Genomic DNA, 115,343 nt, shown 5'->3' on the forward strand with positions numbered 1-115,343 from the left:
TTATGTGCAATTTGTGAAATGATCGCCGTACCACCCGTTGAAGCATTTCCTTTAAATTCCAACCCTAACCCTAAACCAGTTAAGATACCACCATAAATAGCAGCCAATAAAATATTATGTGTTAATACCGGTATATTTCCAGTTAATCCAACAAAGAATGGATAGACCAAGCTGCCATAAATAGTTTTAATTCCTACCCCTTTTCCCAATAGCAAAAAGCAAAGCAATAACAAAGGAATATTAATTGCATACAAAACAAGAGCGATATTCCAACCAAACAAATGATTTAAAACAATACTTATGCCATTTGCACCACCTGCTACCAATGCATTGGGTAATAGAATAGAATTAATTGAAACAGCTAAAACCAGTGAACCTAACGTCACAAACAAAAGTTCCTTGACTTTTTTATTCATAATTACTTTTTTCATCTTTATCCCCCTTTAAATAATCACCTAATTATCAAATTACTAAAAACCAATTAAATATTTACAGGAACCGATCCACCTATAATTGAACCTTGATTTTTAGATCAAAAAACTCATAGATATTTTCAAGCGAATCGAACATTTAGATGAAAGAAGTTCAGATGCTTTCTAATATTCTTATCACTAATTCTCAATTGTAAGAATATTCATTTCATTATCTGAAAGTTTTCAACTAGTCTATTAAAACATAGGAATAGAGTTTCGTCCACCAACCAAGCGAAAAAAAGAAACAGCTAGAGAGGAAATAAATGATTAGATGAGTTCTTACATCTAATTATTAAGTAATTTAAATAAGTTAATAAAATAATAAAAAAGTAGAATTAAAAATAACTAAACTTTTTGATTTTATATGGGATTGAGATTACTTATCAAGCATAATTAATTTTTCTATTACTTTATACTATATGCGTTATCAAAAAAGTTTTATGAGGAAATCAAAGAGAAGTAATAGTTGTTGGTATGGATAGTTGATTTAAGGATTAGGATAAAATTTTAGCTTTAGTCTATAAATATTTAGTAAAGTATATTAAAAATCTAGAATAGAAACCATCTACATAATCAGCTTCTATTCTAGTCATTAATCAAATTAATTTCCTACCAGGATGAAGGATATACCCTTGTAGATTGTAAGTGTCCCAATTATTTGTTTAAAATTTCTAGCCATAGATCAAATGGTCTTTACTATAAACACTCAACCAAATAATGCCTGTATGACGTAAATTTACTTTCATAAATTGCCATCCGCTAACCATCACTGGCGTATCTACACTTAATACACATGCAGGATTAAATGCAAAATAGTCGCCTACTTTAAATACCTGATTTGGATGCATCGAACCATCTACTGGATTAATTTTATCTAGATCTTCAGGCATAATGCCATTTTCAGTCCAATCAAAATCAACGGGGACCAAATAATTGTTACGTACTTGCCAGACACCGTTAACTACTTTTAAGTCATCTACTCGATAACCATAACGTCTTTTAGGCGGATTAGGTTGATTTCCATTATCATAGCGATAAATATTAATTGTTGGTTTTCCATTATGTCCCCATATTGTATCATGATTGTTCACTGTAATCCCGTTATAGCCATAATTACAATGAATGATGTTATCATTATCAACAAAAATACCCGTATGACCAGCTGAGCCGGCTGTTGATCCTCTATCACCCCAGATAAAAATATCACCTCTGTGAGTGTCAAAATAGCCATTGCTTGCTTTTAATTGCTGCCAACCATTTTTCTCTAAGTCATTAAATAAGCTTTCAGTATTTCCAATAATATTCTGTTGAGGTAAAAATCCGCCAGCAATTAAAGAATAATATACGGCACTAGAACAATCATAGGAATTAGGTCCATAACGATTTTCCATACTATAGGTGACTTTTCCTTTTCTGTCTTCCATCCATTGAATCATTTTATTGATATCTACCATTTTTGTTATCCTCCTGAATATAAAAAAGCCATCCGTTAAGACGACTTTTAATTATTTTTATAATTAACATGTGACACACCAAGGATGGTTCCTAAAAATGTGCCAAATGCTGCAATGATTGTTACTGCTAAACTTGCTTGTGCCCAATTAAGAGCCTGACCAACAACACCAACAAAGGTGCCTAGTGCAGGAATCACCACAATAGCGATCCATTTTAAATAATTGAACGTTTTGTTATTCATTTTTTAAATTTTCCTTACTTTAATTTTTCGTTGATTTTGCCAACCATGTTTTTGATGGCCTCTACTTCACTTAATGCACATGTGAGTCTATCAATAGTTAGTTGATATCTTTTTTCTAGGTCATTATTTTGTTTCATTACCCAAACTAACAATCCTACAAAAAGGATAGCGAATGTTATTTTTTCTGGGTTTGTCAGCATATTTTCTATTAGCTTTTGCATTTATTTCACCAACCTTCCAAAATGAAAACCACTTAGTTAATTAACTAAATGGTTTATTTTTAATTGTTTTGTATAATAGTCACTAATTGTATATAAGTTTTGTTGTCATTGTCTCTTTTTAGTTGTGCTATTCTTAGTATTAGTATGAATTCAACAATTAACTATAATGATTAATTGCTTTAATTGTTTTTTACACGTTAATTTACTATGTTTATATGTCGATTAATTGTTTTTGCATATTTTTTCATTCTAAAATAAGTTCAGCATTTTGTTATTTAATTTTGTTAATTCTACTAATTATGTTAGGTGTCCATATTGTTTTTTATCCATTTTATATTCTCCTTATTCATCCGGAAAATTTGTGCCTGCACTTGACCATACTCCAGTAAAATAATAAGTCCGTGCCTCGCTTACCCATACTACTAAACGTTCATTCTCCCAGCTATAGTGTGAAAATGCATTGACTGGTGCTGTTCCCCAAGATGATACCATTAATGGGGTTGATGTATTTCCATTTGCTCGTATGGTACGATATCCATATGGTACCTGGTATAAAACATAGGAGTTACTACCAAATCCTTTGTTTGTGATAATACGACCACTTACAGTCGTTATATCCCCTACCCGATTAAACTGGAAAGTTGACTCTGTAATCATTGATTTGACATTATCACTATCTATGTATGTCGGCCATCTTTAACACTTTCTGATAGCTACAAGTTTGTGGTGATCGACCATTAATAGTTAGATGTTCAAAATCTTTTTTACCTATAATTTTTGTATCACCTTGTGTGCTTACCAACTCTCCATTAACACCATCTATCGCATTAACATGGGTTTTTAAATATTTTGATTTTCCATCTTCCTTTAATTGTACGATATCTGTCATTAAATTGTTCCTACTTTCTCTAATGTAATATTAGGTAGTTCATCTAATTTTACTTTATCTTCTTTTGCCATTAATCCATTGGCTATTGTCGTTGCTACTTCTGTTATAGTAGCATTTATTCCTGGATCGCCCTTCTCACCTTTTTCACCTTTTACTGACTCTGGGGCGCCAATAATGGCTTTCCAGTGAGATTGTGGATAGATCTGTACACCATCTTGTTTAATTTTTACAATATCTGTCATTGTTAAACCTCTCCTATTTTTTCAAATGTAAAACTTGGAATTTTGGAATCTGTGTATTTTTTTGCAGCTTCAAATGTATTTTTATCTCCTTGATCAACATATGTTTGATTTACGCCATCTGAAGAACTGTTGCCTCTAGTTGCTGAAATGATGCCTTCATCGGTAATTGTGATATTTGCACCAGCAGTATAATTTTTTAGATTATCTAATTTAATTTTTAACAGCTCTGTAAAATTAACATCCGTCTGCTTTTTAGCCGATAAGGTGCCCTGTTCAGTAATGGTTAACAAATCTCCTACCTTAATAGTGCCAAGTCTCTCAGACGTTGCAGGCAATAAAGTTCCCTGTTCTTCTAGCTTTTTTATATTCTCAAATAATTTAGCAGTAATAATGCCATCTTGCTCTTCATTTGCATAAGGAAGTTCAGTTAGGGCATTTGCTAATCCAAGGTCTTCTTTTGTAATAAGAACAGCACCTGTTTTACCATTCACGGAAAACACCCTAGATTCGCCACTAATAATTTTATCTAATCCTGTAACAGCAGATACATGGATAATTGGGTAAATTTGTCGTTGGATGCCTTTCTCGTCTGTTTCCATCATTTTTTTAATTTCAGTCATTTATCTCACCTACTTTTTCTAAATAAAAGGTATCCTGTTTTTTATTATCAATTTCAGCAATGACTAAAGATGCATAATCTACATTTGAATCGGGAGCCGTGCCAACGTTTGTTATTTCATGATTTTTACTAAAATGATCATCTTGTAAAACCATTAATGTATCCACTTCTCTGTCTGTCATTTTAAAAGAGTTATTCTCCATTGTATCGAGACGTTCTTTTAAATTCGCATGTTTTTGTCCATCTACAGATTGTCTGGCATCAATGATTTCTGATAGTAATTTTCCATTTGGATCGATACTTTCAAGAATTTCCTTCACTGATTTAAACCATGCTTCATAATCCTGCTTATTTGTAATCATCCATTGGTCAAAAGCTTCCTTTTCACTTTCTCGCCACGTTTCATACTCTTTCTTACTTTCATTAATCCAATCACTAAAAAGTTTGATAATACGTTGTAATTCTGCTTGTGCTTTTAAATACCAATCATCATATGTTTTCATGGATTCTTTGACCCACTCTTGGAAATAACGCAAGATTTCTTCAAAGGTCCAAATATAATTACTATCTTTAATTCCGTCTGTATAAATTGATGGAACAATCGAATAAGCAAAGCCTTTTGTGCTGAATTGTTGTCGCCAAGTTTGATCTGACCCTAATTTTCGGAAACTAAAATAAGCGTGATTCAACTGGACCGCTTGCATATCATAGTCTGTTAGGGTATAGGTTAAGCGACCTTGTTTGGCATCAAGAATTTGTGTCACTTTCTGCTCAGAAAATCCTAATCCAGTTGCTGGACTACTCTTGACACAAAAGAATGGCGTTAATCCCGTAAAATCAACGGGTACACCATTTTGAACAATCGTCGCATCAAAAACTTGACTTTCCGTATCGCCTTGTCGGATTTTAATTAAACCAACAAAGTTATTGGGTTCGGTTGTTGATAACGTCATTGGGTAATTTATCATTTGCTCACTCCTTTCTTTTTATTTTGGTGGGATAACAATTGAAGCAATCGAACTATTAAAATATATACGATTATACTTAGCAATGATTTGGCCTTGTTCTGCATTTTGCTCATAGGTTTGAATTTTGCCTCCTGACAAACCATAAATTATGCCAGTATGTCCATAGACAGCATCAACGGTCCAACCAGTTCCCCATTGTCCACCACGCTTAATGTTGACAATAGCACCAGTGACCAATTGATTGTAGGAAGGGTTAAAAATGACTTTCCAACCAACCGCCTTCCAATCATAAGAAGAACCAATATCAGCAGCAGAACTTGTATCACCAACGACATGACTGAAGCCATATTTTGTTCCAGCACCCAATCCACATCCACCTAAGTAACCTGAATATTCTGCAGATGCTGCATAGCATTGACCATTTCCTACAGTGTGTCCCATCAAACTTTCTAGATGCTTCAGCCCTGCTGTTCCAGTATTAGTACCAAGTTTAAGATTTTTAAGTCACTTTTCCAATCCATTGGCCATTATACATACTCCAATTAATCAGTTTAGACTGGGCAAGTGTCGTTCGGTAATCTTCTGAAATCTTTGCGGCAGATAAAAGACGCTGAACATATTCACGACCATTCCATGTTGCAGGGCCTACTAATGGATAGGCAGAACCATCCCATTGAACAAGTCCATAAGCGGGTCCGCCAATTTGATCTGTATCTGGATTCATCGTATGCCCGGTTTCTTCTTGAATATTTCCCAAAATACCTGCTGCTGCAGGTTTACTATAGCCATTATTGATGAGATAGTTCCACACTTCCAATGCCCATTTACCGGTCTGGCTGGTTACCTCAGGTGGATACCCCCCTGTTCCAGTGCCACCACCGGGTGTACTACCACCTCCTTGACCTGGTACAACTTGTTGACCATTGATATATAATGAACCATTGATGGATATTTTACCATTTAGGTTAAGTTTTAAATTTTCCATTGTGCTATCGGCAGGTATCTCAACAACAGATCTATAGCTGTCTTTTGTTTGTCCCTTAGCCGCCAAAGCGAATGAGAATCCTCGACCCTTAATTAAATGGACACCGATTAATTTGCCTGTATCACTTGCAATTGTAGGAGAAAAAGCGAGCATTTCCCGATTGTCACTTGAACGGATAAAACGAACTTGACCATCCTTTATAATGACCTTAAATCCATTACTATCTGACTCTAACATTGACCCATAGATATTGACACCACGTATATCTATAGCTTGCAAGGTTCCTGCCTTTATAAAATTAGCATTAAATTCACCATCAATTTTCCAAGCACTATTAAAGCGATTTAAATCAAATTTGCCATCAATAAACCCAATGCCATTACTATTTGCTACTAAAAACTTATTACTTTTGTCTATAGATTGGCCATTCATCCAAACCATATGGGTGGGTTGACGTGAGCTGCTTTTACCTAAATCTTCTGGATTCATCAACATAATAGAGCCACCCTTAGCTCCACGAACAACGTCTGATTGCCATTTCGATATTTCTGTTGCTTCATAAAAATTTTGTTTTTCATTATCTAACTCTTTAATATCATTCGCATTTTTTGATGTCTTTCTTGATAAATTCGTTGTCAGATTATCACCAATAGTCGCCTCTATTGCTCCTGTTAACCGATTTAAGCTAGTTTTAAATATTCTAGTTTGGTAATGATATCCTCGATCATAACGATGAATTGTTACCCTATTTCCAACATTCTCACCTTGTGACACAGTCGCCTTGAATTGAGCCAATGGTCTAGAACACTCAAGTAACTCTTGGTAGGCTTTCTCTAATAATTTTGTTGCATCTTCTTCATCATCAAAAGTGACGACTTTTTCTCGTCGATACATTTCACCATTTTTTCTGGGAATCCCATATAACTTTGTCATTTCAGGAAATTCAAGCCAATTTTGTCCTTTAGGTTTATCTAGAGGATCTCCTTTACTTTTTTTCCATTCCACATTAGTAAATTCCAGTTTACGACCATAACCATCACCAACATCTTCGCCTTTTCCATGTCCAATGACCGAAGTATAAATTTGGCTTCGATCAATCTCTCTTTCAACAGTTAGTGCTTTTTCTCCATAGGTGTAACGCATTTGACTGTCTTCACCAATTTTTTGATAAATTTCAATCCATTTATCTTTGATGCCATCTGCATTAAGTGTACATTTAAATAGCATTTCACAGCCAACTGTCTGAAGTTGTTTGAGCGCTTCTTTGATCGATAGATAATAAAAGGTATCTGTAATGGTCTTTATATTGTCATCAACAAACCAAATTCGCCACTCGCTACCTTCAACTAACCGTTTCGCTACTGTTTCTATTGCTTCGTTTTTTGGTCGAACATCTTTTACGATATATCCATCTAATTCATCAGGAGCAAAATCCACTCCAGTAAAGATTAAATGATTATCTGGATCACTAATTGTTACTATTCTATACATCGTAAAAAATTCTTCTTGCTCTCTGACTGCCATAAAGGCAGCTTCTGCTAACTCTTCGTCAAATTGAATAGTGGCAGAGAGAGTGCTATTCAACAATTCTTCTTGGTTTGTTGTAATTTCCTTTTCCTGAATAGCTTCAATAATTTTCTCTTCTTTAACCATTTTGATCAGTTGTTGGGCATCATCAAAAAAATAGATACTTTCGCTCACAAACTCACCTAACGATACTCTAAGTGTAGTTTTCCATTTGTACAAGTAATCTTTTGATTCTGTTTTAATTCAAAATTTTCAAAATCACTTGCTAAATCTAGCCAGTTTGTTCGATCTATGTTATTAACAAATACTTTTCCTTCATTAAAATCAATTACAACCAGATCATTTGGATTCAACTTTCTATTCGTGATTTTTATCTTTTGTTCCCCATTACTAATTTCTAAGTCGTTATTTGTCTCAATGGAGACTTTTATTTTTGATGGATAGGTTTTATAAGCAAGATGACTTAAAATCTGGCTAGGTACACTGAATACTTTTTGACTATATTTTCTAGGATCAGAACAATAAATATCAAAACTTGAAGTAAACATATATCGATCACCTGGAACCTCATCACTTCCTGAATAACGGCCATAATAAAGAATATCGCACTCATCATTAAAATAGATTGGTACGTCTTTTTCTCTATATAAGTGTTCCATTAACCAACGGTAATTGATTAATAAATTTTCAGCATCCTTATTTGTTATCTGATAGCTAATTTTTAACGTTCTAGCAGATAATTGCTGAGAAGAAATAATTGAACCAACTTGTGTATTATCTGATTGAATTTCAATCGCAAGCATTTCTCTACCTGATACGGTTAGTGTTCGGTATCCTTCAATTACTTCTTCCAGCCATACACCATCGTAATTCATGGCAGATTTTGGTAAGGATGGCTCATAAAATTTCTTTTCAATATTTGGATCTTTAAAAGAATACATTTTCTCCCTCCTTACTAAAATTGCATGTTAATCGCCATTTCTCCACCCATAACATCAGAGATATCATGGACAAATGCCTTAAACTGTTGATTTCCAAGTTGAATGTTAAAAACTGCCGGCTTATTATTATTTTCTTGGGCAAATTTATGTTCAACTTGCGTGCTCATTTTACTATCCAAGCTTTCTAAATTGCTTCCGAACTCTATTGATGACATGACTGCTAGGTTGTCTTGAATGGTGTCTGTCATTCCTGTGATGGTTTTTTCTACATCTTTAAATCCATTGATTAATCCATCATTTAAACTGCTCATAATGGATTGCCCAGCTGGAATTAATAATTTTGCGTCATACCGAATTGGTCCTTTATGATCTTTGATCCACTTTCCTATGCCACCAACAAATTTTTTCACTGCCTCCCAGGCCGATTTCAAGCCATCTAAAAACCCATCCATAATGGCTTTACCAGTTTTTAATAGGTCAATATCTTTTATGGATTCAAAAACAGCCTTAATTCCATCAATAATATTGCTGACTATTTCTTTAGCTGTACTCATAAAATTATCAAAGGTTGATGTAATATACGTGCCAAAAGCGCCAATTATCATTTGAATTCCTGCAAGAACACCAGACCAATCACCGCTAATAAGAGATAAAACGGTTGTGATGATTCCCTTGATAACACCCATTACCAAATTAATAACATTTTTTATTTGATTAAAAATACCACTAACAATGGCTAAAACATTACTCAATATTGTTTGAATAACTGTTGAAATAATCGTCCAAACCGTTTGAATAACTGAAAGAATGGTTTGTTGATTTTCCTGCCACCAAGCTAGTAAATTACCAAATATTTGTTGAATAAAGTCTGAAATTGCAGTAATAGCTGGCTGTAAAAAATTAATAATTGTCGTCCAAGCAGTAATAATTGCATCGCGAAATCCTTCATTGATATTCCAAAGATAGATAACTGCTGCAACCAACGCAACAATAACTGTAACAAGCAGTACAACTGGTTCTGCTACACCAATAAAAGTAAATAAAGCTTCAATTGCTTTTCCTAGATCGGTAAATCCCTTGATCAGATTTGTTATCTTACCTAAGAAATCTGTAATTCCCTTCATCATGGTTTGAATAGGTGTCATTGCATTAGAAACTGTTTTAAGATTATTACCCATCCCACTAACAATAGTTGTAAATGTCGTATTCATTAGTACTAAGGACATCGTAAATTCTGTGATTTTACCAATGAACAAGTTAATGATTGCAATGCCACTTTGCAATACTTGCGATAATCCACCTTGAATAATAGTAAAGGTTGCTGTAAATTTTTCAGCCAATTGGTCTAACATAACGCCCATCAGTAATTGCAATTCATTCCAAGCAGTAATCATTGTAGCTGTTGCACTTAAACTATTCGTATATTGATCTATTGATTGAATCACTGCACTACAAATTGTCTGAAATGTCAGCATTGTATTACTTAAGACAGTTACGCTTACTGAAGCTTGATTCATTGCTTGGAAGGCTAAAACTAACTGATTGACACTCTCAGATGCTGTATTTAACAATGCAGGTAATAGGGTGATTCCATTGGTAAGTGTTTGAATTGTATTTCCCATCTCTAGAATATTAGTACCCAATTCCTGAAAAATGGTTGCAGATTGACTAAATTCACTAAAACATGCAATCATGCCTTCAAGTGACTCTTTTACCAAAGCAGCGCTCTGTCCTAATAAATTGAATACTCCGATACTTCCTGTCATTTCAGAAATTGAAAATGTCGTTTGATTAATTGTCTCTGTTAAACTAGTTACAATTTCCTGGGCATTTTTTATTGTTGCAGTAAAATTGGTATCTACCGCCGTAAGAATTGCTTCTACTGAATAATTTTCCATAGGTTCCTCCTTTCTTTAGGAGTTTGCTTTTTTAAATAAACCTGTCAACAATCTATCTTCTTTTTCTCGATGCCCGAGTATTTCTTGTTCGAATTTCTTATAATTAAAGAATTTCTCAAACGTATCATAAACAGGAATAGATTTTTTCCCAGATTTCTTGGTGGCTTGAACTTGTTGATTGGCCCAAGCTTGTTCATATATTTTTTGTCTATCATCCAACATACGTAATTGACAAGCTGTCATCCTAAGTTCATATTCTCTCAATGACATACGCTTGATTTCTTTAAATTCATTTATGCCAAGATATCTTAAAGCATTGAGTAAGATTTGTTCATACATCTCCTCTGAATTACTATCTATTTGTTCAGATTTTGTTCCAGATTCTTGACGGCTAACTTCCCCGCATTTGACTCACGTAAGGATTTCTCAACCTGATCAAATAATTTCTCAATATCTTTTACTGTATCAATATATTCATCAAGTTCATCTAAAGATATCTGTTCATTTTCTGTTTGATTGGCATAATAGAGTACATTAGCTAATGTGTTAACATTTCCCGCTTTTAATTCAGGCAGTACTTTTGCTGATAAACCCAATCCAAATTTTATTTCTTCACGTTTTAAAGGAATGTTTTTATCAATTTCACGGATAAATTTTACACCGAATTTAAAGCTGTATTCTTTTCCATTTATTTTTAATTTCATCGCTAGTTCCTCCTATATTTTGTCAATAATTGATTTACATTTATTTATTATTAGGCACTTGTTCTTTTAAGGTATCTGAAAAAGCGTACTGAATGACATCCAATTGTTCTTTTGTTAACGAAGCATAACCATCTTGACCAACACCATTAATAGCAAAAGCTAATTCTAATTCGACACTTTCTTCAGCCTTAGCTGTTGGTGTAAATTCAGAGACATAACCTTGATAGTAAGTCGCCTTATACTTCTCTTTATTCTCACCAGTTCCCTTTTCAATTTTATTGATCTCCCAAATTTCAACAATTTCTCCATCTAATAAAGCATGCTTCATTTCATCAATATGTGGATCATTTTGTGCGATTAATGAAGTAGCCGAAAAATCATAGGCCACCGGACTAAGCGTTTGTACGTTCCCATCTTTAGTTGCTGCTGAGTCTGCTTCTCTTGTCATACTATTGGAGTGTTCTGTTTGAAAAGCCATCTTCCAAGCAGCCTCTCTTTTTGCTTTATTTAAGACACGATAAAGTAAAATAATATCAATTCCTTTTAAAGTTTCCATTTAAATTCCTCCTAATAAATTAAAATTAAGTTCAATATTTGCTCGTACTAATGGTTGATTCGTTGTTGTATCCATGAGTAGTTGTATCATACTTTTTTCTCTATTTAACGACCAGTAATAGCCCTGTGCCTCGTTTATTCCAAAGGCCCCTTTAAAAATTGTTGTTGCCATTTCAGATACTTGACTTCGTTTTTCTTGTTCTCCCCATACAGATAAAGATAAGGTAACATTTCCTAATAGTGCTGTTTTGTTTGCTTGATACATCGTTTTTGTTTGTTCAAATACAACAAATGGATAATCCTCCACATTATTCAATGGTTGATAGGTATGCATTGTATAGTTATGTGTAGAAACCCACTGAACCATTGCATTAAAAATTGCTTGTTCCATTGTTTTAGTCATGTCTGATCAGCACCTTTATATTTTTATAAATTGTCTTTTTGTTTAGTTCTAGTTTTTAGCTAATTCGTCTCTAGCTTTTTCTCTTTAAAAATTGAATCTTTACTCTTTGTATATATGTGCTAATTTTTCAATCATTGTATTATCCTAACCAAGTCTTATAAATGTTTCCGTTCTAATTTTGAAACAAAAGAAATGATGATATTTACTGCTTTTTTTGTTGTTTCTAAATCCTCTTGAATAACTAAGTGAAGTAAATCTTCATCAATCAATAGATTATTCTCATTGAACATTCGATACGCCATTTTTGATGCTTCAGCAAGCAATTGCTTACGTTGTAATTCGGCAATTTCTGCTTCTTTTTGGGCCAATTGTTTTTGAAATTCTTTTTGTATCGCTACTTCTTTTGCCTTTTCTATTTTTTCTTGTTGATCATTTCGTTTCTTTTCCCAGTCTACTTCTGCTTTTTTTATTTCAGCAGTCAGTATTTTCGCCAATTCTTCTCGTGTAAATGTTCTATTCTTTTTTTTCTTATTATTTCTATCAGAAGAAATAGGGACTAAAGTATTCTTTTTAGGATCTGTTAACAATTCCATTCGATTTTCTTTTTCTCGTTTTGAAAACAATTGCAAATTGATTGCTATAAATAAGTCTTTTTTCATCATTTTTTCTCCAACAGTTACGTAACAATCGATAATTATGTTTTACGTCCACCGACGAAACAGTTTTCTCTTTAATGTCTGTAAGCTGTAAGAAGACAATCGAAAATTGAAAGAAAATGCCTATCTTTTATCTAACAAGAATTAATCTTTTGGAAGTCCCTTCTTTTCTATGTGTTCTTGTGAATATATTGCTTTCTTTCTTAAATATTCCATATATTCTGCATCAAATTCATCAAAAAAGTTATTATTTTTCTCATCTTTTCTTTGTTTAAACGAATTATTTGGTCGTAATTTTATTATCACTAACTTACCTCCTTAAACTAATGGATTTAGAAGTAATTTCCTATGAAATAAGTAGACTTGCATCAAAAATACTAAAAATAAAAATTTATAGAAATAATGAGTTCACCTTCGCTTGTTATATACGTTTATTTCTTATAAATGATTCAACATACTTGTTATTTATTAATATTTGGTCATATTAATAATGGATAAATAAAAATAATTTACTTTTTTCTGAATTTTCTAATTATTCTGATAAATTGTTGGTTTAATAAGTACACTCTTGGTATATTTTCACGTTGTTAAGTAATCTTGCTAAAAATAAAAAATTAATTATTCACTTTGTTTGATACTATTAATTTAGCACAGTTCTGCTACCTAAAAATCCACTTGTTTTCCATTTTTAATATTACTAATTTACATTTAAATAGCTATTTCTTTTATCTAAAAAATAAAAAAGAAAATATAGTTCCATTTTGAGTCGTATTTTTTAAATTGGTATTTACTACTTATTATTTACTTTTTGACAACAAATACATTGTTTATTGCTACATCGATAATTTTGATAGTATTAATTTAGCATGTTTTTTCTACCTAAAAATCCATAAATTATCTAATTGTATGGCTCATTTTGATTCCCTGTTTTAAAATTCACCAAAAAATAGAACACTTTGATTTTAAAAAATCAAAGTGTCCTAAAAAGATAAGGAGAATAAGAATAGTTATACTCTACATTTTTATAATGAATTGTTATTTTAATTGCTAACATTTTTTAAATATTAGGCAGATTATTCACTCTATAAGCTAATTCTAATTGTAACGTCTTACTTTATTATTTTTAAAAAGAGAATTTCATCGATTTAGCTAACAATTATCGATAATTTTCAAAATTTAATTTTTACTAGAAATTTCATTGTTTATAGGCATTGATTCAATAAAAGTTGCACCAATATTATTTGACAAATCAGCAATATCCCGTTTTATTTGCATAATGCCGTTTACATTAATATTTCCGTTTTTATAACGTTGGATGGGTTGCTCAGACTCTAGATTACTTTCTTCATCGACCTTAACAGATTGGATCCATTCAGATTTTATTTGTTTTCCTTGACAGTTTATTGAACCTTTTCTATTGGTATCCCAATAGTAATTAGTCGGACCGAAAACATCATTGGTTCCTGGTACGTTACCAACTAAATTCATTGTCTCTTCTACTTCTAGTTGCTTCGTTCGATAAGATAAGATACCAAATGCTTTAAAATCAGTTATTTTATCCGGGCCAGCATACAAAGCAACATTTGAAGCACCATTATTAAAAGATGTACTGGTTTGTATTTTAATGTCTGGACAAGAATTTGAATCAATTCCTTTTGAGGCATTCTCAAAAGCTAAACAGTTATACATTTCGTGTTTTCCTGATAGGGAAGAACCACCCATTTTAAATCCATTCCCACTATCTTTTCCATTCAATCCTGGAATATAGCCATTTCTGTAAGCAACACAATTTTTAAGTGTTACCTTACTAATTGACCCACTTTCAGGTTTTGCAAAAAAATCAAAACCATCATCTGCATTATGATAAGAAATACAGCCATCAAAAATATTTCCTTCTCCTACCATTAATTTAGCACCAAACCCATCTGCATTTTCAAAGCCTGCATCATAATTTTCAAAAGCTGTACAATTCTTAATCGTATTATAGGATGGCCATTGCTTTTTTGTATCTATTGAGGAACCACTAATTTGTAGACCTGTACCACCATTATGGTAAACTTTAATATTCTCAATCCAATTATGATGACCAGCAATTTTCATTCCTGCAGTATCATTTAACGAATTTGTTATATCAATCCCTTGTAAGATCCAATAATCGCCCCATAAAGAAAGGCCACTACCTTTTTTATTAAAATCAATAATAGGACGAGCATCTTTTTGTTCCTTGTCAGCAGTTAAAGTAATAGGCGTTTGTTCATTGCCTTTAACCTCCTTAGCAATCGTAATTTCTTTATCATAATGATACTTTCCAGAGGCCATAATAATGGTTTGGCCTGCTCTAGCAAATTTTAATGCTTCAGTAAGTGGCAATGGATTCTCCTGACTGCCATTTCCATCAAGTCTTGCCTCAGGTGTAACATAAATCGTTGAAGATGGGTATGTTTTATAGATCACAGTATGGGCAATTGTTTTTGTACTATAGTCGGATAAAATGCTATGTTCATCTGGAGGATAATTTGGATCAGGAGTAAAAATAAAATCAAAAGGATTTTTGCCATTAACAAGAACAGTAGAAATAGAAATTTCCTTTCCAGCTTTTACCAATCTTTTTTCTGCTCCCTGAACATTTTGATCAGTCAACCTATTTTTGATTGTCAAATGACCGTCTGCATTGGCTTTAAATCTTAGTGAATAATCAGCTACTCCGGTTTCTTTACTTGATGTTACTGTATAGATTGGTTCAATTTCTTTAATGGGCCGTTCTTTTGCTGGTTCATCATCGATTGCATTTGTATAGGAAAAATTAAGATTAGAGACCGTAACATCCATATTACGACCAACAGCTAAACCAACATAAACATTGCCATCAGCTAAATAGTATTGTTGCCAATCATACATAATTTCAGAAGTTTTATTTCCTTTTTCATCCATATAATAAGCTTCAAAGCCTGTATTTGTTTTTTTCATTGTTATATTAATCGTTGTTAAATGATCACTGGCAGAAATTGGTAAAAGTGATGAATTTGTGTAGTGATCATAAATATTATAAGAACCTGTAGGCAATCTTTTTTCAGCGGCAGAAAGTTCAAGTGGGTAAGAAGCACTTTTAACCGTACCTGGTACTGGTGAATCATAGGGATTTCTAGCATTAACTCCTGTAATTGTACGTGTGCCTAATCCCAAGCGCATAAAATATTTTATCCCCTTAGAACTATTTATTTTATTTGTTTCTGAATCCCATGTATAATCAATTCTACTTGCTAAAATAGAATAGGAATTTGAAAAAAAAGATTTTCCATAGGCATCTTTTTGTGGAACTGCATCACGAACCATTAAAGCAACACCTTCTTGCCCATTGGTGTAACGCCAAGCATTAAATGTTATATTTGCAGATAAGCAAAAATTCTTATCTTTTGGTACTTTTGTATAATAATAAATAATGCCATCAGAGCCACTACTCGTAAACTTGCCACCATGAGAAATTAAACGAATCGTTTTCTCACCTAATTGTTCAATAATATGTTTTCCTTCACCTGTATTTTCACCGAATATTTTTGTCTCCCATTGACCTAATTCTGTTGTCGTTTCCTTTTGATTGTTTAGTATCTTAGTTATTGTTTTTTTTTCTATCCTTTGCTATTTTATGATTTTCTTTAGAATAATAAATGATCTTTCTCTCCCCTCTGTTGCTTGTTTATATTGTCTTATTAGATTACCTATTCTCTATTGATTCCTAGGTAGATTTGTTACTTTTTTCATCTTTTTAGGTCGTTGTTCTTCTCTAATGATAAGTTGAGTGATCAATCTTATTGATATAAATAAGACAGCTACTCTTTTTGAAATTTTATTTACAATTACTAACACTCTATTAAGAAAATATTTTCTAACTAATTATATAATTAGTTATCAATTAATTCAAAAATGTTTATCTATAGTATTATTAATAATAACAATTTGTTATTAAGCAGTGATTGATTTCTATTTTTTTATTTTTCTTACTTATAGCTTTAATTCTATCATTTTGCTTAGCTAAGTCGTAGAAGATTAAGTAAATCAAGATATACTTTTGATCTTTCAATAATTTTTTCGCTATTCAACCAATTATTCATTGATAGGTAGAAGTATCTTTAATCGATTAGAGAATTTAGTAATCAGTTGTCAATTAATCCTATTTTTATAATTTATATTTCTAAATTTAATTGTATAGCAATGTCGCCAAAAAATTTATTTCTTAAATTGTATGCCTGACTTCTACTACAAAAGATTAGCTGATGATCGATTAGTCCCTGTATATTATATTGTGGGTATTTTTTTAAATACAGTTCTTTAATAATAGTTTTTGTCTCTTCATCTGCTGCATTGATTGTATCAGCAATGATTCGTTTATTTCTGGCTAAGCTAGCTAACCTACGATCTTGTTCAATTGTAATTAACAAATTAGCAGTAGTATCATAATTTATTTTATTTCCTTTAATCCTTGCATTCTGATCTCTTTCTTGAAAAGGATTTCTCAGTTCCTTTTCACGTTATTTAATATAGTCATCTATCTTTGAATAATCTGCTAAAATATCTTTAATATAATTAAAGGTAGAGGTACGCATTGATGATCACTCCTTAAAATTATTATTTAATTAGGCAATTCACCTGCTCACAGTCTAATTTGTTCAATTTTGTTATTTTATATAAGCAAGGCAACTTATTTTCTTCCTATTTTTCAAATAAATATTAATGATTTGTTAATGGTTGCATGCATTTAAAGGGAACGACTGTTACCCAATTCAATCGCCGTGCTAATACTTTATCTGCTAGATATACATCAATAATTGTAACAATTGTACTTTTCTCATTGATATAGGTTACTTCGCCAATAAATGGATATTGCCATTCATCTGATCGTAAGGTAACATCACAGACATATAATTCACCAATTTTAAATTCACCTCTTTGCATTGGTCTTTGTTTAGGTAATAAGTTTTCTAATGCTTTGATTGAATGAATAGATTGCACTCTACTTCTCATGATTCACCTCTTCATATATTGGTTATTTTTTATTGTTGAATTCATATTTCTAATTGAATCTAGCCTATTATTGAGAATTATTTGATTCGTCAAATGAAAATTTTTTGATAAATTATAGTTTTTTTCATAATAGCTTTATTGCTCTTCTTGGTTTTCAAAATATTTGATGATTTGCAAGGTTTCTGGATAAATATATCCCCTTTGCTTTTCAGTTTTTGGAATCCAATCATATGTTTTAATTAATTTTTGCATGATTTCCGATTTTGTCTGACCAACGAAGTACTGAGTTCCCGATTTTATGCCAACTACTTTATACAAAAAAATCACCTGCTTTTTATTTTTTTAAATCAATTGATTGAGAAATCTATAATTTTATTCTCCTTACAAAAAATAATCATAGGTAAAAGATATTCTAAAAAGATAAGGCTTTCAAAATAAGATTACTCCTTTTTTATTTATTAAATTTATTGCTTATTTTTAATTGCATAATAGTTTTATAAAAGTATTTATAGATCATTCATCTTTTTCTACTTTAATTGTGATGTTATTTGTTTTAATTTTTAAGATATATAGATAGAATTGTTGTTATTTTTTAATAAAATATGTTATTCTTTATTTAAATTTATCTATTTATTATCCATTTTCATCTGCCAATGAGATGGATTTTTATTTTGTTCAAATTATTCATCTTAATTGTTTATTAATAAATGGATATAAAATTAAATAAGTGCATTTTTTAATTAAGATTTAATAATTTATTTTGACTAAAAAATATTCAAATAGATACTATTTTTAAAAATAAATTAATAATTATGGATAGACTACTACTAATAATTTTTCTTTTTTTATTCACTTTGTAGTAGATGATCTATTCAGATATCCATGATTATTTTCGTGAAAAAATATTTCAATCGCTTCATCATTTGTTAAAGGAATTTCTTTAACAAGTTTTTTAACTTCCTGAATGGTAAAATTTCCTCCTTTTTTCATTTTTCTGTAAAAATTACTTCGGTTAATACCAACAGAATCAGCAATTGCTTGTTGTGTCGTACCATGCTCAACAATTAATCCCTTTAATTTTGCTGTATTTATCATGTTATACCTCCTTATAAATCGAATTATTGCGACTATCTAATTCTAGTATAGTGACTAGTAGAATAACTATCAATAAGAAAGTCTCATTTTTGCGATTTTATTTGTTGCATTATTGCAACTATTGTTTTATAATTTGTAATAGCAAATGAGAAAAGAGGTGTTTATTTGACAATTGGAGAAAGAATTAAAGCTAGAAGAAAAGAATTAAAACTAAGTGCAGATATAGTCGCTGAAAAATTAGGTGTTTCTCGTTCTACCATTTTTAGATATGAAAAGGGTGATATTGAGAAATTACCTACAAATATTTTAGAAAATATCGCTATTATTTTGCATACATCTCCAGCCTATTTAATGGGGTGGGAAGAAAACGGACCAAATATTACTATCCTATATAACAAGTTAAATGCTAAAAACCAAAAACTCACCTATAATTTTGCAGAAAGGCGATTAGAAGAACAAAGCCAGGTCAATTCTTTGTCGTTACACCAAAAAACCCATCAAAAAGATCATTTTCGCCTTTTCGATTGGTGTGGTTATGTTTCAGCAGGAACAGGGGAATATTTGGACGGTGAAGATATAAGAGAAACCATTCAGCTGCTAGAAGAAGATATTCCTGAAACAGCTGATTTTGCATTAACTGTAAATGGTGATTCTATGAAACCTGTTTTCAAAAACCATGAAACAATTTTTATTGAGAAAACAACCGATTTACCTAGTGGCTCTATTGGAATTGTGATTGTTGAGAATGAAGCTTATTTAAAGAAAATTTATATCCATGATGACTGTATAACATTAGTATCATTAAATCCAGCTTATAAAAACATTATTATCAAAGAAACAGATGCAATAAAAGTTGTCGGCCGTGTCGTAATATAAAAATCTCTGTCTATGTAATTACATAGATAGAGATTTTTATATTACCCTATTCAACTGAATTTTTAAAATAATTTATTAATATAAATAATAAAAAATAAATAATTACTTGTTAATCAGTTTGATTTTTGTATACTTTTAATATATTATTGAAAATATATTAAAAAAATAATTTTATTATTCATAAGTAATAATAAATAACTGTTCAAATTTAATGTTTAATAAAAGAATAATTTAAAAATTTCCTATCTATTCTCTATGTATATCTATACCAGATGCCTATTATTAAAAATAATACATAACTCGCGCTATTTAATCTACAAACTATTTATAAAAAATATCTCTTAGAAAGGAATTAATTTAAATATGAAAAAAAGAATGATAGGATTATTAATACTTTCTCTTTTAATGTTTAGTGCCTGTACGGGTTCCCACCATGCTGTTACACATACCCCCGCAACTGCTCAGCATAATTATCAGAAAAAAGTAACAGTGAAACACACAAATAAAAAAAGAATTCAGAAGACCAAGAAACAAAAAACAAAAGAAAAAGTAGCAAAAAAGGATGAAATACAAGAAAAGTTAAACAAACAACAAAATGAATCAAAAGAAAAAGCTACTATAGCTAAACAACAACAAGAAGAAAAACAAGCAGAAGTAAATCAAAAGACAGCAGAAGCTAAAACATTAGTAATACAAGCCGAAATAACACCAATACGAGAAAACTACAATGCAGCACAGGCTGCAGTTAAAGCAATTCCAAATGGCAATCAAGAATTATCAACGCGTCTAGCAGCAATTGAGAGAATAATTAATACCAATGAGGCAACAGAAAAGGCTAAAATTGAACGAGAAAAACAGCAAGAAAATGCTACTTCAACCCAGCAAGCTACACAAGCCGTTAATTCAACTAATGATGTAAACACAGGTAACCAACAATCAATTATAGGAAATTCAAAAACAAAAATTTATCATATGCCAGGTCAAGCAGGCTATCATATGAATGGAAATAATGTGGTTATTTTTCATTCAGAACAAGAAGCACAAGCTGCTGGTTATAGAAAATCCTTGCGATAAACGGTTGTAAAAACTAAAAAATCAATCTAAGATCAAAATTTTCACAAGCTTGTCAAATAAAAGATTTAAAGAATTGATAAATGATTGAATAAAATACGCTAAAAAGATCGTTTTTTTCTCTTTTAAACATAAATACAGTCTACTGTTTCTATAGGAAATAGCAGACTGTATTTATGTTTTATCTTTTTTATAAAAATATACGATTCGAATAATAATAAAATTTTTATTTTATATTGTTATAATCATTTATAAGAATGATCGATTTCTAATTAGAAATTACTATAAAAGTTACTATTTTATGCTAAATTTATTACAATTATTCAGCAAAATGCTTTTTAAATTTTTCTTGAATAGATGAAACAATATTCATTCTTACATTTGATGAACAAATTTCTAGTATTTAAATAGAATTGACACCTCTCAAGCAAAAATCCCTCAATTGTTTATCATCTATACCTAGTTTTTTATAGTTAAACTATATAGTTCCTAAATAAAAATCAGAAATCTTCCATAATAAATAACCTAGTCTTGTTTACTATCAATCGATGCAATAACTTCTATTTCTACATGGGCACCCATTGGTAAAGTAGCAACCTGATAAGCTGATCGTGCTGGGTATTGTTCTTCAAGTACCTCACCATAAGCTTCATTCATGATTGGAAAATTCTCAATATTATCAAGTAAAATCGTTGTTTTTACGATATCTTTTAAGGAACCTCCTTTCGAACGTAGAATGGCTTCAATATTCTTTAATGATTGAATCGTTTGTTTTGAAATATCTTCGCTTTCAATCTTTCCTGTTTGAGGATTAATTGGTAACTGTCCTGATACAAAAATCAAATTTCCTACTTCACGATAAGCAGAATAAGGTCCGATAGCTTTTGGAATATTATTCATATTGTTCTCTCCTAACTAATAATTTATGATTACTAAGTAATCATACTATCAAGTACTAAAATGATCAATATTTATTATTAAAGCTATTTTCTTTTTTAGGATGATTAAACTTTGTTTTTTGAATGAATCCTCATAAAAAAACTTAGAAATGTTTAAAATTCACTATTTTCAATAATTAATTGTTAATCAAAAACAAATCTCTTAGCTCCTTCGCTTTCTTGTTGTCCCCTTTTATAAAATAGATGTCGCTCGTAAAATCGTCTTAAAAGAATATAAATTTAAACATACTCAATCAAAACGAAGACAAATTGGTTTTTTGTCAATTGGATCGCATCCAATAATAGCGTTGATAGCAAACAAATCTTTCAACACTACTGATGTCATAATTTCCGTGGGTTTTCCTTGATACCTAATTTTTCCATCCTTCATTCCAATCATAATATCTGAAAAACGAGAAGCCAAATTTAAATCATGAAGAACCATCACAATAGTTATGTTTTTAGTTCTATTTAATTTTTTTAATAAAGTAAGAATATCTATTTGATGTCCCAAATCAAGATAGGTTGTCGGCTCATCTAATAAAATAATATTGGTTTGTTGCGCTAAAGCCATGCCAATCCAAACCCGTTGTCTTTGCCCACCAGATAGATTTTGAATTTTTTCTTCTTCTAGTTCAAGTAAACCGGTCTGGACTAAAATGTCTTCTACTATTTGATTTTCTTTCTTAGAAATCTTTCGTATCCTGCTTCGATAAGGGTATCTTCCTAGTTCTATAATATCTCTCACTGTCGCATCTTCAGGTGCTACGGCACTTTGAGGCAGGTATGCTAGTTTTGTAGCGATTTGTTTGGTAGTCAAATTTTCCATAGCAGTGTTTTCTAGATAAATCATACCAGAATCCTTTCTTAGCAATCTGCTAATTCCTTTAAGCAAGGTGGATTTACCACATCCATTTGGTCCGATAATAACTGAAATCCTGCCCTTTAAAAAGGAAAAGTTTAAATCTTCAATAATTAACTTTTTTTGGTAAGAAAGATTTAAATTTTCAAGTACTAAATCATTTGTTTCCATTATGTACAAAACCACCTTAAATTACGACTTATCGTTTGGATAACTACAGACATATGATTTTCATCGAATGCTTCATAAAAATTAAGCTTATTCACTAGGTTTTTGGCTATTAATTCTTTCTTTGCACGTTTAGCAAGAGACACCATCTCTCCTTCCAAAGAGCCAACAGATAAATGAACATTTTTTTTCATAATATTTTTAGCCGATGAAATTCTTTCAAAAAACATTTCTTGATCCCACCATAAAGAAGGACTAACAGCTATATAGTCTGTAACAAAAGGTAAAACCGCCATTAAATAGCTTTCCAGCACACATAAACCACCTAAAGAATGACCAAAGAATCCGATTTTTTTAGAATTGATGGAATATTCCTTTGAAATTAATTTATGTGCTTCAATTACTTTTGCTAAAAAGGTCTTAATTTTTCCGCCATCAGGGCAGTTTTTTCGTAAATCATCTCTATTTGTTGGATTAACTTTTTCTGGTGTATAATCTTTAAAACGTCTTTCTCTTGAAAAAATCTCTTTCTCATGATAGGAAATGCCTACAACCAATACTTCTGAAACACCTGTTTTACTTGAATTTCTCATTTGAAGTTTGACGACCTCTGCAATTATTTTAGCAAAAGCATCTCCATCAAGAACATATAAAACACTGATCGATTTTGCTTTTTCTATTGTATTTGGGAAATAAATATCTAAATATAAATCCTCAACTTGTAGTGTTCTCATGTACTTTACTCCCTCTCTGACTAAAAAATAAGAAAAAAAGATAAGGAATTCCAACTATTCCCATCACTGCATTTAATGGCAATTCGTTGGGAGCAAAAATCATTCTAGAAAACAGATCACATAAAAGAAGTAAGCTCATACAATTAAGACACAACCCAGAAAGATAACCTCTCAGTTCACCTGAAAACATTAACCGAGTTAACGGAGGAACAATTAAGCCTACAAAACCAATGGTACCTGCGATTAAAACACTAGAACATATCAAAATGGCAGATAACAGAATAAACACCAATCACCAAAAATTTGTAGAGAAACCAATTGTTTCTAAATGTGTATCTGAAAATCGTAATAACCCTGACTTAGAATAACATGTAAATAGAATAATCAGACTAGGTACAACCCAAATACTCATATCTTCTACCTTTACCCAGCTGACATGACTGATAGATCCCTGAAGCCAATTATTAATTTGAGAAAAATCATCTGCATTAATCTTTAAAGAAAAAAAAGTAACGAGAGAAGAAAAGCCAGAACTTATACCAATGCCATTTAAAATAAATCGAAACATACTTAGTTTTCGAGCATGAATGGATAGCATTAAATTTAAGCTTAATGCTATAATGGCGCCAATTAAACCAAAAAACATTAAAGAAAACGATTGAATGGTAGTCAGGTATTCTTTATAGGTACCTAATAAGAAAAAATACAATGTAGCTCCAAAAGCAACTCCTGAGCTCACACCTAAAATACCTGAGTCAGCAATTGGATTTCTAGTAATCTTTTGTAAAATATCACCACTTACAGATAAACAGACACCAACCAAACAAGCAATAATTGCTCTTGGCAGTCTAAACGTAAATAAAATAATTCTAGCTTCATTGGTCCCTTCATGAAAGAAAATAAGTTTTACTACCTCGTACAAACTCATTGAAATGGTTCCCATCTTTAAAGAAATGGTGAAAATGGCGATAAATATTATTATTGATAAAATAAATGCACGATAGTTACGTATCATAATTGAATGTGCTTCCCTTTCTTACAAGATATAAAAACATAGGAACACCGATACTAGATATGACCACACTAATAGGAGTTTCAAAAGGATAATTAACCAGTCTTGATAAATAATCACTTGCCATGACCAAAGATGCTCCAATCGTTGGTACGATTAGAAGATTATCAGAATGTTTTTTACCAATAAGTAATTTAGCAATATGAGGAACAATTAAGCCAATAAAAGCTAGTCTTCCTACTACGGCGACACTAACACCAGTAAGTAGAACCACCATTGCTGATAAGAAAAAATTCATAAGTTTTTGGTTCATACCAACGACAGTTGTTAAATCATGACCAAAAGCAAAAACGTTTAATTCTCTTCTAAAAATAATAAGTAAAGTGATTCCTAAAATAAGAATTGGTAAAAAATACCATATATCAGCTAAAGATACCCGATAGAGTCTACTAACATACCAAGCAGATACTGATTGTGAAATATCGAAATAGGAAACAATAAATGTTGTTATACTATTCAACAGCATACTTAGAATAATTCCCAAAAGAGGAATGCCTAGGCGATTCTTTTCAGTTAGTATATTTTTGACAATGATTGTTAATAAAGCGTATGTTATCACCGACCCGATTAAAGATGCGATAATTTTTTCTAGCATAGTTGCTTCTGGTCGGAAAATCATCATTAAGGAAATGGCAAATGCAGATCCTTCAGAAATACCCATTAGCGATGGGTCTGCTAAATCATTTTGATATTGTAATTGCATCAAAAGACCACTTAAACTCAAACTAGCACCGATCAGAATAGCAACAAAAATTCGCGCCAATCGTGACATAAGTAGCACATGTTCTTGGTTATTTGTATCATAATTTTTTAACAAACCATAAAGCTGACTGATAGAAAAATTTAGATCAAAACGTAGAGAAAGAAACGAAAATAAGAGTATAGAAAATAAAAATATAATAGATATTCTTATTTTTTTATTGAAAAGAACCACTTTTTTACCTCTTTTATTCCAAAACTTTTTTATTCAACTTATCCAACATAATAGATTTACTTAAATAGGTTCCTCCTTGATAACCACCATCAACAATATTAAAGTAAACTCGATTTTTCTTTGATGCATTCATGTTTTTCCAAATAGAATTTGTCTTTAAATCTTCTACAAAATGTTCATGTCCTTTATTTTCATCTGAAGCAAACTGAACAAAAACAAGGTCTGGATTAACTTTAGCAAATTGTTCGACTGATATGGTTTCTTGTCCATTAGTCTTATCAATTTCAGCTGGTTTCTTAAAGCCTAACTCATCATAAAACATTGGATTATAATAGACTTTACTGCCATACATACATAATTCACCATTTCGAACACGTAAAATAGCTACCGATAAGTCCGAAATATCAGAATGATTTTTTTTAGTTTTGACTAATTCTTTTTCATAATTTGAAACTAATTCTTTCGCCTTATCCTCTTTTCCAGACAGTTTTCCAACTAATTTTAGATTATCTTTCCATGTGCCAGACTGATGTGACACATTAACTGTAGGTGCAATTTTTTCTAAATTAGTAGTTACACTATCATCAAATTTTGTTGAACCCAAAATAACATCTGGCTGCAATGAAGTCATTACTTCTACGTTTGGACCAAATTTATCGCCTACATTTGTAATTTTTTCCCCTAAATTAGAAGCTAAATACTTCGGCATCTTGCCACCAACCGTAACAGCACCTAACGGCCTAACATTTAGGGCTACTGCATCTTCCATTGATTCTATACTTGCTGTTACAATATTTTTTGTAGGATATTTCACTTGATACTTTTTATCTAAATAAGTAATTGATTGTTTTTTAGTTACCTTGCTCGCTTCACTGCTTGTTGATTGATTGCTTTCTTTTCCACTTTCTTTTTTATTCTCACATCCCACAAGAGCTAAGCTAGCCAGTAATGAACCATATACAAATATCTTTTTTTTCACTATGTTTTCCCCCCTAATTCAACAAATAATAATGATGATCATTATCAATGAAGTAGTATAGCCTATTGCCACTACTTTTTCAATAGAACTTCTGTCTATTCATCTTATTCATTACCAAAATAAAAGTAAAAATGTATAGAGAATAACTTTTGTTTTATGAATTTTATCTCTAAACAGAATTATTCTTTTAGTATATAAGAATTTTATAACAGTCAATCAATATACAACCTATAAAAAATGAAAGTATTGAATAATATGTCATTGGTATAACTAATATTGACAGCTTTCCTTGTCACCTTTTTTAGCTTTCTTAACTAAATTAATTTCTAATTCTTTCCTATTTTTCATACGTCTTTCAATCTCCTTACTAATTAGACCGTATTTATACAAAAAAGGTTTCAAAAAAGATTCAGAGAATAATAAATTTATTATCCTCTGAATCTTTTTTATGACTATAAAAGTTTAATTAATAAATAGAATAATGACTTTAGTATTCTTAGCTAAAATGATACTCTCTTCATTTCTGTCTTCCTGTTTGTAATCATAAATTCCTAACTGTTATCCTTCTAATAACATAGATAGGTAAAGCTAATAAGGCAAATCGAAATAAAAATAATTAATCGTTTAAGCTTTAAACACACTCAGAATTTGTTCACTCAAATACCAATATTTTTTGGATAATTGATAAAGAATTTCTTCCGTATTCCATTCAGAATCAATAAAGGTTAATTTATTGGCGAATTCAAAAATGCAAGATTTTTTAATTGCTGCATGTTCATCTTGTGGGGCAATTATCGCAACTATTTGGTTATAATCAAAATAATAATCACCTTTCATTTTCATTTGGATGATTCCACCAATGATTAAATTGATCCCAAAAAGATTTTGTCAGGTTCCTATTTTGATGTCTAACGTAAATAACTGGGTTAATTCCAAAACCGCTTTCTAAACATTGAACATCCTTCATAAAGATTAATCCATAAGGTGCAAACCTATTATTATTGTGCTCTAGGGTCTTAACAATAACCTTTAAACGATCTAAAGGTGTCTCTGTAAAACAGGTCACACTAAATTGTTTCTGATATTCTTCTGATAATTTAGCTAATTCTTTATTAAACATACAACAATAGCTCGATGCATTTATCTTTTTATCATTTAAGATGGAAATCAAATTTTCTTTTGCTGTTGCATCTTTTGTATTTCTAGTTAGATGTGTTAAAAATTTAGAAATATCTGTACGATCGGTTAGATCAATCATACTATCTTGCATAAAATCAACTCCATATTTATTATATTATTTGACTATATAATAACATTTTTAACATTCTCTTAGAATACCTATTTATGTGAAAATTTTTATACTCACTTAGATTGTTGAGATATGAATCATTTAGATGTTAAGTATTATAAAATAAAAATCATTATAAATTGATTAATTTTTAAATAATTTAATTGTATTTAAGAGATAGCTAACAATAAAAGTTGAATAGCTATTAGACTAGATCTTTTATTCTGTACTTGTTAGATAGATATCATCAGGTAGTCATTTTAACTATAACTATGCACCGATATCTTGCTTGGTCTTCGTTTGATAAGACAGACATATCCATCTTTTAGAAACACTTGTTACAAGTAATCACAAAGAAAGATCAATTCCTCGCTTAAAATGATTATCATATTAATTCATTGTTTCTGTATTTATTTCTTTATTTTGACAATTTTTTAGTGTGATAAGTACAGTTGCCCATTGATTTTCATTTTTTATTGAGATTGCTCCATTCATCTTTTTAATCATCAAATCAGACATATAAAGACCTAATCCAAAATGTTCTTTTTCTCTTTGAATTTTATTAGAATAAAATGGCATGAATTCTCCTGCTACATATTTCTCCGGAAATAAAGAACCTGTATTACTAATAGATATTGTCGTTTTTAAGGGATCATCGCTAACTAAACATTTGATTGTTCCATTGTTATTTACATGTTCAATGGCATTCGCTAAAATATTTTGAATAATCCTCGTAATCATCAATGGATCGCCATAGACATTTCTCAAATTATCATTGTAATGCTCTTGAATTTTGATTTCTTTCGTTTTATATAGTGAAGAGAACTCTAATATAGTTATATGTAACATATCAATAATGTTAATTTTTTCATACTTTAAAGTATAACTGTCAGTATTTAAACGTGTTATCTTAAGAAGTTCTGTCAATAATTTGTCTATTCTTGAAACTTCAGAAGTGATTACAGAACCTCTCTCCTGTGCCGCTAAATCATTTGATAAGAGAGTTAGTAACTCAGCTTCAGCCTGAATGATAGTGAGTGGTGTCTTTACATCATGAGCAATAGATGAAAATAATTGTTTATGTACGATAGATTTTTTTTGAGATTTATCTAATAGTTTTTTTAACGCTATTCGCATTTGATTGATCTGTCTAGATAATTCATCAAATTCTCTATCATTAAAATTAGGTAATGCCATCGATAAATTTCCCACTTCAATCTCTTTTAAATGGGTTTCTATTATTTTAAATTTTGAGAGGATAACGCTATATAATTTAGTGGTAAAAACACTAAGGAAAAGAATAAATAGCACGAATGGACTAGCCATTACAAAATACTGAAATACAACATTAATACGATCTACTACCTGATTTCCCGTTGAAAAAGCCGGGAAAATCATCAATATTTTGACAGTTGGATAATTGTCAAGTTCCATAAAAGAATACATATTGTTATTTTCCACAAATGAATGGGTATCCTTAGATGTCTCGTCCAACTTAATATCATTTACCGGAAAATGATTGCTTTTTATTTTTGTTTTTCCATTGATTGTGATTAGATACTGAAATTTCGGATCTTTATTCTGTATCGTTGGATTTTTATCTGATAATAAATCAGGCATTTCTTTTTTTAAAGGATTTTAAAAAGATTCTGAATAGATGTTATCATAATAATTTCTAGGAAATATTGAAATCCAAATTAACCATAATAAAAAAATAAGTACCAAAGAGACAACAGTCGCAATAACTACTTTTATAACTAACAAACTAAAGGATCGTTTAAGCGAATAGTTATTTTTCATAGTTAGGTTCCCAAGTATAACCTAATCCATATTTTGTCTGTATATATGTAAAATCAGAATCATATCTAGCTAATTTAGCTCTAATTTTTTTGATATGTTCTGTAACTGTACTTAGACTACTTTCATTGTTATATCCCCAAACTGTTTCAAAAAGCTGATCTTTACTCATTACATGCCCAATATTACTCATTAATTTTTCAATAACTAAATATTCTTTTTTAGGAAAAATTACAATAGTACCATGAACCATCACCTGTTTTTTTTTCTTTATTCAACATAATATTTTGGGTACAAATCATTTTTCTGGGAACATTACTTCTATTTTCTCTTCGTATATGACTATCGATTTTTACTTTTAATTGTTTTAAACTAAAAGGTTTAATAATATAATCATCTCCACCACTTTCTAATCCAGCAATGATATCTTCATCTAATCCTAAAGCACTAATAAAAATTATTGGATATGAAATAGAATCTCTAATTTTCTTACAAATATCAATACCATTAATATTAGGTAACATAACATCCAATAGCATTAAGTTAAAAAAAGAGAGAGCTATGTGGTTCGGCTCTTCAAATGAATGTACAATAGTCACTTTATAGTCATTCAATTCTAAGTATTGTTTGACTAATTTTGTAATTTGAAGATCATCATCAACATAAATAATATTAATCACATTTATCCTCCCTTTTCCTATTTAATCAAGTAAAAATACAGCATCCCAATTCGTCTGTTTATTCCCTAGCATAGATAAAAGAGGGAGTAATATACCTATTATACCATCAAGTATACCAATAGTATTAACCATTTTCATCTCTTTCTGACTGTAATCATTTATATTATATTCTAAATTAGGAAATCCAAATGGAAGATTTTTATCATAAAAATATAATGTCTTCTGCATTAATCGTTTAGCCTCATAATCAAAAACATCTATTTTTGTAGATTCATAAAATTTTTTATAAATATATGAGACTCCTATATATCCATGACAAAAAGTTGGCGATATAAGACCAATTTCAGAATATATACCAGATTTCATAGTTTCACAGGCAATAGTTAAAAGCTTTTTATCCTTCAATTTTCAAGATGCTTTTAATCATGTAAATGCTATATTAAGTCTATAGTAATTGCTTATAACCTTAAGTATAGAAATGGAATATAAACTTTTTATAAATAAATAAATTTTTATTTGTTTATAGAATCTTTATTTTTTGTCGCTAAACTAAACTTGTTCAATTAGGGAGAGGAGTAGGAAAGATATGAATTTATTATTGAGAACTGAGAATCTAACCAAAAACTATGGATTGGTTAGCCCAAATGGTGCTGGTAAATCAACAATCTTAAAAATGCTAATTGGGCGTTTAAGACCAACAAGCGGAGAGATACTATTTACTGAAGAAACAAACAGGAAGCTTAAGATTGGTTCATTAATTGAAGATCCTCCCTTGTATAAAAATTTAACAGCAGAGGAAAATCTTTTAGTCTTAGTAAAACTTTTTGGTTTGAAAAAAAATCGAATTAAAGAGGTTTTGCATCTGGTAGACCTAGAGAACACTAAGAAAAAAACGGTTGCTAAGTTTTCTTTGGGAATGAAACAACGTTTAGGAATTGCTGCAGCATTAATAAGACAACCAGATTTACTTATTTTGGATGAACCTACAAATGGTCTAGATCCCATTGGCATTAAAGAATTACGTGAGTTAATTAAATCATTTCCTGAACATGGAATTACTGTTATCATTTCCAGTCATAATCTAACTGAAGTTCAACAGATAACAAACTATGTTGGTATTATGCATACTGGCATTTTAAAATATGAAGGTGTAATACCTAAAGATACTAATTTGGAAGATTTCTTTCTAGATACTATAAGCTTAGACAGAAATGGAGAGAAGATAACATGAAAAATTATATGATTGCTGAATACATTAAAGGGAAACGATCCTTCAGTCATTTTTTCTTTATGTTATTTCCATTGCTTGTTGTACTCATCTGTCTTCCATTTTCTCAGTTTATGTATTTTGATATCAATCTTTTTGTTCCTCTTATTTATAATTGGTGGCCATTACTTTTTTTACCTATAGGATTAGCAGTTTTATGTTATCAATCAATACAAAGAGAGAACGAAAGCCATACTCAGAATTATTATTATTTATTAAATCAACGTACATTTTGGCAGACAAAAATAATTATTTTATCTGGTTATTCATTAATAGCCAACAGTTTGATAGCTCTTTTAACGATACTTTTAGAATACGTGATGTATGATGCATCAAATGTCATTATTGTAAATGTCCTATCAACATCACTAGTTCTTTGGATAACTACCTTATTTATTATTCCACTTTCTATTTTACTAGCACAATTACTAATTCCCATCTTTTCTATCATTGTGAATCTTTTTGGGATTATTTTAGCTACTTTTACGACTACAGGAACCTACTGGTATATCGTTCCTTGGAGCTGGTCACTACGTTTAATTACGCCAATCATTAAGACAAACCCAAATGGAACATTACTCCAGGAAAACGATCCTTTGAATACTCCCTCTATCATCTATCCTGGACTTGTACTTGCGATAGTCATTTTCATCATTCTTTTTATTAGCGTTCCACTAATTTTATCGAGAACTAAGGAGGGTGATTAAATAATGGTTTTTTCTCTTAGTGCAGAGTGGCTTAAAACAAAGAAAACATTTTTTCGAACAACTTTGTATAGCTCACCAATTTTATTTAATTTATTGATTTTCGGCTACATCTTTTTAACAAATCAAAAAGTATCTGAAAGCAGTTTTTACTCTAATTATTTCTCTATTCTCAATTTTTTATTACCATTTACTATTAGTTTTATACTCGCATTGATGAATAATAGCGAACGAGAAGCAGGAAACTTCAAAAATATTTTTGGACTAAACCATCACTTTTATTTTTTATTATCTCTAAAATTTATTTTTTCATATTTGGTGATTAGTATTGTATTTCTATTTAATTCCTTGCTAACAATGGGATTGCTTCTATTTACTTTCAACAACTCCCCAACCATTTTGTACTTGCAATTTATAGATGGTTTTGCTTTAACATGGATCTCCTATATAACATCCTTTATCATATACTTTTTTTTGAGCATTCTTTGTAGTTTTATAACTACTCTTTTTATTGGATTAACTTCCTCATTATTAACTGCAATTATCGGTTTGACCGTTTTAGGAAATGGAATCTGGCTGTTTTTTCCATTCACATGGGGCAGCCGTTTCATTTTAATGAACACGAACAATCAATCAGTCATTGAATTCTTTTATAAAAATGTACATTTAAGTTTTGTCCTTTTGCTATGCCCTATCATTTTCTTTCCCATGCTCATTTTTTCTTGTGTGTCTTTATTCAGAAAATAAGCGAATAGAATAGCTAAAATCAAAAACCTAGCTATTTTTTGTTTATATTTAAGATTTCTTAAATACGTTTAAGATTTCCAAGTCACCTTGTTCATAGTTATTGTTTCCTGGTTGTGATTTTTTAAATTTCCAGCAAGCAATTGCTTGTTGAAGGGTTAAATTTTTATTATCCTTAAAAAAATCTCTGATATAGGTATTATATTCGAATTGCTTGCCAATTTTAGTGGGTGTTTTATCATTTAAGATATCCTGATAGGCTTTAATGGCATCTGAATATTTTTCCCCACTGTTTTCTTTTAGCCAATTCTGAAATTTTACATTAAAACGAAAGGTAGGTCCTATCTGGCTTTTAAAAAAAACTCTATGGATTTCACTACACTTTATATTTTCCTCAATAACAGAATTCAAATTCAGTTCTGTTAGCGTTGGCGTTCGCTGTACGACTCGTTTTTTTATATGCCGTTTTCGTTTCCCTGTTCTTAAAAAATAAGCGATTCTATCAGTAATTTCAATTTTATCACCTTGAGTAGACAATTTATTCACCCTACAAAAATCAATCAATTCTGCTTTCAAATAATAAAATTTTAGAAAAAGTTCAGCATTCATATTTTTTTCCAATTCTGGTCTATTCATTTATTTCACCTATAATAATTATTAGTATTTCATGTTGTATCCTCGATACTTGAATTTTAAAAAAAACTGCAAACCATCTTTAAACGATTTTTCAATATTTAATAGCATCGAATATTTTAATTTTTATCAATAATCAATAAGCTTTTCATTTCTCCTTCTTAAAATCAAATTTAGAGACCTTTCTGCCTCTAATTGCAAAATTTTCAATTTAGAGTGATAACAATAATCTTCAAGAATATCTATACTTTGAGGAAATGCAGATAGGCAAGTTAAAAATTTCCATGTGATAAGATTATTTTTTTGATGTTTTTCCATTGTTTTTATTATATTTTGATAAATACGCTTTCTATTTATAGTCGAATCATAAAACACAATGTATCCGATTGCATCTATTCGTTCAGAAAGTTGCTCTTCTGGCATCTCTTTTTGTTCTAATTTTTCTGTCAGAACATATACAATTTGTGAATTCATCTTACTAAGAGTTCTAGCAATAATATCTCTTGGTAACGGATACGAACGCTTTTTTGAAGACTTTTCAGGTAAGTGCTTATACTGATTTGTTCCAATTTTTCCTAAATAAGGAATCATTATTGAAGCAATTTCGGAATTTCCTGTTTGCAATTTTTCACACATATATATTTTGGTATATAATGCTTTCTCAGTAGTTAAACATTCTAAAACTATTGAAGCCATCTCTTTTGTAAGCATTCCTAGTTCGCTAATTGCTAAGCTACGTTCAAGCGGAATTTTTGAATTAATACAAATATCTAATAACTCTTTTTAACTACATCCCACAAAAGGATTATCTTGCACCTTTTCTATCCAGCCTCTTTTTTCAAGAGAAGTAATATCGCTTCTCATATTATCCTCTCCTAATATTATTTGGTTCATGCATCTTGTGAAACAACAAATATTTTTATATGAATTCTATTTATCTTAGAAACTAATGTAAATAATATAACTATTATTAAAATTCTAAAATTATTTTTAAAAAAGTTTGCTAGAGATTCCATCAATAGGTTTTGGTTATTCCTTATTTTGTAGTATTATAAATTTTCATTACATGCTTATTATTCGCAATTTTTTCTTTCACAATTTCCCTTCAATTTTTTCAGCACAGATTTAGGAATATTCTCTTGATGAATAACTTCATATTTTTTCACATATTGTCCCTTGATCGAAATTTTCAATAGGCTATCATCAACTTTCAGCTTACTTCCAAAAGAAGTTAATTGTACAGTTCTTTTCTCACCAGATTTTGAAATTGTTTGAACATTATAGCCATAATCCATTTTATCATTTGCTGCATCTTTCCATGATTCAATAGGCTTTTTTGGTAACTTTCCGTAGACATTTTCTACCTGAACAAATGGATTGACCAGATCTGCAACATAAGAAAACATATCTGTATTATTCTTAGTAAAAAATTGTGTTGCAAACATCGTCATAATGCCAATTACTATAATTCCTCCTAAAACTTTCAACATTTCTTTCATAATAATCTATTCCCTCACTTTCTATATATTAAGTATAGAAGTAAATTTTGAAGAAATTATAAAGAGGGATTTCTTTGTTCAAAAATAATTATTATTATGATTGTGTTCACTAATTTAGTATTGGATAGGAATTTTTATTAATCAAAAATCTAATTCTATGAAACCAGGTTACAATAAATATTTATATAAAAAATAATTAGATATTACAGAAATGGCATTATTAATATAGTATATATATTGCTACTTAAATCTTCTATAGTATCACCTATTTTTTAACAAATCATCGCTAAGTTAGAAAAATTAATTTAAATCGATCATTAATTTCAGATTCAGAATTATAAAAAACTTATGTCTTCCATGCAATTCAATTAATTAACCCTACTATTTCTAAAATGAAATACTTATTTCAATAACTATCACTTTTTTCCTAAATCACCATATAAAATGATCACATTAAGGTTTAGAATTTTTATACTATCTTTCCATTTACAATAAAAACCTCAAAATTCATTTTCAAAAAAGAAAACGTTCATTCTGAGGTTTTGCCTATCTGAGCGATACCATCTTTAATTATTTAAGTTAGATTAATTTTTTAGAAATAAATTTAATCACAGAATTAGCTATTTATAAAATAACAATATTAACAATATTAACAATTTTAATATTCTTTTATGCTTAACTCAATTCTGAGAAACTATGATTTTTTCAATTGCTTGTAATACACCATTTTCATCATTTGATTTTGCTATAAAATCAGCTCTCTCTTTTACTTCATCAAAGGCATTGCGCATGGCAAAGCTGATCCCTGATTCATTAAACAATTCTAAATCGTTGAAACCATCACCAAAAGCTAGGATTTCATTTTTAGCAATATTTAGTATTTTTTGGAGCTCTTTAACCGTTGTTCCTTTATGAACATTGTAATTAGAAATATCAATCCAAGCTGCTTCTGAGGCAATTATATAAGCGCTGTCTTCAAATTCCTCTAATTGTTTGACATTTTCAAAGCATCTTGATTTGGAATCAAAGATCGTAATTTTTACAAAGTCTTCTTCAATTTGTGTCAAATCTTCAACCTTTTTTACAACCGCATAGGATCTTCTCACCATATTTGCTTCTTTTTCTGGTGTAGTCGTTTTTATAAAAGCAGCTGTTGGTGTACATGCGATAATCGTATGATCAGAGGCAATAGTTTCTAATTTTTTTATGATATTTTTTCCAATTTCATTCTGTAATAATGATTCATAAATATACTCTCCATGATGCTTAATCCTAGTAGCACTGTCTCCTAGTATATAAAGATCCCTTGAAAATTGTGAACCAAAGACTTCCTCAACTCGTTCACATTGTTTTCCTGTACAAGTAGCAAAAGTTATATTGTTTTCTTTCATTAATTGTTGAACGCTTTGATAATAGTCATGATCAAAATCACCTTTACTGTTTAAAAATGTTCCATCTAGATCAGAAATAACTAATTTAATCATTGTTTATCTTCTTTTCAAATTATATTTTCTATTAATTGTTTTATTTAATTGTTTCACTTCTTTAAATTCTTCATCTAGGATGATTTCCATCAAGATAAAGCAGTATATCTTGCTCAATTAATCTTACTTAAAACTTAACAAGGTTCCTTATTATCTTACTATGACTTGGAATAACTTTGAGTAATTATCATTTCCAGATTCTATTACAAAATTCTTTTATTTGACTTCTCTTCTTTTTATCAGCATAGTCACTATGATTAAAATATTTTATTGTTTCTTTAGTATATTGATAGTTAGGTGAAACTCCCAACAGTGATTTATAAATAACTTTCCTGTAAAAATACGTTTTTTCATGCTCAATTAGATTTTTTTATTTTATTTACATCTTTAATTAAGTATGTTAATTAAATAGAAGAAAGTCAATCATACCTTTAACAATTTCTATGCTATTCTTTAACTTATAAATACTATCATTGCTAAAAATGTAAAAAATAATTACAAAAGAATTTTACTTTTTTATGTTTCTATATTATTATTAAATAGAGAATTTATTAATCTACTTAATTAAGGATGGGGAACATTTGCAAAAAAATAAAAATCTTATCCGAGAAAAAAAATATTGTTGAGCTAAAACGCTATATGTTTAAAAAAGGCTCTGCATTTAAGTCTGAAATTGCTAAAGAAACAGGAATAAGCGTGGTAACCGTTAATGCCTTAGTAAAACAATTAGTAGAAGAACATGTTCTTCTCGAAGGGAAACACGTTCAACAATCTTTAGGACGACCAGCGATTATTTATCATTTTAACTATGAACAACAGCTTTTCTTATTGTTAAGTATTCAAGAAACTTTTACCATTGCACAAAGAAATCTTGTGATTGTTGGCAAAATAGTTAATCTATCTGGAAAAATCAACTATGAAGAAGAATTTTCATTTAAAAATCCTACATTAAAATGTTTACTTTCTATTATTAATCACTTTCTCTTACTTGATTATAGGATTGATAAAATTGGAATATCCCTTCCCGGAAAAATTTTCAATGGTGTCGTTCTTTCAAGCTGGAACAATCTATTTAACCAATGGAATCTTGAACAAGCTATTTCTGAAATAACATCAATACCTGTCTTTATTCAAAATGATGCTCACTTATTAACGATTGGATACACCATACTATCAGCATTAAATAAAAATGAAACGATTGTTGGAATCTTCTATCCCGAAAACAGTATGCCTGGAATTACTATTTACTCTAACGGATCTTTGATTGAGGGAAGTAAACACCTAGCTGGGAAAGCTAAATTTTTACCACATCTCATTAATACTTCTGAGCCTATTGTAGGAATGACACTTGTGGATAGCTTGATAAAAATTCTAGCAATTTACAATGTTGTCATTGCCCCTGATTCATTTGTAATTTCAGCTGATTCTGTAAGTAATGATCTAATTATACACAAAGTAACAGAATCAGCTATTTTATCTAAACAAATCAATAAACCTCATTTACTATCTATACAAAATTTTCAGAAATCATTAGATACAGGATTACGTTGGTTGGTTACTAAAAATAGTACCTATAGAATTTAATATAAACAGCCAGTCTTGGCTGTTTTTTATTAAAAAAATAGCTCAAGTATATAATTAAATTTATTAATTAATCCAAAGTATTTTAAAAATCGAAAAATAGATGGTTTATTGACTATCTTCTCTACTACAAACTATTGTAAGAATTTTAGCTTAAATTATTAACCTTATGACAGAAGATACTGATACTATCCAATTCACTAAATTAGCTGAACTTCCTAATTATCGTTTTAACAAATTGAAAATGATTAACTTGTTAACCCAATTGTCTTTTTAGGTAACCCAATTATTTTACACTTATCTTTCTAGAAATTATAAATTACTTTCATTAATAGCTAGATATACAAAAGCTAGATATACAAAAAACAGAATTAGGATGTCTATTAATGAAAAATTGATCTTACTAAAGCTAGAAAATCACCTTATTAATGAAATTTTAAGATGTAAAAATGGATTTTTAACTATTATAAATGGAGATATTGATGAGAGTAGTATGTTAAGTGAATTTGATCATATTCAGGATTGGTTACAAAACTTGTCTTTATTAGAAGATAAGGATACCTTATCTAATAAAAATTTAATACAGAAGAACAATATGTACTTATTGACAAGGAAAGTCATAAGACAAATAGTTGGAATGTCTAATTTAAGATACGAGTTAAATGATTATTTATTTAATTATGATGGCCATATCGGCTACTCGATAGCACTCTCAGAAAGAAAACAAGATTATGGAAGGAAGTTATTGCTGAACGTGACATTAAAAGAAGCGTTTAAGCATAATAATGAAGAAGTTTTAATTACCTGTGATAAAAATTAATGAAGATTCTAAAGAAATTATCCAGTTTAATAACAGAATTAGGAAAAATGGATACTGAATAGATAGTATCAAATGGACAAGTAGGGTATAGAATAACTTAACATTACCTATTCACCTTTATTGTATCGGCATTTCTATTTGGTACACAAGAGGTTAAGATGAAGACTTTAAATTCATTCACTACAAATATCCAATGAAGCGTCTACATAGGATATCTATAAAATATCCCATAAATTTTCAATTCTGAATAGCTTAAATGTAATGTATTTATTCCCAATCTTTTTGCAGGCATGATATCATTACGTAGTGAATCTCCTACCATTAATGTATTTTTTGGTAAAACAGACTCATTAGCAAGAACTTTTTGAAATGCTTCAAGCATAGGCTTCTCTATGCCTATATTTTCTGATATATAGATATTCGTAAAATAATCTACTATATCCAATTTTTTAATTTTCATTTTTTGTTCTTTAGCAAAACCGTTTGTTAATATTGCTAATTTATATACGGCTGACAATTTCTCTAAAAGCTTATTTATCTCTTTATCAATTTGTATATCAGAAATTAGGTACTTAAACATTAATGCATAAAAAGCTTCTCCCCCTCTGTAAGAAAGATTTTTTCCAAAACATTTTAACGTATTTATAGGTCTATATGCCCTAAGCTCAGATAAAGTAATCTCATCTTTATTTAGTTGTTGCCAAAGTTTATTGTCTTCTTTTCTGTAAATCTCCATAAACAAGTGATAATCAATTTCATTATCTAGTTTTAATTGTTGAAATACTTGTGTATGACCATTCTCCCAATGATGATCAAAATCATATAACGTATTATCTAAATCAAAAATAATTAATTTATCTTGATTCATTTTCTTTTTCTCCTAAAATCTTCTTTGCTTCAGGAATACCATAGCAAAGAATTCCGGAATCTAATTCACTTGCATTATAATGATTTACATTGATCCATTTCAATGAATCAATTTCATTATCTGGGCACACACCATCGTAGTCCACTTCAGAATTTAAATAATATAAAGTGGTATTTAAACGATCTTCGCTAAATTGTGATTTTACAGTAAAGTCTAATAAATAGTTTAATTTATCTTCCTGAATGGATAAACTAACTTCTTCTAATAGTTCTCTAATTAATGCTTCTTTAGGTAGTTCTCCTATTTCTATTTTCCCACCAGGTAGAATAAAGTGAGTTTTATTTTTCTTTTTTTTAACTACTAATAAATGACTGTCTTTCAAGATTAAAGCTGCTACTTTATTTATCATTTAGTTACACTCCTATCATTAATTTTTTCAGAAAGAAGTTCAATGTGTTCATGACAAAAATGAACTTTCTCATTCCTATATTCAACGATCATAGTTTCATTGGGTTCGGAAAAAGAATCACCAAAGATAGATACGCCCTCCAATGACTTATTAGAAATACCCAATTCCATAAATGCCTATTTATTTCTTCTCTATTTTCCTAATGATAGACAGGTGAATCATCGAATATACTCTATGATTTTTCAAAATTTTTGAAAATTTTTGAAAAATTTCATTGTAATTGTCTTTTGTTCAACTAAATCTGCTTAATATTTTACAGTTTCATTCAAACTTTGTAAGAGTATGTTCCAAACAATATGTCATTATAATATCGTTGTAGCAGCATGTATAGCTATCTTATTTCCTAACAATACCAAATTACGTTTCCAATGCAATCTATCTTTTTCTATCTCTTGCTTGAATTGAATGGCAATTTTTCTAAGTAAAATACTTGTCGAAACGAACGTTATTGTAACGGTTATATTCTAAAATCCTTCAGTTATCTCTTTTATCCTGATATCAGAAAGCTCACCATTATTTTAATTCCACTAATATCTGTTAATAAATTATATGTTATTCCTTTTACTGTTTCTAGGTAAGGCATGCTACTAGAGATGAATCTTTCCTATTCGTAAATAATATTGCAATATTCTCTTGCCTAAATATTTGATACCTTTTTAAGTATAGCTATAAATAATTTTTATTGCGACATATATTTTTATTTTAATGAACTAAAACGTATAAATCAATAGTTATTTAGATAGATTGTTCGTATTTTTGAAAAATGACGTTCATAAAATAACTTTTAATAATTAATTCAATGCCATTTAAATAGGTATCGGCATAACTTAAATAATGGACCAATTATAATTTTATAACAAAATAGTAAAAGTAAAGTCATTTATCCATGACTGACAACTAATAGTGTATGCCTGATTGAATTAAAAATAATAATTTATATAAAATAGATATTTTGTTTATATACAACATTCATTCACCTTATATACTTTTCTAATTTTCATCTATCTTGATGGACTTTTTTAGATGTTTTTCTCTATTTACCTTGATTGTTTTCTCAAATTTATTTGTAATAATTAGAACAATGTAAATATATTTACAAAAATTATCACTATGCTATAATAAGAATATAAAAAAAGAGAGATATGCGCTAACATATCCCTCAATTGTAGAACCGTTTAAGACGGTGGCAAGTTTAGTTTTTTGATAAAAAATAACCGTAATCTGGCCAAAGATTAAGACGGTTATTTTTTATCGTCATTTTTAAGCAATTTAACAACCAAACCAATTAAAGCAATGGTAAACATACCAAAACTTAAAATGATCTGAATTGTTTCAAATGCAGACAACAGGCTTCTCCTTTCTTTAGATTTTGGAAGTACGTTCATACGCACCACCTCTCTTCCAATTGGATAGCCACCGTCATAACTTCTCTACAAGTCTATTCTACCATATAAACAGCTAACAAGTGGTTAAATTGGTGAGTTGGATTAGGCTTTATTCTTCTTTTATTATCTTTTCTTTTCTTTCTTGTTTACCATACAGAATTCAAGTTGTGATTTCTTCTGAGACATTCAAAATACAGAGATAAAAAGTTATTATCCATTAACAATATATTCTAGCAAATAATATCGGTTGAACGTAGCTAATATCGTATCTAAAAATGGTAGATAGAGAGGTTAATTGAAGAATCAATTGCTCTCCTTCAGCCATGAAATTGGTCTCATTAACTATAGTTAAAAATAATTAATATTTAAGAATTTTGGAATTAAATTTTTTCAATTTATTGAGATAGTTCTTATTGATTAATTTTCTAGTCCTATTAAAAAACAGATTCAAGTTGCGTAGCGTGTTTTTGGTATGAACTTGTAAACTCTATTGATTCTTATCGCCATAAATTAATTTATTTATAATATTCCAAAAGATCAAATTTTTTCTTGATAGTTATCTGGAAAAATGAGATTGAATCACCGATCAGAAAACCATTTTTTAAAGGGTGATTACCATGGAGATTGTAGGAACTAAGCAGAAAAACCATCCTACTTTATTCCAAAATATATACCAAATATTTTATACAAACATCTTTTGGAGATATCCTTGTTTCATCTGCTTTAGCAATTCGAGCTTATGCTGATGAAGAGCGATACTATCGTCGATTTTTAGCAACATCCAACCAATTTTCTTTTGCTCATCTATTTGCGGGAAGTAAGTTTCAAAATTCAATATATTTGAATAGCTTATGCCAAATACTTTCATACCTGTCCCAACTCTGTAACCATGTTTTCTAAATGAATTAGAATTCATCAAATAATAGAGAAAAACGGAATCCATATCGAAAGGTCTTAGTGCTATCGTGTGAAGTCCTGCTACTAATTTATACCCTACATCTTCAATGATAACCGATGGTGTAGCAATTCCTTTATAGTCCTCTGAGGCATCTGCAACGATAACATCACCTTTTTGAATGAATTCATAGTCGTCATATTTAATAAATGGTAAATTTGATAATTTTGTTACTCTATCAGCAACTTTTGTATGGATGTCTCCATAGTGAACATATTTAATGTCTGTATCTTCAAGAGTTTCAACATCACGAGAAAGCGAATATGATTTAACTCTTTCAACCATATCGCCAAACTTACGCTGTTCCCAAGCACCAGTATAGCCAGCAAATCGTATTTCAGGTTTATCTTCTTCATTCTTTGGAAACATTTTTTGGAGATATCCTTGTTTCATCTGCTTTAGCAATTCGAGCTTATGCTGTTGAAGGGTGATAATATCGTCTAATTGTTTTAAAAAGTTTCCAATTTTTTGTTGTTCTTCTATTTCTGGTATTATGATTGACATATGTGATATCTGCTTACCAGAAACTTCTATAAAGGTAGAACCTGCGCCATTTTTCTCTCCATATTTTTTTAAATCATCTGTCTTTGAGAAGATAAAATAACTATCCAACCTTTCTTTATGTGGCACAATTGACTGAAATCCTTGATTTGTACAACCTTCTTTTAATAGAATTGCCGTTTTGCCAATTCCAGCCCTAGATGTAAATAACACAGAGCCAATTGGTAAAATACGGACAGAACTCTTTTGTAGTCCTGTCTTTGTTATTTTTTTTTACTACCTTCTACAAAAACCTGACTACCGATTTCACCAGGTGAGTACCAATCAATATCACCATCCCAATATTCAGAAATATTTGTGTTTGGAGTTCCTCCTCCAATAATATCAGAAACTTCTCCTAGCCTACATTGTTTCCAAGTATCAATAAATCCCTCAAATCGAATTCTAGGTGTATACTTTTCATTTTTCATTTGAATACCGCCTTTGTGGCTTCAATAATAGCTTCTGTAACAGGCGTTATAGCTAATTCATCAAGAAGCGATAAGAAGTTTGTTTCAGTAGTCTTGATTTCATTATTTAATTTAGTCATTTCTTCACTTAATTCAATTAAATCAATAGGCTCTTCTTCTTCAAACGTGTCCACATAGCGAGGAATATTTAGGTTGTAGTCATTTTCTTTAATTTCATCTAGTATTGCAATATGAGAATACTTATCGATTTCTTTGCGATTCACAACTGTATCAACAATCTTCTCAACATCTTCTGGACGCAATTGATTTTGGTTTTTCAATTTCTCAAAATCTTTACTTGCATCGACAAATAAAATATCTGATTCCATACGATTTTTTCTTAAAATCAAAACAGTAACAGGAATACCTGTATTTAAGAATAATTTTTCTGGAAAACCAATAACCGTTTCGATCTGATGTTTATCAATTAAGGCTTTTCGAATTCTTTCTTCACAGCACCTCGGAATAATACGCCATGGGGTAAAATAATCGCCATACGACCGCGATCTTCCAAGTGATACAAACAATGTAGAAGAAATGCATAGTCTGCTTTTGTTTTAGGAGCAATCCCATACTCCCGCCAACGTGGATCATCTTCACGTTCTTTGTTATTCCAATGTGCTGAATAAGGCGGATTAGCCATCACTGCACTAAACATCCTTGGATTATCCTTACCATCTACCACACCGTCAGGCCAATCGCTCTCAAGTGAGTCTGCATGATTGATATTAATATCATTATACTCAATACCATGCATCATCAAATTCATTCTTACTAAACGATAAGGTGTTGCATCTTTTTCTTGACCAAAATATTTAACCATCCCACGTTTACTCGAATTTTTCATATAGCTTGCTGTGGTGAGTAACAATGAACCCGAACCAATCGTTGGATCATAGATCGAAAAACTTTCATCATCTTCTCTACCTGAAGTTAAGATACGGGCAATAACATGAGAGATTTCTTTTGGCGGGCGTATAGTATTTTCCCATATCAGAGGCCAATACCATGGCAAATTGAGCGAGTAAATACTCATAAATATCTGACACTGTATCTTTTCCGTTTGAAAAATCAAATTCAGGAGAAGAAAGCAATTCAATCATTGAAATCATTACTTTGGCACGTGCTTGAGCATTTACACCTAAGTCAGCACTATCAAAGCGCATGCCATCAAAAATGCCTTCGAAATCACCCTTGGCTTCGAAGGCAATTTGCTGGTTAAAGTGTCCAAATGTATCTGTCATCATCCCAATATTAAAACGATCTTCATCAATTGCTTTTTTCCAATCAACAAAGAAATCATTTGGTTGAATCCCATAACCAAGGTTCTTCTTCATATATTCTAAGGCTCTAGCAGAATCTTGTGCATAAACCTGCTCCCATGTTTCACCACGTAAAACTCCTTCTAACCAGTGAGTGGCCTTTTCTGATAAATATTTATAAAACAAAATTCCAAAAATATAATCTTTGTAAGCCGTTAAACCAATTTGTCCGCGTGTTTGATTAAGCATTGCCCACATTTTTGTTTTTTGTTCATTTGATAATGCCATTTGTTTTTTCCTTCTTTTCTTTAAATTTAGATTAGACGTTTCTTATAATGAATTGAAAAATATCATCAATGCTTCTTCAAATTCCGCTGCACCAAAGAAATCAACATTTTCTTCTTCCTCAATTTCATGTACGATACTCGCTAATTTGGGATTATCATTGAGTGTATGTCCAGGTAAAAATAAATCGAAAGCCTCTACAATTCGATTTCCATTGACATCCTGATCTGCTGCCCAGCGACGGATTTTTAATTCTCTACGTTCAGTTCTGTACTTTTTACGTGTTGCTTGCAGCGTTTCTTTTGTGAAATGTTCTTTAATTTCACCAGCTTCAATATCATCCATGATCTCATTAATTTCTTCACGGCTTTCATTTTCCATCGGTAGAATATGTTTATTGATTTCTTCTTTGTTTTCCATAGTCTTATCATCCATGAAGGCATTTAGAAGTTCCACCAACATATCATAATCGATAATTTGATGGTCATAAAGTTCAATACCGATTTTAACCTCAGTAATATCTGGACGTTCATCTTCAGGTAATCTCTCTCTAGCATCATTTAAACGGGCTTGTAAAGCACCAAATTCTTCGATATTTGAAATATCCAAACATACTCTCTCTCTCCTGTTGGTTCATGATGCTCATCCAGTTCTTCAATTTCACTACCTAGCTCATAGCCTTGTTGGACTAATCTCTGAATTTTATTTTGTGTAGTTAAAGCAAGCGTCACAAATTCTTTTAAGTCTCTCTGACCTTTAGGTGTTTGACTAAAATCATTCCCCGCGAGTTCTTTTAATCTGCTTACAGCTTCTTGCAAGTCATTTATTTGCTGACTTTGTGGTTTCGCTAAAATATCATCATTCTCTAGGTCTTTCGTCTGCTCATTTTCTGAACCCTCTTCTGCTTCTTGAAGCGTATCATTTCCACCTCTTGTATAAATGCGCAAGGCATTTTCAACAAACTCTTTCATTTCATCTCCTTGACGATAGAAACGAACTTTTCCATGTGGTTTACTATTACGATCTAACGTACGATTCGTCCGCGACATCGCTTGAATTAACATTCCTTCACGTAACATTTTATCCATGTAAATCATATTCACGAATTTGGAATCAAATCCCGTCAATAGTTGATCCGAAACAATCACTAAATCTAAACGATCCTCTTCTTTTCCTTGATTATAAGGTTTCTTACGTGCCAATCGCTTTGTTATATCAAGCATATATGCACGAGCTGGATCTTTTGCATTCAAAATGCTTGGAACATTAAATTTTTGTGTATAATCTAAAATTGCTTTTTTTAGGGCTTCGTTTTGTTCCTTTGTTCCATGTTCATTTGACTCATCACGAGAAAAGGTCATAGCGACATTTAAATGTGGCGCCTTTTCTTTAAAGATATTGTAGTAATGAACAACTGCCTGTTTGCCAGATACAGCTAACATTGCTTGAAATGCATTTTCTTCTCGTTTTCCAGCAATCAAGGCTCCACTAGATGTTTTTTTCCAATTGTCAAGGATATCTTGAACTATTTCTTGACGATACACATCACTTTGATAGACTTCTTTTTCATATTCCTTTTCAGAGAAACCGGTTTGTGAATTCTCCACAACCCAATTCGGTTTAAAATAGGTTACGTCAAAACCCAAAACGTTGCCATCTCCGATTGCGTCTTTTATAGTATAGGTGTGCAGGCGTTTGCCGAAAATATCATGCGTTGAAATATCTCGAGTAGTTTGAACATCATTTATTTCATCGCTGTAAAAATTCGGTGTCCCTGTAAATCCAAACCATGTCGTATTCTTGAATGCTGCTTTGATTAAATGAACAGATTCACCATTTGCACTTCGATGTGCTTCGTCCATGATAATCACATTCCAGTCATCATTTTTCAAGCTATTCTTGACAGCTTTTGTCAACCCTTGCACGGAAATCAATAGAATCTGGGAAGCTCCTTTATTTTTCAATTCTTTTTTTAATTCTTTCCCATTCACTTTTTTTATGCGATCTTTAAAATGCATATACGCAAAATCTCTAAAATTTTCGAGTGTCTGATCGATCAGATCCACTCGGTCTACGATAAATAATACATTCTTAATTCTTGGTGCAGATGCAAGTAACTGTGCTACCTTGAACGACGTTACAGTTTTTCCTGAACCTGTCGTGTGCCAAATATAGCCACCTTCTTTTTGAACAAGACCACTTGCCTCCATGTCTTTCATTCGTTGTAGAATTGCTCGCGTTGCTTGTATTTGATAACTACGCATCACCATCAAATTATTGTTTGATGCATCTGGAATCATATTGACTGTCACAAGTCGGTGAAGATTAGGAATTCCTAATACTTGATGTGTAAATTCAAATGCATCTGTAATATCTTTATTGTTGTCATCACGCCAACCAAATACAAATGTTTTATTATAGTGATCAAAGGCATTTGGACGTGCAAAATAATGGGCTGAATGCTGGCTCATAATGAATTGAACTTGAACAAATGAAAACCATCCTTTGTATAACCCATCACCGTGATAGCCTTTTAGTTGTTCAAAAGCGTGCCATTGATTTTGCAAATGTTCGTCTTTTTCTTCAATATGGGCAACTGGAATACCATTTATAAGTAAGGCTACATCAATGATTCGTTTAGTTGTTATCCCTTTGGGTAAGTCACAAAAGTTCACCTGATTAACAACTTCATAACGGGAACGTCCTCCAGCTACATCATCTTCATAAAAAATTTCAACTTCTAAGCTAGAACCATCATCACGGGTAATGGGAATTGATCCTATACCTCCTGAACCAACCAACAATAATTGGGCATTGTAAGGAGTATGGATAAGCCGTAATTCTTCAAGAATCAAGCCAAATTCAATATCTGATAATGGTGTGCCGTTTAATTTATGTGCATTAATTTCATTCAATATATCACGCCAATGTTGTTCCAATTTTTTTATACTGACATTGGAAAAATCTTTACGATATATCCACCCTTCAGCTTCAAGTTTTTTTATTAGCGCTTCTTCAAATTTTGCTTCAGCCAATTAAATACATCCCTTCAGTCATCAGTAGTGTTTTGTTCCAGATAAAAGGATAAACAAATCAACGGTTATCTTCTAGTAACACTATCTTTTTATTCTCATTAATTTTTACAGATATTTCACATTTGAATATTATATTATGAGTCAACCTTTGAATTTAAAAGTCAAATAATTGTGTTTATTTAAATTGTTTTGGACTACTGCAATAAAAAAGTTTCCGTAAATGTTCATAAAATACTTAAAATTGATAATCTTGTAATTACAAAAAAATGGCCAAATAAAAATTAATATACTACAAATATATTAACATAAAATAACACATGTTAATACATAGACTTATTGTTTCCCTACTTATTTAAGTTTTGAAAAAGCAAATCTTAGCTATATTAAAAGGTTTTATAAAGTGAAAATGCCTTAGATGTCTCTATTTCAGTAAAAGAATCCAAAATATTCAAAAACATTTCATCATGCAGTTTTTATTCCTATAACTATAAATAAAGTAACTATTAAATTATTATTATATTATTTATCTAATTTTTCATTTTTTAGTAATGTAGGTTTTCTCTTGATCCTTTAATTTATACAAAATTTGTGTTTGAGTAGATGAAAATATATAGTCATCAACCCATCCGCTTTTATTAATGAGTATTTAAAAGTCAATTTTCGCATATGTAAAAAATTTTTATAATTATTAAAATATAAAAAGAACATTTATTCTATTCTTCCTTTAATAAAGACTAACAAATATTGGTATAGTCAAAGCCAAAACAATCAAAAATATTCTATTCGTTTTTATATTTATTTTGTTACATTTTGTTAATTTATCAGATAAAATTAACCGCCTTATTACTTTACTTCTATCTATGAAAGATATTATTTTTCATTTTCTTTAGCAAATTTATTATTGCTTTTTTGTTAATGAGTGCAAAAGGATAAAAACTGATGATATCCACTATAAACAGGATCAAACCTATCTGGCTCATATTACCTCTACCTTGCTGATAACTTATTTCACAAGCGTATAAACTAACATCACACCATTCTCTTCGTTATTATACTAGTATTTTTTTGTGAAACATAGGGTGTAAGATAAATATTTTAATTCAATTGACTAGTAGTTAATGAAGTGAGTCTTCATTACTCACTTGTAGAATTACCTTAATGGAATAGCTTTTAATTGAACCAACTTAATATGTTTTGTCCGCAATTCATAATTTTTCATCAATATTTCTTTTGTCATAGCAACTTTACTAAATTATAATTATCTAATAAATGTTATTTTTCTTATTTTTTCTAACTATTTTCATCTATAATGATAATTATTTATAATAAAAAGTTTAATTTATTATAATATACTACCGATTACTTAAATAAATCACTTCAACATGAGAAAAATGATGTTAATTTTACATTTGTCTATTGTTCAAAGATTAACGCATGGCCAGTCGATCAACTAAGTACGATAGTACAAAAACACTAGATTACTAGCATTACCTAACTCTAAAAATGAAGCTGATTTTATCTTCAAAACATTTTAAAAAACGTTGAAAGGTATAAAATCTTTCAACGTTTTTCCTTATACTTTTTAACTTTCCAATTGACTTAGACTAATACGTAAATTTTCTCTATTATAAATAGGAGAATTACTGACAAATTACATATTTAAACTCAATCAAATTTTGTATCCCTCGTTGGATTTTGATGAAAAGAAAATGCATCCATTAAATCTTCTTTTGTGTTTCTGTGAATAGAAATATTTTCCAATGTTATTATTTCTGTTATAGAGAAAAAGGCAATCTCTGAAGTTTCTAATCCTGTTTTGGTAATATATGAATTTGCCTTACAATAAAAAAATAATTTGTAAACATACTCTAAACTTTTGGGATAGGGATGTTTTGCTTTATCGATAACTTTAAATAAACTTATTGGTGTTACATCAAGTCCTGATTCTTCTAGAGTCTCTTTTCTAGCAATTTCTGAAGGGGAATATCCCACATCAGCCCATCCCCCTGGCAATGACCAAGTTCCTTCTTTTTTTTTCTTTAACAAGTAGTAATTTATCTTGATCGTTAAAAACTACTGACCTAATATCGACTTTTGGTGTAACATATCCTGTATCTGAATCAAAATACAGTGCTATTTTCTGATCAGAAGTAGCATCAGAATAAGTCTTTGTCAAATCACCTAGTATTCTCTTCAATTCAACAAGTCTCTCAATATCATAGCTATCAGATGAATAATGTAAAGATGTATTTATTAACGCTTTCATTTGCGAGATAGCATCACTTAATTCCATAACAAGTTAACTCCCTTACTTTAGATAGATTATAATTCAAACTCATGAAAAATCATGATTATCTGTTTTGTTTAACATGGGTATCAGTATTTCTTTTTTCTTTAAATGAAATTCATGTAGTTCTTTCTGTAAAATATTCTCCAAAAGTAACTTTCTAGATTTTTCACTTATTGCTAGTCTAAAATTATCAATAAATAGCTGGTGATTCTCAAACAATTAATTATTACATTGATTCTAACAGCTAACTTTTCTACTCCTGTTTTCATTCTTCGCTACAAAATCTGTCTTTTAGAAAAAAAACTTTCAAAAATTAATTTAGTTGTAACTTCCCTCACATAAGCTACTAATTTTAGATCACATATGAAGATTTTTTACTTTTTAATAGGTTTGCGACATTTACAGTTCTGCTTTCCTGCATCATCTCAAATTAAAATATTGTAATCAGATTGTTTCATAATCTCTCGCCATTTATCTCACATATACTTTTTTAAAATTTGATCTGTAAATATAATATATACCGAGTAAACTAGCACCTATCATTATTAGTATGATTAAAATTACAGATGGATGTTTAGCAATATATTGTAAAATTTTATAGAATGAATGACTTAATGGATATCCCTTGCTTTTAACAATAATTTCATTTAAATCATTTATAAGTTGTTCAACCGATGGATTATTTCCAATAGGAACTTTAACATCTCCTGAAACAACGTTACCAAAGGTGAATTTCCCAACTACTATATTCCCAAATGTTGCGTACCCACACAAGAAATTTCCTAATGCCGTTACTCCGATAGCTAAAGTTCCTATTGAAATTCCCCCAAGTGACAAAATCCCCATAGCTATAACTACTATTGAAATTGATCCACCTGCTATAACTCCTATACTTATCAACCCTAAACTAATAATACCTTGTGAGAATATTCCCATTGATATAATACCTTGAGCATGTCTACCAAAAGCAATCACTCCTCTAGCAATTGGCATTTTAGACTTACTATTTGCTTTTTTATTAAATCTGTTTTTTATTACAATATGAATCAAAGGAAACTTGTTTTCTTTATTGGACTTATATTCAAAGTATTCTACACCTTTCGTTGTAAAATAGGTTTTATTCCATTCTTTAGCTAGTTCTGATGATGATCCAATTTTTTCTAGTATAACCTCTATATTGGCTTCCTCTTTTTCTCATCTTCAATTCGCTCTGATATATCATTAATTATTTCATTGCATATTTTATGTGGTAAAGACAAATGATATTCTAGTTCATTTAAATACTCCTGTTTTTTATCTATAGGTTATTAATTCCCTTTCAAAATTTAGTTATGTCATATGAAAAAATTGACCACCTATTTTTCTTTCTCCAATTCTTCTTCATCAGTTTCAGTAATACAATACTATTTTTTGATTTCTCATTATCTGTATTCATAAATTCTGTACTTTCAATCAATGGATCATCTTCGAATCAATGAAGTATTGAATATAAATGGACTTTATTATCGAAAATAAGTTGCGGTTCTCTCTTAAAAATTTCCTAAATATCCTATTTTTATCCCTCTTGTTAAATTATACACAATATACTTTGCAATGTTAAATATTTTTATATAAAATGTAAAAAAACATAGCTAATTTTTCTCACTATGTTTTTTTGTATTTAAGAGTTATTAAATTAAAATGATGTGAAATTGCATAATTTACTTCCCTATTTTTATTCATTGAACTTTTTCTGTTTTGAGATATATTGGATTACCAATTGAAAAGGACTCTAAATTATAAAATTTACATTTTGTAATTCAAAAATATTTAAATCATGATGAATATCTAAATTCATGTAATATAGAATAAAATCAAAGATACTAGAGAATAGATTGCGAATTATGTTAATTTTTAGTATCAATTATATTCGACAATATATTCACAATTAATTAGAGATAAAAAATAAGCTAGAAATGCTGACATATCAACACTTCTAGCTTATTTTTTAACCAACCGACCCTTCCATCTCATACTTAATCAGTCGATTCAGCTCAACTGCGTATTCCATTGGTAATTCCTTTGTAAATGGCTCGACAAAGCCCATTACGATCATTCCTGTTGCTTCTTCCTCTGAAATTCCTCTGCTCATCAAATAATACAACTGGGCTTCTGAAATTTTAGATACTTTCGCTTCATGCTCTAAGGTAATATCGTTATTTAACACTTCATTATAAGGAAATGTATCTGAGGTAGATTCATCGCCAATGATGATTGTATCACATTCAACATGACTTGATGAGCCAGCGCTATTCCGTCCAAAACGCACGGTGCCTCGATAATCAACTGCGCCGCCTTCTTTAGCAATTGATTTTGACACAATGGTACTTGAAGTATTTGGTGCATTATGAATCATCCTAGCACCACTATCTAACACGACACCTTTTTTTGCTACAGCAATGGATAGCATGGTGCCACGTGCTCGTTGGCCATCGAGATAAACACTTGGATATTTCATTGTTGTTTTGGAACCAAAATTACCGTCAACCCATTCCATGGTCGCATTTTCTAACGCTTGTGCTCGTTTTGTCTCAAGACTGTAAACATTGGTTGACCAGTTTTGAATGGTGGTATAACGACAATACCCACCTTTTTTTACATAAACTTCGACCACAGCTGCATGTAAACTATTTGTTGAATAGATTGGTGCAGAACAGCCTTCAACATAATTGATACTAGCACCTTCTTCTACAATGATTAAGGTTCGTTCAAATTGACCTTCATTTTCCGTATTAATTCGGAAATAAGACTGGATAGGAATATCGGTTTGGACTCCTTTTGGTACATAGATGAACGTACCACCAGACCAGGCTGCTGAATTTAATGCTGCTAATTTGTTATCGGTAGGAGGAACTAATTTTCCAAAGTATTCTTTCATTAATTCTGGGTATTCTTTTAATGCTGTGTCTGTATCTGTAAAAATGATTCCCAGTTTTGTGAATTCATCCTTCATATTATGATAAACGACTTCAGATTCATATTGAGCAGAAGCACCGGCAAGATAGGCATGTTCGGCTTCTGGAATTCCTAAAACATCAAAAGTTGTTTTAATTTCTTCTGGAACATCTTCCCAATCCCGAACGGGTTTATCACTTGAACGAATAAAGTAATTGAAATCATCAAAATCTAGTTCTGATAAATCAGGTCCATAATTTGGTGTTGGTAATTTATAAAATGTTTTCAAAGATTTTAAACGAAAATCTAACATCCATTCTGGTTCTTCTTTTATACGAGAAATTTCACGAATCACTTCTTCAGATAGTCCCTTACCTGTTGTATACACTGGCTCTATTTCATCATGAAAACCGTATTGATAATCTTCTGGTAATTCTAACTCGCTCATTCGTTTCACTCTTCTTTCTTATGCGAATGGTTTTCTGTTGCTTGGCCGTTTTCATTCGTTAAAGCCTTTCCTAAAGCTTTCCAAGCTAAAGTTGAACATTTTATACGTGCAGGGAATTTTGCTACTCCTTGCAATGTTGCTGCATCCCCTAATGCATCAATATCTGCTTCTGGTAAATCTGTTCCCTGAACCATTTGAGCAAAAACCACCGCTAAGTGTTCTGCTTCTTCAACAGATTTACCAAGAACGACATCCGTCATCATGCTTGCGCTTGCCGTACTAATGGAACAACCACTTCCTGTGAAGGCAATATCACTGATGGTATTGTTCTCGATTTTCACTTCCAACTGAATAACATCACCACAAGTTGGATTGTTCATTTCAATTTTTTCACTAGAATCTTTTAACGTACCATAATGATGAGGATGACTTGAGTAATCTAAAATGATTTGACGATATAAATTATCTAATTTAGAAAGTGCCATGTTTAAAAAACTCCTTTGTCGCTAAAATTGCCTCAATCAATCGATCGGCATCTTCTTTTGTATTGTAAAAGTAAAAACTTGCTCGTACCATTGCAGATACGTTTAGGTAATTCATTAAGGGTTGAGCACAGTGATGTCCCGCCCTGACAGCAATGCCTTCCATATCTAGTGCTGTTGCTACATCATGTGGATGCAGACCTTCCAAATTAAACGAGATAACATTTGTATGATCTTTCGTATTTTTTGGTCCATAAATCGTTATTCCATCGATTGCTTGTAATTTTGGTAACAAATAATCGACCAGCATTGCTTCATGTTCTTGAATCTCTGAAAGCTTGATTTCGGTTAAGTAATCAATAGCTGCTCCTAAAGCAATAGCGCCTGCAATATTTGGTGTGCCTGCTTCAAATTTCCAAGGCAATTCTTTCCACGTACTTTCATACAGATGTACAAAGTCAATCATCTCGCCACCAAATTCAACAGGTTCCATTTCTTCTAAGAATTCCCGTTTTCCATATAATACACCAATGCCAGTTGGACCACACATCTTATGACCACTAAAAGCCAAGAAATCAATATCCAATTGTTGGACATCAATCGGAAAATGGGGAACTGATTGAGCACCATCAACAACTATGATTGCACCCATGCGATGAGCAAGCGTGGTTAATTCTTTGATTGGATTAATGACACCTAATACGTTTGAACTATGTGTCAGTGAAACAATTTTTGTTTTATTGGTAATGATTTGTTTTGCTTGTTCTATATCTAAAAATTCCTCTTCTGTTAAGTCAATATACTTTAAAACTGCCCCTTTTCTTTTGGCCAATTGTTGCCAGGGAATGATATTTGAATGATGTTCCATATATGAAATAACAATCTCATCGCCTGCTTGAATTCTTTCGCCATAACTTTGAGCAATCCAATTTAAACTTGTCGTAGTTCCTCTTGTAAACAGTATTTCTGCTGTTTCATTGGCATGAATGAATAGGCGAATTTTTTCTCTAGCTGCTTCATATTTAACAGTCGCCCGTTCAGCCAAAGTATGAACGCCTCTGTGGGCATTGGCATTATCCTTTTCATAATAATTCATCATTTTTTTAAGAACAGCTATCGGTTTTTGGGTTGTTGCCGCATTATCAAGGTAAACAAGTGGTTCATCATTTACTTGTTGAAATAAAATTGGGAAATCTTCTTTTATTTTTTGGGCATCTATCATCATTTTGCCAACTTTCTGTCAATAATTACCATCATTTTTTCTTGAACTTCTTTGTTAGAAATAGTAGAAATCATTGGCGTTAAAAATCCATGAACAATCAAGCGTTCTGCTACCTGTTTAGATAATCCACGACTCATAAGATAATATAAATCATCCGCATTTAAACTGCCTACACTTGCAGCATGCCCTGCCGTTACGTCATTTTCATCAATCAGCAAGATTGGATTGGCATCACCTCTCGCTTTATCTGAAAGCATTAATACTCGATTTTCTTGTTGAGCATCTGCTTCTTTGGCTCCCTTCAATAGATGACAAATTCCATTGAATGTCAAAGTGCTTGCATCTAACACAACACCATGCTGCTGAATATGACTGACAGTATGGGCACATCGATTGCTGATCTGTGTATTCATTCCTTGTATTTGTTTTTCAGAACTAATCGCTGTAACTTTCACTTCTGCAGAAGCACCCTTGCCAGCTAATTCAGCATTAAAATTAGAAATGGTATTTCCGTCATTCATTGCACCGATTGTCCAATCAATTTGTGCATCTTGCATTAGGTAACAACAACGATGAATATATGAAGTAATATTTTTTCCTAATTGATCAACAGCAGTATATTTAATTTTTGCGCCTCTTTTTGCAATAACTTCTACAACAATATTGCCAGACACGCTCTTCAACGTATCTTCTGTAGATTGAAAGCGTTCTAAGTAACTCATTTCACTATTTTCTTCGGCAATAATTAAAACATGCTTAAATAAAGGTTGGTCACTATCTGTATCTTGGATAAACAATGTTTCAAGTGTCTCTTTGATGACTACATTTTTGGGGATATAGATAAAAATACCACTGTTCATAAATGCCGTATGTACCGCTGTTAATTTATTTTCATCCGTTTTTACGGCTTTTGTCATATAGTATTCTTTTACCAGGTCTGGAAATTCTAGCAGGGCCGTAAATAGATCTGTGAAAATTACACCCTGTTCAGCTAGTGTTTTTGATAATTGTTCAAATTGATTAAAAGAACTTTTCTGTATAATAGCTGAATGATCGGCGAATTGATTGAAGTCTGCTAGGGATTCTGGTTGTGGTGTGTAATTGTTTATATTTACATTAAATAATGGCCAGCGTTTATAGTTTACACGATCCACCTTAGGCAAATCTAATTCATCGACATTTTTTAATGCGTCAAGTCGCAGTTCACTCATCCAAGTAGGTTCTTCTTTCTCAGCAGAAAAAGCTTTAATGTCTTCAAGATAATCAATCATGTGTATATCTTTCATCTCACTTCTCCTCTTACACTTCTTCTTTATATTCGATACCCAGTTCTCGGCTGATTCCAGCATATCCTTCTGATTCAAGTTGCTTCGCTAGTTCTGCTGTTCCGGTTTTAACCACACGTCCATCCATCATAATATGAACAACATCTGGTGTAATGTAATTTAAGAGACGTTGATAATGTGTAATAATTAACGCGCCAAAATTTTCGCCACGCATTTCATTTACACCTTTTGCAACTACTTTTAAAGCATCAATATCAAGCCCGGAATCAATTTCATCTAAAATGGCAAATGTCGGTTCGAGCATTAATAATTGTAAAATCTCATTTCGTTTTTTTTCACCACCAGAAAAGCCCTCATTAAGATAACGTTCAGCCATTTCCTCCGGCATATTTAATAAAGCCATTTTTTTGTCTAATCTTTTCAGAAAATTCATAACTGAAATTTTATCTTCATCTTTTTCATATTTTGAATTGATAGCAGCTCTTATAAATTCGGCATTGGTGATTCCTGTAATTTCACTTGGATATTGCATAGCTAAAAATAGACCAAGACGTGCCCGTTCATCTACTTTGAGAGCTAAAATATTTTCTCCATCAAATAAAATTTCACCACTCGTTACCTCATAAGCCGGATCTCCCATAATAGCAGCAGATAAGGTAGATTTCCCAGCACCATTTGGTCCCATAATGGCATGAATTTCATTTGTTTTTATTGTTAAATTTAATCCTTTTAATATCTCTTTATTCTCAATGGATACATGTAAATTTTTAACTTCTAAAACAGACATAAAAAATAGCCTCCCAATAATTTCGTTCTCACTCATTTTATCCCAATTGAGAATGAACCGCAATTAATTATTTAAAAAAATTCATTTATAAATGATTATTTAACTTTTTATTATTCTATTTACTTCTATAAAATTTCATAAATAAAAATCAATTTTATTTAGTATTAATTATTTCTATATCTAAATAAGTTAACAACATAAAAACTTTTAAAAAAAGTCAGAAAATAACAAGCATGAAAAATAAGCATGAATACTATTTATCAAAATAAAAAATAGGTCTTTGACAAAATTATAACTGATAAATGCCAAATAATCATAAATAATTCATTGGTTATTCCTTTTTTATTTTTATTAAATAAATTTTATAAAGTGATTTATTAACAATTCACTCATCAAAATTTGAACCAATAGAACTTATTAAAATAAGTAGTAAAGAATAGGTGAATTATTATATATGATGAGTAAATATATGTTAATTTATTATTCAAGACAGGTAAATACAAAATGAGATAAATAGAATCCTTGATTCTATTTATCTCATGAATAACTGTGTATTGAACTACTTGAAGAATGACTTGAAAAACTACCTGAGTGATATTTTGAATTCACACAGTCAGTGAACAAAAATTAGAAAATTCATTTTACTTATCCACAGGAACGATTGCCCCATGCCATTTTTTTAAGATCCAATCCTTCGTTTCTTTTTCATGTAAAGCCTTGATTAATTTTTTTACGCGTTTATCATTTTTATCTTCTTTTCTGACTGCGACGATATTGGCATAAGGACTGCTTTGTTTTTCGAGAGCCAATGCTTCTTTTTTAGGATTCATTCCTTTATCAACAGCAAAATTTGAGTTAATAAGCACAGCTGCACCTTCTTTATTTTCATAGAAACTGGTCATCATTGCTGGGTCACTCTCATGATTAAATTTTAAATGCTTCACATTTTTATCAATGTCATCAAACGTTGCATTGACTTCATCACTATTTTTTTTCAAAGTAATCAATCCATGATCTTTAAGAATCGCCAATGCTCTTCCCCAATCGGTCTGTGAATTACTAACATAAATTGTGGAACCTTTCGGAATATCATTTAAATTTTTATATTTTTTAGAATAAAAACCAACCGGTTCTAAATGGATGTTGCCAACATTGACAAAGTCATAGCCTTTTTCCTTCTTTGCTTTATCTAGATAGGGAGAATGTTGAAAATAATTAGCATCAATATCTTTATTTTCTAATGCTTCATTGGGCAAAATATAATCTGTATAGGTTGTTACCTCCAGCGTAATTCCCTCTTTTTTTAATAATGGTTTTACATGCTCCAAAATTTCTGCGTGTGGAACAGGTGAAGCACCAACTTTCAATACCGACTGATCACTTTTCTTGCCACCACATCCACTTAAAATAAAAATTGTTAAACCTGCTATAAAAATTGATGCCAGTGTACGTTTTTTCATCGTTACCTCTCCTTTTTATCGTTTATCTACCTTTTTAACAACCATATCACCAATGAATTGAATAATAAATACAATAATTAAAATACAAATGGTTGCGACTAAAGTAACTGTATTTTGACCTCTTTGGAAACCGTCTTGATAAGCTAGACTTCCCAAACCGCCAGCACCAATTGCAGCTGCCATTGCTGTATAACCTACTAATGAAATCGTGGTAACCGTTAATCCTGAGATCAATGCTGGTAGACTTTCCGGCAATAAAACCTTCCAGATGATTTGAAGACGATTGGCACCCATTGCCTCAGCCGCTTCAATGACACCTCGATCAATTTCATGAAAGGCAATTTCAACCATTCTTGCATAGAAGGGTGCTGCAGAAATAATCAAAGCTGGCAAAGCGCCAGTGACACCAGACATACTTCCTAGTAGATTTTTGGTAAAGGGAATTAATAAAACAATTAAAATAATAAATGGAATGGAACGAAAAATATTAACAAAAATCGCAACAATCCAATATAAAATTTTTGTTAGACTATTATTAGATTTTTCAGAAGTTTCAAATAATAACAACCCTAAGAGCAAACCTAAAATTGTTACAATAATAATAGAAATTCCTGTCATCGTCAATGTTTCAATCGTTTTCTCTTGTAACTTTGCGAGATCTATTTGTGAAAAATCAAAAAAACTAGAAATCCCTTCATTCATGATCAATCACCTCTGTTTCTACTTTGAATCTTTGTAGTGCCTGGATCGTTTTTTTAATATTTTCTTCTTCACCTAATAGCTGGATATACAAAGAACCAATCGCTCCCTGTTTCGTTTGGTTAATATTGCCATATATAATACTAATATCAACTTCATATTTTTTTATAAGTTGTGAAATAATTGGTAGTTTTACTTGTTCACCATGAAAAGTTAACCGAACAATACTGCCTTGTGGGTATTGTTTCAGCAATTCATTAATGATGCCTTCTGTTTCTTCTCTATCTCCATCTGTTTCTTGCATAACAAAACGTTTTGTCACTTCTGTTTTTGGCTTTTTGAAAATATCTATCACATTTCCTGCTTCAATAACTTGACCATTTTCCATGACAGCCACATGATTACAGATTTTCTGAATGACATGCATTTCATGTGTGATTAAAACAATCGTTAAGTTTAAAGTTTGGTTAATCTTTAATAATAATTCTAAAATTTCATCTGTCGTTTGTGGGTCAAGAGCACTGGTTGCTTCATCACAAAGTAAAATCTTTGGTTCGTTTGCTAAAGCACGAGCGATACCGACACGTTGTTTTTGTCCACCGGATAATTGGCTAGGATAAGCTGTTTCTTTCCCTTTAAGGCCAACTAAATTTACCAATTCTGCTGCACGCGTTTTACGTTCAGATTTTGCAATGCCAGCTATTTCTAAAGGCAGAAGAATATTTTCAAGTACTGTTCTAGACCATAGCAAATTAAAATGTTGAAAAATCATTCCAATCTTTTCACGAAATTGACGTAATTCGCGACTGGAAAGCTGTTTTACATTTTGCTTTTGCACAATAACTTCACCGTTCGTTGAAAATTCTAATCCATTCAACAAACGTACTAAAGTACTTTTCCCTGCTCCAGAGTAACCAATAATGCCATAAATATCTCCCTGATTTATTTCTAAGGAGATATTATTAAGTGCCTTGACTTTACCAGCCTTGGTGGAAAATATTTTATTTACATTTTTTAATTCAATATAGGCCATTTTAGCAATCCCTCCGTCTGTATTTTCTAAAAATTCACATAATTATCCATAAAAATAAAAAAGCTCTCATCCTTCTGCCAAAATTGACAAAAAGGACGAAAGCGTTTATTTCGTGTTACCACCTTAGTTTTCTATTGCTTCACAGCAACAGACTCATACAGTACAATCCAATACCGTGGTGCTTTAACGGGCACTTCCGTAATAAGTTTGCATACAGCTCGCCTATTCATCTCAAAGACCATCTTCCTTATCCTAATTGTTCCCTATTTTCAGCCAACAAGGGTCTCTTCCAAACAACTTAGATAAGTACTCTTCTTTTCAAAGGTTTTGCTTATTTTCTTTCTATATAATTCTCAATTATATTATCAAAACAATGAAATGTCAATCCTATAATTGATCAAATTGTTCTTTTGCTACCTCTGTAAGTGTCACAATCCATAGTTTTTCTTCATCCAAATCATCTAAAATACTAGAATCCTCGGCAGCTGCTTCATTAATCGAGTGAATGGTGCCAGTTAATGGACTTTCATATTCGCTGACAGATTTTTCTGCTTCCAACTCAATTAATGATTCTCCTTTTACTATGGTTTGTCCTGGTTTAGGAAATGTTGCATAAGTAATTTTTCCTAATTCATCTTGTGCTTGATTGGTTAAACCAATCCGATAACCATTGTCTACTGGAGCTACCCATAGTATTTCTTCAACAATTTTTCTGTTAATGTTAGTATTTCTTATTACTTCTTCATACTTTGCTTCATTAAAGCCATTGATTAAAAATCGATCTTCTTTACTAAGTATCGGACGTTTAATCAACATGCCATCTTTTGATAAACATTGACTAGCTTCAGTTATTGAAAAATTAGGGACTTTTTCTTTTAATCCTTGTTCTCTATAATGTTGTCCACTCGTATTAAAAAATTTTCTTAATGGTTGTTCGCCTTCTTCCATCCACGTTGCTAAGAGTTGTTCGCTTGGCGGATTTTTTATCATGTCAACCGTACGATATTCTATATTCTTTTTATCTAACCATTTCTTCGCCTTTTGGCAAGTTGAACATTTGGGATACCAATATAATATATACATAAAATTCCTTCTTTTTAGTATTTTTTGCGATTTAACTAAACAAAATAAACCTACTTGATTTACTATCATTTTTCATTGATAGATACAAAATCAGGTGAATTTTAATATTAGTATAGTGGAATAGTTGATGAAAGGCAATCACTATTCCAGCAATCATTATTTCCTATTAAACAAGAGCATGATCATGATGCAGGAAACAAAACAGGCTACTATCAATAAATACAAGTATGGAATTTGTGCTATTTTACTATGTTTAATGTTTTTCATAAATGAATAAAGAGAGATCTTATATAAAATTACAATTCAATTGATTTAAAATAAAATACGTCAAAATTGCTTCTACTTTACTGCTGCTTTATCAATGAGCAATAACTAAAAAAAGGATAAATAACATAAAATTTTTCATATTATCAAAAATTTCTTTACAAATTCCTATTTCCATTTTATAATCAAATATATCTTTTGCCAGCTTAGCTCAGTTGGTAGAGCAACGCACTCGTAACGCGTAGGTCACAGGTTCGATCCCTGCAGCTGGCATAACTAAAACGAATTAACAAAAAACGATTTGCTTTTAAAATGAAAAGCAAATCGTTTTTTGTTTTAATTAACCTAGTTATTCGTTCCATTTCATCGATCAATTAAAGTAATCTAAAAATATTACTAGTGAATTAGCCACTTTTCAATATCAATCAATGTGTTATTTTTTAATTTTTACTATTAAGTTAGGAATTATTGTTTATAACCTATTTAGTACCAAATAATCGATCGCCTGCATCTCCTAAGCCTGGAACAATATAGCCATTTTCATTTAAATGATCATCTAAGGCTGCTGTATAGATATCTATATCTGGATGTGCTTCTTGTAACGCCTTGACGCCTTCAGGAGCAGCAACCAAACAAACAAATTTAATATTACTACCGCCACGCTTTTTCAAGGAATTAATCGCCATAATCGCTGAACCTCCAGTTGCAAGCATGGGATCAACCACAAATAATTGTCGTGCTGCAAGATCTTCTGGCATTTTTATAAAGTATTCTACAGGTTCTAATGTTTCATGATCACGATATAAGCCAATATGTCCTACCTTTGCGGCCGGAATTAATCCTAAAATACCATCTACCATTCCAATCCCTGCACGTAAAATTGGAATAATTGCCACTTTTTTTCCTGATAATGTTTTTTGAGTGGTTTCCACAATGGGTGTTTCAATACTGATTTCTTCAAGTGGCATATCTCTTGATACTTCATAAGCCATTAGCATGGCAATTTCATTAACAACCTCCCGAAAAACCTTTGTACCACAATCTTTATTACGAATAATTGTTAATTTATGTTGAATTAATGGATGATCAATGACTTGAAATTTTCCCATAGTTACTCTCCTTTAGTTGGTTTGCTTTTTCTGTTCTATTGTAAATCAAAATACAACAATTGACCAGATAATCCTTTACTATATATTTAAAGGATATTTTTGTGTTAATTTTTGGACATTTGCTCGAATTTCCTGCTGAATAGGATCATTTGTTGGATTTGCTAGAGCTTTAATAACTAGTTCTGCCACCTTTATAGCATCTGCTTCTTTAAATCCTCTTGTAGTAATGGTTGGTGTCCCAATACGAATACCACTGGTTTCAGATGATGTTTGTTGTTCAAAAGGAATCGCATTTTTATTCACTGTAATAGCAACATTCTCTAAAATTTCTTCTGCTTGTTTACCATTTAGACCAAATCCCAATACATCAACCAATAACAAATGATTATCTGTTGAACCACTTACTAAGCGAGCTTCTGGCGCCTGATTAAATACCTTTGTCATAGCTTTGGCATTGTTGATCACCTGATTCGCATAATGCTTGAATTCTGGATCTAAAGCTTCTTTAAATGCAACAGCTTTTGCAGCAATAATGTGTTCCAAGGGACCTCCTTGCAATCCAGGAAAAACCATTCTATTGATCTTTTCTGCTAATTTTTCATCATTTGTTAAAAGTAATCCACCTCGTGGTCCTCTTAAGGTTTTATGTGTAGTACTTGTTGTTATATCAGCATAAGGAATAGGACTAGGATGAAGACCAGCAGCGACTAATCCAGCAATATGTGCCATATCTACTAGTAATTTTGCATCTATTTCATCTGCAATTTCACGGAATTTTTTAAAGTCGATTGTTCTTGCATAAGCACTGGCACCAGCAACAATTAATTTTGGTTGGTGTTTTCGAGCTAAAATACGTACAACTTCATAATCAATGACTTCAGTCGTTGGATCTACACCATAACCAACAAAATCATACATTTTTCCACTAAAATTCATTGATGCACCGTGAGTGATATGTCCACCAGAAGAAAGTTCCATACTAAGAACTTTGTCGCCTGGTTCAATTAAAGATAGATAAGCCGCTGCATTTGCTTGCGATCCAGAATGGGCCTGAACATTTGCATAGGAAGCATTAAATAATTGTTTTGCTCGATCAATCGCTAGTTGTTCAATTTCATCGATAAATTCACAACCACCATAATGTCTTTGATTTGGATAACCTTCCGCATATTTATTTGTTAATAGACTACCTTGTGCAGCCATAACTGCTTTTGAAACTATATTCTCTGAAGCAATTAACTCTAAATTGTTTTCTTGACGATTTCTTTCTTTTTTTATCGCCTGCCATAATTCCGGATCATATCTTTGAAAATCCATCTCTCATCCCTCACCTATTTATTTTGTATTTAATTTATTATACTCAATTTTACTCCGAATAAAAAGTTTGATTGGAAAATACTTTTTGGCCTGCTGCTTTTTTTAATCGATTCATATAGGCAAGAGCCATAGATCTTTCGGCAAATCCCTGTGCAAAAATAACATCAACCGCCATTTGGTCTAGCTCACGTAAACCCGCAAATAAATATTTTGCTGCATTTATAGCTGTATCTTCTCCAAATGAAAATGTAGCTGTTATTTGTGATCGGTAGGTATCAACAATTTTTTCATCTGCAAATAAGCCAATCTTTAGTCGTCTTTCTTTTGCTAAATGAATAGCTTTTTCCCAATCAGCCGGCATTGAAATAATCCAAACAGCTGTATCAGGTGAATAGTGTTTATATTTCATCCCCGGTGCTTTTGGTTGTTCTTTCTCATTGAGTAGATGTTGATCAACAGCTACCTTTCCAATGATTACTTTCAATTCTTGTTTTGTAATTAATCCTGGTCGCAATATTGTAGGCACTTCTGTTGTTAAATCTAAAACAGTGGATTCTATTCCAATTTGTGTTGCTCCACCATCTAAGACACCAGCAATTTTTCCTTGTAGATCATGATAGACATGTTCAGCAATTGTTGGACTTGGCTTTCCAGAAGTATTGGCACTAGGTCCAACTAAAGGCACACCAGCCTGATGGATAAGTTCTAACGTTAGCCGATTATTTGGGATTCGAAAAGCTGCTGTTGTTAGTCCACCTGTTACAACTTCTGGAAAAGTTCCCGGCTTGATATTAAAAATCATCGTTAATGGTCCTGGCCAGAAATGTTTTGCTAGCTTTTCAGCAATAAATGGAAAATTACTAACATACTTTTTGATTTGTTCAACCGTTTCAACATGAATAATTAATGGATTATCACTAGGACGACCCTTTGCCTCATACACTTCTTTTACTGCTATTTCATCTAGTGCATTGGCTCCAAGACCATAAACTGTCTCAGTTGGAAAAGCAATCAACTCTCCTTGTTTAACAAATTTAGCAGCTATAGGTAATTCTTGTTCTAAAAATAGTTGTGTTGTTTTCATATTTTATCCTCTAATATTTATCAATGTAGCTCTCCTACTTATTACAAAAGAGCTGAAAATAAATTCAATGCTACAAGCTTTTATGTAATAGCTACAATACGATCATTTTTAGCTAAATCTTTTTTAATGATGATTTGTTTCGTTGGAAAAGCTTGCTGAAAAATTTCCTGTACCGCTTTTCCTTGTTGAAATCCAATTTCAAGATAAATTTTTCCATCTTCTTTAAGAACCTTTTTCGCTTCTTCGGCCAAACGTTGATAGATAGCTAGACCATTTTGATCAGCGAATAATGCCAAGGCAGGTTCATACTTAATCACACTTCGATCCATCCAATTCTTCTCTGCTTTGCTTATATAAGGCGGATTGGAAATTATCATGTCAACTTTCTGTCCATTCATCATGAGCGGCTCGAGAAGATCGCCAGACAAAAAATCAATGGTTGTATTTAATATTTTTGCGTTTTCTTGTGCAACAATCAATGCCTGTTTAGAAATATCAATCCCTGTCACCTGCCACTGTGGACGAGCGTGCTTTAAACTAATGGCAATGGCCCCTGTCCCTGTTCCAACATCTACTATTGTTGAATAGGCAGCTTCATTTTCTTTTAAACAATAATCAACCAGCTCCTCTGTTTCAGGTCTTGGAATTAGTGTGTGTTCATTAACCAAAAAAGGTAAGCCATAAAACTCCGTTTCACCCAGTAAATATTGAGGTGGATAATCGTTTAATAACTTAGAAAGATCTGTTTCCAATTGTTTTTTTTCCTCTTTGGACATTGTTTCTTTCATATGTTGTAGCCAGTCGATTTTCTCCCAGTTTTTTCGTTTCAAAAAAACATAGTAGATGGCATGACATTCTTGGCCATTTTTAATTAAAAGAGAAGAAGCCCATTGTAGGACTTCAAAATAGCTATTCTCCATTTTGCAACTCTTCTAATTTAGAAGTTTGATCATAAAGAACCAATGCATCAATAATTTCGTCTAATTTGCCTGATAATACTTGGTCTAATTTTTGTAAGGTTAAGCCAATTCGATGATCTGTTACGCGGTTTTGTGGAAAATTATAGGTCCGGATTCTTTCAGAACGATCACCTGTACCAACTGCTGATTTTCTATCAGCATCATAGGCACTTTGTGCCTCTTGTTGTAATTGGTCATAGACCCGTGTTCTTAGTATTTTCATTGCCTTTTCTCTGTTTTTTAATTGAGAACGCTCATCTTGCATCGCCACAACAATCCCAGTTGGGAGATGTGTTAAACGAACTGCTGAAGCTGTTTTGTTAATATGTTGTCCACCAGCTCCACTAGCATGATAAATATCTGTCCGAATATCCTTATCTTCTAAGTCAATTTCTACTTCTTCTGCTTCAGGCATTACGACAACGGTTGCTGTTGAAGTATGGATTCTCCCTTGCGACTCAGTTGAAGGAACACGTTGAACGCGATGTGCCCCACTTTCATATTTAAGTTTTGAGAAGACATTTTCACCAGTTATCATCATAATAACTTCTTTATAACCACCAATACCTGTAATATTTGCATCCATTACTTCAATTTTCCAACCTTGTAATTCAGCATATTTTTGATACATAGAAAATAAATTACCAGCAAATAAGGCAGCTTCATCGCCACCTGCTGCTCCTCTTATTTCCATGATAATATTTTTATCATCATTTGGATCTTTTGGAAGTAGCAAGATTTTAATTCTATCTCCCAACACTTCTTTTTCTTGTTTTAACTCAGATAATTCTTCCTTAGCCATTTCAAGCATTTCAGATTCCAGTGATTCACCAAGTAATTCCTCTGTATCTTTTATTCCCTGTATAACCTGCTTATAACGACGATACACCTCAACGGTTTCTCTAAGATTTGCTTCTTCTTTTGATAGTTTTAAAAAGCGATTTGTATCACTGATGATCTCTGGATCACTCAGTAATTCTCCTAATTCTTCGTATCGATCTTCAATTGCTTGTAATTGATCATACATGATTATTTTTCTCTCCTCAATTATTTTTCAATGCTTATTCGATTAAATGGGTGGACAAAAATAATGATACCGACAAACTGGGTAATAGGATTCATTGCCGCCAATTTGTACTTGATCCCCTTCATAAATAGGTTTACCATCTATATAATGAAGATTCATAATTGCTTTTTTATGACAAAACCAACAAATGGTTTTAATTTCTTCAATTTTATCTGCATATAAAAGCAAATATTTTGAACCCTCAAACAGTTCATTACGAAAATCATTTTTTAATCCAAATGCCATTACTGGAATATTTAATTTATCAACAATACGTGATAGATCAATAACATGATGTTTTTCTAAGAATTGTGCTTCATCAATTAATAAACAGTAAGGTTGATCTTTTAAATGTTCAACGAACTGAAAGATATTCGTTTGCGAAAAAATCGGTGTTGCTTGTCGACAAAGACCAATCCGACTAGACACATTTCCTACTCCATCACGTGTATCCATTCCACTTGTCATGATCGTAACAGGTTTTCCCTGTTCTTCATAATTATGAGCAACTTTTAAAATTTCAATAGTTTTTCCACTATTCATTGCACCATACCTAAAAAATAGTTGAGCCATTATTCCTATACCTTTCCATTAGTTCTATCGTATTTTACTATATTTTTAATAAAAAATCAGTAATTAAAAATAATTGTAACTAAATTCTACAAAATAGCTTATTTAAACAAATAAATAATTGACATTTATTCTAACAAAAATGATGCTTTTATTTGATCATAAAGATAGGTATCTATCTTTATGATCAAATAAATTGGAGAAAAATTATCCATTTATATACATTATATACAAAATTTTCTGATCTATTGTTATTATATTAATTTATAATTAGTTTTTTATTAGTAATTATTAGAATATGAGTTATTTTTTACTATTCTACTCAATAGTCTAAGTTTCTTATTTTCTTTCTATCTTGATACTCTTATTATAAAACACTCATCAAAAAAATAGATAGTATAATTCACATTAGTTTTTCTTTTGTTTTCTTACGCATAGTATCTTTTTCTATGATTAGGATGAATAAGAAAAGCTAAAGAAGATTAAATTTCTTTTTTACTTATGTTATGATAGATGCATTGAATAACTATTCTAATATCAACAAGATAAATAGGAATCGGAGGACCTTCTATGAACGTACGTAGTTCCATCGCTGTTGCCGCTGGTAAAACTTCCCAATGGTTTTTACAAACCTTTCTTAAGGGTGGAAGTAGTTATCCTGGTAAATTAGCATTAAAAATAGATCCAAAAATCTTGGATACTCTAGCAAAAGACTATGAAACAATTATTGTAACAGGCACCAATGGAAAAACATTGACAACGGCATTAATTGTAAATATTTTAAAACAAGAATTTGGTGATGTTTTAACAAACCCGACAGGTGCAAATATGGAACAAGGGATTGTTTCAACTTTCCTTGGTGCTAAAAAAACACATCAACAAAAAAAATTTGCAGTATTAGAAATCGATGAAGCAAGCTTAAGTCATGTGACAAAATATATTAAACCACAGACATTTGTATTCACAAACATTTTCAGAGATCAAATGGATCGCTATGGAGAAATTTATACTACTTATCGTTTGATTTTAGAAGGTGCAAAGGCTGCACCAGAAGCACTAATTATCTGTAATGGTGATTCACCGATTTTTAATTCAACAGATACAATGAATCCAAGAAGTTATTATGGATTTAACCATTTACCAGATAAAGATCAGGCTGCCCATTACAATACAGATGGTTTACTATGTCCTAAATGTCAGCATATCCTTAATTACAAAATGATTACTTACGCCAATCTTGGAAAATACTATTGTTCAAATTGTGGTTTTCATCGTCCTCAGTTAGATGTTTCATTAACAGCTATCAATCAGATGGATAATCATTCTTCTGATTTTACCATTGATGGTTCAACCTATCATATTCCAGTGGTCGGTATGTATAATATTTATAATGCTTTGGCTGCCACAGCCGTTGCAACACATTACCATATTTCAGCTGAGAAAATTAGGACTGGTTTGAAAGATAATGATGAAATCTTTGGTAGACAGGAAACAATTCAGATTGGTGATAAAGAATGTACATTAATTTTAGTTAAGAATCCTGTAGGATTGAATCAGGTCATTGATATGATTGGTTTAACGCAAACATCTTTCTCACTCGTCTCTTTACTAAATGCAAATTATGCTGACGGTATTGATGTTAGCTGGATTTGGGATGGAAATCAGGAAGCATTTGCTACAATGAATATTCCAGCTGTCATTGCAGGTGGTGATCGTCATCAAGATATGTCTTTACGTCTAAAGGTCGCTGGAATTCCTGAAGAAAAAATAAAAGAAATCTCCTCATTAGATACAGTCATTGATGAAATTAAAAAATTGCCAACAAAAAATGTTTATATTTTAGCTACCTATACAGCAGTGTTACAATTACGCAAATTGCTTACAGATAAAAAATATATTCAAGGAGGAATGAGTGGTGCCAAAAAATAAGTTGAACATTTGCCATTTGTATGGCAATTTAATGAATACTTATGGCGACAATGGAAATATATTGATGTTAAAGTATCTTAGTCAAAAAATGCAAATCGAAGTCCAATCAGAAGTGGTCAGTATTTATGAACCTTTTGAACCTGAAAAATACAACTTTGTTTTTTTTGGAGGAGGACAAGATTTTGAACAAAAAATTATTTCAGAAGATATTCAAAAGAAAAAAACAAGTTTAGTAAATTATATAGAAAATAATGGTGTGCTTTTAGCTATTTGTGGTGGTTATCAACTTTTAGGTCATTATTATATTGGTGCTAATGGTGAAAAAATAGATGGCATTGGAGCATTGGATTACTATACACTAAGCCAAGAAAATAACCGCTACATTGGTGATATTGAAATTTATAATGAGGAATTTAATGAAACCTATTATGGTTTTGAAAATCATAATGGTAGAACATTTTTAGGTGAAAATCTTCGTCCCTTAGGTAAAACTAAAAAAGGAAATGGCAATAATGCGGAGGATGGTACTGAAGGTGTTCATTATAAAAATGTTTTTTGTTCTTATTTTCATGGTCCCATTCTTGCCAGAAATGAAAACCTAGGTATTCGATTGATTCATCAAGCATTAGCAAATTAACTTCTTTATATTGACTATTTATTCACCTATTTTTCTATTATTTATTTAATGCTTTAAATGATTAAAAATTTCTGCTTAGTTATCCTATGTAAATAAACTCTATAATATAACTAAATTTTTAATCATCTAACAATAATTAAAAATATACCATTTATTAGATTAATCTCCTATTTCAATCTAAACTATATTAAGATTGAAATGGAGGATTAATCTTATTAAATTTTACTGATTAGTTAGTAATGTTACTTGGTTCAGAAGCAATAATTGTTACTTCGCCTTCGATTCGCCAACTTTCAATCGAAGCAGGCAAAATGAAGCTGTCTCCTTTTTTTAATTCATATCGATCTACAGGAAGTGTCAACTCATTTTCAATAACTAAACTACCAGCTCCTTCTATAACGGTTGCTAGTGTATAGGGAGCTTGTTTTTTTAATCCTAAAATTCCCTGAACCTGCCACTCATAAACATTAAAAAATTTTGATTTGAGATAAATCGTTATGGTGGATGTTCCTTCATTCTTCTGTTGTGTTTTTAATATAGGTGCCTTAAATGGAATTGTTGCAACATCAATTGATTGCTGAATGTGTAGTTCACGTTTGTTTCCTTTTGCATCTCTTCGATTATAATCATAGACTCGATAGGTTGTGTCACTGCTTTGTTGTGTTTCTAAGATCATAATTCCCTTACCAATAGCATGGATCGTACCGCTGGGCACATAGAAAAAATCACCTTTCTTTACGTGAATTTTCCTCAATAATCCATCCCATTGATTTTTTTGAATCATCTCTTTAAATTCTTCTTTTGTTTTTGCATTATGCCCATAAACAATGGTAGCATTTGGATCTGCATCAATAATATACCAACATTCGGTTTTTCCAAGTTCACCTTGATGCTTTAATCCATAAGTATCATCTGGATGTACCTGAACAGAAAGATTGTCTTCTGCATCAATAATTTTGGTCAAAAGGGGAAATACTTCGCCTTCAGCATAATCAAATAATTCTCTATGATTTTGCCAAAGCTCATTTAACTTGACACCTTTATAAGGACCATTTAAAACAGTACTCACACCATGAGGATGGGCACTAATTGCCCAATCTTCGCCAATATTATGACTAGGTAAATCGAAATCAAAAATGGTTTTTAGCCGGTCGCCACCCCATATTTTTTCTTGAAAAACAGGCTTTAAAAATAGTGGTTCTTCTATCATTTGGAACCCTCCTCTTATATTATCATTATATCATCTAATCAAGAGACTTATGAGTCATAGCTGCTTTTTCTTACAAATATTGCTGTACAAGCTCATCTCGACATTTTATATATATTTCTTTGTGATCCACTGGATGGATTCGATTGGATAAAAAAATGAAGGCTTCTTTTTGTTGCACATCGATTAACAAAAAGGTGCCAGTATACCCTGTATGAAACAAAAGTGGATGATTATCACTTAAATCATTTTTCAACTTCCAGCCAAGTGACCAACTATTTTCATCAAAAGGTGTTTGATTTATTAGTAAGGCTTGAATCGTCTCAGGAGTTAAAATGCATTTACCTTCATAGCTTCCTTCATTTAAATACATGGAAACAAAATTTACCAGGTCTTTGTTATTTGTAAACAATCCAGCATTGCCAGCATGCTCTTTTAAGATGAATGCTTTCGGATCATGTGTCTGTCCCTGGATAATACCTCGTTCTTTATGATTCTCAGTTGGTATACAGATTTTATAATCATCTAGTAAAAATGTGCTCATTGACATTTGCAAGGGTTGTAAAACGTTTTTCGTAAAAATTGTCACTACATCCTCATTAAAGATCGACTCCAACATAAATCCCAATAAAATTGTACCTGTATCAGTATACATAACTCTTTTTCCCAGATATTTACCTGATTGTAATTGGTTATACGCTTTTCTTAATTCTTCCTTATTCAATTGATCTCTATTAGAAATATATCCTGTTATATCTGAAGTATGTGTCATTAAATGATGAATCGTAATTTTTTCATCATTAAAATCAGGATAATATTTTTTTATGGGATCCTCTAAAGCAATTATGCCCTCTTGCCATAATTTTAAAATAACTGTAGTCGTACAAATAACCTTTGTTAAGGAAGCTACATCAAAAAGTAAATTTGGTGTCAATGGTTGACGTGTAGGAAGAAGTTGTGCATCACCAAAACAATAACTTTCTTGATTGTTATTTCTTATAAAGGTAAATGCTACACCTGGAAAAATCTTTTTCTTTAGTAATTCCTGAATCATTGCCTGTGTTTGTTTATACATATTGAACACTCACTTAATTTTTACTTTTTAACAACGCTATTTTTTAATATTTGGATGACGCATAAACCACCATTCAATACCTAATTTATCATAAATTGTAATAAATGTTTTTCTTTTATCAATAAAAAAATTGACTTGTTCTGCCTGTAGATGTTCTTCCAATTGTCGCATATCTCCATCACACACCACCGGACAAATCAAAAATTCAATGCCTAACTGATTTTTATTTGCTATTGACCGTTCATTTAGTTTATCTTCTTGCAAAGCAATAGAGAAATGGCCTTCTCCCATTGTTAATATATTATTATAGTTTTCTAATAAGGACATTCCCAAAGTATTTTGATAGAAATGCACGCTATCTCTATTTTTTTCTGTGTTCAAATAGATTAAGTCAAATTTTGCTTCTTTTGATAATCCATGATAGACAGGTAACCCCTTTTGTAATAATTTGTCTAAGTTTAAAAGAGAAAGATCGCCTTTTTCTTCATTCAAAGATAAGGGTACATTACAATAAAGCTCTAATCTATTGCCTTCTGGATCTAGCAAAAAAATACTTCTACGTGCGTTTCTGATGATTGCTCCTTCTATAGGATATTTATTACTAACAATTCTTCTAGCAATGGTTGCCAACTCAACCTCATTAGGCAGTCGTAAAGAAAGTCCAGCAAGCCGTTTTGTTTTGCTGCCTTGTTCGATCGACTCCATCTCTTCTAAGATCAACAACTGACTATCCAATTCGACAGTACCGAAAACAGATAAATTATTTTCTTCTGTTTTCAATACAAAACCGACAATATCCCTATAAAATTTAAGCATCTCTTCAGAATTATTAATACGTAATGCGACCGTTTTGACATAAATGTTTTTTGGCAATTTAAATTTATTCATTCGTCTTCCCCCCGAATGTTCATCTTTTTATATTCTATACATCGTACATAAAATCATCAAGCAATAGGTCCTTTTAATGATCTTACAAAACTTCTTATACCCAACAAATGACAACATATAAATACTTAAATAACTGATCTATTTATTAAAAATCCTATTAATAAACTATTCCGTATTTTACTCATTAATTACGTTAAAGTTTGAGTATTGCTTTTAAAATAATTACTCCTTTTTTACTTTCTATTATAATCCTTTTATCCAATTCAGTTAGAAAAAGATGCATTTAAATAAATTTAATCTTTGTCAAATCATAACAATATAATTAAAAATTTTATATCTTATTATCTATTAAAAAAGATAGAATAATTCTTACTTGTTTACTATTAATGTTCTATTTGACCAAAACAGAAAACTTTAATTATTTCTTATGCAACCTATATTAAAAGTATTCTTTGATCATTCGAATAAAAAATACAAGTAACATAAACGATGTAAAAAGGTTTTAATTTAATAGCCATACAATTACTCTATGAAGTTATTTAATCATAAAAATTGGTTAATTGTTAAAATATGAATCTTTTTTTCATTGATTACTTGTTAATTTTCTTTAATAAAAATTGAATTAAAGTTTATCCTTTTCTACATTTTATCTTTAAATAGTTCTATTAATACGCCCATTAATTATTCAAAATTAATTATTATTCTTTCAAAGAATATCTTATCAAACTTATTTATGGTTATCCATACTATCTAAAACAAAAAATAAAATAACAAATTCTCATTATTCATAAATTATGATTTTTTTCTCTATCAAATCACTCATTAAAAAAGATTAACAAAATAAATGAATAAAGATAGATAGAGTAACTTTTTATTCATTTATTCCATTAATCTTACACTTTATATTTCTATTAAGAAATCATTATTGCGAGAATTGACTGTTATAAAGTTTTTCGTAAAAGCCATTTTTTTTCATTAACTCTTTATGTGTTCCTGTTTCAACAATTGAACCATGATTCATAACAATAATATTATCGGCATCTTGAATAGTAGATAATCGGTGGGCAACAACAAAACTTGTTCGATTTTTTAGCAGTTTACTCATAGCTTGTTGGATTAAAAGCTCAGTCCTGGTATCAACGCTGGAAGTAGCTTCATCTAAAATTAATACATCTGGATCAGCTAAAAATGCTCGAGCAATGGTTAACAATTGTCTTTGGCCATGAGAAATGTTGCTTGCTTCCTCGTTTAAGATTGTGTGATACCCATTTGGCAGCTTACGTATGAATTCATCAGCACAAGCTGCTTTTGATGCTGCATATACTTGTTCCTCTGTTGCCTGTGTGTTTCCATATATAATATTATCATAAATACTACCAGTAAATAACCAGGTATCTTGAAGAACCATTGCAAAGTGAGCTCGCAATTCATTTCTTCCTAAATCTCTCGTATCGACGCCATCATATTTAATGCTCCCACCATTAATATCGTAAAAACGTTCCAGCAAATTAATCAGAGTGGTCTTACCAGCTCCTGTAGGACCAACAATAGCTATCATTTCACCAGATTTTACTTCTAAGTTAAAATCAGTGAGTAACAGATGATTGGCTGTATAACCAAATTGGACATGTTCAAATTGAACTTTATAGAAATCATTCTTCTCAGCAGGAATACCAGAAGGCCTATTAACTATTTCCGGCTCATCTAATAATTCAAAAATACGTTCAGCAGAAGCAATCGTTGACTGAATTGTATTTAATAAATTAGATATTTGAACAATGGGTTGTGAAAATTGATTGGTGTACTGTAGAAAAGCTTGAACGTTTCCTATTGTAATTGTTCCATGTGCAACGTTTATTCCACCCACTACAGATACAAAGACGTAACCAAGATTTTTGATAAAATTCATTAAAGGCATAATAATAGCAGAAATAAATTGTGCTTTCCAACCCGCTTTATAAAGTTTTTCATTTTCTTTTTTAAATGCTTCTTGATCTGTTGCTTCATGATTAAAACTTTTGACAATAATATGACCTGCATAAGTTTCTTCTACCTGATTATTTAATAAACCTAAACTATTTTGCTGGATCGTAAAAAATTTTTGTGAACTTGGTGCAATAATCATAACAACGACTAAACTAAGTGGCACGGTAATTAAGGTAATTAAAGTCAATTGCCAACTAATGGTTAACATCATAAATAAAACACCAAAAATTGTGATCACATTTGTAATCAACTGTGTTAAATTTTGTTGCAGTGTACTTGCAATATTATCCATATCATTAATTGCTCTTGACATAATATCACCATTATTGTGTGTGTCGTAATAGGAAATCGGTAATTTATTCATCTTTGCTTCTAATTCGTGTCTTAAATCATAAATGGTTCGTTGGGAGACACGTGTCATAATAAATTGTTGTAAAAAGTCAAACAATGCAGAACAAAGATACATGACAAAAGCAATCATTAGAATTTGCGGAATTTTTTGAAAATCAATCGGGTAAGAAGAAATTGCGATTCCCTTTTTAGTTTTAGCAATTCCTTCCATAACACCTTGATAAATTTCTGTTGTTGTCCCACCCAATATTTTAGGTGTTTGTATTTGAAAAATAACAGATGAAATAGCAAGAATTAGAACAAAGGTAATCGGAATAAGTCGTCTTGACATATATTTAAATAATCGATGGGTCGTTCCCCAAAAATTTTTTGCTTTTGCAGTGGATGGATTTTTAATATTTTTGTTTCCGCCCATTGGACCACCTGATGTATTATTTACCTTCATGCACTCTCTCCTTCCCGAAGTTGTGAATGCACAATTTCTTGATAAGTTTTATTATCTTTCATTAATTCACTATGTGTTCCTTTACCGACTAATTTTCCCTCGTCTAACACTAAAATCATTGTTGCTTCCATAACTGTGCTAACACGCTGGGCAACTAAAATAACAATGGCTTCATTAATATTTTTTTCAGAGCACTCCTTAACTTATCATCTGTATTGAAATCCAAAGCTGAAAAGGAATCATCAAATACATAAATATCGGCTTTTTTTACCAAGGCACGAGCAATGGCTAAACGTTGTTTTTGTCCACCTGAAAAATTATTTCCTCCCTGTTCAACATGACTATCAAGCCCATGTGGCATTTCAGAAATAAAGTCTTTCGCTTGAGCAATTTCTAAGGCTTTCCAAATTTCTTCATCTGTTGCATTAAAGGCACCATATTGCATATTTTCACGAATCGTTCCTGAGAATAATACGGCTTGTTGTGGAACAAAACCAACATGATCTCTTAAATTATGTTGTGGAACAGTTGCAATATCCTCGCCATTTATTAAAATTTTTCCTTTTTCTAAATTGTAAAAACGTGGAATCAAATTAATTAATGTGGTTTTTCCCGAACCGGTACCTCCAATAATAGCTACCATACTACCAGATGTAGCAGTAAAATTAATATCATCAAGCGCTAATTTTTCTGCACCCAAATAACGATAATAAACATGTTCAAATAATAATGAAGCTTTTTCTCCTTTAAACATAATTTTTTTATTGGTAGGTTTATCAATAATACTTCGCTTGCTGCTTTTCATATCTAATACTTCATTAATACGTTCAGCAGAAGCTTGAGCACTGGGAACAAGAATGAAAATCATTGTTAACATCATAAAACTAAATAGAATTTGTACAGCGTAGGTCATAAAAGCAACTAAATTTCCTACTTCCATTCGTTTATTTGCAATATAGTGACCACCAAGCCACGAAATTGCAATATTTGTTCCACTTATAATCAGTGTCATCATAGGCATCATTAAAGCAACGATGGTATTTACTTTAATAGCCGTTTGTGTGTAATCTCTATTAACGTTATCAAATCGTTTCTCTTCATAACTTTCTTTATCAAAAGCTCGAATAACACGAACTCCAGTTAATTCCTCTCTAAACACTAAATTTAAACGATCTGTTTTCTTTTGAATACTTTTAAACAATGGCACTGCAAAATAGATGACACCACCTACGACAACTATCATTACAGGCAAAACAACAATAAAAATTTTAGTTAACTGATGATTATTTAAATAAGCTAATATGATTGCACCTACCAATGTAATTGGCGCCATAATCATTAAACGCAGAAACATTTGCATAACTAGCTGAACTTGAGTAACGTCATTTGTCGTTCTGGTAATTAAAGAGGCTGTTCCGAATTTATCAAATTCATCGTTCGATAGATTTTCAATTTTTTGATAGATAGCAAAACGTAAATTTTTTCCTAATCGTTGTGATTCTCTTGTAGCAAAAAAAGTATTGGCAATTGAGGCTATAATACTAATAAAAGAAAAACCAATCATCCAAAAACCAATCGACCAAATATAAGGAATATTGCCTTTTGCCACGCCCTTATTGATAATTGCCGATGTCAAACTGGGTAAATACAAGTTCGTAACCACTTGTAATGCCATAAAAATAATTGCTGCTAATGTTGAGAAAAATGACATTCGTTTCGCTAATTTAATCATTGAGTTTCTTTCCTTCTTTCTTCCAACATACTTTATAGCGTATCTAAAGACAAATTATTAATAATCAATAACAACATAAATTAAGACAACCACAAAATAAAGTTAAATAAATTTATTTTACAATAGGATCAGTGTGTATTTGTTAAAATTATATTATTTAGCCTTCATTATTTCTTTTAATAATTTCACTAGTTTACTGAATATATTTCATTTTTTATTATTCTAATAATTAAAAATGAAATAAATAAAATCATCTATACAAATTATTTTATTTTTCATTTCTTTTAGCAAAATGATAATTATAAATTAACTACTCCTTAATTATGGTGTATAAATGGTTTTGCAAATTATTTACCTATAAAATGAAATTTTCTGTTTTAATTCTTTTATCACCATTTTGATAGGTTGATTAGCGTTTAATAAGATTATATGTGGATATTTAATCAGATATTGTTTATTTGCATACTCTTTTTCATAAGTTGATATTCTTTTTTGAATAATTGTTTGGTCTTTTTCTCTATAATTTAAACGAATTCTAATATTCTCTTTTGATACATCAAAAAATACAGGAATGACTTTATCTCCCAATCGGTCGGATAGATTTTTGAATCCTGAATAAGTTAAAATGGCATAAGCATTATGCTGATCTGTCTTTAAAACAATATCTTTAAAAATGGTGCCATACCAATTACCATGATAACAATCATATTCAGCAAAAGCTTGTTGATTCATTAATTGTTTAAACCGTTTTTCTGAATCAAAATAGTAATCAATGCCATTTTCTTCTTTTGGTCGTTTTGCTCTTGTTGTATGTGAAATTACTTTTTTATAGTTTGAGAATACATTATTTGCAACAACCGTTTTCCCTGAACCACTTGGTCCAATCAAAATAAAAATAAAATGTTTAAGCAATTCGTTAATCCTTTCTTTTCCCTAATTTTTAAGGAAATATTCTATTTTTTTGAACAAAATAATAAATTCATCTTTTGATTATTTCTAGCTTTCTTTACTCTCTATTTTAAATCCAATTTGATTAAGATTCTAATATTTGTATAATGAAGTAAACATTTGGACTCATTGTCTACTCAGCAGTACGGCAGAATTATCAATCAAGCTTTAAATAATAAATATAAGGCATCAATGAGTTTCATTGATGTCTTATATTTTTTAATCTATTTTTATTACAAACAGATTTTAATGAGCTGAAAATCAGAAATAAATGAGCCATTTTTAAATTATTTATTTTTTGATATCACCAATTATGAATGATTAATTTCTGCCTTTTTAGATATAATTGTTAAAAGTTCTTCACCATGAGCAATTTTTTGTTGATCAATAACCATTATTTTCGCATAGTTATTCGTATTTGTAATAACAATCGGCGTAATTATGGAATATCCAGCTGCTTTAATCTTTCCTATGTCAAATTTTACTAATAAATCACCTTTTTTCACTTGAGCACCTTGTTGTGTCAAAACTTCAAATCCTTCACCTTTTAATTCAACTGTATTCATCCCTAAATGAATTAACACTTCAATACCATCTGAGGTTGTTAACCCAATAGCATGCCCTGTTGGAAATAATGTTGTTAATTCACCATCTGCTGGTGCATACAACACTCCTTCTAATGGATCAATAGCAACTCCTTGACCTAATGCACCAGTAGAGAAGGCTTCATCTTCTATTTCTTCTAACGGTAGTATGTTTCCTGTCAATGGGCTAGCTAAAATCATTTGATCTTCTGATTGATTCGTTGAATTTAAAGCGTCTTTTTCTGTTTGACTTTTTTCTACAGGAATATCATCATTATCTTTTCCAACTGTAGCTAAAGCACTATCTGGTTCATCTTGAAATCCTAGAATAAAGGTTAAAATAAAAGCGATAATCACAGCAATGACAACGCCAATTGCTGCAGAGATTAATCCGGTCATGTTTTTTGTGTCTTTAGGAATAAATCCTGGTAAACTTAAAAGACTGACTAGTCCAAAAGAGAAATTTTGAACATGTTTAAATGCGATAAATCCACCACCAACAGCTCCACCAATACAGGCGGCAATAAAAGGACGCTTAAGCGGCAAGGTGACTCCATAAACAGTAGGTTCTGTAATACTAAAGATTGAAGTAATAGAAGAAGATAAAGCCAATTCTTTTAATTTTAAATTCTTTGACATAAAAAATACTGCAAAAGCTGCTCCACCTTGTGATAAAACAGCCGGCAACAAGATTGGCATTAATGTATCTTGACCAAATTGTGATACATTAAGCATCATAATTGGAACCAGACCCCAATGCATACCAAAAATAACAAGAACCTGCCAGAATCCTCCCATGATTATCCCAGCAACCAATGGACTAAAGTTATAAAGTGTATTATAAATACCACCTAATAAATTACCAAGAACAATGCCAATTGGGCCGATAATGATAAATGTGATCGGTGCCATAATTAGAAAAACACCTAAAGGTACACCAATAATCTGTAGAAAACTTGGAATTATTTTCTTAAAGAAATGTTCTACGTATTGTTGGATGAAAACAGCTAGAATAATAGGTATAACAGAAGAGATATAACCATTTGGACCTAAAATAACCGGAATACCCCAAAAACTTAATGTTTTTCCAGCCAATTCATTAATACCTGGATGGACGAGTGCCATGGCTAAACAGACAGCTAAATAACGATTCGTATTAAATTTTTTGGCAGCAGTAAAAGCTAATAAAATTGGTAAATATGTAAATATTCCATCAGCAATTGCAAAAAAAACTAAATAAACACCTGAACGATCACTTAGCCAATTTAGTGTTAACGCGAGCGTTAAAAAACCTTTCAATATTCCGGCACCTGCTAATGCACCTAGAAATGGCGTAAAAATAGCAGAAATAATATCTATCAATCAACTTAAAATATTTTCTTTTTTCTGACTTTCATTATGTGAATCGTTAGCAGAAAGGTGATTTTCTTTCATCAATTCGTCATAGACATCACCAACCTTCGGACCAATAACTACCTGATACTGTCCACCACTTTGAATAACTTGAAGAATAGCTGGATCTTTTTTTAATTGTTCTGTATTGGCTTTTTTTTCATCTTTTAATTTAAAACGTAGTCTAGTAGCACAATGAACAACACTTATAACATTGTCTTTACCACCAACGTCCTTTATTACACGTCTAGCAATTTCCTGATTTGTTTCCATATTATTTTACCTCCTTGTTCACTTTAATAGGATTGAAAGCCATTTTAGGTTTAAACATTTTGGAATGATTCTCGTTTTAATCTAGTATTTCTTAGTTCTCTTCATTCATTTTCTAAATATAAATATTTGTTTAAATTTCATAGGCATATAATTATTTTATTAGGATAAAAAATACAAAAATTAAAACAAATAGATATACCTTGTTTGGATTCAGACTAGCATGTTTTATTAAAAACTACAAACGATTACATTCAATTAACCATTTAGACAATTAAGATTATTGTCGAACTAGGTTAACTTGTATTTTTTATTTTTACTGTTAGAATAAAACTATATCTTTTTAGGAGGAATAGTATGTCAAATTTACTTGTAGTTAAAGCGCACCCTTTAGAAAAAGAAAATTCACGTTCAATGAAAGTTTTAGATAGATTTATTACGAGTTATCAAGCAAAAAATCCGCAAGATACTTTGAATATTGTGGATCTTTATAAAGAAAACATTCCAGAAATTGATGAAGAGATTCTTTTGGCTTGGAATCAGCTAGGAAATGGCAAAGATTTTGCTCAATTAACAGAAAGTCAACAAGCTAAATTACTTCTTTTCAATCAATCAACAGAGCAATTTATTGCTGTTAATAAGATTGTTATTGTTAATGCTTTATGGAATTTAACAATTCCTACACGACTAAAAGCCTGGATAGATACCATTTGTGTTGCTGGTAAAACATTTAGGTATACAGAAAATGGGCCAGAAGCATTAACACGTGGTAAAAAAGCATTGCATATCCAATCAAGTGGTAGCATTTATGAGGGTAAAGACTTCGCCTCTTTATATCTTGAACAAATATTAACCTTTATAGGTATCCATAACTATGAACAATTATTAATTGAAGGCATTGATCAGACACCTGAACGAGAAGAAGAATTAATGAATAAGGCCTTTGATGCAGCAGAGCTACTAGGAACAACTTTTTAATTCGCAATTTTTAATGCCATTTATACATTTTTTAATAGTTAATTCATATATAGAAAACAAAAATAGCAATCAAACTTAAAAGTTTGATTGCTATTTTCAAAGATATTGTTCTATCATTTTAAAGAAATAAAAATTTGAATATTACTTGATAGTTCTATCTCTCAATCTACTAATACTCTAAAAAATTGATATAAAAAGTATAATTTTGAAGTCATGGTCAAAATTATACTCACTTTCTGACTATTCTACTGGATTGACATTTTCATTTTCATATTCAATGATAGACCCGATGGATAATGTAGGTAATTCGTAAGGAGAAAGATATAAGCCATTTGCAATAGCATTTTCTTCAGATTCAGGTGTTTTATCGAAAACTAAAGTTACATGTGAAATACTGGATAAATTTTCATTAGCAATTGGACCAACATAACAAATGGTGTATTTTTTTTGATTAATACGTATAAAGTCACCTGGTTTTAATATAATTGGTTGAACTGGCTCCTTAAATTTTTGAATAACAGAATATTCCCTTAATGTCTGTGTAGCTGTCTCGCCAAAAAGAATGATCATTGGTTCATCTTCGGTAAGTGCATATTTTCCAATTTCTGTAACAAGTGCTTGCATTTATTTAATCCTTTCTCTATCTTTTTTATCATTATACCATTAAAAATAACTATAGATTTATCATTTAACCTGAATTGATTGGTAACTTTTTCTCTAATTACCTACTGCATTAAAAAAGTAAAGCGTAGAACCTTAGATTCCACACTTTACTTTGTTTAATGAAGAAATAAATAGACGTTATTCCTCATTTTACTCTTTTTATTAACCATTCAAGCAATTTTCAACTAAATAAAAATTTAAAAAATTAATTTATTCAATCTTTTGTAAATAGTCGTCTTAGTTAAGAATTTTATTTTTTGATAAAATCAAATATATGTGTCCATGTTCCTTCATTAAATATATCTTTTGAATTTCCGCTACCTATTAAACTATAACCAATCATTGTACCAATAACATATAAAATAATTACTAAGGCGATAACTGTCAAAATTTTTAAGATTGTTATAAAAATATAACGAAATGGACTCATTTTTTTCCTCTCTAGCTTACAATAGATATTTCTTTTTCAACAATTAAGTCATCATCAACACGTTCAACAATAGCACCTAATTGTTGAAGTTTGCTATGAAACTTGTAATAACCACGGTCTAAATACTTCAAATTAGAAACACGAGTAATACCATTTGCTCTTAATCCAGCTAATATCAAAGCTGCAGCCGCTCGTAAGTCTGTTGCTTGTACGGCAGCTCCTTGAAGAGCTTTGCCATTAGTACCTGTAATAACAGCAATATTTCCATCAATTTTTACATTGGCATTCATTCGTCGCATTTCTTCTAAATGTTGGAAACGATTCTCAAAAACCGTCTCTGTGACCACACTAACTCCCTGGGCAATTGATTGAATTGCTGTCATTTGTGCCTGAAGGTCAGTTGGAAATCCTGGATGTGGCAATGTCTTAATATCCGTAGGTTTAAGTACACTCGGTCCAATTACCCGAATGCCATTTATTTCTTCAGAAATTTTAGCACCCATTTCAGCCAATTTAGAAATTAAGGGACGATTATGTTCTAAAATTGCGTCTTCAATTAACACATTGCCTTCAGTCATTGCTGCTGCAACCATAAAGGTTCCTGCTTCAATACGGTCTTGAACAATAGAATGTTCAACCGCATGAAGTGAATCGACACCTTCAATTTGCATCATCTCAGTTCCAGCTCCTACAATTGAAGCACCCATTTTATTCAAAATATTCGCTAAATCAACAATTTCTGGTTCTCTAGCAACATTTTCAATAATGGTCGTTCCTTTTGCTTTAACTGCTGCCATCATGATATTTTGTGTTGCTCCAACACTAGGAAAATCTAAATAGATTGTATTTCCAATTAGTTCATCCGCAATAGCTTCAATATATCCATTTTTTTGAATAATCTTTGCACCTAATGCTTGGAAGCCTTTTAAATGTAAATCAATTGGTCGTTTGCCAATTGCACAACCGCCAGGCATGGCTACCTTTGCAGTTCCATTTCTGGCCAATAATGGGCCCATTACAACAATTGAAGCACGCATTTGGCTAACATACTCATAATTCGCTTGTATTCCTAGTGGTTCGGTAGCATCTAAAGTAATTTGATTGTTTGCTTGATCAAATGTGACCTTAACATTCAAATGGCTAATGACTTGATTCATCGTAAAAACATCGGACAAAATTGGCACATTGTTTAATGTCGTTATTCCCTCATCAGCTAAAAGGCTAGCAGCCAAAATTGGCAATACAGCATTTTTAGCTCCCTCGATTTTGACTGTTCCCTTTAATCGATTGCCGCCATGAATAATAATCTGCTCCATTTTGTTCCCCCCAAAATATGAGAATAGAGTCATCTATTCAAAATCTTTATTATTATATCATTATTTCTGAATAAATAGTACCCTTTTTTATTGTCCCATAAATTAAGAAAAAAACATAAAAAAAAGATTGCGAAATAATGCCATTAATTCTAGTAAAAAATAACTAACTGTATATCCTATAACAATAGCAATTATGCATAGAAAAATTTTAGCTTGCTGAACATGTTGAGATTTAAAGAGTTGTTCAATTCGTAATGCACCCAACGACCAAAATGCAATATAGATAAATAAAAGATGACAAACAATTCGAATAACTGATTCCATTCCATAAACTTGCACGTTATTTTCCCTCGCTTTAATTTTTAATTTAATTTTAGCATATTTTATACTAGATCGCTGAAAAAAATAACAACACTAACCAATCAATTTCTAAAGTATGGATGATCAAATTATATCAAATATATACCAATTCAAACCAAAAAATAAATAAAAAAATGATAAGTACTTTTTTATAAGTACTTATCACTTTTTTATTTATGTAAGCAATGCTTTTCATTATTACTTACTATGGTTATATGTGTTTAGATACGTTAATACGGTTAATTGCACGGTGTAAAGCAACTGTTGCACGTTTTAATTCATCTGTATCAGCTTTTTCTTGTGCTTCAGTCAATCTTCTTTCCGCACGCAGTTTTGCACGTTCAGCTCTTGAAACATCGATATCTCTTTCTCTTTCAGCTGAATCTGCTACAATACTGACAATATTATCACGTACTTCCATAATACCACCATTTACAGCAATCCAATCCACATGAGTATCAGTGTCTGTTCTTTTTATTTTTACTTCATCAATCGCTAAAGGCACTATGATAGGAGCATGGTCTGGCAAAATACCAATTTCTCCATCTGTTGTTTTAGCAACAACAAGCTTGGAATGGTGATCATAAATTAAACCACTGGGAGTTACAACATTGACAGTCAATTTATTCATGTGCCTTTACCTCCTAATTGCCTAATTGTTTTGCTTTTTCAATAGCTTCATCGATTTTACCTACATTACGAAATGCTTCTTCTGGAAGATCATCATATTTTCCATCAAGAATTTCTTTAAATCCTTTTACCGTTTCAGCTACTGGTACATAAGAACCTGGTTGTCCAGTAAATTGTTCAGCCACATGGAAATTTTGAGAAAGGAAGAATTGAATGCGACGTGCACGTCCAACTAAAACTTTTTCATCATCTGATAATTCATCCATTCCCAAGATAGCAATAATATCTTGTAATTCACGATATCTTTGCAACACATGTTGCACTTCTGTCGCAATATGGTAATGTTCTTCACCAACAATTTCAGGCGCTAAAGCACTTGAAGAAGAAGCCAGTGGATCTACTGCAGGATAAATACCTTGTTCAGTCAACTTACGTTCCAAATTCGTTGTTGCATCTAAATGGGCAAAAGTTGTTGCTGGAGCCGGATCGGTATAATCATCTGCTGGTACATAGATTGCTTGAATAGACGTAATAGAACCTTTTTTCGTTGAAGTAATTCTTTCTTGTAACTGACCCATTTCAGTAGCTAGGGTTGGTTGGTAACCAACAGCAGAAGGCATACGTCCTAACAAGGCAGAAACTTCTGAACCTGCCTGTGTGAATCGGAAAATATTATCAATAAATAATAATACATCCTGACCTTCGACATCACGGAAATACTCAGCAATAGTTAAACCTGTCAATGCAACACGCATACGTGCACCTGGTGGTTCGTTCATTTGTCCAAACACCATCGCTGTTTTTTCAATTACACCAGAATCTTTCATTTCATAATAAAGGTCGTTTCCTTCACGTGTTCGTTCACCAACACCAGTAAATACAGAAATACCCCCGTGTTCTTGAGCAATATTATGAATTAATTCTTGAATTAATACCGTTTTACCAACACCGGCACCACCAAATAGTCCAACTTTTCCTCCTTTTAAATAAGGAGCTAGTAAATCAATAACTTTGATTCCTGTTTCTAAAATTTCGTCACTTGTACTTAATTCTTCGAAAGTTGGTGCTGTTTTGTGAATACCACTACGTTTTGCTTCCTTTGGAAATGGTTTTTCCAAATCAATTGTATCTCCTAAAACATTGAAAACACGTCCCAAGGTTTCCTTACCCACTGGAACTGAAATGGATTTACCAGTAGCAATAACTTCCATTCCTCTTTGTAAACCATCTGTTGATTCCATAGCGATCGAACGAATGACCCCGTCGCCTAATTCTAAAGCTACTTCTAAGACGACTTTTTGTTTCTTTTCATCATTCTTATAAACAACTAATGCAGTATTTATATCTGGTAATGATTGATCTAAAGAAAATTCTATGTCCACAACTGGACCAATTACTTGAACAATCTTTCCTGAACTCATAATTTCCTCCTCCAGTCTTGATATAGTCACACATCTTTTGTGTAAGACCAGATTATTCTAATGCAGCTGCACCAGCTACAATTTCTGTGATTTCTTGTGTAATTGCTCCTTGACGTGCTCGGTTATAAGAAATCGTCAAATCACCAATAATATCTTGAGCATTATCTGTCGCTGTTTTCATCGCTGTCATACCAGCCGCATGCTCTGCTGTTTTTGCATCAATAATTGAACCATAAATCAAACTTTCTGCATATTGTGGCAATAATTGATCCAAAATAACATCCTCAGAAGGTTCTAAAATATATTCTTGTTCATATGTTTTTGCCTCATTAGGATCTAGATCTGAAATTGGCAACATTTTTTCTACTCGAAATTGACTTGTCAATGAATTAATATGATGATTGTAACAAACATACAATTCATCAAATACTTCATTCTGATACATAGAAGTTGCAGTAGAAACAATTTTACGTACTTCATTAAAGCTAGGCTGATCACTTAATCCTCTTAATTCATAAGCAATATCCAATCCTCTTGCTTTAAAAAAGTCAGCACCTGCACTACCAATTGCAATTAAGCTAAAATCCTTATTTGCTTTTTTATCTTCTTCTATTATTGTCATTGTTTGTTTTAAAATTGAACTGTTATAGTTTCCGACTAATCCTTTATCTGAGGTAATCACGATATAACCAGTTTTCTTTACAGGACGTGTAGTAAGCATAGCATGATAATTTATACTTTCTTCACTATCTGAAAAAGAATTATCTGCTAAATCATTTAATTGAGACGCGACTAAATGGGTAACAACAGAACGAACCTTTGCAGCATATTGTTGAAAATTCTTAGAGGCAACTTCTGATTTTGTCAGTTTTGACGCAGATACCATCTGCATCGCATTTGTAATCTGACTCGTTTTCTTTGTAGAAGCAATTCGTTGTTTTATTTCATTTAATGAAGCGGTCACTGCTTGTCACCTCTCTTATCCATTAGTTACAGTTTCAGACGCCTTAGCTGTTTTAGAATTATTAGTAGATGTTGAAAATACATCTTTATATTCTTGAATAGCTGCATCAAGGTCTTTTGTATCTGGTAAGTCCTTTGTTTTTCGAATTGTTTCAAACAATTCAGGATGCTTGCCATCAAGGTAATCAAATAATTCTTGTTCAAATGTTAAAATATCATCTACATTAATACTATCTAAGAAGCCATGTGTCAATGCATACAAAATAACAACTTGCTTTTCAACTGATAATGGTGCATGTAGTTTTTGTTTTAAAATTTCAACCGTTCGACGTCCACGATTTAATTTTGCTTGTGTTGCAGCATCTAAATCCGAACCAAATTGGGTAAATGATTCTAATTCGCGATAGCTAGCTAAATCTATACGTAAGGTACCAGCAACTTTTTTCATTGCTTTGATTTGAGCAGAACCACCAACACGTGATACGGATAAACCAGCATCAATTGCTGGACGGGTACCTGCATAGAACAAATCACTTTCCAAGAAGATTTGGCCATCAGTGATAGAGATAACATTTGTTGGAATATAGGCAGAAATATCTCCAGCTTGAGTTTCAACAAAAGGAAGAGCGGTCATTGAACCACCACCTAAATCATCACTTAATTTTGCTGCACGTTCCAATAAACGAGAGTGTAGATAGAAAACATCACCCGGGTAAGCTTCACGACCTGGTGGACGACGAAGTAATAATGAGAGTTCACGGTAAGCAACTGCTTGTTTTGATAAATCATCAAAAACAATTAAGACATGTTTACCATTATACATAAATTCTTCGCCCATCGCTGTTCCAGCATAAGGAGCAATGTATAATAAAGGTGCTGGTTGAGAAGCTCCTGCAGTTACAACAATCGTATAATCTAAGGCATTGTATTTACGAAGTGTTTCAACTTGGCTACGCACAGTAGATTCTTTTTGCCCAATTGCCACATAGATACAAATAACATCTTGACCTTTTTGGTTAATGATTGTATCAATTGCAATGGATGTTTTACCTGTTTTACGATCACCAATAACTAATTCACGTTGTCCACGACCAATTGGTACCAATGCATCAATCGCTTTTAATCCTGTTTGTAAGGGTTCATTTACAGATTTTCGTTGCATAACCCCTGGTGCCATTGCTTCAATTGGACGAGTGTGATCTGTTTTAATTTCACCTAAACCATCAATCGGTTGGCCTAATGGATTAACAACACGACCAATCATTGCTTCCCCAACAGGTACTTCCATGATCTTACCTGTTCGTTTTACTTTATCTCCTTCACGAATGGTGTCAAATTCGCCTAAGACAATAATACCAATATCATTTGTTTCTAGGTTTTGTGCCATACCGTATGAACCATTAGAAAATTCTAATAATTCACCACTCATAGCATTTTCAAGACCATAAGCACGAGCAATCCCATCACCTACATATGTTACAGTGCCGATTTCTTCTACCTCTAATTCTTGTTGGTAGTTTTCAATTTGCTTTTTAATCAGTGCACTAATTTCTTCTGCTTTGATAGCCATTCAATTCACCTCTTTAATGTGCTGAAAATCATTTTAATAGTAATTGTTGCATCTTTAATAATTGGCTATGAACACTGCCATCGATCACCTTATGATTTGCCTCAATGATTGCACCACCAATAATTGTTGGATCAATCAAATTAATGAACTGAGCTTGTTTATAACCTAAAATTTTAGCTGCTTTTTTTTCTGTTAATTGGTGTTGTTCTTTTGTAAGAGGAACAGCTGTGATTACCGTTCCTAATATTAAACTTTCATGTTCATCGAATCTTCTTTCATATTCATCGATCATTAATAATAAATCATTCATTCTACCATAATTATAAACAACTCTTAAAAAATTAAGTGTAATCCCAGTAAAATTATCAAACAATGGTTGAACAATTTGCTTTTTTTCATCCAGTGTTAATCTTACATCACTTAACATATTGCCTAAATCTGGTATTTGATGATAAATTTCACGTAAAGACAATAAATCTTGATAGATATTTTCTATTTCGTTTTTTTCGATTGCCAACTCAAATAAAGCTTTACCATAACGTCTACCTACAGTAAATTTATCTAGCTTCATTTGATTTACCTAAACTTTCGATATACGAGTTAATCAATGCTTCATGAGAAGCTTCTGATAATTCTTTATTTAAAATTTTCTCAGCAATTTCAATAGAAAGTTTTGAAACATCTGTTTTAATAGAAGCCATTGCTTCGTCGTGTTCTTGAGAAATATCACCACGAGCTTTTTCTTTTAAATGAGAAATTTCTCCATTTGCTTCATTTAATAATTTCTGACGTGTTTGTTCGCCACTTTCCTTGGCATTCTTGATAATTTCAGCTGCATCAGATTTAGAAGATAACAATTGTTGTTGGCGTTCTTGTTCCATCTTAGCTGCTGCTATTCGAGATTGCTCTGCTGAATCTAAATCGTTGGCAATTTTGTCTTCACGTTTTTTTAACATGTCCGTAACTGCTCCCCAAGCAAACTTCTTTAAGAGGAGCATCAAGATCAAGAAGGCACCAGTAACAACAATGATTGTTCCCAAAGTTGTACTTGGTTTCACTTCTCCGACAACTAAATTATTTAGCATGAAGTTTCAACTTCCTTTCTTGCAATACTCGTAATCCAAGCAACTAGTTATTTATGTTTTTGCTTGTATTATGGATAATAAATAGAAGAAAGCAGTAACGACGTTCCTAAAAACCAGCGTCCTGCCTCCATTATGCTCATTAATTATTTGAATACTAATAATAAAGCGATAACTACACCTAAAATAGGCACAGCTTCAATCAAAGCAACTCCAATGAACATAGTTGTTCTTAATTGACCACTCATTTCTGGTTGACGAGTCATTGATTCAATTGTTTTAGAGATAACTTGACCATTTCCGTATGCTGCTCCAATTGCTGCTCCAAGTACTGTGATTGCTGCTCCGATAAAATTCATTTTTATATTTCCTCCTAAAGTAATTAATTGTTTTTTTATTCTTCTACTTCAATTTTATGTGCCATATAAACCATTGATAATGTCACAAAAATAAATGCCTGAATAGCACCAATAAATAATGAGAATGCAAGCCAGATCATTTCTAATGGAATTGCCAATGGTAACGTCCACCAGCTAATACCGACCATACTTGCAATAAGTCCCAATAATACTTCACCTGCGTAAATATTTCCATATAAACGAAGTGCCAAGGTCAATAGATTTGTAAATTCTTCCAAAATTTTGATAGGTAATAAAAAGCCGACTGGTTGTAAGAAACTATTTTTAAAATATCCTTTAAACCCAAAACGACTAGCGCTAAACAAATGGGTAAGTATAATCATAATCAAAGCTAGTGACAAAGCAACTAAAGGATCTGCTGTTGGACTTTTCCACAAACTTAAATCATTTCCTACAACAACTTTTGTTACAAGCCCAAGAGTATTGGCAACCAACACAAACATGAAAAGAGTAAATGCTAACAAATGAAAATTAGTGACTTCCTTACTAGGTAAGTTGTCAGTAATAATTCCTTTGACAAAGTCTATCAGCATTTCAATTAAATTTTGTTTTCCCTTTGGTTTTAATTGTAAATTCCTTGTACAGATAGTAACGAAAGCAAAGACAATAATACATGTCAGTAATACCATCAGACAAATGGTTCCATCAAACCAAACTGGACCAATTCTGAAAAGTAATGTCTTTTCTTCCAAACTTTCTCACCTCTTTTCCAATAATATTTTAAAAATGGTAACCCTTTGTGTCATAATCCTTTGATATAATACCACCAATAATGAAAAAATTCAATTTCATGAAAATTATTTTTCATTTTTTCTATTTAATCTCAATAAATGAAATCAATAGGGTCTTTATGCATGGAAATTTTTCTAAATGGATTATTGAAAAAATCATGAAAATATATATAAGTTTCCTATATACTCTATCAAATTTTAAAACAAAATTAAAGATAGAAAACAAAATATGCAAAAAAGAATAATTGATAAAACTATTGCTGTTTATTTTTTAATGTACGACTAATTTGTCGATCTATTTCTCTTCGTTTTAATGTTTCACGCTTATCATACTGTTTTTTGCCCTTTGCTAGACCAACGAGTACCTTTGCATAGCCATCTTTCAAGTAAACCTTAAGTGGAATCAAGGTAATCCCTGTATTTTTCGTTTCACCAATTAATCTTTTTATTTGCCTTTTATGCATTAACAATTTTCTTGTACGAAGTGGATCATGATTGAAAATATTTCCCTGCTCATATGGACTGATATGAACATTATAAAGAAAAGCTTCCCCATTTCGAATACGGACAAATCCATCCTTTAAATTAATTCGACTATTTCGAATCGATTTAATCTCAGTTCCTTGTAAAACCATTCCTGCCTCGATTGTGTCAAGGATTGAATAATCATGTCTAGCTTTACGGTTTTGTGCGATTAACTTTCCTTCTCCTTTAGGCATTTCCTTCTCTACTTTCTATTTTTTACTTTTTTCTTTTTTGCAACTTCCTTATAAAAAGGTTTTTTCCTATTTTTTTTCTTCTTATTGGTTTTATCTGCTACTGTTTGCTTTTTTGGCGAATTCTTTTTCTCTGTCTGTTTCTTATAATGATTTTTACTTCTTCGCTTATATTTTTCTGGTACCATCAAGGCATCTACTTTTTCTACTTCCAATAACTCAAAATCAATTTCTCTAGTATCAGGATCGGCTTTTTCAACCCGTACACTGACCTTTTGTCCAATTTTTAAAGTTATACCAGTCCGTTCACCAACTAAAGCCAAATGCTTTTCAATAAAATGAAAATAATCTTGCTTTAGATTATTCACATGAATCAACCCTTCAATGGTATTAGGCAATTCAACAAAGATTCCGAATTTAGTAACAGAACTAATAATTCCGTTGTATACCTCACCAATCTTTCCTGCCATAAATTCTGCTTTTTTCATAGAATCAACTTCACGTTCCACTTCTGTTGCTCTGCGTTCCATTTGTGAACTATGATTAGCGATATCAGGCAATTGTGTTGCCCATCTTTCTTTTGTTTTTTCTGAGCTATCTTGGTTATAAGTATGAATTAATCGATGGACGATTAGATCTGGGTAACGACGAATTGGTGAAGTAAAATGTGTATAATAGGTAGCAGCCAAACCATAGTGACCATAATTATTCTCAGAATAACGCGCCTGTTGCATGCTACGTAGTAAGATAGTATTTACTACTGCTTCCTCTGGTCTACCCATTACTTTTCTTAATGCTGATTGTAAATCCTTTGGTGTAATTTCACTCTTAGATCCCTTAATGAGTATTCCCAAAATTGAAATAAAATCAAAAAAACGTTGCATTTTCTCTTCTTTTGGCTGTTCATGAATTCGATAAATAAAAGGTAACTTCAAATCATGATAATGCTTGGCAACTGTTTCATTGGCGATTAACATGAATGATTCCACGATACGCTCACCAATACCTCTTTCTCTTAATTCAATTCTTTGCGGTTCTCCTGCTTCATTAACGATGATCCTAGATTCATGATCATCAAATGAAAGTGCGCCACGCTGCTCCCGCATTGTTGATAAAATCAGATGAAGTTCTTGCATTTCTTTAAACATAGGTACTAAAGATTGATAATGTCTCATTGTTTGTGTATTTTGGTCTTCTAAGATTTCATTGACTGCTGTATAAGTCATTCTCTCAGCGGTTTGTATGACACTTGGAAAAATTTCATGATGGACGACTTTTCCTTGGTGATTAATTTCCATTTCACAACCTAACGTCAGTCTAGGTACCTTTGGATTCAATGAACAGATGTCATTGGATAAACGCTGAGGAATCATAGGAATCACACGATCAATCAAATAAACACTTGTACCTCGTTCATAAGCTTCTTTGTCAATAAAACTTCCTTCTTTAACATAATGAGAAACATCAGCAATATGAACGCCCAAGTAGTAGTTGCCATTGTTTAGTTTTTTAACCGTTACTGCATCATCTAAATCTTTAGCATCCTCACCATCAATAGTGACAATTTGCTGATCTCTTAAATCTTTTCTATTTAATAATTCCTCTTCAGTAAAATTATCTGATAAATAATTCGCTTCCTCTATGACTTCTTCTGAAAAAGCTACCGGGATATCATGTGCTATGATAGTGGATAAAATATCTACGCCTGGATCATCTTTATAACCAATGATTTTTTTTGTAATTCCCCTTAATTGTTGAATATAGCACTTTTCTGGATAGTGAGTAATCTCAGCAATAACGATACTACCATTTATTGGCTTAATGCCTTCAGCAACAATTGTCACTGTAAATCCAGTTAATTTTTTATCTTTAGGCACCATATAACCATAAGCATGTGTCTCTTTTATCTTTAACTCATCATAAGCAAAAAACTCACCTACTAGCTGGGTAATTGCTCGCTGCTTGATTGCCGTTATCTTGCCTTCTGCTACATGATTTGTAAATATATCTTCAGATTGGACAATTTTTACTTCAACACTATCACCATTCATAGCGTAATTTACAGCTTCTTTTGGAATGTAAATATCTGGTTCTTCTGGATCAATTGTCACAAAGCCAAAGCCTCTTTCATTGGCACGAAAAGTTCCTTCGACGGATAATCCATTATTTGGTAATAAAATTCTACCTTTCTTGTTAAAGACAATTAATTTTTCCTGCTCTAGGGCTGCTACTGCTTGAACAAGCTGTTTAAAATCTTTGCTACTTTCTAATTCAAGTCCCTGTGCAATTTCTTCCATTGTAAGTTTCTTTTTTATATTTGTTTCTAAAAAGGTCAGAACCTGTTCTTTTATTGTTTTTTTACTCAATTGTTCTACCTCAATTCCAAGATAATGTTGTTAAAAAATGCAAAACATCTTTTTCTAGTTTTTTATGTTCAGGGCCTGTAGTAATGACATGACCACTATCTGGATACCATTGTAAAGTGAAAGGTATCTGCGTTAATTTCTTAATTGTGTGAAAACTACCATTCCTATCAATCATTTGATCACAACCAGATTGTGCAATAAAAACCGGTCGTGTAATTTCTGATAATTGATCTGTAATTTTTTTTGAAAATGATTCAAGCCATTTTAACTGTTCAAGCATGCGAGGCTTTATTTCCGCTAACCGATACTGTATTTCACTGGTTGATAAATTATGTTTTATCAATAACTGTTCTGCATATAACATAAAGTTCTCTGGAACATGATTTTCACAAGGATAAATAGGGGAACAAAAAGAACCACCACCTATTAAACTATCGATATTTTTGGTTAATGCATCCATTGCAAATAATCCACCCATTGATAGACCCAAAATTGCTATCTGCTCATACCCCTTATTATAAAGAAATTGAATGGCGTCTAATGTTTCTTGTCGCCAATCTTCTGGCGATCTATTAAGAATATCTTCTGGTATCAATGTTCCATGTCCAGAAAAGTTCGGTGCGTACACTGTATAGCCTTCTTTTTCTAAAAAGCGACTCAACAATCGAACATCATTGCTGCTACCAGAATAGGCATGCAATAATAACACCGATCTAGATCCATTTTCTGTAAATAGGGATTTTGGTAATTGTTTTGTTCTATTCAAAGTACCACCTCATCATTATTCTATCATACTAGCTAGTAAAAATTATGTGAAATGTTATATTAGTATAATAGGTTTAAAAGAAAAAAGACCAGAAAGCAAGTATGACAACTAACTATTCCAGTCTTATTATTTACAATTATTTGTATTTATCAATGAATCATTTAATTCATGTCTTATTTTGTTGATAAGAAAGCAAGTATAAAAAGCAAAAACATCCAAATACCACCTAAAATCGTAGTTGAACGTTGCATTACTGCTTCAAATCCACGTGCTTTTTGTTTTCCAAAAAGTTTATCTGCTCCACCAGTAAATGCACTTGCAGCACTGTTTTGTTTACTAGGTTGCATCATAATGGTCAAAACAATTAAGACAGAAAGTATTAATATAATAACTAATAATAAACTGTACATAATTAAACTCCTCTATTCTGAATACTTCTTATTCATTTTAACACAAATGCTAAACAAAGACTAGCCCAATTTGTATTTTCCATAAACTACCTAATCATAAAAAATCAAAATTAAATAATCAATTTGAATTTCCCATTCTAGTATGTACTATAAATAAATTGACCGCTTTTTTTAAATATGCCATACCTATAAAACTGAATAATTAAAAATATTTATTGATCTATTTTGCATCTCTATGTCTGTTTAATTTTAAATAGTTATCATTGATTTATGACTAGTTATTTTTTTCAAAAACAGCCATGTATTCATCATTTTTTTCCAGTTCATTTTGAACAAAAGGACAACCGGGAATAATTTTTTTCTTTTCTTCTTTTGCCTTTTCAACAATCCTGTTTATCAAATCTTTTGTCATTTTCTGATAAGCAGGATGCATATAAATATGATAAGGAACTATAGCGTTTGTTTCTTGAGACGACCAAGTAATTTCACCAACCTTAAATGTTCCATCATATAATGTGATCTGATTTTTTTCATTTTTAAATTTCATTCTGATTTTCCACCTTTCTGGTCCAAAATAGTATAGTTAAAAAATAATTAATCATCCATCTACCAATAAAATTAGGTCAAATAAACGATCAAAAGAATAAAAATCTGATTTATCCTTTTCTACCTTATTAGATTAGAAGAAATTTACCAACTAATCCATTAATAACTAAATTTTCTGACAATAATTAACATTAACTACCTGATAAAGTCAAATTGATAATATAATAGATAAAACAAGTTATCTATTATAGGCCTTAAGGCATTTCATTCGCAAATTTGGTAAAAAGATTCTATCATTGTAGATAAATAGCAGCCTAAGGAGGAAACAATATGATTCCCAAAAAAATTCATTATTGCTGGTTTGGTGACAAACCACTGAGTGATAAAGAAGAAAAATATATGAAAAGTTGGCAACAATATTGTCCTGACTATGAAATCAAACGATGGAATGAGAAAAACTTTGATATTCAAGCCTTTAGTTATGTAAAAAAAGCCTATGACCTAAAGCAGTGGGCATTTGTCTCAGATGTCGCCAGATTATACGCTTTAATGACCGAGGGAGGTATCTATCTTGACACAGATATGGAAATTATTCGTCCATTAGATTATTTTCTACAATTTCCAGCATTTTTAGGATTTGAAATTGAAACACGTATTTCAACTGGTATTATGGGTAGTGAAGCTCACCATCCTTTTATCACGGAACTTTTTCATGATTATGAAGAAAGACCTTTTCAACGTGCCGAAAAAACAGAAGATGTAGAAACAAACGTTATTCGGATCACTAAAATTTTACAAACCTATGGACTAAAACCAAATAATACAAAACAAAGAATTAGAGATATCGAGATTTTCCCTAGAGATACATTTTCACCAAAAAATTATTATACAAGGAAAATCGATGCAACTGAAAATACTTATGCGATTCATCAATTTTCAGGTTCCTGGCTATAATTTATCAATAATAATATTAAGCTATTACATCGTATTACCTAAAAAAATCATAACTACCTATAAATATGCCAAAATTATTCATTTTAATTTGATTATTTTGGCATATTTATTCTACCCAGCTAATGAGGATTATCTATTAAAATTACTCTTTTTAACTTCTTTTATTTCTACCTTTGTACTTTAGCAACTGATGAGCTATTTTACCCATAATTAGAGAAATATATTTGAAAATGGAACGACTTCCTAAAATTAAAGGCAAATAGAAAGAAACATTTCGGTTGAACAATGTAGTATACATAAAGAAACCACCAAAAAATAAAAAGCATGATAAAAAGGTAGCAAATAATAGATAGATCATTACCTTTTTACGTAGGTCTAACGGACGAGCTACCCGATATAAAACCAAAAAGCCGACACAACCTGTTAGCAATACACACATAGTTGATATTTCTTCGTGAGAAAGATGAAACCATCTTCCAATTAATTGAAGCAACAAGATATCAAAAATAATTGTTATCGATCCTGGTACAGATATTTTTAAAATATTTGTTAGAAAATTACCCTTGATCCGTTCATAACTTGGACGTAGAGCCAAAATAAAAGAAGGAATACCTACAGTTAGAGTGTTAATTGGTGTTAATTGTAAAGGAGCAAACGGATAAGGTAAAGCAATAAAGATAAACATAACAGCTAAAATAGCAGAATAAATGGTTTTTACCATATACATAGAAGCAACACGTTCAATATTATTAATTACCCGACGACCTTCATAAAGAACCTGAATCATTGAACTAAAATTTGAATTTAACAAGACAACATCAGCTACGGCTCTAGCAGCATCACTACCACTTGCCATTGCAACACTAACATCAGCTTCTCTTAATGAAAGAATATCATTTACTCCATCTCCCGTCATACAAGTGGTGTGATTATTTTGTTTTAGCGCAATAACCAATTCACGTTTTTGATAAGGCGTTACTCTACCAAAAACAGTCGTTTCTTCAACTAATTTTTGATAATCCGTATCTTTATCAATTTTGCTCATATCTACGAAGGCTTCTGCATTTTGTATACCAGCCTTTTGTGCGATTTTTGAAACAGTGATTGGATTATCACCAGAAATAACTTTTAATGTAACTTCTTCATCTTTAAAATATGAAAATGTTTCTGTTGCGTTTTCACGAATTGTATCTAGTAGTACCAGAATAGCCATCGTTTGAATCTGTTTTGGTAATTGTTCATCCTTTAATTCATCTGAAAAAGAGGCCAAGATCAAAACTCGATTGCCAGTTTCATTCAACTCTGTAATTTGTGTATTAAGTTCTGCTGGAACTTCTTGGTAAATAAATTCTGGAGCGCCAATAACATAGGAGCCTTTTTCCTCAAACGTAACGCCACTCCATTTTCTGGATGAAGAAAAAGGAATAGTATTTTCTGCTTGCCATTTTGCTTTAGTGAGCGGATATGCCTTTCGAATAGCCTGAGCAGTCGTATTTTGATCCGGTAATTCTAACATTAATTCGCTTAAAGCTTCATCTACTTGTTCTTTGGTACCTTTTTGAATAATAGCTTCTTGAAAAGACAATGTGCCATCTGTAATTGTTCCTGTTTTATCTAAACAAATTATATCCACTCTTGCTAGAGTTTCTATACAAGATAAACGTTGAATTAATGTCTTTTTCTTTGCTAGGTTTGCAGCTCCTACTGCAAAAGCGACACTGGTTAAAAGCATGAGCCCTTCTGGAATCATACTAATAAGCGCACCTGATACACCAAGAACAGCTTTAGAAAGTGAGCCAGTTGAATGAAATTGCGACCAAAAAAGCAAGAGACCAATAGGAATGATAGCAATTGTTAACCATTTAATCAGCAAATTTAATGAATCCATTAATTCAGAAGTTGATTGTTTTTCTGACTTTGCTTCTCTTGATAATTTTGCAACAAAGTTATCTTCACCTACAGCAGTAATTTGAATAAATCCAGTACCAGCTGTAACAAAACTACCACTCATAACAGAATCATCTACCTGTTTAGAAATGTTATCAGATTCTCCGGTTAATAACGACTCATCTATTTCAAGTCCTTTTGTGTATAATACCTTGCCATCAGAAGGTATCTGGTTCCCAGTGGTTAAAAACAAAATATCATTCAGTACAATGTCTTCTTGATAAATTTGTTTTATTTTGTTTTCACGTACGACAGATACAGTTGAACGATTAACAATAGATAATTGATCAATCGTCCGTTTAGCATGAATTTCTTGAAAAACACCAATAGCAGTATTAACTAAAATAACCCAAAAGAACAAGGCGTTTTCAGGATAGCCAACTAAAAATACCGAAACAGCTAAAAATAAATTAATAAAATTAAAAAGAGTTAAGGAATTATCTCTGATAATTTGTGCAGTTGTTCTTGAAATATTTTCTATCTCTTTATTATAATTACCTTTTTCCACTTGTTGTTTTACTTCTTGTTCTGAAAGACCAGTTATATTTTCAGGAATTTGGATTTGGGTGTCATTGGTCAAAGAAGAATTTTTTTTCATTGATTGCTTATCTCCTAGTAATTGTTCATTAGGTGTCTTTTTAGAAAAAAATCTTTTCATTCTTAACTTCACACTCCCCTTTTCCACAGTTTAGATGATTTCATTTATCTTTTCATACATTTGACAAAAATTTTTATTATTCTTAATCTATATGAAAAAAGAGAGCGGAAAAAGAATTTCACGCTCCAATCACTTGTTATTTTAACATACAAGTGTTTTATCCAAAGTCACTAAGCTAGTTTCAACTCCTTGGTTGGTTAAATAGCCATCAATAGATAAAGGTATTTCATTTTATCATTCATGATATTCTTTCTTTTTTCTTAATTGTGGATTTTTTGTTTATATTTACACAATATAAAGTAAAAATGTTTAATTTCTTGCTATTTCCAAAAATCATCAAAAATTGTTATGGGTAAATGACGTTTATGCTGGGTTTTCTTGTATAAATTTTCAATCCTTTGTTGCGCTTTCTCTGAAACAATTTTCCCCTCAAGATAATCATCTATTGTTTCATAAGTGATTCCCAAAGCTGTTTCGTCTGCTAATAATGGCTGATTGTCTTCTAAGTCAGCCGTAGGTATTTTATTATATAAGCTAGCTGGTGCTTGTAACTCCTTTAATAATGCTTTTCCTTGACGTTTATTCAATCGAAAGATTGGTAATAAATCAGTACCACCATCACCATATTTTGTGAAAAAACCAGTTAGACTCTCAGCTGCATGGTCTGTTCCAATAACTGCCCCAACTGTTTCACCAGCAACAGCATATTGTGTAATCATTCGCTGCCTAGCCTTAATATTTCCCTTATTGAAATCATTGATAATTATTCCAGCTTCAATTAACGAAGCAATTTCAGCGTCGACAGCGGGTTTGATATCTATACAAAGTGAACGATCGGGTTGAATAAAAGCAATTGCCTGTTTGGCATCTTCCTCATCTGCTTGCGTACCATATGGAAGACGAATTGCAATAAATTGATAATGACTATTTTGAGTTTCTTTACGCATTTCTTCCATTGCTAATTGTGCCAAACACCCAGCTAGTGTTGAATCCTGTCCACCACTGATTCCTAAAACGAATGTTTGCAGAAATGAATTTTTATATAAATAGGTTTTTAGAAAATCAATACTTTTTCGAATTTCTTCCTTTGGATTGATTTTAGCTTTGACACCCAATTCATCAATAATTTTTTTCTGCAATGGTTCCATTCTGTATCCTCTACTTTCCTAAAAATTATTCATTTATCGTTTGTATATTTCTTCTGACTGTTTCTATTAAATTCATTTTATGGTTCCAACATTCCGTTGACAAATCTACAGGATATTTTTGTGGATTTAAATCACGTTTATATTCCTCCCAAAGTGAATCTAGGTTTTCTTTTGCATAGTGCTTCACTTCATCAAGTGATGGCAAAGAATAGACACATTCACCTTCAATAAATATCTCTTGAAGCACAGGTCTTGCTTCAAAATTACGAATCGTCTTATTAATAAATGTATGGATTGGATGAAACATATAGATCTCTTTTTGTTTTCTGGGATCTTCTTCCCAAAGTGTAATATAATCACCTTCAGACTTTCTATCTGATAGACGAGTAATGCGCCATACCTGCTTTTTACCAGGCGTAGTTACCTTTTCTGCATTGCTGGATAATTTAATTGTGTCTTCCATACATCCATCCGCGTTTTCAATAGATACTAATTTGAATACTGCTCCTAAAGCAGGTTGGTTATATGCCGTAATTAATTTTGTACCAACTCCCCAAACATCAATTTTGGCCTTTTGCATCTTTAAGTTTAAAATTGTAGTTTCGTCTAAATCATTGGAAGCATAGATTTTAGCATCGAAAAATCCAGCTTCATCCAATTGTTCTCTGACACGTTTTGAAATATAAGCCATATCACCACTATCAATCCGAACACCTAAAAAGTTAATTTTATCGCCCATTTCATTAGCAACTTTAATGGCACTAGGTACTCCTGACTTCAATGTATCATACGTATCTACCAAAAAAATACAATCCTTGTGTGTTTTTGCATAAGCCATAAATCCATCATAATCATTTCCGTAAGATTGAATGAGTGAATGAGCATGGGTACCACTAACAGGCATGCCAAATATTTTTCCTGCACGAACATTACTAGTAGCATCTGCTCCACCAATATAAGCAGCACGTGTTCCCCATATCGCCGCATCAAGTTCTTGAGCACGACGTGTACCAAATTCTAAAAGAGGTTCTGTACCAATAACTGACTTTATTCTTGCAGCCTTTGTAGCAATTAAAGTTTGAAAATTAATAATATTTAATAAGGTTGTTTCAACTAATTGACATTGAGCCAAGGGTCCTTCGATTTGAACCAACGGTTCATTATTGAAAACAATTTCTCCTTCTAAAGCTGAACGTACCGTACATTGAAATTTAAAATTTCTTAAATAGTCTAAAAAATCTTCTGGATATTCCTTTACTTCTTTCAAATATTCAATATCTGTATCAGTAAATGTTAAGTTTTTCAAATAATCAACCAACCGTTCAAGACCTGCAAAAATGGCATATCCTTGATTAAAAGGCATATCTCTAAAGTAACATTCAAAGACAGCATGTAAATCCGCTCTTCCTAATTCCCAGTATGTTTTCATCATGTTAATTTGATAAAGGTCCGTATGTAAAGTTAGACTATCATCTGTGTAGATTTTTTCCATAATTTTGCTCCCATCTCTTCTATTCAATTCAACAGGCCTACTTTAAATGGTCAATTTCACTAAATAACATAAATTGTTTTATCATTATAGATTATCATCAATGTCTTTTTTCTTTGAAAAAATAAATAATTTACTAAAGACATAATTTATAATAATGATCACTATTTGGGTAATGACCTTAGCTAGCATATCTGTTGTATGAAGTAAATCAACGAAGAAAATCATCATTCCCATATCGATAATAAAAGATACAAATCGATACCAATAAAACAGTGCCATCTCTTTTATAAAGGAACGTTTATCTTTTTGTTTACTTTTAAAAACAAGATATTTATTTGTAATAAATGCAAATAAAACAGATAAAAACCAAGCAATAGCATTGCTTATTTTATAATCAATTGCTAGTATGTTTTGACAAATAAAAAATACAACAATATTAATAACTGTCGTCAATCCACCAAAAACTAGATAGGCGATAAGTTCTTTATACTTTTGAAATAAATTTTTCAATTTTTATACTTCCTCTCAATTCTTATTGTATCAAAATTATGAATAAAAACCTATTTTTTTCTGAAATAATCATTGTTTTATTTTGTCCTTATTGTATCAACATACTTTATTTAATTGCAATCTTTTACGTAAAAACTTTTCTACTAAATAGCTAAATTTTCATTTAACTACATTAACAATTAATATCAATATTTCATTTTTTCTATAAAGATGCTAAAAATATTTATTCAAATAAGATAAAAATGGGCATTTTATTCATTCAAAAAATAAAATTCCTCTAACAAACCCGCTATTTATTATTTTTATCTTTACTTAAAATTTTATTTTTAATTTAATAGCTAATTAGAATTTTACTCTAAAAATCTATTTTCTTTAGACTATTAAAATAAATTAACTATCGATTATAAATTTTTTGATTTTTTGCATCAAAAAAAAGAGTCTTGAAAGCCAAGACTCTTTTTTTTGAAGTGTTACGTAATTACATCATACCGCCCATCATTGATGGATCCATTGCAGGTGCTTGTGGTGCTGCTGCAGAAGATTCTGCTGGTTTATCTGCTACAACTGATTCAGTTGTTAACAATAAAGCAGCGATAGAAGCAGCATTTTGTAGTGCTGAACGTGTTACTTTCGTCGGATCAACAATACCAGCTTCAACCATATTTACCCATTCACCAGTTGCTGCATTGAATCCTATTCCTAATTTAACATTTTTCAATTTATCAACAATTACTGAACCTTCATAACCGGCATTTTCAGCAATTTGACGAATTGGTTCTTCTAAGGCACGAACGACAATTTTCACACCAGTTGCCATATCACCCTCAGCTTCAACAGCGGCAACTTTTTCAATAACATTTACCAATGCAGTTCCACCACCTGAAACCATGCCTTCTTCAACAGCGGCACGTGTAGCATTTAAAGCATCTTCAATGCGTAATTTTAATTCTTTTAATTCTGTTTCAGTTGCTGCACCTACCCTAATAACTGCAACGCCACCAGCTAATTTTGCCAAACGTTCTTGTAATTTTTCACGATCAAAATCAGAAGTTGTGTCAGCAATTTGGTTCTTAATTAATTGAACACGAGCATCAATCGCACTTCTTTCGCCAGCTCCTTCAACAATTGTAGTATTATCTTTATCTACAACAATTTTGCTTGCAGTACCAAGATTGTCAACAGTAGTATCTTTCAAGTCAAGACCTAAGTCTTCTGTGATAACTGTTGCACCAGTTAAAATAGCAATATCTTCTAACATTGCTTTACGACGATCGCCAAAGCCTGGTGCTTTAACAGCTACTACATTAAATGTTCCACGAATCTTATTAAGTACTAATGTTGGTAATGCCTCACCATCTACATCATCAGCAATGATCAATAAAGGACGTGATTGTTGAACAATCTGTTCTAATAATGGTAAAACGTCTTGAATATTAGAAATTTTCTTATCAGTAATTAAAATATATGGATTATCTAAAACAGCTTCCATCTTATCATTATCAGTTACCATATATTGTGATAGGTAACCACGGTCAAACTGCATTCCTTCAACAACATCTAATTCTGTTTCGATTCCTTTAGATTCTTCAATAGTGATAACACCATCATTACCCACTTTTTCCATTGCATCAGCAATTAAATGGCCTACTTTTTCAGAACCAGATGAAACAGCAGCGACTTGTGCAATTGATTCTTTTGAATCAACGACAGATGAAATAGCATGTAATTCTTCAACTGCTTCTGCTGTTGCTAATTCAATACCATGACGAATACCTAAAGGATTTGCACCAGCAGTAACATTTTTTAGGCCTTCACGAACAATTGCTTGTGTTAGAACAGTTGCAGTAGTAGTACCGTCACCTGCAATATCATTTGTTTTTGATGCAACTTCAGAAACTAATTTAGCACCCATATTTTCAAAATGATCTTCTAATTCGATTTCTTTTGCAATTGTTACACCATCATTTGTAATTAAAGGTGATCCATAAGATTTTTCTAATACAACATTACGACCTTTAGGGCCTAAAGTTACTTTTACTGTGTCTGCTAGTGTATCTACACCACGAAGCATTGCTGCACGTGCATCTTCTGCAAATTTGATTTCTTTTGCCATAATTTCTTCACCTCAAAAGTTAGTTTTTATTTTTATCAATTAATTAATTATTCTACAATTCCAATAATATCTTTTTCTGAAATGATTAGATATTCTTCATTTTCATATTTCGCTTCTGTACCAGCATATTTTTCAAACATGACTGTGTCGCCTTCTTTTACTTCCGCAGGAACCTTGGTTCCATTATCTAACAAACGGCCTTGCCCAACAGCAATAACTTTACCAGTTTGTGGTTTTTCTTTAGCTGTTGAAGCTAATACAATGCCACCTACTGTTTTTTCTTCTTCTGCGACTTTAATAATAACACGATCGCCTAATGGTTTTAACACAATAAATCCCTCCAAAAAATTTATTTAGCACTTGAAACACATGAGTGCTAACTCACACTATTTATAATACTCATTTCTCTTACATATTGCAAGCCTTTTATGTTAAATTTCTTAAATTTTGTTTTCTCATAAAAATTTTTAATTGGAACTCTTGTCTTTTTTAATAGGTAAAGAAAAAATTTTATTCTATTTTATGTTTTGTTTTTTCATGCTAAACTATGATATAAAGATCTTAGATAATTCGAATAAACAAAAATGACCAATGCTTCAATAAGTTTTGGTAATTAACAACAAAAAGGATAACTAGATTATAGTTATCTATAACGAAAGGAATTCAAATTCATGTATCAGTGGATCCATAAAAAACTAAATAATTTTACTGTTAGTATTTGGATGATCTTTATTTATTTGTTTGTTCTTTTCTCTCCTTTTCTATTGGTTATTTTTCCAACTTCTATTAGAATTACCTTTTTTACGTTTATTTATTTTTTAGGTGCTCTCCTTCTTATTTTTCTCTATAATAAAAAAGATCAACCTACAGAACTGGGAAAAAATGCAACAATGCGATCATCCGTATTTGTCTTTCTACTAGGAATAGGTGGAATTTTTATTGCACTGATCATTCAATCAATTGTAACATTACTTGAATATATGATTACAAAAACGACTCCTGACACTTCTCAAAATACGCAAAATATTATTCGTCTTATTTTAAATAGTCCTATATTTATCATTGCAACAGTCATTTGTGGTCCGATTATGGAAGAATTCGTTTTTAGACGTTCCTTGGTTACACTTATAAAACCAAAACTAGGTTTTTGGCTTGCTGCAATCATTAGTTCAGCTATTTTTTCTCTTGCCCATAATGATCAACATTTTTTTGTCTACTTTGCAATTGGTCTTTTCTTTTCCTATATTTATAAATTAACCGGGAGAATATGGACTTCAATTCTTGCTCATTGTGGTATGAATACATTAGTTGTTATTATTCAATTGATCTCATACTTTTATAAAATCAATTAAACAACTATTAATTATTATGTTAGTTGTTCACTAGAAAATTTTTAGGTATCTTTTTTATTTCATACTTAGTTTTACTTTTTTATAAAATACTAAATGCTTTTGATAGATATTTTATAGAAAACTTTAGAACACTAACATGACAGACAAGATACTAAAAAAGAAAAGAATTAACAGATCCAATGATGCTAAAAATCTAAAGGTTAGTCTTTATTTATCTTAGATAATTTGCGTTTATTGGAAAAGTATTCTTTTCTTTTTTATTCTTTTGTCCGTTATTTTTTTATTTATTCATCATTTTCTTCATTGTTATTCGTTGTTAGTAGTTGACGTTCATTGTGTAAAAAGTAGATAAGTGTTTGTAGTTCATTTGTTAAATCAACATTTTGAACAATGATATCAGAAGGAACAGCCAAACGAACAGCCGTAAAATTTAAAATTCCTTTAATTCCTGCATCTACTAATTGATTGGCAACTTCTTGCGCTTTTCTTGCTGGTAATGTTAAAATAGCAATTTCAATTTGCTGAACTTGAATTTGCTCAATCATATCAGTTATTGGATAAACAGGAATACCATCCACAATACGACCAATAAGAGATTCATCTATATCAAATGCACAACTCACACGAATACTATTACTTTGATGAAATTTATATTTTAACAAGGCACTTCCTAAATTCCCAACACCAACTAAAGCAACATTGGTTAATTTATCTTCATTTAATGTTTTAGCAAAAAAATTCATAAGATTCTCAACATCATAGCCATAACCACGTTTTCCGAGTTCACCAAAATAAGAAAAATCTCTTCGGATCGTTGCGCTATCTACTTGTACCGCTTCGCTTAATTCAGTTGAAGATATTTTATTTTTGCCAGCATAATGTAAAATTCTTAAATAATGATAATACAAAGGAAGCCGTTTTGCTGTTGCTTTTGGGATCGTTTGTTCTTTCACTTTAAACCTCCATCAATAAATTAATTTTCAGTAATTCATAATACCGTTCCACTGCTTAAAAAGCAATTTTACTAATTAGAAAAAAGAAATTTTATATAAAATTTCATTTTTCTTTTAATACTACCATAGGAGCAGTAAAAAAAGTATCTATTTTATGCTACACTTAAATTTAATAAAAAGAAATGAGGAAAAGCCATGATTTTATTACAAGCGAATCGGGTCTCTCGTTATTTTGGTGCAGAAACATTATTTGAAAATGTCCAAATGGAAATTCATAAAAATAGCCGAATTGCCTTAGTCGGAAGAAATGGAGCGGGTAAATCTACCTTACTTAAAATGATTGCAGGAGTAGAATTACCTGATGGGGGGCAAATTACTAAGAGTAAGACGGTTACACTTGGTTATTTAGCACAAAATGCCGGATTTGATTCAAAAAAAACCATTTGGGAAGAAATGAAACAAGCTTTTCATTTGCTTATTCAAATGGAAGATCGTATTCATGAATTAGAACAGCTGATTAGCCAAACTACTGATACCGTGAATTTGGATAGAATTATGAAAGAATATGATCAACTTCAACAGACATTCTTAGAAAAAAATGGTTATGGTTACGAAAATGATATTCGTTCAATTCTTCATGGTTTTGGCTTTTATGAAGATTCTTATCATAAACCAATTAATACATTGTCGGGCGGCCAAAAAACACGATTAGCTTTAGTCCGCATGCTCCTTCAAAAACCCGACATTTTAGTACTTGATGAACCTACTAATCATTTGGATATCGAAACACTCGCATGGCTTGAAACCTATTTGTCGAGCTATACAGGCGCTTTGTTGATTGTTTCTCATGATCGTTATTTTTTGGACAAGATTGTTACAGAAGTTTATGAATTAAGTAGAAAAAAATTGAACTACTATAAAGGAAATTATTCAGACTATTTAAAATTGAAAGCTGGACAACTTGAAGCTGATTGGAAAGCTTACCAAAAACAACAAGCAGAAATCAATAAATTAGAAGATTTTGTAGCACGCAATCTCGCTCGCGCTTCTACAACTAAACGAGCACAAAGTCGACAAAAGGCTTTGGAGAAGATGGATCGAATGGAGCGACCTATAGGCGATGAAAAATCTGCTCATTTTCTGTTCGATTTTGATAAAGCTTCTGGAAATGTTGTTCTACAAGTGAAAGATGCTGCTATTGGTTACAATAAACAACAGATACTGGCTGATTCAATCAATATTGATATTAACAAACAAGATGCTATCGCATTAGTTGGACCTAATGGAATCGGCAAATCAACGCTTTTAAAATCAATTATGGACCAATTGCCATTTATTAAAGGAATAAAAATATTAGGAACCAATGTTTCAATTGGTTATTATGATCAAGAACAAGCAAATCTAACTAGCAGTCAAACTGTTCTTGAAGAATTATGGTCAGAGCATTCTACTGTGCCAGAAACAGAAATTCGCAAGGTACTAGGAAGTTTTTTATTTAGTGGTGAGGATGTTGAAAAAACAATTCCACTTTTAAGTGGTGGTGAAAAAGCTAGAGTTGCTTTGGCTAAATTAGCCATGAATAAAAATAATTTTTTAATTCTAGATGAACCTACAAACCATTTAGATATTGACAGTAAGGAAGTTCTTGAAAATGCTTTGATTGATTATGAAGGTACTTTACTTTTTGTTTCACATGACCGGTATTTTATCAATCGGGTTGCTACGAAGGTTATTGATTTATCTGAAAATGGCTGTAAACTATATCTAGGCGATTATGATTATTATTTAGAAAAGAAAAAAGAAGAAGAGGAAATAGCCGAATTATTGGGAAAACAGTCATTAATTGATGTGCCTGTTGACACACCCACTAAAAATGATTTCTATTTGCAAAAAGAACAACAAAAAATAGTACGCTCTCTTCAAAGAAAAATTACTCAGATAGAAGAAGAACTAACAGAATTAGAAGAACGAATTGATCAATTACAGATTGAACTCGTAAATCCTGTTTTTATGGATGATGCACCAGCTTTAACAGAACTTACTGAAAAATTATCAAATTACCAGCATAAACAAGAAGATTTATTAGATGAATGGGAAAATTTAAGTTTAGAATTAGAAGAACAACAAACTTGAAGATTGGAGGAAAATTATGCTAACAAAAAAAATCAATGTTACAACTCCTAAATATCAAATGATTGCAGTTGATTTAGCCAGTAAAATTGCTGATCAAAAATTACTTATTGGTGACAAAATTCATGCTCGTTCTACATTAGCCAATCAATATGGTGTCTCTCCAGAAACAGCTCGTAAGGCTGTGAGTGTTTTGGTAGATTTAGAAATTGTACAAGCCAAACATGGTAGTGGCTTTTTTGTAAGTTCAATCGATAAAGCAAGGGAATTTGTGACCCAATATAAGGATGTGCTTTCTTTAAGAGAACTAAAGGGAGAATTAATTGAATCTATACAAAAACAAAAAGAGGAATTAAACTATTTTTCGGATATTTTAGATACATTTGTTGAACAAACCAAACGTTTTGATACAATTAATACTTTGCATCCCGTTTCTTTTACCCTTACTGAAGAAGCGACCCATCTAGAAATGACTGTTGGTGATATGAATCTTTGGCAAAATACTTCTGCAACTCTCGTTGCGATTAAACATTGTGATGAACTGATTGTTTCACCAGGACCTTATACAAAAATTTCGGTAGATGATACTATTTATTTTGTTGGAAATGAATCTACCTTGCAGCGCGTTCAAAATTTCTTTTATCCACAAAGTGGTTAATAACAAGTTAGTTTTTATACATAGAACAAGGCACTTTTATGCAAAATAGAAAAGGCCAATCTTTCTTTTCATGAAACCTTTCAATATGCACTTGACAAAGTGACCGCTCAATGTTATTATTATGTGGTCACTTTTGTTAAAAAAGGAGGAACTTATTTTGTCAAAAGTAAGAGTTGAACATTTAACCAAAATATTTGGAAAAAAATCTAAAGCCGCTTTGGAAATGGTTAAAAAAAATAAAAGTAAGAATGAGATCTTAGAAAGCACAGGCGCAACAATTGGCGTATATGATGTAAATTTTGATGTTAAGGAAGGCGAAATCTTTGTTATTATGGGTCTTTCTGGTAGTGGAAAATCTACGTTAATTCGTCTTTTAAATCGTTTGATCGAACCAACTTCTGGGGATATTTTTATTGATGATGAGAATATCTCAACATTGGATAAAGAACAGCTTAGAGAAGTTAGAAGGAATAAACTAAATATGGTTTTTCAGAATTTTGGCCTCTTTCCACATAGAACAATTTTGGAAAACACGGAGTATGGATTAGAAGTTCGTGGTGTCCCTAAAGTTGAACGTCGTGAAAAAGCTGAACGAGCACTAGAAAATTCTAATCTATTGTCTTTTAAAGACCAATTACCAAATCAACTTTCTGGTGGTATGCAACAACGTGTAGGTTTAGCACGTGCCTTAGCCAATGATCCAGAAATTTTATTAATGGATGAAGCTTTTTCAGCTTTAGATCCACTGATCAGAAGAGAAATGCAAGATGAATTATTAGAATTGCAAGAAAATGTAAGAAAAACAATTATCTTTATTACCCATGATTTAAATGAAGCATTAAGAATTGGTGACAGAATTGCTATCATGAAAGATGGTCAAGTCATGCAGGTTGGTACTGGAGAAGAAATCTTAACAAATCCGGCCAATGATTATGTTCGTACATTTGTTGAGGATGTGGATCGTTCTAGGATTTTAACGGCTCAACATATTATGGTACCAGCACTTACTACAAATGTTGAACTTGATGGTCCAACTGTTGCTTTAACACGGATGCGTCAAGAAGAAGTCAGTATGCTTTTAGCTGTTGATAAGAAACGACAACCAAAAGGTGTAATTCATGCAGAAGATGCCATGAAAGCGAAAAAGAATAAACAACCTTTAGGTGATTATATTGATACAAATATACCAACTATTGATAAAGATATGTTAGTAAATGATATCTTCCCAATCATTTACAATGCTCAAACACCTGTTGCAGTTACAGAAAACAATAAACTTCTTGGTGTTGTAATACGTGGAAGCGTCTTAGAAGCATTAACAAAAAATGAGGTGAATACATATGCTTAATTATCAATTACCTGTTGCCACTTGGATAGAGAGTTTAACAGATTGGATGACAACAACGTTTTCTGGTTTATTCGGTTTCTTACAAAGCACTGGACAAGCATCAATGAATAGCATAACAACTTTATTAACTGCTATTCCACCATTAGTTTTTATTGTTTTATTGACGATTGCTGCGTTTATTGTCTCTAAAAAGAAATTCGGCTTAAGTTTATTTACATTTATTGGTCTATTGTTTATTTACAACCAAAATTTATGGCCAGATTTAATGGATACTTTGACGTTAGTCTTGGTCTCTAGTTTTATTTCGATTGTTATTGGTGTTCCTCTAGGAATCTTGATGGCAAAATATAATAAAGTTCAAACAATCATCACACCAATTTTGGACTTTATGCAAACAATGCCTGGATTCGTTTATCTAATTCCTGCTGTCGCTTTCTTTGGAATTGGTATTGTTCCTGGGGTCTTTGCCTCCATCATTTTTGCCTTACCACCAACTGTACGTTTTACTAATTTAGGTATTCGTCAGGTCCCTAAAGAATTAGTTGAAGCTTCTGATTCATTCGGAAGTACAAACTGGCAAAAGTTATTTAAATTGGAATTACCTTTAGCTAAAAGTACCATTATGGCTGGTGTCAATCAAACAACAATGTTGGCACTTTCTATGGTTGTTATTGCGTCAATGATTGGTGCTCCAGGTCTTGGACGTGGTGTTTTATCTGCACTGCAAAGAGCACAGGTCGGAAATGGTTTTGTTAATGGTGTTGCTTTGGTTATCTTGGCCATTATTATTGACCGTTTTGTTCAATATTTAAATAAACGGACAGAAACACCAAACAAAAAATCTGCTAAAAGTTTCTCACCAAAGAAAAAATAATTATCGGTGTAACTACTGTTGCTTCTCTTTTGTGTTTAACGGTTGGTTATACAATGTTTTCTTCAACAAAGGAAAATAAACAAATTTCTTTATCCTATGTTGAATGGGATACAGAAGTTGCATCTACGAATGTTCTAGCAGAAGTTTTAAAAGACCAAGGTTATACCGTTAATTTAACACCTTTAGATAACTCAATTATGTGGAAATCTATAGCTCAAGGTGAAACAGACGCAACAGCATCTGCTTGGTTACCTAGAACACATGCCGCACAATATAAACAATATAAAAATCAGTTAGAAGTTCTTGGTCCAAACCTAAAAGGTGCAAAACTTGGATTGGTTGTACCTGATTATATGAAAGATACAAATTCTATTACAGATTTAAAAGATCAGGCAAACAAAAAGATTACAGGAATCGATCCAGGTGCTGGCGTAGTTACAGCTGCTGAAAAAACTCAGAAAGAATATAGCAATTTAGATGATTGGTCTGTCGATACTTCTTCTTCTGGTGCTATGACAGCTGCTTTAGACCAGGCAATGAAACATAAACAACCTATTGTTATTACTGGTTGGTCACCACATTGGATGTTCGCTAAATATCATCTAAAATATTTAGATGATCCTAAAGGAAGTATGGGTGGCGAGGAATCCATTCATACAATAACAAGAAAAGGATTAAAACAAGAAAAGCCACAAGCTTATGAAATCTTAAAAAGATTCCATTGGACTAAAAAAGATATTGAATCTGTCATGTTAAAAATCAATAAAGGTGAAGATCCTAAACAAGTAGCACGTGATTGGGTAGATACACATCAAAGTCAAGTTAAAGAATGGGTGAAAAAATAATTTCCTTTTCTTTCTTCCCTTTATATATGATAGAAATAAAAAAGAATGCTTTTCAGATATTCTCTGGAAAGCATTCTTTTTTTTATTTTAACCTAACGATTGTTTAGCTTTTTTCATTCTTTTAAGAAGAAAATCGACAAAACTATTTTATAATTAGACCAATTAAAAATTCTTTATTATGATCTATACATATGCTTTAGTAGGTATTTCCTACTTTTTATTGTACTTTCAAATCTCAATTCACTAATGAATAGCAAGAAATATTAGCTATTACTTCTTTCTCATTGTAGTTTATTATTAATTTTTATTGCTATGTGGGCTTCTTCTTTCTGTCTACCTATAACTATTCCATTACAATTATGCCATGACTAAAAGTAATTAAACTTATTTGTAAAGGGATCATTAATTCTAATAAAAAACATTCTTCATAGAAATAGATATAATTTTCATCACGTCCTATAGCTATATTCAACTTCTTAGCACTTATATTTTTTAAACAAACTTGATGAAGTATTTTTTAATTCAAAATAACTTAACAGTAAACAGATACATAGAGTTAACAATTTTATTAATTTTTTATCTTTTATTTCCGATACATTTTAAATTCTAGGAATAAATCATTATATTTTTCCAAATATTTAGCACCTAAATCATTATAAACATTTAAATGTTTAATTAATGCATTGTCTGGATAAAACTGTTTATCTGAAGTCGTTTTTTTGGGCAACAATTTCATCGCTGCTTCATTCGGTGTGGAATAACCAATATATTTAGCATTTTTAGCTGCATTTTCTGGACGCAGCATAAAATTCATAAATGCATAGGCACCTTTTTTATTCTTAACTGTTTTTGGAATAACGATATTATCGAACCATAAATTTGAACCTTCTGATGGAATAACATAATGCAAATGTTTATTCTGTTCCAACATTTCTGCTGCCTCACCTGAAAAAGTCACTGCTACGGCACTTTCTTCATTAATCATATACATTTTTATCTCATCAGCAACAATTGCTTTTACATTGCTTGTTAAATGATTTAATTTATGGGCAGCTTCTTTAAGCTGTTCGTTATTTTTACTATTTAAAGAATAGCCTAGACTATTTAATGAAAATCCAAGAACTTCTCTGGCACCATCAATTAACATGAGATTATTCTTTAATTCA

At 31.3% G+C, this 115,343-nt stretch carries 103 protein-coding genes, 1 tRNA gene, 9 pseudogenes and 1 other annotated feature (2 of these 114 running past the window's edge); of the genes and pseudogenes, 16 read left to right on the forward strand and 97 right to left on the reverse strand.

Annotation, left to right across the window (positions count from 1 at the left end):
- From MPTP_RS06625 to MPTP_RS06725, 24 genes and pseudogenes are all read right to left on the reverse strand, one after another.
- Positions 1-431, reverse strand: the start of a protein-coding gene (locus MPTP_RS06625) for a YitT family protein (RefSeq protein WP_013774332.1). Its footprint begins 436 nt before the window's first position; the window shows 431 of its 867 coding nt (coding positions 1-431); its start codon is at positions 429-431; its stop codon lies off the left edge, out of view.
- 713 nt (positions 432-1,144) lie between these two features.
- The gene (locus MPTP_RS06630) at positions 1,145-1,927 is read right to left on the reverse strand and encodes a peptidoglycan amidohydrolase family protein (RefSeq protein ID WP_013774333.1); all 783 of its coding nucleotides are present in this window, start codon (positions 1,925-1,927) and stop codon (positions 1,145-1,147) included.
- Positions 1,928-1,974: 47 nt separating this feature from the next.
- Positions 1,975-2,169 (reverse strand): phage holin, encoded by a 195-nt coding sequence (locus tag MPTP_RS06635; protein WP_013774334.1) that lies wholly within the window; start codon positions 2,167-2,169, stop codon positions 1,975-1,977.
- A 14-nt stretch (positions 2,170-2,183) separates the two neighbouring features.
- The gene (locus tag MPTP_RS06640; protein WP_013774335.1) at positions 2,184-2,390 is read right to left on the reverse strand and encodes a BhlA/UviB family holin-like peptide; all 207 of its coding nucleotides are present in this window, start codon (positions 2,388-2,390) and stop codon (positions 2,184-2,186) included.
- 342 nt (positions 2,391-2,732) lie between these two features.
- Positions 2,733-3,047 carry a hypothetical protein gene (locus MPTP_RS09165; RefSeq protein WP_013774336.1) on the reverse strand — a complete coding sequence of 105 codons (315 nt, stop codon included), beginning with the start codon at positions 3,045-3,047 and terminating at the stop codon, positions 2,733-2,735.
- A gap of 16 nt (positions 3,048-3,063) precedes the next feature.
- Entirely contained in the window at positions 3,064-3,279 is a 216-nt protein-coding gene (locus tag MPTP_RS06645) for a hypothetical protein (protein WP_013774337.1), read from the reverse strand.
- Complete coding sequence (locus MPTP_RS06650) at positions 3,279-3,521, reverse strand: hypothetical protein (protein WP_013774338.1); 243 nt, start codon at positions 3,519-3,521, stop codon at positions 3,279-3,281. Before MPTP_RS06650 ends, MPTP_RS06645 begins: the two co-directional genes overlap by 1 nt.
- 2 nt (positions 3,522-3,523) lie before the next feature.
- Complete coding sequence (locus tag MPTP_RS06655) at positions 3,524-4,141, reverse strand: hypothetical protein (protein ID WP_013774339.1); 618 nt, start codon at positions 4,139-4,141, stop codon at positions 3,524-3,526.
- Entirely contained in the window at positions 4,134-5,108 is a 975-nt protein-coding gene (locus MPTP_RS06660) for a phage baseplate upper protein (RefSeq protein ID WP_013774340.1), read from the reverse strand. Before MPTP_RS06660 ends, MPTP_RS06655 begins: the two co-directional genes overlap by 8 nt.
- A gap of 18 nt (positions 5,109-5,126) precedes the next feature.
- A complete protein-coding gene (locus tag MPTP_RS10445) occupies positions 5,127-5,549 on the reverse strand; it encodes a CHAP domain-containing protein (protein ID WP_013774341.1) in 423 nt (140 codons plus the stop codon).
- A 58-nt stretch (positions 5,550-5,607) separates the two neighbouring features.
- Positions 5,608-7,794, reverse strand: a complete 2,187-nt coding sequence (locus MPTP_RS06665) for a phage tail spike protein (protein WP_013774342.1) — start codon at positions 7,792-7,794, stop codon at positions 5,608-5,610.
- A gap of 8 nt (positions 7,795-7,802) precedes the next feature.
- On the reverse strand, positions 7,803-8,561 hold the full coding sequence (locus tag MPTP_RS06670; RefSeq protein WP_013774343.1) for a distal tail protein Dit: 759 nt from the start codon (positions 8,559-8,561) through the stop codon (positions 7,803-7,805).
- A gap of 14 nt (positions 8,562-8,575) precedes the next feature.
- Positions 8,576-10,459 carry a phage tail protein gene (locus MPTP_RS06675; RefSeq protein ID WP_013774344.1) on the reverse strand — a complete coding sequence of 628 codons (1,884 nt, stop codon included), beginning with the start codon at positions 10,457-10,459 and terminating at the stop codon, positions 8,576-8,578.
- A 15-nt stretch (positions 10,460-10,474) separates the two neighbouring features.
- Entirely contained in the window at positions 10,475-10,798 is a 324-nt protein-coding gene (locus tag MPTP_RS06680; RefSeq protein WP_041363491.1) for a hypothetical protein, read from the reverse strand.
- A 17-nt stretch (positions 10,799-10,815) separates the two neighbouring features.
- On the reverse strand, positions 10,816-11,163 hold the full coding sequence (locus MPTP_RS06685; RefSeq protein WP_013774346.1) for a tail assembly chaperone: 348 nt from the start codon (positions 11,161-11,163) through the stop codon (positions 10,816-10,818).
- Positions 11,164-11,203: 40 nt separating this feature from the next.
- Positions 11,204-11,719 (reverse strand): phage major tail protein, TP901-1 family, encoded by a 516-nt coding sequence (locus MPTP_RS06690; RefSeq protein WP_013774347.1) that lies wholly within the window; start codon positions 11,717-11,719, stop codon positions 11,204-11,206.
- The gene (locus MPTP_RS06695; RefSeq protein ID WP_013774348.1) at positions 11,720-12,121 is read right to left on the reverse strand and encodes a hypothetical protein; all 402 of its coding nucleotides are present in this window, start codon (positions 12,119-12,121) and stop codon (positions 11,720-11,722) included.
- Positions 12,122-12,276: 155 nt separating this feature from the next.
- Positions 12,277-12,780 carry a capsid assembly scaffolding protein Gp46 family protein gene (locus MPTP_RS06700; RefSeq protein WP_231849635.1) on the reverse strand — a complete coding sequence of 168 codons (504 nt, stop codon included), beginning with the start codon at positions 12,778-12,780 and terminating at the stop codon, positions 12,277-12,279.
- Between the two features lie 141 nt (positions 12,781-12,921).
- On the reverse strand, positions 12,922-13,083 hold the full coding sequence (locus MPTP_RS09725) for a hypothetical protein (protein ID WP_013774350.1): 162 nt from the start codon (positions 13,081-13,083) through the stop codon (positions 12,922-12,924).
- Positions 13,084-13,953: 870 nt separating this feature from the next.
- Positions 13,954-16,110, reverse strand: coding sequence for a right-handed parallel beta-helix repeat-containing protein (locus tag MPTP_RS06705; protein WP_013774351.1), 2,157 nt, complete (start codon positions 16,108-16,110; stop codon positions 13,954-13,956).
- A gap of 848 nt (positions 16,111-16,958) precedes the next feature.
- Positions 16,959-17,378 (reverse strand): annotated as a pseudogene (locus MPTP_RS06710) (transcriptional regulator).
- 124 nt (positions 17,379-17,502) lie between these two features.
- Complete coding sequence (locus MPTP_RS06715; RefSeq protein WP_013774353.1) at positions 17,503-17,796, reverse strand: hypothetical protein; 294 nt, start codon at positions 17,794-17,796, stop codon at positions 17,503-17,505.
- A 135-nt stretch (positions 17,797-17,931) separates the two neighbouring features.
- Positions 17,932-18,114: a hypothetical protein gene (locus MPTP_RS06720; protein ID WP_041363226.1), complete on the reverse strand. Its 183-nt coding sequence runs from the start codon at positions 18,112-18,114 to the stop codon at positions 17,932-17,934.
- Positions 18,115-18,645: 531 nt separating this feature from the next.
- Complete coding sequence (locus tag MPTP_RS06725) at positions 18,646-18,891, reverse strand: phage repressor protein (protein ID WP_013774355.1); 246 nt, start codon at positions 18,889-18,891, stop codon at positions 18,646-18,648.
- Between the two features lie 165 nt (positions 18,892-19,056).
- Between MPTP_RS06725 and MPTP_RS06730 the strand changes: the two genes are divergently transcribed.
- Both MPTP_RS06730 and MPTP_RS06735 read left to right on the forward strand, forming a co-directional pair.
- Positions 19,057-19,767: a helix-turn-helix domain-containing protein gene (locus tag MPTP_RS06730; protein WP_013774356.1), complete on the forward strand. Its 711-nt coding sequence runs from the start codon at positions 19,057-19,059 to the stop codon at positions 19,765-19,767.
- A 363-nt stretch (positions 19,768-20,130) separates the two neighbouring features.
- A complete protein-coding gene (locus MPTP_RS06735) occupies positions 20,131-20,841 on the forward strand; it encodes a sunset domain-containing protein (protein WP_013774357.1) in 711 nt (236 codons plus the stop codon).
- Between the two features lie 522 nt (positions 20,842-21,363).
- On the opposite strand, the gene MPTP_RS06740 is transcribed toward MPTP_RS06735, so the two are convergent.
- The 12 genes and pseudogenes from MPTP_RS06740 to MPTP_RS06790 form a co-directional block, all read right to left on the reverse strand.
- A complete protein-coding gene (locus MPTP_RS06740; RefSeq protein WP_013774358.1) occupies positions 21,364-21,738 on the reverse strand; it encodes a RidA family protein in 375 nt (124 codons plus the stop codon).
- A gap of 288 nt (positions 21,739-22,026) precedes the next feature.
- Positions 22,027-22,809 carry an ABC transporter ATP-binding protein gene (locus tag MPTP_RS06745; protein WP_013774359.1) on the reverse strand — a complete coding sequence of 261 codons (783 nt, stop codon included), beginning with the start codon at positions 22,807-22,809 and terminating at the stop codon, positions 22,027-22,029.
- On the reverse strand, positions 22,809-23,540 hold the full coding sequence (locus MPTP_RS06750) for an alpha/beta hydrolase (RefSeq protein WP_013774360.1): 732 nt from the start codon (positions 23,538-23,540) through the stop codon (positions 22,809-22,811). The genes MPTP_RS06745 and MPTP_RS06750 overlap by 1 nt, the downstream gene beginning before the upstream one ends.
- Positions 23,521-24,555 (reverse strand): annotated as a pseudogene (locus MPTP_RS10010) (FecCD family ABC transporter permease). Before MPTP_RS10010 ends, MPTP_RS06750 begins: the two are co-directional and overlap by 20 nt.
- Positions 24,545-25,546 (reverse strand): FecCD family ABC transporter permease, encoded by a 1,002-nt coding sequence (locus tag MPTP_RS06760; RefSeq protein ID WP_013774363.1) that lies wholly within the window; start codon positions 25,544-25,546, stop codon positions 24,545-24,547. The pseudogene MPTP_RS10010 and the gene MPTP_RS06760 overlap by 11 nt, the downstream one beginning before the upstream one ends.
- Before the next feature lie 13 nt (positions 25,547-25,559).
- The gene (locus MPTP_RS06765) at positions 25,560-26,525 is read right to left on the reverse strand and encodes an ABC transporter substrate-binding protein (protein WP_013774364.1); all 966 of its coding nucleotides are present in this window, start codon (positions 26,523-26,525) and stop codon (positions 25,560-25,562) included.
- 624 nt (positions 26,526-27,149) lie between these two features.
- Positions 27,150-27,368, reverse strand: coding sequence for a hypothetical protein (locus MPTP_RS10015; RefSeq protein WP_013774366.1), 219 nt, complete (start codon positions 27,366-27,368; stop codon positions 27,150-27,152).
- Positions 27,352-27,795: a hypothetical protein gene (locus MPTP_RS06770; protein WP_013774367.1), complete on the reverse strand. Its 444-nt coding sequence runs from the start codon at positions 27,793-27,795 to the stop codon at positions 27,352-27,354. Before MPTP_RS06770 ends, MPTP_RS10015 begins: the two co-directional genes overlap by 17 nt.
- 408 nt (positions 27,796-28,203) lie before the next feature.
- Positions 28,204-29,433 (reverse strand): HAMP domain-containing sensor histidine kinase, encoded by a 1,230-nt coding sequence (locus MPTP_RS06775; protein WP_013774368.1) that lies wholly within the window; start codon positions 29,431-29,433, stop codon positions 28,204-28,206.
- Between the two features lie 169 nt (positions 29,434-29,602).
- Entirely contained in the window at positions 29,603-29,863 is a 261-nt protein-coding gene (locus MPTP_RS09460) for a winged helix-turn-helix domain-containing protein (protein ID WP_013774369.1), read from the reverse strand.
- The gene (locus MPTP_RS09465; RefSeq protein WP_013774370.1) at positions 29,832-30,290 is read right to left on the reverse strand and encodes a response regulator transcription factor; all 459 of its coding nucleotides are present in this window, start codon (positions 30,288-30,290) and stop codon (positions 29,832-29,834) included. Before MPTP_RS09465 ends, MPTP_RS09460 begins: the two co-directional genes overlap by 32 nt.
- Before the next feature lie 21 nt (positions 30,291-30,311).
- Positions 30,312-30,695 carry a lanthionine synthetase LanC family protein gene (locus MPTP_RS06790; protein WP_048589948.1) on the reverse strand — a complete coding sequence of 128 codons (384 nt, stop codon included), beginning with the start codon at positions 30,693-30,695 and terminating at the stop codon, positions 30,312-30,314.
- 181 nt (positions 30,696-30,876) lie between these two features.
- On the opposite strand from MPTP_RS06790, the gene MPTP_RS06795 reads away from it, so the two are divergent.
- Positions 30,877-31,521, forward strand: a complete 645-nt coding sequence (locus MPTP_RS06795) for an ATP-binding cassette domain-containing protein (protein WP_013774372.1) — start codon at positions 30,877-30,879, stop codon at positions 31,519-31,521.
- Positions 31,518-32,264 carry a lantibiotic immunity ABC transporter MutE/EpiE family permease subunit gene (locus MPTP_RS06800; RefSeq protein WP_013774373.1) on the forward strand — a complete coding sequence of 249 codons (747 nt, stop codon included), beginning with the start codon at positions 31,518-31,520 and terminating at the stop codon, positions 32,262-32,264. Before MPTP_RS06795 ends, MPTP_RS06800 begins: the two co-directional genes overlap by 4 nt.
- Before the next feature lie 792 nt (positions 32,265-33,056).
- Here MPTP_RS06800 and MPTP_RS06805 read toward each other — a convergent pair.
- From MPTP_RS06805 to MPTP_RS06820, 4 genes are all read right to left on the reverse strand, one after another.
- Positions 33,057-33,641, reverse strand: a complete 585-nt coding sequence (locus MPTP_RS06805; RefSeq protein WP_013774375.1) for a DUF6434 domain-containing protein — start codon at positions 33,639-33,641, stop codon at positions 33,057-33,059.
- Between the two features lie 126 nt (positions 33,642-33,767).
- Positions 33,768-34,349: a hypothetical protein gene (locus tag MPTP_RS06810; protein ID WP_127468715.1), complete on the reverse strand. Its 582-nt coding sequence runs from the start codon at positions 34,347-34,349 to the stop codon at positions 33,768-33,770.
- Between the two features lie 362 nt (positions 34,350-34,711).
- Positions 34,712-35,137: a YxeA family protein gene (locus MPTP_RS06815; RefSeq protein WP_013774377.1), complete on the reverse strand. Its 426-nt coding sequence runs from the start codon at positions 35,135-35,137 to the stop codon at positions 34,712-34,714.
- 680 nt (positions 35,138-35,817) lie between these two features.
- A complete protein-coding gene (locus MPTP_RS06820) occupies positions 35,818-36,621 on the reverse strand; it encodes an HAD family hydrolase (RefSeq protein WP_013774378.1) in 804 nt (267 codons plus the stop codon).
- A 639-nt stretch (positions 36,622-37,260) separates the two neighbouring features.
- On the opposite strand from MPTP_RS06820, the gene MPTP_RS06825 reads away from it, so the two are divergent.
- Both MPTP_RS06825 and MPTP_RS06830 read left to right on the forward strand, forming a co-directional pair.
- Entirely contained in the window at positions 37,261-38,205 is a 945-nt protein-coding gene (locus MPTP_RS06825; RefSeq protein WP_013774380.1) for an ROK family protein, read from the forward strand.
- A 373-nt stretch (positions 38,206-38,578) separates the two neighbouring features.
- Complete coding sequence (locus MPTP_RS06830; RefSeq protein ID WP_013774381.1) at positions 38,579-39,022, forward strand: GNAT family N-acetyltransferase; 444 nt, start codon at positions 38,579-38,581, stop codon at positions 39,020-39,022.
- A 202-nt stretch (positions 39,023-39,224) separates the two neighbouring features.
- Here MPTP_RS06830 and MPTP_RS06835 read toward each other — a convergent pair whose 3' ends face one another.
- From MPTP_RS06835 to MPTP_RS10035, 19 genes and pseudogenes are all read right to left on the reverse strand, one after another.
- Positions 39,225-39,890 (reverse strand): HAD family hydrolase, encoded by a 666-nt coding sequence (locus MPTP_RS06835; protein ID WP_013774382.1) that lies wholly within the window; start codon positions 39,888-39,890, stop codon positions 39,225-39,227.
- Positions 39,877-40,299, reverse strand: a complete 423-nt coding sequence (locus tag MPTP_RS06840; RefSeq protein WP_013774383.1) for an NUDIX domain-containing protein — start codon at positions 40,297-40,299, stop codon at positions 39,877-39,879. Before MPTP_RS06840 ends, MPTP_RS06835 begins: the two co-directional genes overlap by 14 nt.
- Before the next feature lie 1,301 nt (positions 40,300-41,600).
- Positions 41,601-41,744, reverse strand: coding sequence for a type I toxin-antitoxin system toxin PepG1 (gene pepG1, locus MPTP_RS09475; protein WP_013774385.1), 144 nt, complete (start codon positions 41,742-41,744; stop codon positions 41,601-41,603).
- Positions 41,745-42,426: 682 nt separating this feature from the next.
- A pseudogene (locus tag MPTP_RS10240) lies at positions 42,427-43,670 on the reverse strand (restriction endonuclease subunit S).
- A pseudogene (locus MPTP_RS06855) lies at positions 43,667-45,259 on the reverse strand (type I restriction-modification system subunit M). The pseudogenes MPTP_RS10240 and MPTP_RS06855 overlap by 4 nt, the downstream one beginning before the upstream one ends.
- 42 nt (positions 45,260-45,301) lie before the next feature.
- A pseudogene (locus MPTP_RS06860) lies at positions 45,302-48,291 on the reverse strand (DEAD/DEAH box helicase family protein).
- A gap of 1,665 nt (positions 48,292-49,956) precedes the next feature.
- Positions 49,957-50,304 (reverse strand): NUDIX domain-containing protein, encoded by a 348-nt coding sequence (locus MPTP_RS10410; RefSeq protein ID WP_013774393.1) that lies wholly within the window; start codon positions 50,302-50,304, stop codon positions 49,957-49,959.
- Positions 50,285-50,584 carry an NUDIX hydrolase N-terminal domain-containing protein gene (locus MPTP_RS10415; protein WP_013774394.1) on the reverse strand — a complete coding sequence of 100 codons (300 nt, stop codon included), beginning with the start codon at positions 50,582-50,584 and terminating at the stop codon, positions 50,285-50,287. The genes MPTP_RS10410 and MPTP_RS10415 overlap by 20 nt, the downstream gene beginning before the upstream one ends.
- A 468-nt stretch (positions 50,585-51,052) precedes the next feature.
- Positions 51,053-51,631 carry a hypothetical protein gene (locus tag MPTP_RS06870; RefSeq protein ID WP_127468717.1) on the reverse strand — a complete coding sequence of 193 codons (579 nt, stop codon included), beginning with the start codon at positions 51,629-51,631 and terminating at the stop codon, positions 51,053-51,055.
- A gap of 937 nt (positions 51,632-52,568) precedes the next feature.
- Positions 52,569-53,963: a Fe-S cluster assembly protein SufB gene (gene sufB / locus MPTP_RS06875; protein ID WP_013774397.1), complete on the reverse strand. Its 1,395-nt coding sequence runs from the start codon at positions 53,961-53,963 to the stop codon at positions 52,569-52,571.
- A 5-nt stretch (positions 53,964-53,968) separates the two neighbouring features.
- Positions 53,969-54,448, reverse strand: a complete 480-nt coding sequence (gene sufU / locus MPTP_RS06880; RefSeq protein ID WP_013774398.1) for a Fe-S cluster assembly sulfur transfer protein SufU — start codon at positions 54,446-54,448, stop codon at positions 53,969-53,971.
- A complete protein-coding gene (locus MPTP_RS06885; RefSeq protein WP_041363581.1) occupies positions 54,435-55,667 on the reverse strand; it encodes a cysteine desulfurase in 1,233 nt (410 codons plus the stop codon). Before MPTP_RS06885 ends, sufU begins: the two co-directional genes overlap by 14 nt.
- Entirely contained in the window at positions 55,667-56,953 is a 1,287-nt protein-coding gene (gene sufD, locus MPTP_RS06890; protein WP_013774400.1) for a Fe-S cluster assembly protein SufD, read from the reverse strand. The genes MPTP_RS06885 and sufD overlap by 1 nt, the downstream gene beginning before the upstream one ends.
- Before the next feature lie 13 nt (positions 56,954-56,966).
- On the reverse strand, positions 56,967-57,740 hold the full coding sequence (gene sufC, locus MPTP_RS06895) for a Fe-S cluster assembly ATPase SufC (RefSeq protein ID WP_013774401.1): 774 nt from the start codon (positions 57,738-57,740) through the stop codon (positions 56,967-56,969).
- A gap of 641 nt (positions 57,741-58,381) precedes the next feature.
- Positions 58,382-59,200, reverse strand: coding sequence for a MetQ/NlpA family ABC transporter substrate-binding protein (locus tag MPTP_RS06900; protein ID WP_013774402.1), 819 nt, complete (start codon positions 59,198-59,200; stop codon positions 58,382-58,384).
- 15 nt (positions 59,201-59,215) lie between these two features.
- Positions 59,216-59,902, reverse strand: a complete 687-nt coding sequence (locus MPTP_RS06905) for a methionine ABC transporter permease (protein WP_013774403.1) — start codon at positions 59,900-59,902, stop codon at positions 59,216-59,218.
- Positions 59,895-60,932, reverse strand: a complete 1,038-nt coding sequence (locus MPTP_RS06910) for a methionine ABC transporter ATP-binding protein (RefSeq protein ID WP_013774404.1) — start codon at positions 60,930-60,932, stop codon at positions 59,895-59,897. Before MPTP_RS06910 ends, MPTP_RS06905 begins: the two co-directional genes overlap by 8 nt.
- Before the next feature lie 88 nt (positions 60,933-61,020).
- Positions 61,021-61,263, reverse strand: a binding site (T-box leader).
- 56 nt (positions 61,264-61,319) lie between these two features.
- Complete coding sequence (locus MPTP_RS10030) at positions 61,320-61,667, reverse strand: glycine cleavage system H family protein (protein WP_231849680.1); 348 nt, start codon at positions 61,665-61,667, stop codon at positions 61,320-61,322.
- A pseudogene (locus MPTP_RS10035) lies at positions 61,665-62,015 on the reverse strand (arsenate reductase family protein); the annotation flags it as partial. The gene MPTP_RS10030 and the pseudogene MPTP_RS10035, both read right to left, overlap by 3 nt.
- Before the next feature lie 464 nt (positions 62,016-62,479).
- Here MPTP_RS10035 and MPTP_RS06920 point away from each other — a divergent pair.
- A tRNA-Thr gene (locus tag MPTP_RS06920) sits at positions 62,480-62,552 on the forward strand.
- Between the two features lie 206 nt (positions 62,553-62,758).
- Here MPTP_RS06920 and upp read toward each other — a convergent pair.
- The 6 genes from upp to MPTP_RS06950 form a co-directional block, all read right to left on the reverse strand.
- A complete protein-coding gene (gene upp / locus MPTP_RS06925; protein ID WP_013774406.1) occupies positions 62,759-63,388 on the reverse strand; it encodes a uracil phosphoribosyltransferase in 630 nt (209 codons plus the stop codon).
- Positions 63,389-63,466: 78 nt separating this feature from the next.
- Entirely contained in the window at positions 63,467-64,705 is a 1,239-nt protein-coding gene (gene glyA, locus MPTP_RS06930; RefSeq protein WP_013774407.1) for a serine hydroxymethyltransferase, read from the reverse strand.
- 49 nt (positions 64,706-64,754) lie between these two features.
- The gene (locus MPTP_RS06935) at positions 64,755-65,789 is read right to left on the reverse strand and encodes an L-threonylcarbamoyladenylate synthase (RefSeq protein ID WP_013774408.1); all 1,035 of its coding nucleotides are present in this window, start codon (positions 65,787-65,789) and stop codon (positions 64,755-64,757) included.
- An 80-nt stretch (positions 65,790-65,869) separates the two neighbouring features.
- A complete protein-coding gene (gene prmC, locus MPTP_RS06940) occupies positions 65,870-66,709 on the reverse strand; it encodes a peptide chain release factor N(5)-glutamine methyltransferase (protein ID WP_013774409.1) in 840 nt (279 codons plus the stop codon).
- Positions 66,699-67,775 (reverse strand): peptide chain release factor 1, encoded by a 1,077-nt coding sequence (gene prfA / locus MPTP_RS06945; protein ID WP_013774410.1) that lies wholly within the window; start codon positions 67,773-67,775, stop codon positions 66,699-66,701. Before prfA ends, prmC begins: the two co-directional genes overlap by 11 nt.
- Positions 67,776-67,817: 42 nt before the next feature.
- Positions 67,818-68,387: a thymidine kinase gene (locus tag MPTP_RS06950; RefSeq protein WP_013774411.1), complete on the reverse strand. Its 570-nt coding sequence runs from the start codon at positions 68,385-68,387 to the stop codon at positions 67,818-67,820.
- Positions 68,388-68,954: 567 nt separating this feature from the next.
- Here MPTP_RS06950 and MPTP_RS06955 point away from each other — a divergent pair.
- Positions 68,955-70,313 carry a Mur ligase family protein gene (locus tag MPTP_RS06955; protein WP_013774412.1) on the forward strand — a complete coding sequence of 453 codons (1,359 nt, stop codon included), beginning with the start codon at positions 68,955-68,957 and terminating at the stop codon, positions 70,311-70,313.
- Entirely contained in the window at positions 70,300-70,950 is a 651-nt protein-coding gene (locus MPTP_RS06960) for a type 1 glutamine amidotransferase (protein ID WP_013774413.1), read from the forward strand. The genes MPTP_RS06955 and MPTP_RS06960 overlap by 14 nt, the downstream gene beginning before the upstream one ends.
- 229 nt (positions 70,951-71,179) lie before the next feature.
- Here the strand turns inward: MPTP_RS06960 and manA are convergent, their stop codons facing one another.
- From manA to MPTP_RS06995, 7 genes and pseudogenes are all read right to left on the reverse strand, one after another.
- The gene (manA, locus tag MPTP_RS06965; protein WP_172956394.1) at positions 71,180-72,157 is read right to left on the reverse strand and encodes a mannose-6-phosphate isomerase, class I; all 978 of its coding nucleotides are present in this window, start codon (positions 72,155-72,157) and stop codon (positions 71,180-71,182) included.
- Between the two features lie 73 nt (positions 72,158-72,230).
- Entirely contained in the window at positions 72,231-73,232 is a 1,002-nt protein-coding gene (locus tag MPTP_RS06970) for a serine hydrolase domain-containing protein (protein ID WP_013774415.1), read from the reverse strand.
- A 36-nt stretch (positions 73,233-73,268) separates the two neighbouring features.
- A complete protein-coding gene (locus MPTP_RS06975; RefSeq protein ID WP_013774416.1) occupies positions 73,269-74,120 on the reverse strand; it encodes a VOC family protein in 852 nt (283 codons plus the stop codon).
- Positions 74,121-75,042: 922 nt separating this feature from the next.
- Positions 75,043-76,902 carry an ABC transporter ATP-binding protein gene (locus MPTP_RS06980; RefSeq protein ID WP_013774417.1) on the reverse strand — a complete coding sequence of 620 codons (1,860 nt, stop codon included), beginning with the start codon at positions 76,900-76,902 and terminating at the stop codon, positions 75,043-75,045.
- A pseudogene (locus MPTP_RS06985) lies at positions 76,899-78,634 on the reverse strand (ABC transporter ATP-binding protein). Before MPTP_RS06985 ends, MPTP_RS06980 begins: the two are co-directional and overlap by 4 nt.
- 351 nt (positions 78,635-78,985) lie before the next feature.
- Positions 78,986-79,546 carry a guanylate kinase gene (locus tag MPTP_RS06990; protein ID WP_013774420.1) on the reverse strand — a complete coding sequence of 187 codons (561 nt, stop codon included), beginning with the start codon at positions 79,544-79,546 and terminating at the stop codon, positions 78,986-78,988.
- A 347-nt stretch (positions 79,547-79,893) separates the two neighbouring features.
- A pseudogene (locus MPTP_RS06995) lies at positions 79,894-81,831 on the reverse strand (beta-glucoside-specific PTS transporter subunit IIABC).
- A gap of 354 nt (positions 81,832-82,185) precedes the next feature.
- Here MPTP_RS06995 and MPTP_RS07000 point away from each other — a divergent pair.
- A complete protein-coding gene (locus MPTP_RS07000; RefSeq protein WP_013774423.1) occupies positions 82,186-82,806 on the forward strand; it encodes an FMN-dependent NADH-azoreductase in 621 nt (206 codons plus the stop codon).
- A 240-nt stretch (positions 82,807-83,046) separates the two neighbouring features.
- Here MPTP_RS07000 and MPTP_RS07005 read toward each other — a convergent pair whose 3' ends face one another.
- The 17 genes from MPTP_RS07005 to MPTP_RS07085 all read right to left on the reverse strand — a co-directional run bounded on the left by MPTP_RS07005 (position 83,047) and on the right by MPTP_RS07085 (position 97,196).
- Positions 83,047-83,430, reverse strand: a complete 384-nt coding sequence (locus MPTP_RS07005) for a PTS glucitol/sorbitol transporter subunit IIA (protein ID WP_013774424.1) — start codon at positions 83,428-83,430, stop codon at positions 83,047-83,049.
- A gap of 289 nt (positions 83,431-83,719) precedes the next feature.
- Positions 83,720-83,899, reverse strand: coding sequence for a DNA-directed RNA polymerase subunit beta (locus MPTP_RS07010; protein ID WP_013774425.1), 180 nt, complete (start codon positions 83,897-83,899; stop codon positions 83,720-83,722).
- A gap of 11 nt (positions 83,900-83,910) precedes the next feature.
- Positions 83,911-85,215 carry a UDP-N-acetylglucosamine 1-carboxyvinyltransferase gene (gene murA / locus MPTP_RS07015; protein ID WP_013774426.1) on the reverse strand — a complete coding sequence of 435 codons (1,305 nt, stop codon included), beginning with the start codon at positions 85,213-85,215 and terminating at the stop codon, positions 83,911-83,913.
- A 102-nt stretch (positions 85,216-85,317) separates the two neighbouring features.
- On the reverse strand, positions 85,318-85,554 hold the full coding sequence (locus MPTP_RS07020) for a DUF1146 family protein (RefSeq protein WP_013774427.1): 237 nt from the start codon (positions 85,552-85,554) through the stop codon (positions 85,318-85,320).
- Positions 85,555-85,786: 232 nt separating this feature from the next.
- Positions 85,787-86,206, reverse strand: coding sequence for a F0F1 ATP synthase subunit epsilon (locus MPTP_RS07025; RefSeq protein WP_013774428.1), 420 nt, complete (start codon positions 86,204-86,206; stop codon positions 85,787-85,789).
- 13 nt (positions 86,207-86,219) lie between these two features.
- Complete coding sequence (gene atpD / locus MPTP_RS07030; protein ID WP_013774429.1) at positions 86,220-87,626, reverse strand: F0F1 ATP synthase subunit beta; 1,407 nt, start codon at positions 87,624-87,626, stop codon at positions 86,220-86,222.
- 52 nt (positions 87,627-87,678) lie between these two features.
- Positions 87,679-88,590 carry a F0F1 ATP synthase subunit gamma gene (locus MPTP_RS07035; protein ID WP_013774430.1) on the reverse strand — a complete coding sequence of 304 codons (912 nt, stop codon included), beginning with the start codon at positions 88,588-88,590 and terminating at the stop codon, positions 87,679-87,681.
- A gap of 15 nt (positions 88,591-88,605) precedes the next feature.
- Positions 88,606-90,159 (reverse strand): F0F1 ATP synthase subunit alpha, encoded by a 1,554-nt coding sequence (atpA, locus tag MPTP_RS07040; protein ID WP_013774431.1) that lies wholly within the window; start codon positions 90,157-90,159, stop codon positions 88,606-88,608.
- 28 nt (positions 90,160-90,187) lie between these two features.
- On the reverse strand, positions 90,188-90,730 hold the full coding sequence (atpH, locus tag MPTP_RS07045; RefSeq protein WP_013774432.1) for an ATP synthase F1 subunit delta: 543 nt from the start codon (positions 90,728-90,730) through the stop codon (positions 90,188-90,190).
- The gene (gene atpF, locus MPTP_RS07050) at positions 90,717-91,244 is read right to left on the reverse strand and encodes a F0F1 ATP synthase subunit B (RefSeq protein WP_013774433.1); all 528 of its coding nucleotides are present in this window, start codon (positions 91,242-91,244) and stop codon (positions 90,717-90,719) included. The genes atpH and atpF overlap by 14 nt, the downstream gene beginning before the upstream one ends.
- A gap of 143 nt (positions 91,245-91,387) precedes the next feature.
- Entirely contained in the window at positions 91,388-91,600 is a 213-nt protein-coding gene (atpE, locus tag MPTP_RS07055) for an ATP synthase F0 subunit C (RefSeq protein WP_013774434.1), read from the reverse strand.
- Between the two features lie 35 nt (positions 91,601-91,635).
- Positions 91,636-92,352 carry a F0F1 ATP synthase subunit A gene (atpB, locus tag MPTP_RS07060; RefSeq protein ID WP_013774435.1) on the reverse strand — a complete coding sequence of 239 codons (717 nt, stop codon included), beginning with the start codon at positions 92,350-92,352 and terminating at the stop codon, positions 91,636-91,638.
- Positions 92,353-92,645: 293 nt separating this feature from the next.
- The gene (gene smpB, locus MPTP_RS07065; RefSeq protein ID WP_013774437.1) at positions 92,646-93,110 is read right to left on the reverse strand and encodes an SsrA-binding protein SmpB; all 465 of its coding nucleotides are present in this window, start codon (positions 93,108-93,110) and stop codon (positions 92,646-92,648) included.
- An 8-nt stretch (positions 93,111-93,118) separates the two neighbouring features.
- Positions 93,119-95,473: a ribonuclease R gene (rnr, locus tag MPTP_RS07070; protein WP_013774438.1), complete on the reverse strand. Its 2,355-nt coding sequence runs from the start codon at positions 95,471-95,473 to the stop codon at positions 93,119-93,121.
- A gap of 10 nt (positions 95,474-95,483) precedes the next feature.
- Positions 95,484-96,239: an alpha/beta hydrolase gene (locus tag MPTP_RS07075; RefSeq protein WP_013774439.1), complete on the reverse strand. Its 756-nt coding sequence runs from the start codon at positions 96,237-96,239 to the stop codon at positions 95,484-95,486.
- 173 nt (positions 96,240-96,412) lie between these two features.
- Positions 96,413-96,649: a preprotein translocase subunit SecG gene (gene secG / locus MPTP_RS07080; RefSeq protein ID WP_013774440.1), complete on the reverse strand. Its 237-nt coding sequence runs from the start codon at positions 96,647-96,649 to the stop codon at positions 96,413-96,415.
- A gap of 274 nt (positions 96,650-96,923) precedes the next feature.
- Entirely contained in the window at positions 96,924-97,196 is a 273-nt protein-coding gene (locus MPTP_RS07085) for an N-acetyltransferase (RefSeq protein ID WP_013774441.1), read from the reverse strand.
- A gap of 329 nt (positions 97,197-97,525) precedes the next feature.
- Between MPTP_RS07085 and MPTP_RS07090 the strand changes: the two genes are divergently transcribed.
- Entirely contained in the window at positions 97,526-98,149 is a 624-nt protein-coding gene (locus MPTP_RS07090; RefSeq protein WP_013774442.1) for a glycosyltransferase family 32 protein, read from the forward strand.
- Between the two features lie 151 nt (positions 98,150-98,300).
- Here the strand turns inward: MPTP_RS07090 and MPTP_RS07095 are convergent, their stop codons facing one another.
- The 6 genes from MPTP_RS07095 to groES form a co-directional block, all read right to left on the reverse strand.
- Entirely contained in the window at positions 98,301-100,754 is a 2,454-nt protein-coding gene (locus MPTP_RS07095) for an HAD-IC family P-type ATPase (protein ID WP_013774443.1), read from the reverse strand.
- 320 nt (positions 100,755-101,074) lie between these two features.
- Entirely contained in the window at positions 101,075-101,902 is an 828-nt protein-coding gene (gene nadE / locus MPTP_RS07100) for an ammonia-dependent NAD(+) synthetase (protein WP_013774444.1), read from the reverse strand.
- Positions 101,903-101,927: 25 nt separating this feature from the next.
- A complete protein-coding gene (locus tag MPTP_RS07105; RefSeq protein WP_013774445.1) occupies positions 101,928-103,394 on the reverse strand; it encodes a nicotinate phosphoribosyltransferase in 1,467 nt (488 codons plus the stop codon).
- An 84-nt stretch (positions 103,395-103,478) separates the two neighbouring features.
- Complete coding sequence (locus tag MPTP_RS07110) at positions 103,479-103,904, reverse strand: GtrA family protein (RefSeq protein ID WP_013774446.1); 426 nt, start codon at positions 103,902-103,904, stop codon at positions 103,479-103,481.
- Positions 103,905-104,382: 478 nt separating this feature from the next.
- Positions 104,383-106,017, reverse strand: coding sequence for a chaperonin GroEL (groL, locus tag MPTP_RS07115; protein ID WP_013774447.1), 1,635 nt, complete (start codon positions 106,015-106,017; stop codon positions 104,383-104,385).
- 47 nt (positions 106,018-106,064) lie between these two features.
- On the reverse strand, positions 106,065-106,346 hold the full coding sequence (gene groES, locus MPTP_RS07120) for a co-chaperone GroES (protein WP_013774448.1): 282 nt from the start codon (positions 106,344-106,346) through the stop codon (positions 106,065-106,067).
- Positions 106,347-106,688: 342 nt separating this feature from the next.
- On the opposite strand from groES, the gene MPTP_RS07125 reads away from it, so the two are divergent.
- Positions 106,689-107,369, forward strand: coding sequence for a CPBP family intramembrane glutamic endopeptidase (locus MPTP_RS07125; protein WP_013774449.1), 681 nt, complete (start codon positions 106,689-106,691; stop codon positions 107,367-107,369).
- Between the two features lie 284 nt (positions 107,370-107,653).
- Here MPTP_RS07125 and MPTP_RS07130 read toward each other — a convergent pair whose 3' ends face one another.
- Positions 107,654-108,322 (reverse strand): redox-sensing transcriptional repressor Rex, encoded by a 669-nt coding sequence (locus tag MPTP_RS07130; RefSeq protein ID WP_013774450.1) that lies wholly within the window; start codon positions 108,320-108,322, stop codon positions 107,654-107,656.
- Positions 108,323-108,517: 195 nt separating this feature from the next.
- On the opposite strand from MPTP_RS07130, the gene MPTP_RS07135 reads away from it, so the two are divergent.
- From MPTP_RS07135 to MPTP_RS09605, 4 genes and pseudogenes are all read left to right on the forward strand, one after another.
- Positions 108,518-110,455: an ABC-F family ATP-binding cassette domain-containing protein gene (locus MPTP_RS07135; protein ID WP_013774451.1), complete on the forward strand. Its 1,938-nt coding sequence runs from the start codon at positions 108,518-108,520 to the stop codon at positions 110,453-110,455.
- A 16-nt stretch (positions 110,456-110,471) separates the two neighbouring features.
- Positions 110,472-111,110, forward strand: a complete 639-nt coding sequence (locus MPTP_RS07140) for a GntR family transcriptional regulator (RefSeq protein ID WP_013774452.1) — start codon at positions 110,472-110,474, stop codon at positions 111,108-111,110.
- A gap of 157 nt (positions 111,111-111,267) precedes the next feature.
- Positions 111,268-112,458, forward strand: coding sequence for a quaternary amine ABC transporter ATP-binding protein (locus tag MPTP_RS07145; protein ID WP_013774453.1), 1,191 nt, complete (start codon positions 111,268-111,270; stop codon positions 112,456-112,458).
- Positions 112,451-114,177 (forward strand): annotated as a pseudogene (locus MPTP_RS09605) (ABC transporter permease/substrate binding protein). Before MPTP_RS07145 ends, MPTP_RS09605 begins: the two are co-directional and overlap by 8 nt.
- Before the next feature lie 583 nt (positions 114,178-114,760).
- On the opposite strand, the gene MPTP_RS07155 reads toward MPTP_RS09605, so the two are convergent.
- A protein-coding gene (locus tag MPTP_RS07155; protein ID WP_013774457.1) for an ABC transporter substrate-binding protein crosses the window boundary here: on the reverse strand, positions 114,761-115,343 show its 3' portion. It continues 491 nt past the right edge of the window; only the last 583 of its 1,074 coding nucleotides appear in the window; the start codon falls outside the window, past its right edge; it ends in the stop codon at positions 114,761-114,763.

The sequence above is a fragment of the Melissococcus plutonius ATCC 35311 genome (genome assembly GCF_000270185.1).
Lineage (GTDB): Bacteria > Bacillota > Bacilli > Lactobacillales > Enterococcaceae > Melissococcus > Melissococcus plutonius.

Excerpts from the sequence above, each read along its gene's own strand:
- MPTP_RS09460 (WP_013774369.1), bottom strand. The coding sequence starts at position 29,863 with ATGGTTCATGGTACTATTGTAATTTTTCCTAAAAAAGAATATTTAGTT.
- MPTP_RS06695 (WP_013774348.1), bottom strand. The coding sequence starts at position 12,121 with ATGACTAAAACAATGGAACAAGCAATTTTTAATGCAATGGTTCAGTGG.
- MPTP_RS06955 (WP_013774412.1), top strand. The coding sequence starts at position 68,955 with ATGAACGTACGTAGTTCCATCGCTGTTGCCGCTGGTAAAACTTCCCAA.
- sufD (WP_013774400.1), bottom strand. The coding sequence starts at position 56,953 with ATGAAAGATATACACATGATTGATTATCTTGAAGACATTAAAGCTTTT.
- MPTP_RS06835 (WP_013774382.1), bottom strand. The coding sequence starts at position 39,890 with ATGAATCAAGATAAATTAATTATTTTTGATTTAGATAATACGTTATAT.
- MPTP_RS06750 (WP_013774360.1), bottom strand. The coding sequence starts at position 23,540 with ATGAGAACACTACAAGTTGAGGATTTATATTTAGATATTTATTTCCCA.
- MPTP_RS06670 (WP_013774343.1), bottom strand. The coding sequence starts at position 8,561 with ATGTATTCTTTTAAAGATCCAAATATTGAAAAGAAATTTTATGAGCCA.
- MPTP_RS09165 (WP_013774336.1), bottom strand. The coding sequence starts at position 3,047 with ATGATTACAGAGTCAACTTTCCAGTTTAATCGGGTAGGGGATATAACG.
- murA (WP_013774426.1), bottom strand. The coding sequence starts at position 85,215 with ATGGAGCAGATTATTATTCATGGCGGCAATCGATTAAAGGGAACAGTC.
- MPTP_RS06950 (WP_013774411.1), bottom strand. The coding sequence starts at position 68,387 with ATGGCTCAACTATTTTTTAGGTATGGTGCAATGAATAGTGGAAAAACT.
- groL (WP_013774447.1), bottom strand. The coding sequence starts at position 106,017 with ATGGCAAAAGAAATCAAATTTGCAGAAGATGCACGTGCAGCAATGCTT.
- MPTP_RS06725 (WP_013774355.1), bottom strand. The coding sequence starts at position 18,891 with ATGATAAATACAGCAAAATTAAAGGGATTAATTGTTGAGCATGGTACG.
- MPTP_RS07085 (WP_013774441.1), bottom strand. The coding sequence starts at position 97,196 with ATGAAATTTAAAAATGAAAAAAATCAGATCACATTATATGATGGAACA.
- atpH (WP_013774432.1), bottom strand. The coding sequence starts at position 90,730 with ATGAAGCTAGATAAATTTACTGTAGGTAGACGTTATGGTAAAGCTTTA.
- MPTP_RS06840 (WP_013774383.1), bottom strand. The coding sequence starts at position 40,299 with ATGATAAATAAAGTAGCAGCTTTAATCTTGAAAGACAGTCATTTATTA.
- MPTP_RS06775 (WP_013774368.1), bottom strand. The coding sequence starts at position 29,433 with ATGCCTGATTTATTATCAGATAAAAATCCAACGATACAGAATAAAGAT.
- MPTP_RS06805 (WP_013774375.1), bottom strand. The coding sequence starts at position 33,641 with ATGAATAGACCAGAATTGGAAAAAAATATGAATGCTGAACTTTTTCTA.
- MPTP_RS06655 (WP_013774339.1), bottom strand. The coding sequence starts at position 4,141 with ATGACTGAAATTAAAAAAATGATGGAAACAGACGAGAAAGGCATCCAA.
- MPTP_RS10415 (WP_013774394.1), bottom strand. The coding sequence starts at position 50,584 with ATGGAATTAAGTGATGCTATCTCGCAAATGAAAGCGTTAATAAATACA.
- MPTP_RS06935 (WP_013774408.1), bottom strand. The coding sequence starts at position 65,789 with ATGAAAACAACACAACTATTTTTAGAACAAGAATTACCTATAGCTGCT.
- MPTP_RS06980 (WP_013774417.1), bottom strand. The coding sequence starts at position 76,902 with ATGAAGGTAAATAATACATCAGGTGGTCCAATGGGCGGAAACAAAAAT.
- MPTP_RS06680 (WP_041363491.1), bottom strand. The coding sequence starts at position 10,798 with ATGTATGAACAAATCTTACTCAATGCTTTAAGATATCTTGGCATAAAT.
- pepG1 (WP_013774385.1), bottom strand. The coding sequence starts at position 41,744 with ATGAACGTACTTCCAAAATCTAAAGAAAGGAGAAGCCTGTTGTCTGCA.
- MPTP_RS06700 (WP_231849635.1), bottom strand. The coding sequence starts at position 12,780 with ATGAAAAAAGACTTATTTATAGCAATCAATTTGCAATTGTTTTCAAAA.
- sufB (WP_013774397.1), bottom strand. The coding sequence starts at position 53,963 with ATGAGCGAGTTAGAATTACCAGAAGATTATCAATACGGTTTTCATGAT.
- MPTP_RS06770 (WP_013774367.1), bottom strand. The coding sequence starts at position 27,795 with ATGCAAGATAGTATGATTGATCTAACCGATCGTACAGATATTTCTAAA.
- MPTP_RS06910 (WP_013774404.1), bottom strand. The coding sequence starts at position 60,932 with ATGGCCTATATTGAATTAAAAAATGTAAATAAAATATTTTCCACCAAG.
- MPTP_RS06820 (WP_013774378.1), bottom strand. The coding sequence starts at position 36,621 with ATGATTAAATTAGTTATTTCTGATCTAGATGGAACATTTTTAAACAGT.
- MPTP_RS06645 (WP_013774337.1), bottom strand. The coding sequence starts at position 3,279 with ATGACAGATATCGTACAATTAAAGGAAGATGGAAAATCAAAATATTTA.
- MPTP_RS06815 (WP_013774377.1), bottom strand. The coding sequence starts at position 35,137 with ATGAAAGAAATGTTGAAAGTTTTAGGAGGAATTATAGTAATTGGCATT.
- prfA (WP_013774410.1), bottom strand. The coding sequence starts at position 67,775 with ATGTATGATCAATTACAAGCAATTGAAGATCGATACGAAGAATTAGGA.
- MPTP_RS10445 (WP_013774341.1), bottom strand. The coding sequence starts at position 5,549 with ATGGGACACACTGTAGGAAATGGTCAATGCTATGCAGCATCTGCAGAA.
- MPTP_RS06675 (WP_013774344.1), bottom strand. The coding sequence starts at position 10,459 with ATGGAAAATTATTCAGTAGAAGCAATTCTTACGGCGGTAGATACCAAT.
- MPTP_RS06630 (WP_013774333.1), bottom strand. The coding sequence starts at position 1,927 with ATGGTAGATATCAATAAAATGATTCAATGGATGGAAGACAGAAAAGGA.
- MPTP_RS06685 (WP_013774346.1), bottom strand. The coding sequence starts at position 11,163 with ATGAAATTAAAAATAAATGGAAAAGAATACAGCTTTAAATTCGGTGTA.
- MPTP_RS06690 (WP_013774347.1), bottom strand. The coding sequence starts at position 11,719 with ATGGAAACTTTAAAAGGAATTGATATTATTTTACTTTATCGTGTCTTA.
- MPTP_RS07090 (WP_013774442.1), top strand. The coding sequence starts at position 97,526 with ATGATTCCCAAAAAAATTCATTATTGCTGGTTTGGTGACAAACCACTG.
- MPTP_RS07105 (WP_013774445.1), bottom strand. The coding sequence starts at position 103,394 with ATGGAAAAAATCTACACAGATGATAGTCTAACTTTACATACGGACCTT.
- upp (WP_013774406.1), bottom strand. The coding sequence starts at position 63,388 with ATGGGAAAATTTCAAGTCATTGATCATCCATTAATTCAACATAAATTA.
- nadE (WP_013774444.1), bottom strand. The coding sequence starts at position 101,902 with ATGGAACCATTGCAGAAAAAAATTATTGATGAATTGGGTGTCAAAGCT.
- MPTP_RS07010 (WP_013774425.1), bottom strand. The coding sequence starts at position 83,899 with ATGAGTCCATTTCGTTATATTTTTATAACAATCTTAAAAATTTTGACA.
- MPTP_RS06810 (WP_127468715.1), bottom strand. The coding sequence starts at position 34,349 with ATGCTTACAAAAGAGATGGCTTCAATAGTTTTAGAATGTTTAACTACT.
- MPTP_RS06705 (WP_013774351.1), bottom strand. The coding sequence starts at position 16,110 with ATGGTTCGTGATGCAGTTCCACAAAAAGATGCCTATGGAAAATCTTTT.
- MPTP_RS07000 (WP_013774423.1), top strand. The coding sequence starts at position 82,186 with ATGTCAAATTTACTTGTAGTTAAAGCGCACCCTTTAGAAAAAGAAAAT.
- MPTP_RS06660 (WP_013774340.1), bottom strand. The coding sequence starts at position 5,108 with ATGATAAATTACCCAATGACGTTATCAACAACCGAACCCAATAACTTT.
- MPTP_RS07125 (WP_013774449.1), top strand. The coding sequence starts at position 106,689 with ATGTATCAGTGGATCCATAAAAAACTAAATAATTTTACTGTTAGTATT.
- MPTP_RS06745 (WP_013774359.1), bottom strand. The coding sequence starts at position 22,809 with ATGGAAACAAATGATTTAGTACTTGAAAATTTAAATCTTTCTTACCAA.
- MPTP_RS06635 (WP_013774334.1), bottom strand. The coding sequence starts at position 2,169 with ATGAATAACAAAACGTTCAATTATTTAAAATGGATCGCTATTGTGGTG.
- MPTP_RS07025 (WP_013774428.1), bottom strand. The coding sequence starts at position 86,206 with ATGAATAAATTGACTGTCAATGTTGTAACTCCCAGTGGTTTAATTTAT.
- glyA (WP_013774407.1), bottom strand. The coding sequence starts at position 64,705 with ATGGATTTTCAAAGATATGATCCGGAATTATGGCAGGCGATAAAAAAA.
- secG (WP_013774440.1), bottom strand. The coding sequence starts at position 96,649 with ATGTACAGTTTATTATTAGTTATTATATTAATACTTTCTGTCTTAATT.
- MPTP_RS06825 (WP_013774380.1), top strand. The coding sequence starts at position 37,261 with ATGTTTAAAAAAGGCTCTGCATTTAAGTCTGAAATTGCTAAAGAAACA.
- atpF (WP_013774433.1), bottom strand. The coding sequence starts at position 91,244 with ATGCTAAATAATTTAGTTGTCGGAGAAGTGAAACCAAGTACAACTTTG.
- MPTP_RS06650 (WP_013774338.1), bottom strand. The coding sequence starts at position 3,521 with ATGACAGATATTGTAAAAATTAAACAAGATGGTGTACAGATCTATCCA.
- MPTP_RS06905 (WP_013774403.1), bottom strand. The coding sequence starts at position 59,902 with ATGAATGAAGGGATTTCTAGTTTTTTTGATTTTTCACAAATAGATCTC.
- MPTP_RS06900 (WP_013774402.1), bottom strand. The coding sequence starts at position 59,200 with ATGAAAAAACGTACACTGGCATCAATTTTTATAGCAGGTTTAACAATT.
- atpE (WP_013774434.1), bottom strand. The coding sequence starts at position 91,600 with ATGAATTTTATCGGAGCAGCAATCACAGTACTTGGAGCAGCAATTGGA.
- MPTP_RS07095 (WP_013774443.1), bottom strand. The coding sequence starts at position 100,754 with ATGAAAAGATTTTTTTCTAAAAAGACACCTAATGAACAATTACTAGGA.
- MPTP_RS06740 (WP_013774358.1), bottom strand. The coding sequence starts at position 21,738 with ATGAATAATATTCCAAAAGCTATCGGACCTTATTCTGCTTATCGTGAA.
- MPTP_RS06885 (WP_041363581.1), bottom strand. The coding sequence starts at position 55,667 with ATGATAGATGCCCAAAAAATAAAAGAAGATTTCCCAATTTTATTTCAA.
- smpB (WP_013774437.1), bottom strand. The coding sequence starts at position 93,110 with ATGCCTAAAGGAGAAGGAAAGTTAATCGCACAAAACCGTAAAGCTAGA.
- MPTP_RS06970 (WP_013774415.1), bottom strand. The coding sequence starts at position 73,232 with ATGTATAAACAAACACAGGCAATGATTCAGGAATTACTAAAGAAAAAG.
- sufC (WP_013774401.1), bottom strand. The coding sequence starts at position 57,740 with ATGTCTGTTTTAGAAGTTAAAAATTTACATGTATCCATTGAGAATAAA.
- MPTP_RS07140 (WP_013774452.1), top strand. The coding sequence starts at position 110,472 with ATGCTAACAAAAAAAATCAATGTTACAACTCCTAAATATCAAATGATT.
- MPTP_RS06715 (WP_013774353.1), bottom strand. The coding sequence starts at position 17,796 with ATGAGAAGTAGAGTGCAATCTATTCATTCAATCAAAGCATTAGAAAAC.
- MPTP_RS07135 (WP_013774451.1), top strand. The coding sequence starts at position 108,518 with ATGATTTTATTACAAGCGAATCGGGTCTCTCGTTATTTTGGTGCAGAA.
- MPTP_RS10015 (WP_013774366.1), bottom strand. The coding sequence starts at position 27,368 with ATGAAAATGAAAGGTGATTATTATTTTGATTATAACCAAATAGTTGCG.
- atpD (WP_013774429.1), bottom strand. The coding sequence starts at position 87,626 with ATGAGTTCAGGAAAGATTGTTCAAGTAATTGGTCCAGTTGTGGACATA.
- MPTP_RS07005 (WP_013774424.1), bottom strand. The coding sequence starts at position 83,430 with ATGCAAGCACTTGTTACAGAAATTGGAAAATATGCACTTACCGAAGAT.
- MPTP_RS06800 (WP_013774373.1), top strand. The coding sequence starts at position 31,518 with ATGAAAAATTATATGATTGCTGAATACATTAAAGGGAAACGATCCTTC.
- MPTP_RS06975 (WP_013774416.1), bottom strand. The coding sequence starts at position 74,120 with ATGAATAAATTTAAATTGCCAAAAAACATTTATGTCAAAACGGTCGCA.
- MPTP_RS06795 (WP_013774372.1), top strand. The coding sequence starts at position 30,877 with ATGAATTTATTATTGAGAACTGAGAATCTAACCAAAAACTATGGATTG.
- MPTP_RS06735 (WP_013774357.1), top strand. The coding sequence starts at position 20,131 with ATGAAAAAAAGAATGATAGGATTATTAATACTTTCTCTTTTAATGTTT.
- MPTP_RS06830 (WP_013774381.1), top strand. The coding sequence starts at position 38,579 with ATGTCTATTAATGAAAAATTGATCTTACTAAAGCTAGAAAATCACCTT.
- prmC (WP_013774409.1), bottom strand. The coding sequence starts at position 66,709 with ATGGAGAATAGCTATTTTGAAGTCCTACAATGGGCTTCTTCTCTTTTA.
- sufU (WP_013774398.1), bottom strand. The coding sequence starts at position 54,448 with ATGGCACTTTCTAAATTAGATAATTTATATCGTCAAATCATTTTAGAT.
- MPTP_RS06640 (WP_013774335.1), bottom strand. The coding sequence starts at position 2,390 with ATGCAAAAGCTAATAGAAAATATGCTGACAAACCCAGAAAAAATAACA.
- atpA (WP_013774431.1), bottom strand. The coding sequence starts at position 90,159 with ATGGCTATCAAAGCAGAAGAAATTAGTGCACTGATTAAAAAGCAAATT.